At 38.1% G+C, this 115,343-nt stretch carries 97 protein-coding genes and 1 riboswitch (1 of these 98 running past the window's edge); of the genes, 74 read left to right on the top strand and 23 right to left on the bottom strand.

The genetic code is table 11. From position 1 onward, the window contains the following. Positions 1-253 precede the first annotated feature (253 nt). Positions 254-568, bottom strand: a complete 315-nt coding sequence (locus N7Z68_RS11325; RefSeq protein ID WP_275118592.1) for a transposase — start codon at positions 566-568, stop codon at positions 254-256. A gap of 510 nt (positions 569-1,078) precedes the next feature. Here N7Z68_RS11325 and N7Z68_RS11330 point away from each other — a divergent pair. Continuing rightward, complete coding sequence (locus N7Z68_RS11330) at positions 1,079-1,234, top strand: YwzD family small protein (RefSeq protein ID WP_275118593.1); 156 nt, start codon at positions 1,079-1,081, stop codon at positions 1,232-1,234. Positions 1,235-1,709: 475 nt separating this feature from the next. Here the strand turns inward: N7Z68_RS11330 and N7Z68_RS11335 are convergent, their stop codons facing one another. The 7 genes from N7Z68_RS11335 to N7Z68_RS11365 form a co-directional block, all read right to left on the bottom strand. Then, positions 1,710-2,717, bottom strand: a complete 1,008-nt coding sequence (locus N7Z68_RS11335) for a hypothetical protein (RefSeq protein ID WP_275118594.1) — start codon at positions 2,715-2,717, stop codon at positions 1,710-1,712. 534 nt (positions 2,718-3,251) lie between these two features. Continuing rightward, complete coding sequence (locus N7Z68_RS11340; RefSeq protein ID WP_275118595.1) at positions 3,252-3,659, bottom strand: hypothetical protein; 408 nt, start codon at positions 3,657-3,659, stop codon at positions 3,252-3,254. A gap of 71 nt (positions 3,660-3,730) precedes the next feature. After that, positions 3,731-3,961: a cold shock domain-containing protein gene (locus tag N7Z68_RS11345; protein WP_275118596.1), complete on the bottom strand. Its 231-nt coding sequence runs from the start codon at positions 3,959-3,961 to the stop codon at positions 3,731-3,733. A gap of 226 nt (positions 3,962-4,187) precedes the next feature. Further along, positions 4,188-4,802 carry a hypothetical protein gene (locus N7Z68_RS11350; protein ID WP_275118597.1) on the bottom strand — a complete coding sequence of 205 codons (615 nt, stop codon included), beginning with the start codon at positions 4,800-4,802 and terminating at the stop codon, positions 4,188-4,190. A 62-nt stretch (positions 4,803-4,864) separates the two neighbouring features. Further along, positions 4,865-5,050 (bottom strand): hypothetical protein, encoded by a 186-nt coding sequence (locus N7Z68_RS11355; protein ID WP_275118598.1) that lies wholly within the window; start codon positions 5,048-5,050, stop codon positions 4,865-4,867. A 141-nt stretch (positions 5,051-5,191) separates the two neighbouring features. Beyond that, positions 5,192-5,569 carry a competence protein ComK gene (locus N7Z68_RS11360; protein WP_275118783.1) on the bottom strand — a complete coding sequence of 126 codons (378 nt, stop codon included), beginning with the start codon at positions 5,567-5,569 and terminating at the stop codon, positions 5,192-5,194. Then, the gene (locus N7Z68_RS11365; protein ID WP_275118599.1) at positions 5,508-5,852 is read right to left on the bottom strand and encodes a helix-turn-helix transcriptional regulator; all 345 of its coding nucleotides are present in this window, start codon (positions 5,850-5,852) and stop codon (positions 5,508-5,510) included. The genes N7Z68_RS11360 and N7Z68_RS11365 overlap by 62 nt, the downstream gene beginning before the upstream one ends. Positions 5,853-6,521: 669 nt before the next feature. Here N7Z68_RS11365 and N7Z68_RS11370 point away from each other — a divergent pair. From N7Z68_RS11370 to N7Z68_RS11405, 8 genes are all read left to right on the top strand, one after another. After that, positions 6,522-6,677, top strand: a complete 156-nt coding sequence (locus N7Z68_RS11370) for a YwzD family small protein (protein ID WP_275118600.1) — start codon at positions 6,522-6,524, stop codon at positions 6,675-6,677. A gap of 366 nt (positions 6,678-7,043) precedes the next feature. After that, positions 7,044-7,703, top strand: coding sequence for a hypothetical protein (locus N7Z68_RS11375; protein ID WP_275118601.1), 660 nt, complete (start codon positions 7,044-7,046; stop codon positions 7,701-7,703). A 292-nt stretch (positions 7,704-7,995) separates the two neighbouring features. Further along, a complete protein-coding gene (locus N7Z68_RS11380; protein ID WP_275118602.1) occupies positions 7,996-8,190 on the top strand; it encodes a magnesium chelatase domain-containing protein in 195 nt (64 codons plus the stop codon). A gap of 154 nt (positions 8,191-8,344) precedes the next feature. After that, the gene (locus N7Z68_RS11385) at positions 8,345-8,641 is read left to right on the top strand and encodes a hypothetical protein (protein WP_275118603.1); all 297 of its coding nucleotides are present in this window, start codon (positions 8,345-8,347) and stop codon (positions 8,639-8,641) included. Beyond that, entirely contained in the window at positions 8,631-8,963 is a 333-nt protein-coding gene (locus tag N7Z68_RS11390) for a hypothetical protein (protein WP_275118604.1), read from the top strand. The genes N7Z68_RS11385 and N7Z68_RS11390 overlap by 11 nt, the downstream gene beginning before the upstream one ends. A 941-nt stretch (positions 8,964-9,904) precedes the next feature. Further along, the gene (locus tag N7Z68_RS11395; RefSeq protein WP_275118605.1) at positions 9,905-10,111 is read left to right on the top strand and encodes a DUF1659 domain-containing protein; all 207 of its coding nucleotides are present in this window, start codon (positions 9,905-9,907) and stop codon (positions 10,109-10,111) included. A 35-nt stretch (positions 10,112-10,146) separates the two neighbouring features. Then, positions 10,147-10,362 (top strand): DUF2922 domain-containing protein, encoded by a 216-nt coding sequence (locus N7Z68_RS11400; RefSeq protein ID WP_275118606.1) that lies wholly within the window; start codon positions 10,147-10,149, stop codon positions 10,360-10,362. Between the two features lie 72 nt (positions 10,363-10,434). Further along, the gene (locus tag N7Z68_RS11405; RefSeq protein ID WP_275118607.1) at positions 10,435-10,614 is read left to right on the top strand and encodes a YvrJ family protein; all 180 of its coding nucleotides are present in this window, start codon (positions 10,435-10,437) and stop codon (positions 10,612-10,614) included. A 265-nt stretch (positions 10,615-10,879) separates the two neighbouring features. On the opposite strand, the gene N7Z68_RS11410 is transcribed toward N7Z68_RS11405, so the two are convergent. Next, on the bottom strand, positions 10,880-11,683 hold the full coding sequence (locus N7Z68_RS11410) for a LysM peptidoglycan-binding domain-containing protein (RefSeq protein ID WP_275118608.1): 804 nt from the start codon (positions 11,681-11,683) through the stop codon (positions 10,880-10,882). Between the two features lie 205 nt (positions 11,684-11,888). Between N7Z68_RS11410 and N7Z68_RS11415 the strand changes: the two genes are divergently transcribed. The 8 genes from N7Z68_RS11415 to N7Z68_RS11450 all read left to right on the top strand — a co-directional run bounded on the left by N7Z68_RS11415 (position 11,889) and on the right by N7Z68_RS11450 (position 20,138). Further along, positions 11,889-12,449, top strand: a complete 561-nt coding sequence (locus tag N7Z68_RS11415; protein ID WP_275118609.1) for a GNAT family N-acetyltransferase — start codon at positions 11,889-11,891, stop codon at positions 12,447-12,449. A gap of 420 nt (positions 12,450-12,869) precedes the next feature. Then, positions 12,870-13,697 (top strand): PHP domain-containing protein, encoded by an 828-nt coding sequence (locus N7Z68_RS11420; protein WP_275118610.1) that lies wholly within the window; start codon positions 12,870-12,872, stop codon positions 13,695-13,697. Between the two features lies 1 nt (position 13,698). Further along, positions 13,699-14,508, top strand: a complete 810-nt coding sequence (locus N7Z68_RS11425; protein ID WP_275118611.1) for a sugar phosphate isomerase/epimerase family protein — start codon at positions 13,699-13,701, stop codon at positions 14,506-14,508. Continuing rightward, positions 14,489-15,292, top strand: a complete 804-nt coding sequence (surE, locus tag N7Z68_RS11430) for a 5'/3'-nucleotidase SurE (RefSeq protein WP_275118612.1) — start codon at positions 14,489-14,491, stop codon at positions 15,290-15,292. The genes N7Z68_RS11425 and surE overlap by 20 nt, the downstream gene beginning before the upstream one ends. Continuing rightward, on the top strand, positions 15,289-16,329 hold the full coding sequence (locus tag N7Z68_RS11435) for an ABC transporter substrate-binding protein (protein ID WP_275118613.1): 1,041 nt from the start codon (positions 15,289-15,291) through the stop codon (positions 16,327-16,329). The genes surE and N7Z68_RS11435 overlap by 4 nt, the downstream gene beginning before the upstream one ends. 21 nt (positions 16,330-16,350) lie before the next feature. Then, positions 16,351-18,084: an ABC transporter permease gene (locus tag N7Z68_RS11440; RefSeq protein ID WP_275118614.1), complete on the top strand. Its 1,734-nt coding sequence runs from the start codon at positions 16,351-16,353 to the stop codon at positions 18,082-18,084. Further along, positions 18,081-19,157, top strand: a complete 1,077-nt coding sequence (locus N7Z68_RS11445) for an ABC transporter ATP-binding protein (RefSeq protein ID WP_275118615.1) — start codon at positions 18,081-18,083, stop codon at positions 19,155-19,157. Before N7Z68_RS11440 ends, N7Z68_RS11445 begins: the two co-directional genes overlap by 4 nt. A gap of 438 nt (positions 19,158-19,595) precedes the next feature. Further along, entirely contained in the window at positions 19,596-20,138 is a 543-nt protein-coding gene (locus tag N7Z68_RS11450; protein ID WP_275118616.1) for a hypothetical protein, read from the top strand. A gap of 310 nt (positions 20,139-20,448) precedes the next feature. Here the strand turns inward: N7Z68_RS11450 and N7Z68_RS11455 are convergent, their stop codons facing one another. Together N7Z68_RS11455 and N7Z68_RS11460 are read right to left on the bottom strand one after the other, a co-directional pair. Continuing rightward, on the bottom strand, positions 20,449-21,552 hold the full coding sequence (locus N7Z68_RS11455; RefSeq protein WP_275118617.1) for a S8 family peptidase: 1,104 nt from the start codon (positions 21,550-21,552) through the stop codon (positions 20,449-20,451). A 215-nt stretch (positions 21,553-21,767) separates the two neighbouring features. Next, positions 21,768-22,658: a helix-turn-helix domain-containing protein gene (locus N7Z68_RS11460; protein ID WP_275118618.1), complete on the bottom strand. Its 891-nt coding sequence runs from the start codon at positions 22,656-22,658 to the stop codon at positions 21,768-21,770. Positions 22,659-22,826: 168 nt separating this feature from the next. Here N7Z68_RS11460 and N7Z68_RS11465 point away from each other — a divergent pair, with 168 nt between their 5' ends. The 4 genes from N7Z68_RS11465 (at position 22,827) to N7Z68_RS11480 (ending at position 26,402) form a co-directional block, all read left to right on the top strand. Next, a complete protein-coding gene (locus tag N7Z68_RS11465) occupies positions 22,827-22,964 on the top strand; it encodes a hypothetical protein (protein ID WP_275118619.1) in 138 nt (45 codons plus the stop codon). A 306-nt stretch (positions 22,965-23,270) separates the two neighbouring features. Then, complete coding sequence (locus N7Z68_RS11470; protein WP_275118620.1) at positions 23,271-24,263, top strand: alpha/beta hydrolase; 993 nt, start codon at positions 23,271-23,273, stop codon at positions 24,261-24,263. Positions 24,264-24,266: 3 nt separating this feature from the next. Next, on the top strand, positions 24,267-25,745 hold the full coding sequence (locus tag N7Z68_RS11475; protein ID WP_275118621.1) for a sensor histidine kinase: 1,479 nt from the start codon (positions 24,267-24,269) through the stop codon (positions 25,743-25,745). Between the two features lie 12 nt (positions 25,746-25,757). Beyond that, the gene (locus N7Z68_RS11480) at positions 25,758-26,402 is read left to right on the top strand and encodes a response regulator transcription factor (RefSeq protein WP_275118622.1); all 645 of its coding nucleotides are present in this window, start codon (positions 25,758-25,760) and stop codon (positions 26,400-26,402) included. A 624-nt stretch (positions 26,403-27,026) separates the two neighbouring features. Here N7Z68_RS11480 and N7Z68_RS11485 read toward each other — a convergent pair. Together N7Z68_RS11485 and N7Z68_RS11490 are read right to left on the bottom strand one after the other, a co-directional pair. Continuing rightward, positions 27,027-27,227 (bottom strand): class IIb bacteriocin, lactobin A/cerein 7B family, encoded by a 201-nt coding sequence (locus N7Z68_RS11485; protein ID WP_275118784.1) that lies wholly within the window; start codon positions 27,225-27,227, stop codon positions 27,027-27,029. Between the two features lie 464 nt (positions 27,228-27,691). Further along, positions 27,692-27,904, bottom strand: a complete 213-nt coding sequence (locus N7Z68_RS11490; protein ID WP_275118623.1) for a hypothetical protein — start codon at positions 27,902-27,904, stop codon at positions 27,692-27,694. Between the two features lie 198 nt (positions 27,905-28,102). On the opposite strand from N7Z68_RS11490, the gene N7Z68_RS11495 reads away from it, so the two are divergent. The 6 genes from N7Z68_RS11495 (at position 28,103) to N7Z68_RS11520 (ending at position 40,920) form a co-directional block, all read left to right on the top strand. Continuing rightward, a complete protein-coding gene (locus N7Z68_RS11495; RefSeq protein ID WP_275118624.1) occupies positions 28,103-30,292 on the top strand; it encodes a peptidase domain-containing ABC transporter in 2,190 nt (729 codons plus the stop codon). Positions 30,293-30,303: 11 nt separating this feature from the next. Then, positions 30,304-31,974 (top strand): beta-barrel domain-containing protein, encoded by a 1,671-nt coding sequence (locus N7Z68_RS11500; protein ID WP_275118625.1) that lies wholly within the window; start codon positions 30,304-30,306, stop codon positions 31,972-31,974. Positions 31,975-32,828: 854 nt separating this feature from the next. Next, positions 32,829-35,066 (top strand): peptidoglycan-binding protein, encoded by a 2,238-nt coding sequence (locus N7Z68_RS11505; protein ID WP_275118626.1) that lies wholly within the window; start codon positions 32,829-32,831, stop codon positions 35,064-35,066. Positions 35,067-35,637: 571 nt separating this feature from the next. Then, positions 35,638-37,263, top strand: a complete 1,626-nt coding sequence (locus N7Z68_RS11510; protein WP_275118627.1) for a transglycosylase domain-containing protein — start codon at positions 35,638-35,640, stop codon at positions 37,261-37,263. After that, complete coding sequence (locus N7Z68_RS11515; RefSeq protein WP_275118628.1) at positions 37,263-39,557, top strand: O-antigen ligase family protein; 2,295 nt, start codon at positions 37,263-37,265, stop codon at positions 39,555-39,557. Before N7Z68_RS11510 ends, N7Z68_RS11515 begins: the two co-directional genes overlap by 1 nt. A gap of 145 nt (positions 39,558-39,702) precedes the next feature. Further along, positions 39,703-40,920, top strand: coding sequence for an LPXTG cell wall anchor domain-containing protein (locus N7Z68_RS11520; protein ID WP_275118629.1), 1,218 nt, complete (start codon positions 39,703-39,705; stop codon positions 40,918-40,920). A 589-nt stretch (positions 40,921-41,509) separates the two neighbouring features. Here N7Z68_RS11520 and N7Z68_RS11525 read toward each other — a convergent pair. The 4 genes from N7Z68_RS11525 to N7Z68_RS11540 form a co-directional block, all read right to left on the bottom strand. After that, the gene (locus tag N7Z68_RS11525) at positions 41,510-41,956 is read right to left on the bottom strand and encodes a hypothetical protein (protein ID WP_275118630.1); all 447 of its coding nucleotides are present in this window, start codon (positions 41,954-41,956) and stop codon (positions 41,510-41,512) included. A 325-nt stretch (positions 41,957-42,281) separates the two neighbouring features. Continuing rightward, a complete protein-coding gene (locus N7Z68_RS11530; protein ID WP_275118631.1) occupies positions 42,282-43,328 on the bottom strand; it encodes a coiled-coil domain-containing protein in 1,047 nt (348 codons plus the stop codon). 236 nt (positions 43,329-43,564) lie between these two features. Then, positions 43,565-44,830, bottom strand: a complete 1,266-nt coding sequence (locus tag N7Z68_RS11535; RefSeq protein ID WP_275118632.1) for a hypothetical protein — start codon at positions 44,828-44,830, stop codon at positions 43,565-43,567. 698 nt (positions 44,831-45,528) lie between these two features. Next, entirely contained in the window at positions 45,529-47,214 is a 1,686-nt protein-coding gene (locus N7Z68_RS11540; protein WP_373323133.1) for a triple tyrosine motif-containing protein, read from the bottom strand. A gap of 299 nt (positions 47,215-47,513) precedes the next feature. On the opposite strand from N7Z68_RS11540, the gene N7Z68_RS11550 reads away from it, so the two are divergent. From N7Z68_RS11550 to N7Z68_RS11580, 7 genes are all read left to right on the top strand, one after another. Further along, positions 47,514-48,482, top strand: coding sequence for an NERD domain-containing protein (locus N7Z68_RS11550; RefSeq protein WP_275118633.1), 969 nt, complete (start codon positions 47,514-47,516; stop codon positions 48,480-48,482). A gap of 409 nt (positions 48,483-48,891) precedes the next feature. After that, positions 48,892-49,077, top strand: a complete 186-nt coding sequence (locus N7Z68_RS11555) for an acyltransferase (protein ID WP_275118634.1) — start codon at positions 48,892-48,894, stop codon at positions 49,075-49,077. 263 nt (positions 49,078-49,340) lie between these two features. Further along, entirely contained in the window at positions 49,341-49,787 is a 447-nt protein-coding gene (locus N7Z68_RS11560) for a VanZ family protein (protein WP_275118635.1), read from the top strand. Between the two features lie 360 nt (positions 49,788-50,147). Next, positions 50,148-51,314 (top strand): nucleotide sugar dehydrogenase, encoded by a 1,167-nt coding sequence (locus N7Z68_RS11565; RefSeq protein ID WP_275118636.1) that lies wholly within the window; start codon positions 50,148-50,150, stop codon positions 51,312-51,314. Positions 51,315-51,710: 396 nt separating this feature from the next. Beyond that, positions 51,711-57,248, top strand: coding sequence for a S8 family serine peptidase (locus N7Z68_RS11570; RefSeq protein WP_275118637.1), 5,538 nt, complete (start codon positions 51,711-51,713; stop codon positions 57,246-57,248). Between the two features lie 718 nt (positions 57,249-57,966). Further along, positions 57,967-58,713: a hypothetical protein gene (locus N7Z68_RS11575; protein ID WP_275118638.1), complete on the top strand. Its 747-nt coding sequence runs from the start codon at positions 57,967-57,969 to the stop codon at positions 58,711-58,713. 36 nt (positions 58,714-58,749) lie between these two features. Continuing rightward, a complete protein-coding gene (locus tag N7Z68_RS11580) occupies positions 58,750-59,085 on the top strand; it encodes a hypothetical protein (protein WP_275118639.1) in 336 nt (111 codons plus the stop codon). Between the two features lie 223 nt (positions 59,086-59,308). On the opposite strand, the gene N7Z68_RS11585 is transcribed toward N7Z68_RS11580, so the two are convergent. Beyond that, positions 59,309-60,094, bottom strand: a complete 786-nt coding sequence (locus tag N7Z68_RS11585) for an SGNH/GDSL hydrolase family protein (RefSeq protein ID WP_275118640.1) — start codon at positions 60,092-60,094, stop codon at positions 59,309-59,311. Positions 60,095-60,247: 153 nt separating this feature from the next. Between N7Z68_RS11585 and N7Z68_RS11590 the strand changes: the two genes are divergently transcribed. The 3 genes from N7Z68_RS11590 to N7Z68_RS11600 all read left to right on the top strand — a co-directional run bounded on the left by N7Z68_RS11590 (position 60,248) and on the right by N7Z68_RS11600 (position 62,914). Continuing rightward, a complete protein-coding gene (locus N7Z68_RS11590) occupies positions 60,248-61,162 on the top strand; it encodes a hypothetical protein (protein WP_275118641.1) in 915 nt (304 codons plus the stop codon). A gap of 797 nt (positions 61,163-61,959) precedes the next feature. Next, positions 61,960-62,760 carry an SGNH/GDSL hydrolase family protein gene (locus tag N7Z68_RS11595; RefSeq protein WP_275118642.1) on the top strand — a complete coding sequence of 267 codons (801 nt, stop codon included), beginning with the start codon at positions 61,960-61,962 and terminating at the stop codon, positions 62,758-62,760. A 16-nt stretch (positions 62,761-62,776) separates the two neighbouring features. Then, a complete protein-coding gene (locus N7Z68_RS11600) occupies positions 62,777-62,914 on the top strand; it encodes a YwzD family small protein (protein ID WP_275118643.1) in 138 nt (45 codons plus the stop codon). 111 nt (positions 62,915-63,025) lie between these two features. Here N7Z68_RS11600 and N7Z68_RS11605 read toward each other — a convergent pair whose 3' ends face one another. From N7Z68_RS11605 to N7Z68_RS11615, 3 genes are all read right to left on the bottom strand, one after another. Further along, entirely contained in the window at positions 63,026-63,148 is a 123-nt protein-coding gene (locus N7Z68_RS11605; RefSeq protein ID WP_275118644.1) for a hypothetical protein, read from the bottom strand. Between the two features lie 188 nt (positions 63,149-63,336). Continuing rightward, on the bottom strand, positions 63,337-65,532 hold the full coding sequence (locus N7Z68_RS11610; protein ID WP_275118645.1) for an N-acetylmuramoyl-L-alanine amidase family protein: 2,196 nt from the start codon (positions 65,530-65,532) through the stop codon (positions 63,337-63,339). A gap of 645 nt (positions 65,533-66,177) precedes the next feature. Further along, positions 66,178-66,837 (bottom strand): YigZ family protein, encoded by a 660-nt coding sequence (locus N7Z68_RS11615; RefSeq protein WP_275118646.1) that lies wholly within the window; start codon positions 66,835-66,837, stop codon positions 66,178-66,180. 248 nt (positions 66,838-67,085) lie between these two features. Between N7Z68_RS11615 and N7Z68_RS11620 the strand changes: the two genes are divergently transcribed. From N7Z68_RS11620 to N7Z68_RS11770, 31 genes are all read left to right on the top strand, one after another. Then, positions 67,086-68,204: a sensor histidine kinase gene (locus N7Z68_RS11620; RefSeq protein ID WP_275118647.1), complete on the top strand. Its 1,119-nt coding sequence runs from the start codon at positions 67,086-67,088 to the stop codon at positions 68,202-68,204. Between the two features lie 128 nt (positions 68,205-68,332). Next, positions 68,333-69,037 (top strand): response regulator, encoded by a 705-nt coding sequence (locus N7Z68_RS11625; protein WP_275118648.1) that lies wholly within the window; start codon positions 68,333-68,335, stop codon positions 69,035-69,037. Between the two features lie 388 nt (positions 69,038-69,425). After that, entirely contained in the window at positions 69,426-71,375 is a 1,950-nt protein-coding gene (locus N7Z68_RS11630) for a zinc ribbon domain-containing protein YvbJ (protein ID WP_275118649.1), read from the top strand. A 406-nt stretch (positions 71,376-71,781) separates the two neighbouring features. Then, positions 71,782-72,630: a DegV family protein gene (locus tag N7Z68_RS11635; protein WP_275118650.1), complete on the top strand. Its 849-nt coding sequence runs from the start codon at positions 71,782-71,784 to the stop codon at positions 72,628-72,630. Positions 72,631-72,740: 110 nt separating this feature from the next. Next, a riboswitch (cyclic di-GMP riboswitch) is annotated at positions 72,741-72,833 on the top strand. Positions 72,834-72,878: 45 nt separating this feature from the next. Then, entirely contained in the window at positions 72,879-73,007 is a 129-nt protein-coding gene (locus N7Z68_RS11640) for a hypothetical protein (RefSeq protein ID WP_275118651.1), read from the top strand. A 212-nt stretch (positions 73,008-73,219) separates the two neighbouring features. Beyond that, on the top strand, positions 73,220-74,827 hold the full coding sequence (locus tag N7Z68_RS11645) for a flagellin N-terminal helical domain-containing protein (protein WP_275118652.1): 1,608 nt from the start codon (positions 73,220-73,222) through the stop codon (positions 74,825-74,827). Positions 74,828-75,110: 283 nt separating this feature from the next. Beyond that, a complete protein-coding gene (locus N7Z68_RS11650) occupies positions 75,111-76,586 on the top strand; it encodes an ATP-dependent helicase ComFA (RefSeq protein WP_502550504.1) in 1,476 nt (491 codons plus the stop codon). After that, positions 76,583-77,299: a ComFC family protein gene (locus N7Z68_RS11655; RefSeq protein ID WP_275118654.1), complete on the top strand. Its 717-nt coding sequence runs from the start codon at positions 76,583-76,585 to the stop codon at positions 77,297-77,299. Before N7Z68_RS11650 ends, N7Z68_RS11655 begins: the two co-directional genes overlap by 4 nt. 384 nt (positions 77,300-77,683) lie before the next feature. After that, positions 77,684-78,115, top strand: coding sequence for a TIGR03826 family flagellar region protein (locus N7Z68_RS11660; RefSeq protein ID WP_275118655.1), 432 nt, complete (start codon positions 77,684-77,686; stop codon positions 78,113-78,115). 77 nt (positions 78,116-78,192) lie between these two features. After that, positions 78,193-78,453 (top strand): flagellar biosynthesis anti-sigma factor FlgM, encoded by a 261-nt coding sequence (flgM, locus tag N7Z68_RS11665; RefSeq protein WP_275118656.1) that lies wholly within the window; start codon positions 78,193-78,195, stop codon positions 78,451-78,453. A gap of 27 nt (positions 78,454-78,480) precedes the next feature. Next, positions 78,481-78,975, top strand: a complete 495-nt coding sequence (locus tag N7Z68_RS11670) for a flagellar protein FlgN (protein ID WP_275118657.1) — start codon at positions 78,481-78,483, stop codon at positions 78,973-78,975. A 47-nt stretch (positions 78,976-79,022) separates the two neighbouring features. Next, on the top strand, positions 79,023-80,636 hold the full coding sequence (gene flgK / locus N7Z68_RS11675) for a flagellar hook-associated protein FlgK (protein ID WP_275118658.1): 1,614 nt from the start codon (positions 79,023-79,025) through the stop codon (positions 80,634-80,636). A 17-nt stretch (positions 80,637-80,653) separates the two neighbouring features. Next, complete coding sequence (gene flgL / locus N7Z68_RS11680; RefSeq protein WP_275118659.1) at positions 80,654-81,790, top strand: flagellar hook-associated protein FlgL; 1,137 nt, start codon at positions 80,654-80,656, stop codon at positions 81,788-81,790. Between the two features lie 69 nt (positions 81,791-81,859). Continuing rightward, positions 81,860-82,438 (top strand): DUF6470 family protein, encoded by a 579-nt coding sequence (locus N7Z68_RS11685; RefSeq protein WP_275118660.1) that lies wholly within the window; start codon positions 81,860-81,862, stop codon positions 82,436-82,438. 152 nt (positions 82,439-82,590) lie between these two features. After that, positions 82,591-83,040, top strand: a complete 450-nt coding sequence (gene fliW / locus N7Z68_RS11690) for a flagellar assembly protein FliW (RefSeq protein ID WP_275118661.1) — start codon at positions 82,591-82,593, stop codon at positions 83,038-83,040. Further along, positions 83,041-83,265: a carbon storage regulator CsrA gene (gene csrA, locus N7Z68_RS11695; protein WP_275118662.1), complete on the top strand. Its 225-nt coding sequence runs from the start codon at positions 83,041-83,043 to the stop codon at positions 83,263-83,265. A gap of 363 nt (positions 83,266-83,628) precedes the next feature. After that, the gene (locus N7Z68_RS11700; RefSeq protein ID WP_275118663.1) at positions 83,629-84,444 is read left to right on the top strand and encodes a flagellin N-terminal helical domain-containing protein; all 816 of its coding nucleotides are present in this window, start codon (positions 83,629-83,631) and stop codon (positions 84,442-84,444) included. Positions 84,445-84,522: 78 nt separating this feature from the next. Then, positions 84,523-84,834, top strand: a complete 312-nt coding sequence (locus N7Z68_RS11705; protein ID WP_275118664.1) for a hypothetical protein — start codon at positions 84,523-84,525, stop codon at positions 84,832-84,834. Between the two features lie 602 nt (positions 84,835-85,436). Further along, entirely contained in the window at positions 85,437-85,577 is a 141-nt protein-coding gene (locus tag N7Z68_RS11710) for a hypothetical protein (protein WP_275118665.1), read from the top strand. Positions 85,578-85,768: 191 nt separating this feature from the next. Then, positions 85,769-86,116, top strand: a complete 348-nt coding sequence (gene flaG, locus N7Z68_RS11715) for a flagellar protein FlaG (protein ID WP_275118666.1) — start codon at positions 85,769-85,771, stop codon at positions 86,114-86,116. Positions 86,117-86,131: 15 nt separating this feature from the next. Then, entirely contained in the window at positions 86,132-87,739 is a 1,608-nt protein-coding gene (gene fliD / locus N7Z68_RS11720) for a flagellar filament capping protein FliD (RefSeq protein WP_275118667.1), read from the top strand. 19 nt (positions 87,740-87,758) lie between these two features. After that, a complete protein-coding gene (gene fliS, locus N7Z68_RS11725; RefSeq protein WP_275118668.1) occupies positions 87,759-88,154 on the top strand; it encodes a flagellar export chaperone FliS in 396 nt (131 codons plus the stop codon). Continuing rightward, positions 88,155-88,520 carry a flagellar protein FliT gene (gene fliT / locus N7Z68_RS11730; protein WP_275118669.1) on the top strand — a complete coding sequence of 122 codons (366 nt, stop codon included), beginning with the start codon at positions 88,155-88,157 and terminating at the stop codon, positions 88,518-88,520. An 80-nt stretch (positions 88,521-88,600) separates the two neighbouring features. Beyond that, positions 88,601-88,828, top strand: coding sequence for a hypothetical protein (locus N7Z68_RS11735; RefSeq protein ID WP_275118670.1), 228 nt, complete (start codon positions 88,601-88,603; stop codon positions 88,826-88,828). Positions 88,829-89,376: 548 nt separating this feature from the next. After that, entirely contained in the window at positions 89,377-90,456 is a 1,080-nt protein-coding gene (locus N7Z68_RS11740; RefSeq protein WP_275118671.1) for a nucleotide exchange factor GrpE, read from the top strand. Between the two features lie 25 nt (positions 90,457-90,481). Continuing rightward, on the top strand, positions 90,482-92,176 hold the full coding sequence (locus N7Z68_RS11745; RefSeq protein ID WP_275118672.1) for an Hsp70 family protein: 1,695 nt from the start codon (positions 90,482-90,484) through the stop codon (positions 92,174-92,176). 11 nt (positions 92,177-92,187) lie between these two features. Then, positions 92,188-94,284 (top strand): Hsp70 family protein, encoded by a 2,097-nt coding sequence (locus tag N7Z68_RS11750; protein ID WP_275118673.1) that lies wholly within the window; start codon positions 92,188-92,190, stop codon positions 94,282-94,284. A 17-nt stretch (positions 94,285-94,301) separates the two neighbouring features. After that, positions 94,302-97,289 (top strand): double zinc ribbon domain-containing protein, encoded by a 2,988-nt coding sequence (locus N7Z68_RS11755; RefSeq protein ID WP_275118674.1) that lies wholly within the window; start codon positions 94,302-94,304, stop codon positions 97,287-97,289. Between the two features lie 32 nt (positions 97,290-97,321). Continuing rightward, complete coding sequence (locus tag N7Z68_RS11760; RefSeq protein ID WP_275118675.1) at positions 97,322-98,548, top strand: TRAFAC clade GTPase domain-containing protein; 1,227 nt, start codon at positions 97,322-97,324, stop codon at positions 98,546-98,548. Positions 98,549-98,558: 10 nt separating this feature from the next. Beyond that, a complete protein-coding gene (locus N7Z68_RS11765; RefSeq protein ID WP_275118676.1) occupies positions 98,559-101,084 on the top strand; it encodes a GAP1-N2 domain-containing protein in 2,526 nt (841 codons plus the stop codon). Between the two features lie 16 nt (positions 101,085-101,100). Beyond that, the gene (locus N7Z68_RS11770; RefSeq protein WP_275118677.1) at positions 101,101-103,188 is read left to right on the top strand and encodes a TRAFAC clade GTPase domain-containing protein; all 2,088 of its coding nucleotides are present in this window, start codon (positions 101,101-101,103) and stop codon (positions 103,186-103,188) included. A gap of 99 nt (positions 103,189-103,287) precedes the next feature. Here N7Z68_RS11770 and N7Z68_RS11775 read toward each other — a convergent pair whose 3' ends face one another. Continuing rightward, on the bottom strand, positions 103,288-103,476 hold the full coding sequence (locus N7Z68_RS11775) for an aspartyl-phosphate phosphatase Spo0E family protein (RefSeq protein ID WP_275118678.1): 189 nt from the start codon (positions 103,474-103,476) through the stop codon (positions 103,288-103,290). 323 nt (positions 103,477-103,799) lie between these two features. Here N7Z68_RS11775 and N7Z68_RS11780 point away from each other — a divergent pair, with 323 nt between their 5' ends. Further along, the gene (locus tag N7Z68_RS11780) at positions 103,800-106,469 is read left to right on the top strand and encodes a cation-transporting P-type ATPase (protein WP_275118679.1); all 2,670 of its coding nucleotides are present in this window, start codon (positions 103,800-103,802) and stop codon (positions 106,467-106,469) included. A 116-nt stretch (positions 106,470-106,585) separates the two neighbouring features. Here the strand turns inward: N7Z68_RS11780 and N7Z68_RS11785 are convergent, their stop codons facing one another. Continuing rightward, positions 106,586-107,566: a DUF6612 family protein gene (locus N7Z68_RS11785; protein ID WP_275118680.1), complete on the bottom strand. Its 981-nt coding sequence runs from the start codon at positions 107,564-107,566 to the stop codon at positions 106,586-106,588. Positions 107,567-108,558: 992 nt separating this feature from the next. On the opposite strand from N7Z68_RS11785, the gene N7Z68_RS11790 reads away from it, so the two are divergent. The 5 genes from N7Z68_RS11790 to N7Z68_RS11810 all read left to right on the top strand — a co-directional run. Next, positions 108,559-108,756, top strand: a complete 198-nt coding sequence (locus tag N7Z68_RS11790) for a cold shock domain-containing protein (protein ID WP_275118786.1) — start codon at positions 108,559-108,561, stop codon at positions 108,754-108,756. A gap of 404 nt (positions 108,757-109,160) precedes the next feature. Next, positions 109,161-109,709 (top strand): ribosome hibernation-promoting factor, HPF/YfiA family, encoded by a 549-nt coding sequence (hpf, locus tag N7Z68_RS11795; RefSeq protein ID WP_275118681.1) that lies wholly within the window; start codon positions 109,161-109,163, stop codon positions 109,707-109,709. A 694-nt stretch (positions 109,710-110,403) separates the two neighbouring features. Continuing rightward, positions 110,404-112,926: a preprotein translocase subunit SecA gene (secA, locus tag N7Z68_RS11800; RefSeq protein ID WP_275118682.1), complete on the top strand. Its 2,523-nt coding sequence runs from the start codon at positions 110,404-110,406 to the stop codon at positions 112,924-112,926. A gap of 108 nt (positions 112,927-113,034) precedes the next feature. Beyond that, a protein-coding gene (prfB, locus tag N7Z68_RS11805) for a peptide chain release factor 2 (RefSeq protein WP_373323134.1) occupies positions 113,035-114,133 on the top strand; the annotation gives its coding sequence in 2 pieces (ribosomal slippage) (positions 113,035-113,106 and positions 113,108-114,133; 1,098 coding nt in all). A 278-nt stretch (positions 114,134-114,411) separates the two neighbouring features. After that, positions 114,412-115,343: the 5' portion of an HD-GYP domain-containing protein gene (locus tag N7Z68_RS11810; protein WP_275118684.1), read on the top strand. 175 nt of this gene lie beyond the right edge of the window; 932 of the gene's 1,107 nt are visible here — the first part of the coding sequence; it begins with the start codon at positions 114,412-114,414; its stop codon lies off the right edge, out of view.

The following is a 115,343-nucleotide window of genomic DNA, read 5'->3' on the forward strand; positions in this document are numbered from 1 at the left end:
TAACATATAGTGGCGGAAGCTACAGGCTTTCGAACGCTTTATCAAAGGCAAAATAATCAAATTACTGGGTGGCAAAACTCTGCACTATTTCTTGCATTTTTCTGCACTTTTTTCTTGCAAAATACAGTATATACTTGCTTTTTAGCCCGCTTTAAATAAGCGTAGTAACCGCTTTTGGAAACACATAATACGCTGCACAGTAGGGATACGGAATATTCCTTTCTCAAAAAGGAGATAGCTTCATATTTTTTGCTTATTCGTTCTCTTTGAGAAAGGCCTGGAACTTTTTTAGGATTTCAATCTCCAGATCCTTCGCTTTAATTTGTGCTTTTAATTCTTTAACTTCTTTATTATCTTTATTGCGTTTTTTGGTTGGATTCGCATTCGTTCTTTTAAGTCCGCTTTTTCCATGTTCTTTATATTTTTTGATCCAATTATTAATAGTATCTTGATCCACTTTTAGTTCAGTAGCGAGCTCTCGCGTAGTTTTATCACCGTTTAGAAATTGCTGGACAGCTGCTAGCTTAATTTCGGTCGTGTATTGTGCTTTTCTTGTTTTCTCGGACAAAATAATCTCCTCCATAAATGTACAAATACCCTATATTTATCATACCTTATTTGTCCATTATAAGGGGGTTAACTACAGTGACACCCCGAAAAATCTTGTTTCACGGAGAACCTACACAGTGGGTACCTAAATTTCCCAAACTCTATTTGATAAGATAACGGAATTTGTATGGAGAAACAGCATTTTTTTGGTTGACAGTGCTTTTCCATACTTTTTTATAATGATAGTAATTCTATTGAAAATTTTCTCCCTTATCCTCATGTTTTTTTTATTTTTATCTGCAATAACTTCATTCATTATTCTTTGTTTAAAAAATCCATCAAAATACCTTTTTTGAGGTGTGTATTTTTCTGCACAAAAGTGAATCGTATTGGTTTGAAGGGCTTGGTGAGGGTACCTAGGAACTTGGACAGACCTCGTTTTTTATCGAAACATTTGTTGAACTGTAAGTGATTTTTTGTGTTACCATATTAGAGGATAATGTATAGGAAATTAGGAGGGTTAAGAAAGTTGGTTGTTAAGACAAAATTAGATGAAAAGGCATTACTAGACATCCTTCAATATGCTTACGATAAAGCTAGTAATGACACTTCGATCGATACAAAAAAACTAGTAGACGATATTTCAGATAGACTAAGGCCTTTTGTAAATGAAGTAGCAAAATAAACGTTAGTGATACTTAACAAATAATATTTATGAGAGGAAGCCTATAAAATATTGTTTGAAAAAGTATTTCTAATGGAAGAAAGTTGATACAATTGAAAATTTTCTTTCACTTTAGGAGAAGGGAAAGGAAGACAGTGAGTGATTTATTAATTTTTACTAGAAACTAAAGTGTAGGACTTTGAATTACTTATACATAGTGCTACACTTTTTTTACTTTACCTAACAAACTTCATCAAAACGTGATGTAACATGTTAGTTGTTTTTAGAACCTGTCACTGTGATGCCTCGATTTGTTTCGCGGAATATTTCACATCTGGTCATGCAGGTGGAAATGATATCCGCATAGCTATATTGATTAGGGGTTTATTGTACCCCTTGTATTAATAGAAGAAGTTAATAGGATTGATTAATAGTTACACCCTCCAGCTTGCGGCTGGAGGGTGTATGTTGAATCGTCAGATATTAACAAGATATTTTACTCCACAAAGACTGTATACACCTTCGACAATTCCCACTCCCAATTCGGAACAATTTCTAAATCGGTCGTACCTGATTGACGTGCAATGACAGTGTATTCATCTAGAAAATCGACCACTCCTCCATAGACATAAAGCTTTTGATAGGCTTCGCCAATGAAAGTAGGCTTTAAATGTATTTTTTGTCCGACTTTAAGACGAATTACTGAGTCTGTAGGGCCGTTGATTGAGACAAAGCCACTCTTATCAATGGTATACGAAATGAGAATTTCAGTTGTCTCATTTGATTCAACTGGTTGCGGATCGGCTAATTGGTTATTTGTTTGATTCTCTTCTTTTATTTTTTCCTTTTCGATCTCTTGGCTCGCTGCTGGGGTATCTGACTCGTGATAACTTGCCATGAGGGATTGCCATTCTTTTTCAGTTCTCGTTTTGAGCTTTGACAGGCGAGTTTGCGAGGTATGAATGTTTTTGATAAACCGCTGATCACCAAAGGTTTTGTTATAATGTTCGTTTAGTAGAAACAGGGTGAAATATTCTTCAAATAAAGTCGTTAAGGTTTCATTAAATTCCTTCCACTCTTCAGGCGGGATCGTATCATGCTGCATCGCTAATCGTTGTGTCATACAGTCCTCATCAACACAATGGATAATCTCTTGAACTGCCTCCAGAAACGCATCAGATTCCTGTCCATACTTCTCTTGTGTTCTTTTAAATTCCTCTTCCAATCCATGAACAATAGCTAAGGACTCTTCCACATACGCGAAATAGACATCGGCATCCGTTCGATCCTCTAGAATTAGAGTATCTTTAATCAATTGCAAGTGTTCCTCTATATCTTGAATTAAAAAGGGATAACAATCGACATAATCGGTGGTCTCATAACTATAACAATACGTATCATTCTTCGCTTTTGCATTTTCTGGGATCTGAGGGCTTTTATCTGAACAGCCCACCAAAATCAAAAAACAACAGCAAACAAGAAAACCAATAAATCCTCGACTCATTTTCCACACTCCTAGTTGATTTACAATTCATTTAATAAGATAATCATAATCCATAACTAGGATGATAGGTAGAATAATTTATCAAAGAGGATAATGGGGTCAAAATTCAGTCACTTTATAATTATTAACCATCAAAAGTGAGAGGTGATGGGAGGATGGGGTTTTCTGTTCCCGGATTACAGCGACTCTACTCTCGCCATGTTTTTAACTGCCAAATGACAAGAACTTTACCAAGCAACGCCAATGTATTTACCACCGATTAAAAAGGCCCTACAGTCTTGCAGGGCTTTTTTGTAGTTTTCGATTAGGAGGATTTTTTTCTTGAAGCCGTTCATATTCATTTTTCTAGAACCCTCCCATATAACCTGCAGGAGGGTTCTTACCGTAGAAACTCATAATTTCTGCTCTTAGTTCTTTAGGAAGTGGCACCGTCTTTCTAACCACTCCAATAATAGTATTCTTCTATCTTTCGAAGTACCTTTCTCGTAAGAATGGTCATATCGTTCACGCATAAATTCGTATTTTAGGGTTTACTTAGCTAGAAAAAGCTAAATCTATCTCAGCAAACTTTTCATGAATGTTGAAACTGCACTGATCTTCTCTAAAAAGAAAATTGTCATTTTGATAAGTCGAGACATATAGACATTTTATATCTTTCATCTCATAAGGAGGATTGGCAGAGTCAGATTCATTGGTAAACTCTTCGGATTCCAGAATGTTTCCAGAGGAATTATGATAGCGTTTATACGTGGAAAATAACCCATCGACATCGACACGCCATGGCATATTACCCGGTTGTTTGTAGCTCTCTCGCTCATTAACTGCTTTTAATTCTCTGAACCGTTCCTCACTAATTATTTCTAATCTCCCATTCCAACTAAGTGAAGTTGTTTTTTCTCCGAATAGGAATTTGGAGAATCCGCTGTGGAATTTAACATCCATATCATAAATCTTTTCATATGGAAATTCTTTGGTTGTAATTCCGTAATTCTTTATGTTATTTTTTCTAATTCTTACCTCATCGAACACAATGATGGAAGAAGTATGTTAGTATTCATGATCTCTATTTTTACGGCGCTAAACCCTTTTTCATTTTTAGAACCCGTAAACTCTACCAATGCACCTAGCGTTGGTAGTTGTAAAGATTTCAAGTTAGAAACATGGAAAAAATAGTCGTTGTTGTCTTCCGCCACGATAAACCCAAATCCTTTTAATTCATTGTAATATTTAATTCTGCCTTTCATAGATAACCCTCGCTTCCCGATAATTAAAGTAATGTTAAATAAGGAATAGCAAAAGAAAGAAATTTAAGTTTAATTACCTAGTTTATGTGTTACTCCTATAAAAACTCATATAAGCATCAGAACTTGAATTACATATGATAGGTAATTAGATCTATTTTAGCAGATGTACAATTCTTTTATTGAATTTCGACAAAAATATATATTAATCGACAATGGGGAGTGACCCTCACTTGGGTAAAGCACTTCCGCGGCGGGGGAAAGTCCCCGCTTTTAACCACTGACCCCAAGGCGTATCCTCAGCCATGATCCTTCGCTTTGCCACTGCTAATTTCCCAGCTACGGTACCGTAAAAATACTGAATAAAGCTTGTCCTAATATAATTTTGTTTGTACTTATAGACCGTCTCTTTAAAGGCTTGAATGATGGTTGGGAGGAATGTCTCAACCGGTTGTTCAAATTTCATCGAGCGGTAGGCGATCAAGGCTTTGTCCCATAGGGAACAAATGTTTTTGGCGCGGATGAAGAACGGTTTGGCGACTTTGACAAAGGGGGGTGGGACGTAAGCCGGTACGAATGTGTGATCGAGTGAGTCTAGTGTTGGTTGGCGTAGTTCTTTAATATGTTTTTGCTTTTTAGTTTGAAAAGATGGAGCTTCTGGGGCCTTTTCTTGGAATTGAACGCTTGTCGTGGCTGGTTTTGTCACAGGGTGTCGATTTGTCAATTGTGAGTCTTGCGATTCGTCAAAGCGGTGAAAGACATAGACGTTATGAGAGTAGCCTCCTTTTTGACGGATCGTATGATGGATACTTAGAATGCCAAGAGCTTTTGCCTTGCGCAGCATCCGTTCGAATGTCGAGCGAGAGATTTTCCCGTTTTTCGCTTGGGCGGCTTGTACGAGTTTAGCTACCCTTGCATTACAAACTCCATACTTTTTACGCTGAATTGAATTAACGTTAACAGAGCGATTCGTTCTCCTTTTGTAAAATGATGCTCGTACCGCTTTCTTGCTTTTTTCATGGACTCATTGAAATCTTTTACCGAAGAGAACGGACTTAAATGGGCGAATTGGTCGATGTGGCCTGGTTTCACGGGGAGTGCCTCCTTGGATTAGGTTCTTTTTATGGGAAAGTCATTTGTACATGGTTTGGATTTAATAATGAATAGGGTAGTCTGAATAGGAAGAGATGAAGATCATAGAAAGCAGAAGGGAAAACGCTTGATTAGAGTGTGTCACTTATAATGTTGAAACTCAGTGGGGTGTTGTGAAAAACGCACAATGCAATAAGAGGTGCGCTGCATTTGCCGTTCCAGCGAGTAGAGAGACACAGGGAGTAACAGTTCTTTTTCATCATGGAACGTAACGATCGTATGTGTGGGCGTGTCCGGGTGACGGTGAAGCGACTTGATGTGGTGATAAAACAGCCAATGACATTCATGCAGCTTAGGGGAATGGGTGGGAAAGGCATAAATTTGTTCACTTGGATGAATAGGTATGGGTGATTTCGAAGTAATTCCTGTTTTATACGTAACGGCAGCTCTCCTGCCGTCAAAATCGGCACCACCTACTAAGCAGGCCTCTTTGATGAGTTGAAGCGAAGGCTTTTTCACGTAATAGTGTTGGGTGCGCTCCCAGACGATCGCTTGATAATCGATATGATAGGCATCTAATTTCAACTTCTTTCCAAATCATAGAAGGAGAGGTGTCGAGTGCTTTTGCTAGACTATAGACAACATCCAATGTAGGGTTTTGCTCTCCTTTTTCAATAGCAATCACATATCGAATTGAAAGGTCAGCCCCCTCCGCTAACTCTTGCTGTGTCATTTCTTTATTGAGTCTCATTAATTTAATGACTTTTCCGAATGTATTATAAAGAATCGGGTTTTTCTTCATTGAGAGCTCCTTTTTAAACAAATTATTGAATTTGTTTAAAAGAAGCTAAATGAAGGATAGTGCAGGTAGAGGAAATATTTGTAAAATTAAGTAAAATAGTTCAAAAGTAGCGTAGTGAATTACTTTTTTTATTATGCATTGAATAATGTACGAGGGGAATGAAGGATAGTGCAGGTTTGGTTAAGAGTTTGTAAAGAAAAATAGGAATGGCAATCGTCACAGTGACACCCCAAAAAATCTTATTTCACGGAATGTTTCACGGTGAACCGGCACAGTGGGTACCGGAATTTCCCGAACTCTATTTGATAAGATAACGGAATTGGTATGGAGAAGCAGCATATTTTGGTTGACTGTGCTTTTTCATACTTTTTCTAATGATAGTAATTCTATTGAAAGCTTTCTCCATTTTCCTCATGTTTTTCTTCGTTTTTATCTGCATTAACTTCATTCATTCATATTCTTTGTTTAAAAAATCCATCAAAAAATACCTTTTGGGAGGTGTGTATTTTGTCTGCAAAAGTGAATAGTATTGGTTTGAAAGGCTTGGAGGGGGACTTAGAGAACCGGGACAGACCTCGTTTTTTGTCGAAACATTTGTTGAACTTTGTTTGATGATTTATGTTACCATATTAAAGGGAAATGTATAGGTGATAAGGAGGGTTAAGAAAGTTGGCTGTTAAGACAATATTAGATGAAAAGGCATTACTAGACATCCTTCAATATGCTTACGATAAAGCTAGTAATGACACTTCGATCGATACAAAAAAACTAGTAGACGATATTTCAGAGAGACTAAGGCCTTTTATAAATGAAGTAGCAAAATAAACGTTAGTGATACTTAACAAATAATATTTATGAGAGGAAGCCTATGAAATATTATTTGAAAAAGTATTTCTAATGGAAGAAAGTAGATACAATCGAAAATTTTCTTTCTCTTTAGGAGAAGGGAAAGGAAGACAGTAACTGGTTTATTAATTTTACTAGAGATTAAAGTGTAGGACTCTGCATTACTTGTGCATAGTGCTATACTTTTTTTACATTAAACACTTTTCTAATCATAGAATTCCTAACAAATTCATCAATGCATGATTTTAGCAGGTCAGATGTTTTTAGGACTCGTTGTGTCACGTGACAATCTGTGGTCTGACCCCAATCATATTTGTGACTGTAAAAGTTTATAAGGAGGATATTATGAGTAAATTATCTTTTATTTTATTAGCGGGGTTATTGGTTGTTTCACTTGTAGCATGTGGCAGTACGGAAACTAACGAACCTGAAACGGATGAAAGTACAGGCAAAGTTGAAGAAATAGCAGATAATGGGTCGGAGCATCAGATAGGAGAAACGGTAGAGAACGAATACGGTTCTTTTACACTTATCGCGAGAAACGATGAAATTGATACGCAAGAAACGGGGCCTATGGTTTTAAATATTCCGCAAGTAAACGTATTTAGTGGGAAGTTAGCAGAACATATAGTGGAATTGATGGAAATGGATATGGAACTGGGAATGAAAATGGAAACTGATGTTATTAACTATATTCAAATCGATATGGAAGTTGAAAATACTTCTGAAGATACTGTTTGGTTTTATCCAGCACAAGCGGAAATAGAAACAAATACTGGTGAGGAATTAGAATCTGATTTATGGATGTCAAATACTATTAATGGCGAATTTATCGGACCCGTTAAAAAAAGTGGATCTCAGTTCTTTATTCTAGAAGATTCTAATGCAGAGGACATCGAGTGGGTTCGAATTTTTATGTTTGCTCCTTTAGTTTACGATGATTCTTATGTTGAAGGTTCTTCAGTAGGAGATTATATAGATTTTAAAGTAGATATGAATAAGTGAAATTGGGAAATCGTCACTGTGACACCCGAAAAACCTTGTTTCACGGAGAACCGGCACAGTGGGTATCGAAATTTTCCGAAATCTATTTGATAAGATAACGGAATTGGTATGGAGAAGAGTCATGTTTTGGTTGACAGTGCTTTTCCATACTTTTTATAATGATAGTAATTCTATTGAATGCTTTCTCGATTTTCCTCATGTTTTTCTTCGTTATTTTCTGCACTAACTTCATTCATTCGTTATTCTTTTTTAAAAAAATCCATCAAAAAATACCTTTTTGGAGGGGTGTATTTTGTCTGCAAAAGTGAATAGTATTGGTTTGAAAGGCTTGGAGGGTTACCTTGTCCAAGTGGAAGTTGAAGTGATGGAAGGGGTGGAATCTGTCATTATTGTCGGATTGCCAGATGCTTCTGTCAAGGAGTCGCGTGAGCGTGTGTCAGCTGCGATGCATCGAATGGGGCATTCGCTAGTCGATAAGTGCGAATAAATTAAATTAAGATTGTATCATATAATGTGTGTTAAGATATTTGTAAGTATGAACTTATGGTATCTTTGCATAAGTAGCTTTAACTGAGAATGAAAAAAATATTTTATTGTTATAGTGATCAGATCAAATTTCATAATGTGAGGAGCTGTTCTTTATGAAGATATTTGTTAAGGACGATGACGGAATAATATACGAAGCTTTTCAAATGAATGATAATACCTATACCTTCAGCACAGAAAATAAGACATTTAAACTTTCTCTATCCGAGTCAAAACAAGGGAAACTTTCCGAGGAACAAAAGAAGAGAATGACAAAATCCATTTTTTCAAATGAAGAGGTTTTGGCCCAATTAAGAGACGCAAGAAAAAATAGGGACAGTGACTTTTCTTATTATAGTGGAGATGAAAAAGAGTTCGATAAATTAGTCGACGAGGTCAATAATGACAGTTAAGGAGTTATACTATGATGTTGTTTGGGGCCAAAAAGCTAGAGTTTGGCTAGCTGAAATGAAACCATTTAAAATAAACCCCAAGCTTGTTTTCCGAAATTCTAAAGTTGTTCTTTCTGTAGACCCACGTCAAAAAGCTTATGACGTTGTAGATTACCCTGGTTTTCAATTTAATGGTTATTATTGGACATACATTAACAATGTAATAATCGTTTATGATGTTCTCGATAAGGAAAAGAAGGTTCTAGTAGATGCCTGTTATTCTGCGTTAACAGGTTTTACTCTTGAAACATTCTATGGAGAGAACGATAGGGATCCTCTATAAAGATTGTAACAATCATTTCCGCTTATACTTTCAACTCCCCCTTCGAAATAATAGATCCTTCAACCATAACGATTATGAAAAACTCCATATACTACACTCGGTTCACAGTGACGTTCCAAGATCTTTTGAAAAAGCGCTTGACTTATATTCTATTTGACTAAAATATAACACCTAATAATAGGCGACGATCACAAAGAATGTCTATTTGTGATTATTTAGAGCATTTGAAGGATTTTCTATTCGTACTGAGGTTGAACCTCATCCTCATCCCTATCTGTTATTTATGTTAAAATCAATTCGAGCAATGCGCAGTGGGGAAAGTCCACTAACAAGGAAAATCAATAGTTAATCTTTAAAACGGGGGATTTTTAAATGTTGATTCAATGTACAAAGAAATTATTAACGCAACGCTGGTACTTATAAACGTGCTTAGATTTGTTGTGGAAATCGTCAAAGAAACAAGAAAAAAGTAACCGTCCAGCGCCAGACCAAAGGTTAGGATAGGTTACTTTTTCTTTAGTAATTACTTAATTTGTTGGTTAGCCGCTCTTCATGCGGCATGTACGTTGCTGCTTGACCAAGTGTTTCCCGCACTTGGTCTTTTTTATTCTACGTTGATTATATCTACATTATACATGAATGCTTGATGTTATTGCAATTGCGCAGCAGTGTCACAGTGACAACCCGAAAAATATTGTTTCACGGAATGTTTCACGCTGTTGTAATAAATACAACTAGCAGAAGTGAAGTCTGTGGATAACCATCAATTTATAGTTAATAGTAAAGCACCGAAACCTATTTTACTCCTCGTAAGTCGACTTCTTAACCACCCATCTTGCGATAAAACCGTAGTTAGGTCTTCGCCCAAAAAATTTTTTTCATCCTCATTCACCGTTTTCGCCCCTTTCTCCATATATACATAGTGAAAGGGGGTGACAAGGATGCTTTCAAACTCACGATTAGTCATAGTGTTTGAGTCAGGTTATAACCAAATTGGAGAGCCGATCTTAAAAACGAAGAGCTTTAATAACATCAAGACCGGTGCGACTAACGAACAGTTAAAAGCTGTTGCCGATGCGTTAATTCCGCTTCAAGGCTGGATGCCTTATCAAGTGGACCGTGCCAACACGTACGCGCTTGATCTTTAATTGGTAGAAAAATTTACTAGAAAGGAGGAACTGAAATGACAAAGAAACTCGAACTAGTCTTTGAAAACGAATTAGCGAAAAACGTCACGATTTCATTGGACAACCCTATCTATCCAGTCGATCCAGCTGCGATTAGTGCAGCGATGGATGAGATTATCGTACAGAACGCTTTTACATCATCTGGCGGTAACCTGGTAGCGAAAAAAAGTGCTCGTGTTGTGGATCGTACGGTTGAAACGATTGAGTTTTAATAAATAATTGATTTTGAAAGGGGGAGGGGGATTAGCCTCTTCCTTTTTTCATAAGGAAAGGAGGTTCTAAGGATGGAAATGTGGCTGCCGCTTTTGAGTGAGTTTGGCTTTCCTGTCATGGTGACTCTCTACTTGCTGCATCGCGTCGAAAAAAAGCTAGACCTAGTCAACCAATCGATCGAACGACTCCCCGAAAGTCTAGCATCGCTTCATTACTATCGAAGTTCGGAGCAGAAGAAAAGTAGTGGATAAAGTTGAAAATAAATAAGCGGAAGTTGAAAATAAATAGACTGAAGCTGAAAATAAATAGACTGAAGTTGAAAATAAACAGGCAGAAGTTGAAAATAAATGAGTAGAAGTTGAAAAAAATTGACCTGAAATGGGATGTAAATGCTCCAAAGATAAAAAAGCGCAACCAAATGCAGCAATCTAAAATACTATTAATAATAATAGAGAACCAACTAGCCTATTTTGCGCTAGATGGTTCTCTTTTTATGTGTGGTAGGGGGACAGACTCCTACACAAACGCAACTCTTACTTGAACCAGATCTATGATACTGCCATCGATCGCACTTCGGGAGTAGACCCATAACCATCCGCCAGTTGTAGTGGGTGTTCGATCAAAGACAACGGTTTCAGAAAAATAACCATAGGCAGGCGGACCTTCTAACGCTGTTGTAAACCGTTCTTGCGAGACAACTACACCGTTGTCATCTTGAATTTGCATCAGAACATTGGCTTCAAAGACACGGGCGAAGCCTTCGATACGGTCGCCACCGCGAATAATATCTCCTGGAAGAGGACGAATGACGACGATATTCCTTGAAGATGGGAGGGGAAGAAGCAGGCGAAACCCAGCATAGATCAAATCAAGTGAAAATCCAGGTCTTCCATCGTTCGCTGCTATAATGTTGGCCATTGGAATTTGGAAACGTCTGGAGATATTGTATAGTGTATCTCCCATTTCAATTTCATACACAAAGGCTGGAGCCCACAGTGGCTGACCGACAAAGATCAGATTTGGATCTTGAAGCTGGTTCACCCCAGCGATGAGATCCGTATGAGCTGAAAACCGCTGCCCAATACGAAACAATGAATCTCTAGGGGCAGTAATATAGATGGTACGAAAAGGACGTTCGGCAAGGACGGGAATGATAAGCGTCCATCCAGGAAAAATCAAACCTGGATCGGTGATCGGTGGAATTAGTTGGTTCACTCTTTGAATCCCCAAGATTGTACTGCCAAACCGTGCCGCGATGGAATATAACGTATCCCCTGGCTGAACAGTATAGACAACATGAGTTTGTCTTACAATAGGCATATCATTCACTCCCTTGTATCTATTCTCATCGTGATAGTTGGGGATGTAGTCATGTTGTTAAGGGTAGTGAAAACATCAATACGTTTTTTCACGATTAACAAAATATATAATAAAAATGTGGAAAATATGACGAATGGTAGGGTCTGAACCTCCACTAAAGCATTAACGCAGTGGGGACAACGCCACTACTATAGGAGAAACCCTTATGAAAATTTTAACCGTTTGTAATTGGGATGATAAACTTTGGCAGGACGCACTTCCCCTCTATTTAGAGGCATTTGGAAATAAGGGGGCTAAACCTACGAAAATCATCAAAAATATGTTTGCAAAAGGAATTGCCGAACTTCATCTGGGGTACAACATTTCGGGTGTGGTTGTTATGGCTCTCACAGGAAAACTCGTATCTGAAGGTGTGATGATCATTGATTATTTGGCAGTATCTGAAAAAGAGCGTGGCCGTGGACTTGGCAAACACTTTGTTGATTACATACGACAAAAGGCAGTTGATCAGGGGTATGAAAAATTAATTATTGAGGCCGAGTCAGAGGAAACAACAGATAATAAAAGGCGTATCGACTTTTGGCAATCATGTGGTTTTCTTCTCACAGAGTATGTCCATCATTACATTTGGGTCCCAGAAACCTACCATGCCATGTATCTTCCTCTCATTGCCGATTCGAGGGAGGTAAATGGCGAAGAACTGTTTGTGTATATTAATACCTTTCACCGGCTCTCGTTTCGTAGAGGTGGAGGGAATGGGGGGTGAACCCACTATGGTAAAGTATTACCGCAGTAGGGGACAGACTCTCTCTTCTCTCTTCTCTTTTTCGTCAATCGTTTGGTGAACCGTTAATATAAAAAGTCAGAATGTAGAAAGCAGAATTCTAAAATCATAGAATTCTGTTTTTTAAAATCTACAACTTGAAAACCGGGGCTAATTACACATAAATCCATCACTTTTATTAATTTAATGTAAAAAATTTACCTTAAATTAATATATGAAAATATCTAATTTTCACGAAATAGGCATCAGATCAAGGTTTTTAGTTTTCAATGGATATTTTTACAAAAAATTAACACATTGCCAATTTACATTTATTTTACAAAATGAAAAACATCGCTTAAAGGTAGCTTGATAATTGAGCTGTATATTGGAAGTAAGAAAAGGTAAAGGAGGTGAGAGGTATTGAAAATTGATCTACACATGCATAGTACTCATTCAGATGGTGAATTACAGCCAGCAGAGCTTGTACGCGAAGCCTATCAGCAGGGAGTTTCCATTATGTCAATAACCGATCATGATGAAATTTCTGCTTATGGTGCTGCGACAGCATTAGCAGATGAGCTCGGTATTAAGCTTATCCCAGGTATTGAAATGAATACAGATGGTCCTCAAGGGGAACTGCATATTTTAGGATATGGTTTAGCCGTCAATCATCCTCAACTGCATGAATACATACATTGGCGCCAAGAAAAACGGAAAGTATGGAGTCAACGGATCGTTAACCGACTCAACCAGTTAGGGTACGCTATTTCATGGGATGCTTGTTGGAAACGAGCGAATCAACATGTGATTGTTCGTACTCATATTGCAGATGAATTAGTTGAAAGAGGGTATTTTGCAAGTTCTAAGGAAGCATTTCAATCTCTGCTGGCTAAAGGAAAACAAGCATTTGTCAATCGAGAAGGTTTTACTGCCAATGAGGCGATTGAATTAATTCAAAAATGCGGTGGAAAAGCATTTATTGCCCATCCTGGTATTTACACTTGGAATTGGCAGTTGGATGAGTTAGTTGAAGCTGGTTTAGATGGTGTAGAAGTTTATTATTCAAAACACTCGTTACAAGATACAACATATTGGCTTCAACAAGCAAAGAGTTATGGGTTATCTATCAGTGTCGGTAGCGATTTTCACGGTAAATCCTCAAGAAACCCTTATCCGATTGGATCTGTTCCATTTAACTTTGCAAAAGAAATAGACTGGTTGAATGAGTTTGTGAAAACGGAGGTTTAAAATGAAGTGTTACGCATCTACCACATTGATGTGGGGGAAAACGATTGATGAGATTAGTTTAAAGGCGAAGTCACTTGGGCTTGCAGGTATTGAAATCTGGGCAGAACAAGCGTGGTATTACAAAATGACCGATCGTGACATTCGCCGAGCATTAAAGCAGCACCAGTTAGATGCAACCTTTCATGCGGCGAGTTGGGATTTGAACTTATGTTCCTTAAATGCAGGTATTCGGAAACAGTCGATTGAGGAAATTATCCGCTCTATTGATTTTGCAGCTTCGATTGGTACAAAAAATATAACTGTACACCCTGGCAAGCGGACCTTAACGAATGACTGGAACTCGTGGCATTTTGACTGCCTACAGCATAGCCTCGATACACTTGAAGAGGTCGCTAAAACATACGGTGTGATTTTGTCGGTAGAATTGATGGAACCTGTCAAAAAAGAATTTGTAACGAGTCCGACCATGCTCAATCAAATTGTCGCAGGTCGTTCTAGTTCTATTCAAACGACCTTTGATGTTGCCCATGTTTCATTTAATAAAGATTTAATTACTACCCACCAAGAAGTTGACCGGATGAATAAAATTCATTTGAGTGATACATCTGCTTCGCAATATCATGTTGCCTTAGGACAAGGAATATTGAAGTTAATACCCTATATTGAATTTATTCAATCTAGTAAACTTCCGATTATATTAGAAGGTTATGACACGAGTGAAGAGGCTGATCTTTTAAGAAAGCATCTTCAGTATCTCAATGAATGTAATGAAAAGACGGAGGATAAGACAATTGAAGTTTCTAGTTACTAATGACGATGGAATATTTGCACCTGGAGTAGCAGCATTGGTTGAAGTTTTACAGCATTTTGGCGAAATTTACGTCGTTTGTCCAGATCAAGAACGAAGTGCTATCAGCCATTCGATTACGATAAAGCAGCCGTTAAAGGCAACGCCGGTATCGATCTTTGGTTCGAATGTGCAAGCATGGGCGATTAACGGGACAACGGCAGATTGTGTAAAACTTGCATTAGAAGTGTTGTTAAAAGAACCACCAGATGTCGTTGTTTCCGGAATTAATTTAGGTGCTAATTTAGGTCGAGATGTATTTTATTCAGGTACGATGGCTGGAGCGGCGGAAGCATCACTATTTAACATCCCGGCGATTGCCGTTTCTGTGGACCGTACAAATACAAAAGAAACCAACTTTCAATTACCGAAACGGCTTTTTTATGAAGTGATGGAAATTATTTTACCGAATAAGCCACCAGAAGGAGTCTTCATCAATATTAATCTACCTTATGTTACGAGAGAGTTTTGTGCAGGAATTAAAGTGGTTCCTCTTGATTTATCTGTCAGTCGGTATAAGTATGTCGGTTTAAATGATCCGTATGGGCAAGTATATTACTGGTTAAAGGACCGGTTGTCTCAGTTATCGGATTTTGACGAAGATGGTGATTATGGAAAATTAAAAGCAGGTTACATAACCGTGACCCCTCTTGAAGGAAAAGTATGTCATAAAAAGCATGTGAAAAAGCTTGAACGTTGGTTTAACAATAAAATGTTGAAAAAATCGAAGGAGGAACTTTATTCATGAAACGTTATTTCTATTCCATGTTAGCAGCATCAGCACTTGTCTTAGGAGCGTGTGGGGGGAGTACAGAAACGAGTGAAAACGTTGAAACATCGAACTCATCTTCTGAAGCCGCAGAAAATATTTCGGGCAAAATTAATTTTTATACGTCTCAGCCAGATAGCGATGCAGGTGAATTAGTAAAAGCCTTTAATGAACAATATCCAGATATAAACGTTGAAATCTTCCGCTCAGGAACAGAAGAAGTAATTAGTAAAATACAAGCAGAAAAACAAGCTGGAGAAATTCAAGCCGATGTTTTATTAGTTGCAGATGCGGTAACGTTTGAAAGTTTAAAAGAACAAGAGTTATTACTAGCGTATCAATCGCCGGAACATGATCATATCCCAGCAGAGTTTGTAGATGAAGACTATACGTATGCAGGGACAAAGGTGATGGCAACTGTACTAGCGGTTAATACTAATGCAGTTAATGAGCTTCCGAATTCTTGGCAAGTATTAGCGGGGACTGACGCAAGCGGAGAAGGTATCATGCCAAGCCCGCTTTATTCTGGAGCGGCTGCCTATAATGTTGGGGTGCTTTCCCGTCAGAATGCATTTGGTTGGGAGTTTTTTGAAAAGCTTCGCGATAACGATTTGACGGTTGTTCAAGGAAATGGTGCTGTTTTACAGGCTGTTGCAGCTGGCGAGAAGACCTATGGTATGGTTGTTGATTTTATTGTCGCTCGTGCTAAAGCAGAAGGTTCACCAATCGATCTGATCTACCCAGAAGAAGGAGTACCGGTTATTACTGAACCGATTGGTATTTTATCGAATACAAAAAATGAAGCTGCAGCAAAAGCATTCGTAGATTTCGTTCTTTCAGAAGAAGGACAAACGATGTCTTCGGAGTTGGGCTACACTCCAATCCGTGAAGGGGTTGCTGCACCAGAAGGGTTAAAAGCTATTACAGACATGAAAGTAGTTTCACACGATATTAAAGAGCTGTTAAAAACGCGTGATGAAGATAAGCAACGCTTTATTGAAATTCTTGGTGAATAATAGAGTTGAGGTGCACAATACATGTCAAACCCGTTACAAGGAAGACGCGAAAGCTTGTCTTCCTTCTTTTCCTTACCAACTAAATTAACCAATCGAATGTGGATTGGGCTTACTTTATTTCTCATTTTTCTTTTATTTGTGTGGCCGATTGTTCGTTTAGCCTTGTTGAGTTTTTCTGTTGAAGAGGGCCATGTATTCTCTAATTATTTTTTAATTTTTCAAGAGGCAAGAACATTGAGAGTTCTTTCGAATACGTTCATCATCGTATTTGGTTCAACAATCCTTTCACTATTTTTAGGAGTTTCACTGGCGTGGATTGTCGGTTACAGTGACATTCGTTATAAAAAAATAGTTTCCATCCTTGTGATGTTGCCGTTTATCATTCCTTCTTACATTGTGACGTTGTCATGGACACAATTTATGGGGAATAACGGGATGTTCGCTAAGGTTCTATCCTTTTTACCAGGGCAGCTTGAACCCCTGAACTTATACAGTTACACAGGGATGATAATCATTCTAGGATTGTCGCACTACCCCTTAGTGTTTTTATTAACGATGAGTATTATTAAAAGAATCCCGCGAGAATTAGAATGGGCCGTTCGTTCCTCAGGCGGCAGCTACTGGACGTCTTTTCGGAAGGTAACGCTTCCTCTAGCTTTACCGGGTATCGCAAGCGGTGGGTTATTAGCGTTCCTTGCTAACCTTGATAATTTTGGAATTCCTGCTTTCTTAGGTATCCCTGCTAATATTACGGTGTTAAGTACAGCAATCTACCAAGAAATTGTCGGATTTGGACCGAATGCGTTTGCCAGGGCAGCTACATTTTCCGTTATTCTCGGTATCATTGCTTTACTCGGAACTTTGTTTCAATGGTTGCTATTAAAGCGAGGGACACAAGGTGATACGAGCGAAATCGACTCAAGTCCGCGTTTTGCACTAGGGCGTTATCGAACAGCGGTGGAAGTTTCTTTATGGTCTTTCCTCATATTCATTAGTATTGTTCCGCTGTTTTCAATGGTAGGTTCATCCCTTATTAGGGCTTATGGTCTTCCGTTTGCATTAGAAAATCTTACGTTTAATCACTATCAATTTGTGTTGATAGAAAACGCTAAAATCAAGGGAGCGATCGTAAATAGTTTGAAGCTTGCGGTAGGAACAGCGTTTATCTGTTTAATTGCCGGTACCGCTATTGCTTATTATCGCTTACGGAAAAAGAATAGTTTCGGTAAATGGATGGAAGTTTCTGTAGGTTTGCCTTATGCCTTGCCCGGAACAGTTTTAGCACTTGCTATGATTTTAACGTGGATGCAGCCGATCCCAGGCTGGAACCCAGGGATTTACGGGAGCATCTGGATCTTATTTATTGCGTATGTGACGCGATTTATGATTTTACAAGTGCGAGGAAGTATGACCGCTATGTCCCAAATTGCTCCGTCCATGGAGGAAGCCGCACACGTTTCAGGAGCGAGTGGGTTTAGCAAGTGGCGCTTTATTATGTTGCCTTTATTACTTCCAGGTTTATTAAGTGGGGCATTTCTTGTGTTGCTTACCGCTTTAACGGAACTGACCGTTTCAGCGCTCTTATGGTCAAGTGGTTCCGAAACGATTGGCTTAATGATTTTTAACTTTGAACAAGCAGGATATACCACATATTCTACGGCGTTTTCAACAGTCATTGTGATTACGATGCTGGGGCTGGCTCTAGTATTGTTAGGGTGCCAAAAGTTCTATGAAAAGAAGGTGAAAAGTGTATGAGTACAGTAGTTGAACGTATTTCAAAAAAGTTTGGTGAAACGACGGCTTTATCATCCATTGACTTGACTATTGAAAAAGGAGAGTTTGTTGCGATCTTAGGTCCTTCAGGCTGCGGGAAAACGACTTTACTACGACTGCTTGCTGGCTTTGAAAAACCTTCTGCTGGCAGCATCACGATGAATGATGAATTGATTGCAACTCATAGTCAAACGGTACCGCCGGAAAAACGAAATATAGGGATGGTGTTTCAATCATTTGCCTTGTGGCCGCATCTGAAGGTCAAAGAACAAATTCAATTTCCAATCCAACACCATCGATATGTTCCGGAAACGTTAAAGAAAAACAGCGGAGAACGCGTTCGCGAAATGCTTGAACTCGTTGGGCTGTCAAAATACGGCGAGCGTATGCCGAGTGAATTATCGGGTGGTCAAAAGCAACGTGTTGCCATTGCTCGAGCGCTTGCTCCTCAACCAGCGTTATTATTAATGGATGAACCGCTCAGCAGTCTGGATGCAGAGTTAAGAATGGATTTAAGGAAAGAAATTCAAACCATTCACCGCTTTACAAAAACGTCAATCGTGTATGTTACCCATGATCAAGGAGAAGCACTAGCGATGGCGGATAAAATTGTGGTGATGAAAGATGGTCAGATTGAACAAATCGGCAGCCCAGAAGAAATCTTCTTAAGACCTGAAACCATGTTTGTTGCAAAATTCGTAGGAAAGGCCAATATTTTACGAGGAAGCTGGACGCAACATTTCTTCAAACCAGAAGGGGAAACGAGTGTGGTTTGGGAAAATAAATCAGTTTCGACGGAAATGAGAAACGACGGTTTATTTCCTGTACGTCCAGAACAGCTCGTCGTAAGAAAAAGCGGTTGCGGGCTTCAAGGAATTGTTCGCAACGTCATGTTTCAAGGAAAAGAAATTCATTATTCGATTGAGGTTAATGGAAACTTAATCAATGTCCATACGAATAGCTTCCACCGTTATCATGTCGATGAAAAGGTAGTAGTTGATTTCAAGCTGGAAAGCGATTTACCCGTATATAGTGAGCCGTTGGTTGGAATTTAAAATCCGTCACAGTGACACCCCGAAAAATCTTGTTACACAGAATGTTTCACGATGGTGTAAGGAAAGTAAGTCAGGCCTAGTAAGCTGATTTGTGGATTAAATAAATAATCAAACACTACAAAAAAACATATTATCACCAAAAAGGTGGATAACCTTCTAGTTATACAGAGGGTTATCCACCTTTTACGAGTTACACACAGGGGGCGAAAGGTTAATTGGTATAAAGGTATAGATATCCACAGATAGGCTCGAGGGCCTGATGTAGAGAATCCGGAGAAACCGTCACTGTGACATCCCAGAATTTGTCGATTGCGGTTTACTCAGTATTCGAGTCGTCTAAACTATAAGTAATAGAACCAAATAAAGAAATGTTTGAGATGACGGATGAGGTGGAATGAGGTCTACTTCAGTAAAGTAAGAGTGGAAGGAGGAAAACCAATGCCAATAATCTATAAAAACTTCAGGGATGATACTTATTATCTGCATAGTAAGCTAACCACAAAAGGAAACACCACCTACTATTTCTCAAAAGAAGCTGAAGGGGCTGCGGAGTTGGACCAGGTTCCGAGTGGATATGAAATCTATGAAAATCCCAATGGAAACGTGTATATGAGAAAAGAGCAAAAGCCCGTCATACAACCTGAGGAAATTAACGTAATTAATAATGGAATGATAAAATACTCGGAAATCAAAGATTTTAAGCTAGATATTAAAAAGAATGCTATTTTTATTTATACGGTTGATCCCTCAATTTCAAACGGTTCTATCCCAAAACAACTCCTGCACAAATATAAACAATACGCTACAGACTTACGTTTTGTGTTGGTAGACAAAGAGGAGCGTATATTTGAAGTTGAACGCTTCTGTTATAAGGGTGGAATCGATGATTGGATTTTTCTTGATCAATCCAACGATTTAGAGAAGCTAGTTCAAGATTACATCCAGCACTTAGGAAAAGACTCTTTTTATGAATTGATGTGAAGCGTCGCAAACTATTCCTGAAGTCCTTAATACAGAAGCGGCTAAGCAAAAACTCAGCTTAGTGGCCAAGGGGGTCTGACCCCGACTAGAGTAAAGCACTAGCATGTTGTGGCGTGTGTCGAACTTTGACTGATTAGGTCGAGAAATCGATAAACGAGGTGAAGTTGAAAATATTTTAGTCAAAGTTGAAAATAAATCAGTAAAAGTTGAAAATAAATGACAGTAAGTTGAAAATAAATCAGCAAAAGTTGAAAATAAATTACTACAATAAAAGAGAAAGCCCCTCGGCTTTCTCTTTTCAGCATTCCCATTAATATGCAGCTCTCACCGCATTCACTAGTCCACTTCCATAGAAAGATGAATTTCCTAGTGGAGTGGCTGTGTCGCGTAAGCGTTGGCGGATTTGTCCGTTAGACGCCCAAGGGTATTGAGCTTTTACGAGTGCAGCTACACCTGCCACGTGAGGCGTTGCCATTGACGTTCCGTTAAGGGAGACATAGCGATTCGACGTGTATGTGCTTAATACAGACACACCTGGTGCTACGATTTCCATTTGGCTTCCATATGTTGAAAAAGATGCTCGGTTGTTGTTTGAATCGACGGCTCCAACGGCCATAACAGAGTTGTAAGCAGCTGGGAACATGATACCTGAAGTTCCTGTATTACCTGCCGCAGCAATCAGAAGTAATCCGCGATTATACGCATTATCGACCGCTTGTCTCAGTGAAGTCGATCCCGAGGACGTTCCTAGACTCATGTTAACAATATCCATGTTTTGACTAACAGACCACTCGATACCTTGGATGATGCTGCTTAGTGCGCCGCTCCCGTTTCGATCGAGAACTTTTACCGCATAGATGTTTGCAGAAGGAGCCACACCTATTACCCCATAGCTGTTATTTAAGCCTGCAATTGTTCCAGCAACGTGTGTACCGTGACCGTTATAGTCCTGGTACGACGGTTCAGAGCTAATGAAGCTGGCACCACCGGAAATACGTAAATCTTCGTGTGTCGCAATTCCTGTGTCAAGTACAGCTACTTTTACACCATTCCCGCGATTGCCCCAAGAGTGAACGGTTGGAGCTTGGATATGACCAATTCCCCAAGGAGTAGTTTGAGATATTTTTACTTCTTCATCTTTTTCAATATAAGCAATGTTTGGGTTTTTCTCGAGAGCTCGTGCCGCTTGCTCTGGTAATTTGACGTGAAGAACAGGCATGTATTGAAACTCGTGTAATACTTCGCCACCTGCTTGTTTGACGACATTCGCATTTACATTTTTCTCAAACCCAATTAAGTAATCGTGCCTCTCAACGCCTCCACGCTCATTTGCCAATGAACTGACTTGTGGAAAGATCAGCGTAAACAAGAGGGCAAAAACTGCTATAAAACCTAACCATCTTAAATTTCTCATAAATACCCTCCCAAAAAAGTGATTTGTAGCGCTACATCTCCATTACAACCGGAAAGTTAGTTTTACGCAAAGTGATTGAGAGATTAATAGATTACAAAAATCGTTGAAAAAGAGAGGGTAATCATATCGTATGCGGTATTTTTTAGATGTAAATTAATATATTCATAGACTTTTACAGTATTTCACATATTTACTCATAAATGGGGAGTGGCAGGTTAATCTACCTTTGTGTTCGCCACTCGAACTTTTTCTTCTTCGACACTTTCAATATTGGCTTGATTGTTTTTTAGTGTAAAAATAAATAACGCTTTATCCAGGTACTTCAAGCTTTCGTCTTTATTTTTATGATCGTAATCAAACAATGCGATGCCGTATAGAAAGAATAGTTGCCCGAGTAAATATAAGTAATCTTCATCAATGCACAAGGTTAGGGCATAATCGACGAGTTTGATCGCTTCTGCATAGTCGTGTCGATCATAGGCATTCATCCCTGCGTTGTAATATATATTGATCATTAATCGCTTATGCTTAATGTGCGTAAGACTGTTGATTTTTTGGACGAGTTGTTTGTAGATTTCCGCGGCTTCATCTAGTTTATTCGTCATACTGTAGATAATGGCTTTTGATTGATAGATATGCAGTTCATATTCTGATATGATCTTTGGGGACGCGGTTCCTATATTGAGTGCGGCTTCTAGTAATTCGAGTGCTCGTTTTTCGTCATGCTTGACATGAAAGACACAGATCGCTTCTCGCCATAATATGTATTGCTTTAGTTGATCACTTTTAAATAGGGGACTGTTTTTTTCTAATGTAATGATTTGCAGCACTTCTTCGTAATTGCATTCTCGAATTTTCTTATCAATCGTGCGTTTCGTCAGTTCAATATAGTTGTTGCCGTAGTTGTGAATTTCATCAAAAAAGTAGTTCATATCGACCGATAACCGTCGGGCAATTTGCTCTAAAACAAGTGCGGTTGGAGAGACTTCGTCTTTTTCGATGCGGCTGATTAACCCTTGGCTGCATATTCCGTTACATAGTTCTTTTTGCGTAATGTTGAAGTACTCTCTTAAATCCTTGATACGCTGGCCGATGGAATATGACACTAAAATTCCTCCATTCATAAAATATTAATATTTTAATATAAGTATCGCTATTATAATATAAAAACCAGATTTCGGCTTATATTATCTAAAAATTACTAAAATTCAGCAGATACAATCTTTTAATAACTATGGCATAATAGAGGAACAAAATATTAGGAGGAATGTGGGATGATGATGAAGAAAGCAAAGAAGACTTTCGTTTTAACTGCCGTGGTAGTGGGGCTCTTTTTCACTTCTTTTACAGGAGTCATGGCTCACGATGAGATTACTCCAAATGGCAAACCGGGGTATGTGCATTCGGACTGATGGTTTGGCGATAATGGTACTTTAAAAATGGGAATTATGATTTAGAAAAAGAAGCACAAGGACATTCCTGTGCTTCTTTTTCAATTTATCTTCAATACTTACATCCTAATATCGATCTATTAAAATGTCCTTTTAGGTTTAGATAATAGGTTTTTTATCCTAATACTTTTTTCTATTTCATTGTAAATATACACTATTTTGACAATATATGTGGAAATTTACATTTAAATTAGTTAGGATAGTCTAGGATAGTATAATATTAATATAAGAATTTGCTGCAGAGATTATGCTATGAGGAGTTTATTCATGAATAAATGGTTAAGTATTTTGTTTGATAAAGTTGGGCTGTATTCCTTACATCGTAAAAAAAGTCTACAAACACAGTTCTGTCATGATGTCAGTTTGCAACCTTTTACAATAAACTCTGACCGGGCCTCCTTTTATCAATTGAATACAATTCCTGATGTTTTGTTTGAACTCACCGATCAAAACAACTATCTATTGGGTTCCTATAGCTATAATAGTCCTATTTATTCTGAAGATAAGGATAATAATATAGCAAAGGGAATGTGCTTCTTAAGTAAAAACGGTAAAGAACCTGTTCATGTCATTATTGTACATGGTTGGCGTTCTGACAGTTTGAATAAATTTAAGTCAATATTCTTAAAGCAGATGCAAAAAAAAGAATTTAATGTCTATTTTCCGACCCTTCCCTATCATTTTGAGCGGGCATCTAATAGTTTGTATAGTGGAGAGTATATGATTAGTGCAAACGTGTGCAGAACCATAACGGCTATCAGACAAGCAGTTGTAGAGATAAGGGCATTAATTCAGTGGTTAAAACAAAATAAAGGTGGAAAAGTAATCCTCATTGGTATCAGTTTAGGTGGGTATATTTCCAACCTGGTAAGTTTATACGAAAAAGAAATTGATGTGCTTGTTTCAGTTATGTACGCAAATAATCTTTCTTATGAAATTTGGCATACATCTATAGGGAAACACATTAAGGAAGATTTAGAGAGGAATAATTTTACATATGAGCAATTACAGGAGTGCTGGTCTATCCTTCGTGCAGATGAAGCAAAACCATTGGTATCAAAAGAAAAAATATTACTGATAAGTGGAAAATATGATCAGTATCTCACAGAACAAGATGCAAAAAATCTGTGGCTGGCTTGGGGGAAACCGCGGCGCCTTTTTTACCATTGTGGACATGCAGGAATACTATTTAATCGTAAGAAAATTGCTAAAGATACAATGAACTTCATTGAAGACTCTATTGCCAATGGAAGTGAATAAACGATGTTGTTTTTATTTATTCTCCTGTGGGGGATAGCTTTAGTACTAATAATATTTGATCGAAATAGGCAGTCTACACGTTGGGCTAGTGTAACAGCTTTTGCTGGTGGTGCGGGAGGCCTGTCTGTTGTTATTGAAGAAAATATAAGACCACTTATGGCAGAAGTTATTCACAGGCAATATATGGACGGAACTCTTTTATTCCTTGAACATATGTTATCATTTGTTTCCCATTATGTTACCCCATTTGCGTTCCTTGTCTTTTCCATTGTGTATTCTGAACTTTTAATTAATAAAAGGGAAAAATATTTAAAGGTAGTTCTTATTTTACCAACCTTAGCAATGGGTATTTTCTTTCCTGTTTATCCAAATTTAGTAGTTCCCTATGCCGTCGCTAGTTTGTGGGTAATACCCTATATTCTATGTGGCGTTGTGTTACTTGTATATGCGTTTATTCAGGAACAGCATCCATCCAAAAAACGTCAACGGCTTTTAGTTAATTTAGCCTTTATCCCAGCCATAACCTTTGGATTATTCACTAACTACATTTTGAGAATTCTGAATATTGATGATGTTTGGAGATATAATTATTGGATTGTTTTCTTTGCGACAATTGTTTTTATCTTAGGTCTAATAGGTTATGGTTTTATGGGATTAAAACTTCAAGTACAACGGCAGGAATATACAGTGCCCGAAGTGCATTCAGGAACTACTTTATTAAATCATGTAATTAAAAACGATATCATAACTATGATTGAAATAGAAGATTTGATAAAAGAATTAGAAACTCTAAAATCAAATGATCTTAACTGTACGAATTGCAACTACCTCAGTCAATTAATTTTTAATTGGGCAGAAAGAGAACGAAAGAAGTTAGCTAGTGATATTCATGACTCTTTTCTTCAGGATATTATTATCGTGAAAAGAAAAATTGAAGGAGTAAAGCAAGCAGCTTCAAAGGAACAACCTGCTTTAGAAAATAAAGTAACAGAACTAGAAGAAGAAATTTTAGATATCCTGTTTAGTATGAGGGAGACATGTCAAGAATTAGCACCACCACTTCTAGGAGAAACAAGTCTTGAAAATTCGTTACAAGAGTTAGAAGAAAAATTTAAATTACGTTGTAACAGCAATCTTACTATTACCGTTGTTGATAGTCAAAATCAGTTGATAAACAATGAATATAAATTAGTCGTCTACCGTATCGTTCAAGAGTTATTAAATAATGCGATCAAACACTCAAAAGCTAGAGAAGTAACTATTTCCATTAGAATTAATTACGATGAGCTGAAATTATCTTATCAAGATGATGGTGTAGGCACTGATTTTAATATAATAAATACAGATCAGAAGAAAATAGGTTTAATAGGGATGGCAGGTCGAGTTCATGGGGTAGGCGGGCAAATCAATTTTAAATCTAAACCAAATCGAGGCATGAGCGTCCAGATGGATATTCCGTTGAAAGTAAGTAACTTATGTTAGAAGGTGAAAAGCATGATTACTATTCTTGTTGTAGACGATCATTCAATCGTTGGAGAAGGGACTAAGACCTTATTAGAAAGTGAACCGGATTTTCGTGTAGACTTTTTTGGGTCAAGTACAGAAGCTATTAATATAATTAGAGAAAAAAAACATGACGTCTATTTGCTAGATTTAGATATGCCTGAAATAAGCGGTATCCTATTAACGAAAGAGATATTAAATAAGAATTCAGAGGCGAAAGTACTCATTTACACCGGACATGATCTTTCAAGCCATTTTAACTATTTGGTTCAAGAAGGTGTTTCAGGGTTCGTAAGTAAATCGAGTTCAACGCAACAGCTTATCCGTACTATAAGAGGGATAATTGATGGACAAGCTGTTATTCCATTAGAGTTATTGTACGAGCTAAGGCGAACGCAAAATAATAAATATACAGAAATTGGAAGAGGAATAAATCTTACTGAAAAAGAAGAAGAAATTTTAATGAAGGTTGCTGAAGGATTAACGAATGAAAAGATTGCTGAAGATATTTTTATGAGTAGAAGAACTGTAGAAAGACATTTAACTAATATTTTCAAGAAGCTGAATGTCAGTTCTAGAGTTGAAGTGATTGCTAAAGCAAGATTGCTTGGTATGATACCAGAGGTTATCAGATAAAAAGAGAGAACGGACACTATAATAACAAGTAGGGCTACATTTCTGTACAGGGATATAAGCCTGTTTAGTTAAGTCAATATGTATATCCACCACCACAACTATAGATGTAGGTGTAACCTAAAAAATCTGCACAATTTAGTAGTTAATGCGTTTTAATCCTATCCTAAACGAATGTCAGCATCCTATTGTGTTTAAAAGGCGCCTGGTTAGATACTAGAGCTAGAAAAATAAAATAAACAGGGCTAAGTCTAGGTGTGATAAGGACTTCAACTTATCATTGTGACTATAGAATAGTTTAAAAAGATCGACGTTAAGTATAGAGCTGAAATGATGATGCAAGGGCGGAAGCTGGGGATAATAGCTTAGGTGTTAGCTGAGAGATTAGAAATGGGAAGAACATGAGATAAAGAAATTATATCCGTAGTCCTGCTCTATGATAGGTAGAGTAGGTCTTTTTGCAAGGTGTTTTTCATTTCATTTCGATAGTAAAAGAAGGTTTTAACAAACAATCGTTCAGGAAATCCTCTAATTGGACTTTAAGAAGGTATGAAAGATGTATTAAGTTATCGTTCCGAGAGAGTAGAAGGTGTTTGCTACTTTCTCGGAACTGTATAAGTATCTCTTCTAGACTCTTACACCACCACTTAGGTTCCAATTTGGAGCTGTTGGTGAAGTAGGTGTGCTTTTTTTATTTTTATGATTATTCTTTGCTGATTCGTACAAATATCCTGCACCTACACCTACACCAGCAACTATCAAATAAGGCCAAATGCCGCCATTAACATCCATTAATTCTTCGTTATCCATTAATACTAAAGATTTCATCACGAGATACTCCTTTATTGTTTGATTTTAAGACCAGAGTCTGTTCTTTTTCTTATATGATATAAAAATATATCCATAAACATTGTAATAAGTATTAAAACCCAAATTAAAATATATTGATTGTATACATCTATAGAGATATTTCCATATAAGATAAAGGATCCCAACCAAGCTGGAATAATACAAATTAAAGTTGTAAACATATAAATGACTTCAACACGATTATTCTTGGACAGATGAAAGATATTACCCACATTTGCCAAACCTACTTTTAAAAATGATGCATTGACATGGCGGTAAATTAAGAAAAGGGTTGTAAATGTGTCAATCTTAAAAGCATTTAACTTATTATAAAAAACTATAATAAGAAATGTAGTGAAAATAACATATAGTAAATTAAATAATATGATTTTGTTTTTCGTTTTCATGCTGTTTTATTCTTGTTACAGATTCTTTCAAAGTGATTATCTAGTCCAATCATAAATTTCTCGACCGGCCGCAAATCCACCAGAAGCCCATGCAGCTGTTTTCGCAATTGTTGCTTGCCCTTGTGGGGTTTTTGTCCAAGCATGAACAATCCCTGCTGCTAACCTTATAGTAATTGGATTGATAACCGCCCCTCCATTTAATTCAAGCATTTCCTCGTTACCTAGTGACTTCATACCTTTAATTTCCATATAAATCCTCCTTAAAATTAAATTTATGTGAGAAGCGCTTCTCAAAATCTACATTATCCTATAACGTTTATTCCTTCAACGAAATCAACTGTCGGAATAACGCCGAGATTTGTCGGAGTACCGACATCAAAAGTCGGTTACATATATAGGTTCATTTTGTAAATTTATATTAAAACAAATTTAGTTGTGAGGATAATTATGTTTAAAAAATACCATTGTATCAAACAACATGACGAAAAAGACTGTGGCGCAGCATGCCTTGCTACGATTTCCCACCATTATAGTTTAAAAGTTCCAATAACAAAAATTAGAGAAGTTGCCGGTACTGATAAACAAGGGACGAACGCTTTAGGTATAGTTAAAGCAGCCGAACACCTAGGCTTTACAGCTAAAGGGGTTAAAGGTGATGCTGAAGCTTTTTTTTCTGATTTCCCACTTCCTGCGATTGCCCATGTTGTCATTGATCAGACTCTTCTCCATTATGTCGTAATCCATAAAATAACAAAAAAACAGGTCATCATCGCAGATCCTGCTAAAGGTATTATTATGTATACTCCAGAGGAGTTTTTTCAAATCTGGACGGGTGTACTTATTTTAATGGTACCGACACAAAGGTTTGAGAAGGGTGATGAAACGAAAGGGCTTTTCTCGCGCTTTTTTCATTTGTTAAAGCCTCAAAAATATTTATTCATGCAAATTTTTCTAGCCTCTATCTTATATACGATCCTTGGAATTGCCGGGGCATTTTATTTTCAATTATTGATCGATGAAGTACTAGCTTTTAATTTAGAAAAAACACTACATATTATTTCAATTGGGGTCATTGTTCTCTATACCTTTAAAGTATTGTTAGATGCATTTCGGTCTTATTTATTATTACATATTAGTCAGAAGTTAGATGTAAGTCTGATTTTAGGGTACTATCAGCATGTTTTGTCGTTACCAATGAATTTTTTTGGAACGAGAAAAGTGGGGGAAATTATTTCCCGTTTGATGGATGCTTCTAAAGTTCGTGAAGCCATTTCAGGAGCAACTCTAACAATTGTATTAGATACAATAATGGTAATTATTGGTGGGATTATACTTTATACGCAAAATGCGTTTTTATTCGGTATTACCATTATTTTGGTTCCTATTTATTTAGTTATAGTTTGGGCTTTTCGGAAACCGTTCGAAAAAGTTAATCGCAGAGAAATGGAAGAGAATGCGCAATTAACCTCTTATTTAGTAGAATCATTAAACGGTATTGAGACAGTCAAAGCCTATAATGCAGAACGACTAGCTAATCTACAAACAGAAACAAAATTTATTAAGTTACTAAGAAGTATCTTTAAGCATGGAATGATTGATAACTTCCAATCCGCACTGAAAAATTACTTACAGCTAGCAGGTGGAATTGTCATCTTATGGGTTGGTTCATACCAAGTTATTCAAGGTAATATGACTGCTGGCCAACTAATTGCCTATAATGCTTTGCTTGCTTATTTCCTAACGCCATTACAAAATTTAATTAATTTACAGCCAATGCTCCAATCCGCAGTTGTTGCATCAGAACGTTTAGGGGAAATTTTGGATCTAGAAACTGAAGCGGACAAGCATAAAGGGAAAAAAATTGAGCCAGAAAACTTAACAGGTGATCTCCAAATAAAAAATCTCGATTTTCGCTACGGTACCCGTGAATTAATTTTAAAAAATATTAATTTAACGATTAAAAATGGTGAGAAAATTGCTTTTGTTGGCGAAAGTGGATCAGGGAAAACAACTTTAGCTAAGCTGCTATTAAATTTTTATCAGCCAGAAAAAGGAGAAATCTTTATTAGCGATATCAATATTCAAGATCTTGATTTTCAAAAATTGAGAGAAAGAATTGCGTATGTATCACAAGACAACTTTTTCTTTAGTGGGACGATCGAAGAGAATTTATCTTTAGGTTTAGATCAGAGATCAACACTGGAAGATATTATTGAAGCTGCCAAAATAACCAAAGCGCATGATTTTATTAATCAACTTCCGCTTCGTTATAACACGATTTTAGAAGAAAATGGCGCCAATTTATCAGGAGGACAACGTCAACGCTTATCAATTACAAGGGCAATATTAAAAAAGCCAGATATCTTAATTTTAGATGAGGCTACGAGTAATTTAGATTCAATTACTGAAAAGGCAATATCAGAAACGATTGATGACTATTGTAAAGGGATTACTACAATTATTATTGCCCATAGGCTTAGTACTATTATGAAGTGTGACAAGATTTGTGTGATTGAGCATGGTGAAATTATTGAAATGGGAACACATGATGAATTGATGAGTATATCTGGACGTTACAGACAGCTTTGGGAAAATCAATTACCAGAGATACAAACTCATCAATTGGTCATGCAATAAAGGGTGATGATATGAGAGAAGTGATAAAAAACATAAACGAAATATCAGATAGTAGAGAAGTACTTGAGTCTAAACCACATCCTTTTGTGCCAATTTTTATTTCTATTTTTGTGTTATTACTCATATCTTTACTACTCTGGTCGTATATTGGGGAGTTTGACCGTGTTGCCAAAGCAACAGGGGTGGTGCGACCGAATGATAGGGTTAGTACTGTTCAACCCACTATTTCTGGACGAGTAGAAGAGGTGCATTACCAAGAAGGGCAGCAAGTAACTAAGGGTGATATCTTATTTACAATAAATCAGGAAGAACTAAAAATGGAATTGCAAAATCGTCAACTGGATTTACAGCAAGTAAAAGATGAAATTGAGTTATTAAAAAACTACAGAGAAAGCATAGAGCGAAAAGAAAATTTATTTAGTAGTGAATTAGGTAAGGAAAAAGATTACTCCGATTTAGTTGAGCAGTACTTACTAACGGTTCAGACGATTAAAGCTGACTATGCTGGAACCATAAATGAATTGGATAAGCATCGAAAGGAGCTTAGCTATTCATTACAATTAGTAGAAGTTAATATGAAGGATAATCAGAACAATTATAAACAAGTATTAAAAGAATACGAGTTTGAAAGGCAAGGGCTCAAAAAAGAAATTGCTAGGATCGAAACAGAACTTGCTAATGAAAAAAAACTAAAATCATCCATTGAAAAAAAGAAGTTAGACCTACCTGAGTCAGATCAACAAAGGCACTCTCAATTTATATCTTTCCAAACAAAATACGAAAAACTGTTGGCTGTCTCTAGTGAGCATAAGAGATCTTACGATAATTTAAAAGAAACAGAAGGGATCTCACAGGAACAAATTAATCAAGCAAAAACTCAATATGAAGTTTCGTTATTAGAGGTAGAAACCTTTATTAATGATACATTATTTTTAGTCATTAATAGAATTAATGAATTAGAGTCACAGCTTCAGGAATTAACGAATAAATTGCTTTATTTAAACGATATACAACAAGTAAAAGTAAACAATGATGCTCACGTGACTCAAAAAGATCAATTAGGTGATCAACAAAAAAACTTAGTACAACAAGAGCAGTCACTAATCGAAATGAAAGAGTTAGCATTACAAAAGCTGGAAAAAGATAAGATAGTCGAAATAAATTCGACTTTAGCTGGACAAGAAAATGAGAGAGATGCTTTAGAAGAAACGATTGACCAGTTAACAATGGCGGTTGAAAACGCGGAAATCACGGCTCCTATTAGCGGCACGATTAATGTATTAAAGGAAATGAACGTTGGAGAGGTTATTCAACCGGGTGAAAGTATTTTGTCTATTATCCCCCAAAATGAATCCAAATATAAAATGATGATTGCAGTGCCTAACCACGAGATCGGAAAAATTGCTGTAGGGAATGAAGTGAATTTTCATTTTTCTGCGTTTCCAAAGCAAAATTATGGACATTTAAAGGGAGAGATCACTTCAGTAAGCTCTGATTCGACTATTCAGCAAGATGGCCTTAGTTATTATACCGTGGAAGCCACCATTATTAATGAACCACTTGTTAATAGAAAAGGCGAGCAAGGCGAAGTTAGAATAGGCATGACTTCAGAAGTATTTGTTGTAACCGAGACCACAAAAGTCTTTCATTATTTACTTGAAAAAATAAATTTAAGAGACTAGTATTTGCGGTTAAAAAATGACCAATTACCGCCACATATTTTCTGGGTAGTAACTTCCGATCAGAAGAAAAGCAGTGTATGAAGTTGATAATAAATAGACTGAAGTTGAAAATAAAAGGCATAAAGTTGAAAATAAATAGACTGAAGTTGAAAATAAAAGGCATAAAGTTGAAAATAAATCGGCTGAAGTTGAAAATAAACAGGCTGAAGTTAAAATTTAATGACCCGAAATGCATGAAAAGGATTCAAAGTTAAAAGATAACGCCTATGATGCATTAGAATCTGTCACTGTGACTCGAATTTTATTGAAATAGTGGAAGAAAGTGACGTATTTTAAAAGCTTAGGCTTAGTGAGATTGGTGGGAATGTGGACTTGATCTCCCAACCAGGTAGTGCAACCTTGTTGTGAATCTATGACGAAGTTGAGTGCCCCCAAAAACATAAACAAGGGTTCAAATCATGTCCTGGGTAAGCCGATTGTGGATCAAATAAAAACGAAGACACTAGAAAAAACCATATGATCACCAAAAAGGTGGATAACTTTCTATTTATACAGAGGGTTATCCACCTTTTACGTTATACACAGGGGACGAAAGGTTTTATGGTATTAATGTCTAGTTATCCACAGTTTGAAATCGGTCACAGTGCCACCCCGGAAAAGTATTGTTTTTACTGCACTTAAAACTAAATTCTAGTGTCATACTCCTGCTAGTTAAAGTACAGCGGAAGGAAAGAAGCAAGGGAATTGTCCCACGCCCCTTCCCCTCCTATACTCCACACCCCAAAAAACTAATTTACTAAAATTAGAAATTCTATTAAAATAAAAAATATTATGTAAGATTGTGAGGGGTTTTGTTGAAATTTCGTAGTTTTTCGTTATTATTACTTTGCTTATTATTAATTATTCCTTATGGGCCTTTTTCATTAACTTCCGATCACATTGTTATTGCAGAGGAGCAAGAGCGCAGTCTGATGGTAACGCTTGAAGAAGTCAAAGAACATTCTGTAGTTTTATCTCTTGACCATCAACTTAGCGACATGTATTCTATTACTTTTTATTTGAATGAGCAGGTGTATGAGAAAGTACATGTATTAGAGGAAGATCTATATGAGCTAGAAGATGTGACGACTGAAGATCTGTTAGATATGGTTATTGTAATCTTTAATGAGGATCATCAGGAAATCTATACTACTAATCTCTCAGAAGAATTCCTTCAGCTAGAAGAAGCAGAAAATGGACTAGAACAAGAAGAGCTCACTGAAGTAGACGCATTGGAAGCCGATATGCCTGAAGTGGAAGGAGAGGCTATTGTTCAGTCCAATAACCGTGGTCTTCATGAAGGAATGGTTCATGAAGATGTACTCGTATTAAAAGCTAACTTGGAAAAAGTCGGCTTTAGAGTGTCGGATAAAACAAGTAAGGTTTATGATCAATCAACGGTAAAAGCGGTTACAGCATTCCAACAGGCTTTTAACCTTGAAGTGAATGGAATAGCTACAGATGAAACACAGAAGCTATTAAATGAATTATCGCTGAATTCGTTATATGTAGGCATGAAAGATCCAAGAGTCATTGAGTTAAAAAAACATTTAGCCATTATGGGTTATGAAGTATCCAATGTTCGAAACAACGCGTACGGTACGAAAACAGCGAAAATAGTAAAAAGGTTTCAAACGGACTATCAGTTACCTGCTACTGGAGCTGCTTATTCAACGACCCTTGATTTACTCAACGAATTGGCAACTGGTCCACTGCGTCAAGGCATGTATCGGGATGATGTGATTATCCTAAAAGTAATGCTTGATCAAGCAGGATTTAGAGTTTCGAGTAAAGTGACCAATTACTTTGGTTCGACCACTACTAAACGGGTGAAGCAATTTCAAAAAAGTAAAAACTTACCGCAAACGGGTATTGTTGATAAACGAACATATAATCAATTAAGAACGGCATCAGGCCTTCTTTTTGAAGGTTTACGCCATAAAGATGTTGTGACTATGAAACTTAATTTAGAAAGAGCAGGATTTAAAGTTTCAAATAAACCGACTAATCTGTTTGGTTCAGCAACGGTTTCAAAGGTTAAAGCTTTTCAGAAAAAATATGGTCTTCCGCAAACTGGAATGGGAGATAAAGCTACATTAAGAATGTTAGACCGCGTTGTTAACAATAAAGTGCCTCGAAAAGTCAAAGCCATTGTTGACGGAAGTAAAAATTATGGTTATTCCCAAATGCAAAAGGACATCGACTTGTTAACGTTTTTTTATCCAGGCCTTATTGAAACGAGAGTGATAGGAAAATCAGTAGATGGCCGCAACATCTATGCGATTAAATTGGGTCATGGAAAAAAAGAAGTATTCTTTAACGGGTCTCACCATGCGCGAGAGCATATGACGACAAATGTACTAATGAAAATGATAGATGAGTACGCTAGAGCATATGTTGGTCACACGACCATAGGAAGTTATAATGTGAGGACAGTCCTTAACGATGTGAGTATATGGTTTGTACCGATGGTCAATCCAGATGGTGTCATGTTAGTCCAACAAGGTGCTAGAGCGGCAAAAAATCCTTCACAAGTGGTTTTATATAATCGGGGGAGCCATAACTTCGCAGGGTGGAAGGCCAATATTCGTGGAGTTGATTTGAATCGACAATATCCAGCCTTATGGAACACAATTACGAATGATCCTGGTCGACCTTCAGCCTCTAACTATAAAGGAAAAGCGCCATTAACAGAACCTGAAGCGAAAGCTCTATATGATTTTACGAAAAGTAGAAAGTTCATGACGGCTATTTCTTATCATTCGTCTGGAGAAGTGATCTTTACGAGGTTTAACCAAGAACCCCATTCTCGGAAACTGGCATTCGGTGTTTCTAGAATAACGGGTTATCAACCAATAGATTTACAACGAAGTCAAAGTGGTGGAGGATTTACCGATTGGTTTATACTTCAACAGAAAAAACCAGCTCTTACACCAGAGATATCGCCTCATGTTGGCCCTAGACCTGTACCATTAGCCAACTGGAATAAAATTTGGCGAGAAAACAGAACAGTTGGTTTATACATCGCCGACGAAGCTAGAAAAAGAAAATAAGCGTAACAAAAGAAGGTCTACTTTGTGATTACGGTAGGCCTTTTTTGTATGGAGAAGCAATTACTGCACTAGAATGTCTACTCCTGCTCTTTTTTCATAGAAGGAGTAAAAGAAGCAAGAAAATCATCTCCGTTCTTCCTGATAATAATGTGAATTGACAATTTGGAAGATCTTCACTTGATCGTTGTAACTCTTCAGACATAGGGCGAGGATCACTTCGGTACCAATTAAAAAATACTTAAGTTCTACAACAACACTAACGATTGAATTTTAATTAATAAGGCGTTGGAAGAGAAGAAGAAGGCTTGATCTGTTACTTTTTTAAGATTTGTGGCTGGTGCTTCGTTCGAAAGGGGTCCAATATCAGAGAAGGGGGAGCTCAGCAGAGTATGTTGAAATGCCAATAGAGGCCCATTTATATTAGGATTTTTAGAAATTAAATGGATAATTTGTAACTATTATGCCATTTTTTGTTGATTATTCATAGTTATTGCAGTATCCTAGATAATTGATACGATGAAAAAAGTAATAACAATTTTCAATAATCTACCATTTATAAGGGGATAACATCATGGGAAAGCGTCTGTTAATAATAGGCCGGAGGAAACTAATTTATTTAACTGTTACAATATCTATTATTCTACTATTAGGTGTATTCACGTATCAACTTAACCTTATAAAGTCAACGATTGCTAACCCTACCCCAAGTGTAATGTATGACTATTCAGGCACTGCTCTTGTACCAAATGATGCTATTTGGCATGGTGAAGTCCCCGAATTATTAAATAATTACCTATTAAAAAGATTAGATCAATTACCAGAAATGATGTTTCCCAAAAGTACTAGTAAGCAAATGATTGCTCGTTTTTCACTTCGTTCACTCGACCCCGAACAAGAACTTCCTGCGATCTACCTGAACCATATGTATTTTGGATATGGGTTACTTGGGATAAACAATGCATCCCATTATTTTTTCAATAAAGATCTTGATCAAATTTCAGAAATAGAAGTTTTGTTTTTATTATATAAATCCACAATGAGCAGTGAAAGTTCTTCTGAAGATGATTTCTTAAGGTTTTTAGGGAATGTTTTTCGAGAAGGCATCATCAGTCAAGACATGCTTTATTCCTACTTTGATGAAATCCCAACAGTCATACAGAATACATACCGTGAAACGACGGCTGTTCAATCTTACATATTGCAAGTAATTAAAGAGTTAGAAAAGAAAGGCTATAAAGAAGTGGAATTTTTTAGAAGAGGACATCGTCTTTATACTTATTTCAATCCTTCTATACAGCATGTCATGTTTACTGAGTTTCAGAACGAGCAGAACTTTCCTAAGTTTGAAAATGCACCAGTAGAAGGTGGAATGGTTATTGTTGATCAACGTACTGGCGGGATCCATGCCTTAATGGGTGGCAGAGAATATCAGGAAAGTGATTTTAACCGCGCGACCGAAACGACTAGACAGCCAGCATCTACGTTTAAGCCACTGATTGTTTATGCACCAGCGATAGAAGTTGGATGGACTCCAGAAAGCGTGTTATTGGATAAACCGATACGATTTGGAGATTTTGAACCATGGAACTTGGACCGCGATTTTCGAGGGGAAGTTTCTTTGAGAGAAGCGATAGTTGAATCATATAATGTTCCAGCGGCATGGCTTCTTTACGAAATTGGTTTCCTGACAGGGATTGATTACATTAATCGTTTTAATTTGTTTGAAATAGATATTGAGGACGGGATTAAATTGTCCCATGGGTTTACAAGTGTTGGAACTTCGCCGCTTGCAATTGCACAAGCGTACACGATATTTACAAATGAAGGGAAGATGATTGAAGCCCATAGTATTCAAAAACTAGATAAAAGAAACTCATTCTTTTCTCGCAAACATAAACCGAAAGAAACAAGAATTATTACCGAGGGCACTGCTATGGAAATGAAAAATTTACTATATCATGTTGTTGAAGAGGGCACGGGTGTACATGCACAGTCTTCTAATCAAACATTAGGCGGAAAAACAGGAACGACATCTTTTGATGGTTGGTTCGTTGGGTTTAATGAACAATATATGGGGGCGCTGTGGATAGGGCCGGATGAAGTTATTCCAGAGAACCGAGGAGACTTAAGTAGGTATCCAGCAAAATTATTTGGGAATATTTTTTACGAAATCAACAAACTTGAGGAGTTAGACTAATGAATTGGTTTATATTTATTGTATTATCTTTATTGTTTATTGTAACTCCTTACGAAAGAGGGTTGTATTTCAACACAGATGTTTACACTGTATATTTCTTTATTTTTAGTTTATTTATCATGCTTGTCGTAAGGCTTTTAATCCGATCAGAAACGAATTCGATATTGCCTATTGCATTTGTTATTATTTTTCCTTTCTGTTTTTTCTTATCTTTATTTAACGCACAAAACCCTCAAGGTGCTTGGGACTCGTTGTTTCAGTGGACAGCAAACGCTGCTTTTGTGTTTTTAATTTTCTGGGCTGCGAAGGAAAGGAAAATTAAACAGTGGATGCCGCATGTTTTCCAACTGACAGGAATTTGGATAGCTTGGCATATGATTTTCCTTCACTTTGGGTGGTTATTTTACCCAAACGCCTTTATTGCTGATCGTTTTTCAGGTGTGTTCCAATACCCTAATACATTTGGCATGATCATGATAGCCTTTTACTTATTTTCACTCGTGATGTTAACTAACGAAAATTTGAAAGGGTATGAAATAGCTTTGTATTCATTTCCGTTAGTAGCTTTCATGGTTTGCTTTATTGAATCTTATTCAAGGGGAATGTATTTACTCTTTCCAGTTATATGGATAGTGGGTTTGCTTCTATTAACCCCTAAAAATCAATTAAAGTATATCTGCTATTCGGCAGTAACGATGGTGAGTGCACTTTTTGTCACACGGGCGTTTGAGAGAGACAGTACGCCGTTTCATGATTATCCTGGTTTAACGTATTTATTGCTTTTTACCGTCCTTACAATAGCCCTGGGATTTGCACTGGAAAGATTAAATGTTATTGAACGCTGTATAAAAAATATTGAGCGGTGGAACGAGAAAAGATGGGGTCAATTCGTAGCACCTATGGCCATTGTTGCCATTTGCTTATTAGGATTATTAGACTTAACGAATGAAGGTCTAGTTTACAAACAATTGCCAGAAAACCTCCAAGAAAGAATTAATAGTATTAATCCAGAGAATAACACAGCGAGGGAAAGGTATTACTTTATGCAAGATGCGCTGGCAATGAGTAAGGAGTCTCCATTGATCGGTTTCGGTGGGGAAGCTTGGGCGTCAATTTATAAAAATTATCAACAACTACCTTATCAGTCAAATAAAATTCATAACGGCTTCTTTGAATGGATTGTAGATATTGGCTGGATAGGTTTCCTTCTTTTTGTTGCAGTCTTTTTATACTTTTATTATGTAATGACTAAAAACTATTTAAAGAAAAAAGAGACAGCGCTGCAAATTGCAGTTTTCGTAGCAACCTTAACGATCTTTTCCCATAGCTTTATCGATTTTAACATGTCGTACGGCACGATTTGGTTGATGGTGTTTTGGTTGTTTACGATGGTTATTCATCATGAACATATTGTTGTTCCTAAGTTTTGGGAGAAGGTTTCAGGAGCAAATTCGCATAAGCTGGGTAGAAACAGTTTGTACGCCTTTAGTATTTTAGTAATTGTTTGTTTTGTTATCTCTTATCGTTTTTCAATGGCCGATCAGTATTACAATCAAGCTCAAGACTCAAAGTATTTAGCGGAACGAGAGGAATTATTGAGCAAAGCGGTTGCATTAAATCAGAATGAATCGAAGTACTGGTTTTTCTTAGCTGATACTTATATTCGTATAAAGCAGCAAAATATAAATGTTAATGAAAATCGGAGAATTATAAAAGAAATTAATCATAAGATTGTTTCTCTTGAACCTAGTAACTCATATCTCTTGTATCGAGCTGGAGTGATGTTAGAGCGTATTGGTATGAAAGAAGAAGCATTAGAAAAGTATGCTACCGCATTAAGTATGGACCAGTTTGATACTGAGATTTACCAACATACTATTAATCTAACAGTAAGTATGGCACTTGATGCAAGTGCTGCAGGCGATCAATCACGTATGGTACATTACGCGAGGTTGGCTGCACATACATACGAAATGTTGCAAGAAAACATTGAAGCTGTTCAGTCAGTAGATGTTTGGCACTACCATAATAGTAGAGACTTCCACATTCCTTTCGTTACAAAGGAAAAGGCGCTGATTTCCTATTTTATGCTCGAAAAAGAAGATGAAATCGGATCGTTAGTTACTGCTGTAACGAATGAGGGAGAAAGTGATCTCTTTGTTCTAGCAGGAATGTTATTACAGGAATTGGGACACTGGAAAAAAGCAGAGTTAATCTATCAAAATAATGAACTACATCCTAATGAAACAGAAGACCTGAAGAAAAAGTACCAGGAAAAGTATGAAATATTTTGAGAAAATGTGGACAAGTATGTAATTTATGTATATAATAATACAAGATTACTAGGATTTAACATTTTAGTAGTTCAAAAATTATAGGAATAAAGGAGTTGAATGCAGGAGTCCTAAGCATCATAGCCTAAGAGGAGTCCAGGAAATCATGAAAAGTGCTAAAAAATTATCATTCATTAGCGGTTTCACAGCCTTTGCATTACTTCTAGCGCCATTTGGTACTAGTGTAGCTGCAGCAGGCAATGGTGAAGAAAATGTCAACAATGGCATTGAGATGGAGTACATAACTGAAGACGGTGCCCGTGACGAGGTATACGAAAATGTACGTGACGACGTCTATGACGGAGTGCGCGACGATGTGTACAACGACGTACCAGGCGATGTGTACAACGGCGTACCAGGCGATGTGTATAACGGCGTACCAGGTGATGTGTATAGCGGCGTACCAGGTGATGTGTATAGCGGCGTACCAGGTGATGTGTATAGCGGCGTACCAGGCGATGTGTATAACGGCGTACCAGGCGACGTGTACAACGGCGTACCAGGCGATGTGTATAACGGTGTACCAGGTGATGTGTACAACGGCGTACCAGGCGACGTGTATGACGGTGTAACTGGCGATGTCTATAACGTTTACTATAATCCTTTTACAGGATCTTACCAAATTTCCGATGTTCACTCATATGGAACAGATCATGTCTTTATCCTGCCACTTGTACCAGGTAGCAAAGGGCATGTTAAAGTACAACTTCCTAGTGCAATTTTTGCAAATTTAGATGGGGATGCTGTGGTAGATATTACAGTAAATGAAGCTCCAGATCACATTAAAGACAAAAAAGAAAACGAAAGAATTCTTGCTCTTTTTGAATTTAAAATCAATGATGATCTTCGTAATTTTGGTGATCACAAAGTAACACTTTCTTTCTTTATTGAACCATCAGAAGTTACGAATTGGGACAAGCTGCGTGTTGTTTATATCGATGAAAATGGAAATTGGACAGATGAAATTATTACTCCAATTTTCTTTGATGAAACAACTGGAGAAGTACGAGTAGAGGTATCTCATTTCAGTTTCTACGGTGTGTTTGTTGATGAAGAAGACGCAAATGAAGATGACAGTACTACTCAATCAGGTACTGCTGTAGGCACTGGTGAAGGTTCAAATGGAGGGTCTGATTCTGGGACTTCTGTAGGAACTGAAACTACAACTACAACTACTGAAGGATCGAGCAGTGCTGAAACAAAAGCTGGTAGCAAACTGCCTGATACAGCTACAAACCTATTCAATTTATTATTAGCTGGTATGGTTCTAGTAATGATTGGTGGAGTACTATTATTCGCTAAAAGAAGAGAAGTAACTGCATAATAATCAAAAAACCTCTTGTTTTATCAAGGGGCTTTTTTGTATATTGCTAACTGTTTGTGGTGATAGCTTGTGCTCCCCCAAAATAGCGCAGGAGTAGCAACTCCTGTGGTGGAGTGAGTAAGACAGAAGCGTAATTGCTAGAGTTAAAAATAAAAGGCATAAAGTTGAAGATAAAGTGCGCAAAGTTGAAAATAAAAGGCATAAAGTCGAAAATAAATCGGCTAAAGTTGAAAATAAATGTATCATTGCACACATACTTGACCTCTTCTAAGTAGTTAAAGTACTTTTTTCTACAGAAATCCGGGGTGTAATAAGATAATTGCACAAACTATTTTTCTGAAGCAATAAAAACAAAAGCCGCTAAGCCAAAACTCAGCTTAGCGACTTTTTTAAACTTAAAAATATAATAAAGTATTAACTTACCGGTATGTTGTTTTTTATATACATCGTTCATTAAACCTGCTGTTTACAGTTTTTGAGACAATTCTGATGTGATCCATTTTGATGGTTTGTCTGCCTACTTCTAGCAATGTAAAACCTTATCAGTATTGAGTGATCTAATTTATTCTTGCAGGCTGTATATCAAGTCCTATTCTTCAGTTGGGTTTAAGAATTGATTTATTTTATTCTTGCCGAGTTCTTTTAACGCGTCAATATCTTCGGGAGAGAAGCGTTCTTTTATGGTCGCTTTCAATTCCTCAATCTCCTCTCCTGATAAACCGCTTCCTACTTTTTCGGCAATCGAGAGAAGTTCTGTCATTGAAAACTCTTCCATTACTTTAGTGATTGCTTCATCTTTTGATAACGGCTTGTCTGTTGCTGCTAATTGCTGATCTTCTTCCGTTTTTACATGATAGGTGTCGTATGTTTCGAGTTGATCTAGAGAAATTCCTTCTTTCGTCTCATTATCCAACCACTTTTCCGTAAGATATTTCCCTTCTTCGAAAAAATGCTGTTCTGCCATTAGGTTTTTTTCGAAATTGGTACCGGTTAGAATGAAGAGCCCAAGGAAAGCGAATAAAATAATTCGTAACATTGTTGTCACCCCTGTTATGTTGGTTAAAAAGTCTTGACTGAACTTGTAATTAACTTCGTCGTTGGCTTCTAGTTTCGACATGTATTGGAGAAGACATACATTGGTGAAAGGTTTCAGCCGTTACAAGGGTGGCATATAAAAGAATAGATATGCTTTCTTTTATAGTAGGGAGAGGTAAGGTAGCATTAAACGTCTCTTACATATCCTATAAAACTTCAGGGATGAAACTTATTGCTTGCATAGTTTATTTTAGTAGTCTACAAAGCTCTTTATGATTGGGAGTCTCAACCCACTAGAATAAACATTACCGCTACAGACTCCGCTTTTAATAGGTAGCCTCAATAAAGGTACTTGCGATATGATCGGTAACAGGGCCATATTGCTCTTGTTTGCTTGCAGGATAACTAATAATAAACGAATTAAACGTACTGTCGTTAAAGAAGAACTTCTTATATATAGTCGTCCCGTATTCATTATAGGAGATTACATACCAATCTTCTGTGAGCCTTTGGTAACCAATCGGGGCAGATATATTAACTATATCTTCATAATAATAGGTTTCAATCGTTTCCCCACTATCAATAACGTTGGTATGCCCGCCAAAGGCTACGATTTCTAACTCATTATTGTAAAATCTTGCACCGTCACCGTTTGTTGGAGGAGGCGCCATCGTTAAGTCACTAGGATATTGAATCGAGAAGCTAAACCGTGCATTTTGATAAACTTGATAAGAAACTTGTTTTTTCGCAGCTTCTTCTATTTTAGCTTCTTCCTGTTTTAAAGCCTCTTCTTTTTTCTTTTGTTCTGCTTTTTGCTTAGCTTCGTCTTTTTCCTGTGAAAAGAGTTCGAGCTGTTCTTTTAACCGTGTTATTTCAGTTTGATAGGGTGATAAAATGTCATTTGAATTAATATTTTCCTCTAAAAGTTCTATTTCTTTCTTGATCTTATGATAATTTTCTTCAATGTTAAGACTTTTAACTTGTTCTAGTTTTTCTTCAAAATGAGAGACTATTTGTTTTTTGGATTGAATTTGTTTCTCTAATTTTCTTGCTTCCTCCTGAAGTGATTTCAACCCCTTTTTTTGGTTAATAACAATTGAAAGTGAATTAATGGCTTTTTCGAACTCCCATTGATCGGCGGCTTCAATAGCATTAGCCATCTCTTTTGCCTGTTCATAGTATGCGGAAGCTTGTTCATCGTTTGCCTTCTCTTTCAAAGCCAGTTCAAAATAGAGTGCTGCCTTATGATAGTCTTTTTCTGCTAAGCTCTCTATCCCTTGATCCATAGCCTTTTGATATTCCTGGTTTGAACATGCAGAAAGAGTGATTAAAGCTAGCAGAACAATAAATTGAATGAATATACGTTTTATCATATTATTCGGTCCTTTTCATTTTTGAATTTTACATAATGGGTGTCTGCCCCTAATCTCAATTTAAAACGTTTTATAGTTTGCAATACTATTATAGCAAAATAAAGGTTATCTGCATCAAAGAAATAGGATATTAGTCTTATGTGGTGAGGGGGCATTTGAGGATAGAAGTGAGTATAAGATAATAAGAAAAAGGGGTTACCCATTATTTGGCAGCCCCTTCTTTCTTGAACATTTGCTTATCGACTTGAAAGTGTCACGGTAAAGATTTCGTCACTGTTTCGAATTTCTATTGCCAGTTCATAAATCCCGGTTTCATAAAACAACAATTCCGTATCAATGTATCGTTCGTCTATCATTTGACGATCCGGTTGACCTAGTGTGTCAATGAGGGTATTAACATCACCGGCAATCAGCTCACCTCTCAGGACAAGGACGATTACATCGTCTTCACCGGTGAAGTATGTAGAATACCCTACATGATTGAAGAAATGAGTTGCTACACCACCGATCATATCGTTACTCTCGATTGGTTCCCCTTTTTCAGCAACAATCGTTTCGTAACTTGTCCCTAATGGAAACTTAGCTGTTGGAAGAAGGCCTTGTTCAGCAAGTGTAAGCCATTCACGGGTAACCGGAATAAATGCATACGGGAAATGGAAGGATGTATCACTATTCCACTGATGATATAAATCTTGACCGAAATTAAATCCGTCATAATAGGTTCCATCGTTGTATACTTTTTGATCAATTAAGTTTAATGCTAGTGTTTCCCCTTCAAGCTCCCACGTATTAAAGACCCATCCATGTCCTATGTCTGTTTCGTGATTTAAATAATCAACAGTTTGAAAGCGTCCATCTCCAATATTCTTAAATTGTCCACCAAATAAACTGATCCAATGATCTGTTGGTGTAACGGATTGAAGTTGACCATTCTGTATAGTAAAAAGGTGGACAGAATTCACGTTTGTCGCTTCTCTTTGATAGAGAACTAGAATATCTCTACCATCTGGATGAGAAGAAATGTAGGCCATCTCTACGCCTTCATTAAAAGTCTGTGAAAAGCCTTCTTCTGTGTAAAAAAGAGATAGATGCTCTTGTTTCACCCCGTAGTCACTGCCATCTTCTGATACATAAAGGTTATAAAAACCTGAATAAAAGATGTCTCCCTCTGATCCTTGAAAAGAAGGGGCATCTAGAGTGCCGCGTTGTTCATCTTCAGCGTATATATGTATTTGATAAGTCTCATTATGGTCATCACGCATCGAAAGGGCAAATCGACTGTTTGCACCTAGGACATCGAGACTTTCGGTTTCGACATTGGCGTGAGGTTCGTTTTTTGCTGTGTTTTCTTCTGGCTCCACTTCCGCTTCTTCTGCTTGTTTCTCTTGTTCTACTTGTTCTTTTTCCTCAGTTGAAAGACTCGCAGCTTGATCGTCAGACTGACACCCTGTCAGGAGTAGGAAACCAAGAATAAGAGAACTCATCATAATAGATAATTTCATAACATCACCTCTAGTAGTTTTTTACCATTTAATGATACAGGATTGATATAGAGAAATCATTACATTATATAGAAAACAAGGCGGTTTCTCCCTGTGCGAAGTGTCGAATTTTGACTGGTGGGGTCGAGAAATCGATAAATGAGGTGAAGTTGAAAATAAATCATGCAAAGTTGAAAATAAATCATGCAAAGTTGAAAATAAAACGGTAGAAGTTGAAAATAAAATGGCCAAAGTTGAGAAATTAACTGGCCAAAATTAAAAATAAACCACCAAAATTAAAAAAGAGAAAGCTATTCTGCTTTCTCTTCCCCCATGATTTTTCCAAAATAGCTCCCATTCGAAGGAACACGTTTAAATATCCGAAATCAGGATATTCTTCATAGAGGAAAAGGAGGAGCATGTGGCCACTAAAATAATAAAACAATGGGGAACAATATGTTCCTAGAAGGCGTAGTGTGTATTCTCCGCTTTTTGTTTATCCACACTAGTCTCCCGTAATTCTATTTTCCGTTAAAAACGTTGAAAGGCGCAGCAAGCCCAGAAGACAGGCTAGATAGTGAGCAAAAGATTGTTCCCTCCCTTAAAAACGTCTGTATAAGTGAGCGAAGTTAATGCTTTCAAAAAGAAAGCCCCCATTGTTAGAGTGTATCTAAACAAATGGGGGGGCACTACATAATGGAGGTCAGGCTGATGTTGTATTATTCCTCAGTATCATCAGTATTGTCATCTGGTTCAATAACTGGGTCAGTAATTTTGTACGTAATCGTATTTCTGCTGTCATATTTTTTATTGGAGTTTTTATTCTTAATTTCTACTCTTAATTTGTAACTTCCTGAGGTTGTCGGTTTCCAATTTACCTCGTTCGTTGGGCTGTAGTCTTGTAAAATGGTCCAGGTTTCCCCGTTACTTACTGAAAATCTAAACAGGTGTTCTCCTTGTTTCGTCGCTTCTGCTGTTAGTTTGATGTTCGTATTTGTTTCACTTGGTGTAGTTTGGTCTGTCGAGAACGACTTGAGTACTGATGGTTCATAGATTGTAAACCTCATAGATTTTTCTTGATCGAATTTTTTCTTCGATGATTTGTGTTTGACTTGAGCTTTAATTCGATATGAGCCTGGTTTCGTTGGTTTCCAGTTGAGCTTATTATTAGACGAATAGTCTTGCAGCGTTCTCCACTTTTGACCGTCGTGAATCAGATACTTCGTTAAGTTATTTGAGCTGTTGTTCGACCTCGTTGTCACAATAATGTCAGTGTTAATAGGTTGTTTAGAACCTTTATTTGCAGATACTGAACGAATGTTTGCTGGTTTGTATATTCTATAGTTGATTGTTCTCTCATGGTCAAACTTCTTTTTAGATTGTTTATGTTTGACTTGAACCTTCACTTTATAGTTTCCAGATTTTGTTGGTTTCCATTTCAGTTTGTTACTTGATGAATAGCCCTGTACTGTTCTCCACTTGTTTCCATCGTAGACTTGGAACCTATATAGGTTGTTTTTACTAGAATTAGAAGTAGCAGTGAAAGTCACAGTCGAGTTAGAAGGCTGCGGACTCACTTTATTAGCCTTTACGGATCTAACTTTTGCCCCTTGAAAGACCGTATAATTGATGATTTTTTGATCTTCAAAACTCTTCTTCGAGCCTCTGTTTTTAACATCTACTCGTATTTTGTATTTACCAGGTTTGTCAGGTTTCCAGTTTACTGTTTTTGATGATGAATAATTCCGTATGGTTGTCCACTTCTTACCATCATGAATAGAAAATCTATACATCGGATTATTACCAGTTGAAAGGTTGGCCGTCACTTTCACTCTTGTATTAGCAGGCTGAGGTGAAACTTTATCGACTCTAACATTCTTTAATTTACTTTCAATGATATATCCATTATTTTTAGCGATCGTATTAAATGATTGTTTTGAATTGGTTATTACAACAGGAGTATTTACTTTCACCTGATTAAACAACCACCTGACTTCTTCATTGTGCATTCGAATACAGCCTGCGCTGGCATAGGTTCCTATGGACTTTGCGTTATTATTACCGTGGATTGCGTAGGTAGTACCATAGGTTCCGCGAGCATTTAAACCTAACCAGCGATCACCAAGCGGATTGCGCGGATCGCCACCGCGTATATTATCTTTATAATAAGGACGGTTAACTATTTTATTTACAATTTTAAATTTACCCTCAGGTGTTAATGATGGATTTCTTCCAGTAGCGACACTAAATGTCCTTACTAATTTTCCATTATTATAAAAAGCTAATTGATTCGTAGCTTTATTGATAATAATGAGTTGATTATGACTAGATGCTTCTGTTGGAAAATTCCATGATAGAAAACTGACTAATAGTACAAATATGATGGCTATGGCACTCTTTTTCATTATACTCCCCCTTGTTCTAGTAAATATGTAATAGATTTATAGATAGTATAATTATACATAAAAATTACTATAAAAATGTAAAAATGTGGGGAGGTTATGGAAAAGATTTCGACACTTTTAGAGGTTATTTAAACGCTTTTAAAAGAGTTATAAATGTACAAGAGAAAAATACGGGATTTACTACGTAAAATTGTGGAGTAGAACCTATTTTTGAAATGATATTAAATCAAGTTAGATCTAGCAGGAGTTCCGTTTATTTTGTGGAATTTAATTTTATAGAAAAAAGAAGGAGGAAAAAAGTGAAACTAAAGCAACGCCAACTACCTCTATCTATTCAAAAGCTGCAGGCCCTGCAACGCCGTATCCCCCAGCATCATCCTAAACAGCCAGCAATAAAAGAAAGCCTGGCAAAGAGACTTGCTGGATACAAGGGGGAACAGTCGATAGAGTATCCTTTGAGCTTTCTCTCAGGCAAAGACTTCTTTTTATTAAATGATGTCAGGCTCTATGACTCAAAGCATTACTTTCAGATGGACAGCTTATTATTATCAAGGAAATGTTTGATTATTTTAGAAGTGAAGAACATGAAAGGAATTTTATATTTTGATACAACCTTCCATCAATTAATCCGAACGTTAGATGGAAAGCAAGAAGCCTTTCCTGATCCACTTTTACAGGTGAAACGTCAAGAACAGCAGTTAAAAAAATGGCTAGAGATTCACCAACTCCCACAATTACCGCTCCTCTCATTAGTAGTGATTAGTAACCCCAACACGATCATCCAATCCACCCCTGGAAACAAGGAAGTTGCCGAAAAAGTGATCCGCAGCGAATTTCTCCCAACGAAAATTAATATACTTCAGCAAAAGTTGCAAGAAGAAGTAGTAACAGATAAAGAACTTAAGAAACTTACTCGGAAGATCGAAAAGCACCTATCTCCACTCGATAAAGCGATACTTGAACAGTTTGAACTAACAAAGGATGATTTGATCAAAGGCGTTTTTTGTCCTGCATGTGGTCACCTTCCTCTTAGAAGAGAGTATGGTACGTGGTACTGCCCCCATTGCTCCAGCAAACATAAAGATGCGCATATTTCCTCGATAAAAGATTATCAACTCCTCATTGGTCCAACGTTTACGAATAGCATGATGCGAGATTTTTTACAGATATCCTCAACATCTTTAATGACTAGGTTACTTCAAGCAATGAATCTTTCTTACTCAGGAGAGAGAAAAGATAGAGTCTACCGATTACCGAAAGAGTACTAGTTTCGGTACACTTGGCATGGGCAGGTGCTTGAAAAGGTACGTGCGACGGGCTGTGTGTGTGTCGAATTTTGACTGAACAGGTCGAGAAATCGATAAACAAGGCAAAGTTGAAAATAAATCATGCAAAGTTGAAAATAAACCGCTGTAATCTCTAGAAAAAACCAATATTTGATAGGGGAATGAGCTTCTTTTCAATCCCTTAACTTGAAATTGTTCATTCCTCCTACGTTTCTGTTAACTTTCTAGAGCCTGCGATAGTAAGAAATGAAAAATTAAAGGATCAAAGACCTGAAAACAAGCAATAAAGTCAGACATTGTCGTAAAAAAATGTATCTTCTCAACATGTTTCGCCTTACTTCAAAAGTAAAATTTGGTAAAGTATATGAAAACGATTACAGAGGTGAATAAGATGTCCTTTGAGTTGGTGCTAGATGCGATACTAGGTAAGAGAGAGTTGTTCCATGTTATTGACTGTACTATATGCGGCCACGAAGAAATTTACTATGTTGAGCCCGAGTCGAAACAACAAATAGGGAAAGCTTGTTCACATTGTGGGTTTGTTCAGAAATTTGAGTTCGATCATCAGAAAGAATAATGTTCCTTTACCTTATCTCCAAGACTTTTCCGTTAAAAAAGTAGGTTAATGGTTAATGACCTACTTTTTTAGTTGGGAGTTTTCTCCTCACCTCCTCTCGTCGGTCCTCCAATCCTGCTCTTTTCTACTTCAGAAACTCTTAAAGTATGATCAATTATCTGATAGAGCTGTGCTAATTCTAGCTAAAGCGTTAAAATATAAGTCGATGACCTGATTATCTAAAAGGTCAAATCTTAGCAGCATCGTAAGGAGTTAATAATTACATGGCTAAATGGTTTTCCTGGACAGCTGTGATCGCATGGATGGCGCTGATTTTTTATTTGTCGCATCAACCAGCAACAGTGTCTAGCGAGTTAAGTTCAGAAGTTACAGAGGTCATCATAGAAATCATTGAAACAGTTGCTCCGAATACTCAATTTGAGTTCGGTAACTTAAATCATCTTGTGAGAAAAAATGCTCACTTTTTCGCTTACTTGGTCCTCGGACTGCTGACGATCAACGCCTTAAGAAGAAGTGGGAGCACAGGATATCGAAGTATAGGAGTAGCGCTAGTCATATGTATACTCTACGCCATCACAGATGAAGTGCATCAACTATTTATACCCGGCCGTTCCGGAGAGGTGCGAGACGTACTCATCGACACTGCAGGTGCGAGTGTTGGAATTGGCTTGTATTGGCTGTTCAGCAGGTTGAGGCAAAAAGTTGCCTAGTGGGCATAGTATTCATAGACTGATCTGTCTATATTAGGCAATTTGCAATAGTACTTATGCAAAGCCGGCGCTCATAGTGTAGAACACATTCCTACTCCCATGAGAATTTCTTCACATTTATTAGAATATATAAGTGCAACTTAAGAATATTGTCGATTGAGAGAAAGAATATTACAATAGGGTTAGAAATCCAGCTTCCCTTAAAAAGTAAGGCATACTAATTTAGTGTATTGGAATTTGGTTTGATTAAAAAGCGACATATTTCGTTACTTCTACAAAAGAAGCTGACGTTTATACGAGAACGTGTATATTTTATCCCCCCAAAAAATACAGACAGGTTTAACATATGGAGGTCAAAAAATGAAAATAGCAGTAGCGGGTACGGGCTATGTTGGGTTATCAAATGCAGTATTATTAGCACAACATAACGAAGTCATTGCCCTAGATATTGTTCAAGAGAAAGTAGATTTAATCAACAATAAAAAGTCTCCAATCGTGGACAGCGAAATCGAGGAGTTTTTAGCTGCAAAGGATTTAAACCTAGTAGCAACAACTAATGCTGAGCAGGCATTTAAAGAGGCAGAGTTTGTCATTATTGCTACACCTACAGACTACGATCCCGATAAAAATTATTTTAATACACGTTCTGTTGAAAATGTGATTGAAACGGTGCTCTCGATTAACAAAAATGCAGTGATGGTCATTAAATCAACGATCCCAGTTGGGTATACAAAAGAAATCAAAGAGAAATACAAAACGGAAAATATTATGTTTTCACCAGAGTTTTTGCGCGAAGGAAAAGCATTGTACGATAATTTATATCCATCTCGAATTATTGTCGGTGAAAAATCTGAGCGGGCCAAAGTGTTTGCTGAGCTGTTAGCACAAGGCGCTGTTAAAGAAGACATCCCTGTTCTTTTTACAGAGTCGACAGAAGCTGAGGCGGTCAAACTATTTTCTAATACGTATTTAGCGATGCGTGTCGCTTATTTCAATGAGTTAGATACCTACGCTGAACTAAAGGGTTTAAATACAAAAGATATCATTGAAGGTGTTGGTTTAGATCCGCGAATAGGCGGACACTATAATAACCCTTCATTTGGTTATGGCGGATACTGTTTACCGAAGGATACGAAACAGCTGCGTGCCAATTATGAAGGCATCCCCAACAACATCATAAGTGCAATTGTCGAAGCAAATGATGCACGTAAAGATCATATCGCGTCACAAATTATTGCGGCTCGACCGAAAACCGTCGGGATCTATCGCTTAACGATGAAAACAGATTCTGACAACTTTAGAGCTTCTGCCATTCAAGGTATTATGCAGCGGATTAAGGAAGAAGGAATTGAAGTTGTCATATATGAACCGGTATTGGAAGAAAGCCAATTTGAAGGTTTTAAAGTAATTCGTGAAATAGAAGAGTTTAAGCAAGTATCTGATCTCATTGTTTCTAATCGCCTAGACTCCAGTCTGGAAGATGCCAAAGAAAAAGTATATACACGAGATCTGTTTAACAGGGATTAATATCAAATTAAAAGAAGTCGCTGAGTTCATATGCTCAGCGGCTTTTTTGTACTTTACATTTAAAATAAACTACAGTTTTTAAACTATGAAAATTCGCTAGAGAAGTTCTGCTCTAGATAAATGTTGTTTTTTTTAGTCCATTCATCATTTTAAACGAGAGTTTTGGACTGTGATTCTACAATTCAACTTTTAACTACTATTATGTAGATCTATATTATTAATATTTATGTAATTTATGGAAGTATATATATTTATTTGAAAAACGGTATTATAATAATATTTAAAAAAGTGATTTTTAGGTATTTTAGCACAGGAATAAGGTTTTGGTCAGGTAATGTTCTTTAAATCTATTAAACTCTAATGAAGTTATTCAAAATTGGAAGGAAGACAGGGAAAATGCGAAAGAAAGTGAATGTGAAAAGAAAGTCATTTATTATTTTTCTGTTAATGTGTTTATTTTTATCAGAAATGAAAATCATTACACTTGCGAATGAACAAAGTGACTTTATAAGTGAACAAGTAAATTCAATGATCGTAGAAGAGGACGATTCTAGCGATCTTATTGAAGAGCATGCGGAGATATTGGACAATCTGAAAGACCCGTTACAACCGACAAAAGATGACCAAGACCCTGAAGTGAAAGAAAATACCGAAGTAGAAAAAACTGATAGTGAAATTGAATGGGATGATGTTGAGAAAAAAGAAGAAAGCAATAACTCTAGTAATCATAAGGAAAAAAGTATTAAGCACGCTAAGGATATGGAGAAACAAGTTGAAGACGATGGCGAAACCACAAATGAAGAAGAGGCTGTACATAGTGTTGAACCAAATGAAACGATTCGAGTCATCGTCGAATTGAATGAGTCGTTTACACCAGAAGGGCAATTATCGGCCAAGAACCGTGGAAGTCAAAAAGAAAAAATCAAAGCAGCGCAAGACCGAGTGATTGAAACAATTACTCAAGAAAGTCCGGACAGCATCATGGAGAGTACGACATTTGAAACGATCCCGTACATGGCGTTAGAAATTGACGCTGAAGGCCTTGAGCTATTAAGTGAAAATGAAAATGTTAAAAATATAACAGAAGATATTATTGTGTACAAAAATGATGTTGTCAATGATATAGATGTCGTTTTTAGCCCGCAATTGCATCAAACGAATCATGTAATGAATACAAATCGTCCTTGGTCCTTGGGGTTTACCGGACAAGGAAAAACGATCGCAATACTAGATACTGGGGTCGATAAAAACCATTCGTTTTTGGCCAATAAAGTCGTATCTGAAGCCTGTTACAGCGGCACAGGTCATTGTCCAGGCGGAGCGACAGAGTTAACAACACCAGGTTCTGCGGTTGATTATGATGGACATGGTACTCATGTTGCAGGTATTGCGGCAGGGAAAGGGCAGCAATTCTCAGGGGTTGCTAAAGATTCGAATATTATAGCGATTAATGTTTTGGCGAATAATGGGAATGGTCTATTTTCCGATGTCGTCAAAGGATTAGAACGAGTGTATGCTCTTAGAAATCAGTACGATATTACAGCTGTTAATCTAAGCTTAGGTGGCGGAAGATATACTTCGTCCTGTGACCAGAATTTTAGCAGCATGAAAAATATGGTTGATAATTTGAAAAGTGTTGGTATTGCGACCATTGCAGCTTCTGGAAATGAAAGTTACAAAAATGCCATTAGTGCACCAGCCTGTATTTCGTCTGTTATCAGTGTAGGAGCTACGAATAACAGTGATCAGGTGACGTCATTTTCAAATAGTGCAACGTTCCTGGATTTATTGGCACCTGGCTTTCAAGTGTACTCAGCTATCCCTGGTGGCGGGTTCAGTTTGAAATCCGGTACTTCGATGGCGTCTCCTCAAGTGGCAGGGGGGATCACGCTAGTCCAGCAAAGGTATCTAGATGCTACTGTTGATGAATTAGTAACCTATATGAAGCAAAACGGAGTAAACGTAGTTGACTCAGCGAACGGAATTACAAAACCAAGGTTAAATTTCACATGGATTGAATCAAGTCTTCCAGCGTTAGATCAAGTACCAAAGCCAACGTGGAATGGCGATGTCATCCAGTGGACTGGTGTTTCTAATGCGGTACAGTATGAATTGAAACTTTATAAAAATAGTGTAGTTATAGATACAAGAACAGTAGGTGCAAGTGTAAGACAATTTAACTACAGTTCCAATATGAGTGATCCAGGTGTCTATACCGTTACGGTTCAAGCGATTGCTAATCAGGTTTCGTATAGGAATGGACGGACTTCAACTCCTTCTGATGGAAATAGTAAGGGTGTTGTATACTTTGAAAATTTTGAAAGTACCGAGGGTGGCTATACGATCTCAGGTTTTAATGCGTCTTGGCAGTGGGGAACTCCTACGACTGGTCCAAACTCTGCCCACTCCGGTACGAAGGTTTGGGGGACCAATTTAAGTGGGAGTTATCGAAATCACGAAAGTAGTTTTATTACGTCCCCAACTATAAATTTAAGCAATGTAGGGTCGCCGATTACATTAAGTTGGATGCAATATGCAGTGACTGAAAGACATTTTGATTATGTTAATGTTGACATAAGTAAAGATGGTGGGCAGACATGGGATCGGATTTACAGAAAAGATGGCTCTATTAGTACAGAGTGGGAAAAGCAAGAATTTGAACTAGATGAAGCTTATGCCGTCCCTAATTTTAGAGTTAGATTTGGTATTCAAACGGATTCAATGGTGACTTTCCCGGGTTTTTATATTGATGATGTCGTCATAACAGGTCTTACTATACCAGCTTTAGGTCAAGTCCAGAAACCGACGTGGAGCGGCGATGTAATTAATTGGACTGGAGTAGCCAATGCTGCACAATATGAGGTGAAATTATATAGAGGTTCAACTGTTGTTGACACACAAAGAGTCGGTGGGAATGTACGACAATACAACTTTGGATCGAGAATGAGTTCACCAGGCTTTTATACCGTTACTGTCCAGGCGATTGGAGACCAGCTGAATTACAGGAATGGTGTTCCTTCTGTTCCTTCGAACGAAAATCGAAAGGGAATCGTTTACTTTGAAGATTTTGAGAGTAATAATGGTCAGTTTACGGTAAGTGGAAGCAACTCTTCATGGCAGTGGGGTGTACCTACTTCGGGTCCTCAGTCTGCTTATTCAGGTACGAAAGTATGGGCTACTAATTTAGGTGCTGCCTACAATAATAGTGAATCGAGTTTCATCGTTTCACCAACGATTAACTTAAGTAATAGTAGATTGCCTATTACATTAAGTTGGATGCAATTTGCTGTTACAGAGCGCAACTTTGATTATTTCAATGTTGAAGTAAGTAAAGACGGTGGTCAAACGTGGGAGCGAGTATATCGAGCTGATGGAGTTATTAGTGAGAGTTGGGAGCAACAAGAGGTAATATTAAACGAGTCCCATGCTGTTTCCAATTTTAGAGTGAGATTTGGTCTGCAATCAGACCATTCAATTACGGAACTCGGTCTATATATAGACGATGTGATGGTAACAGCAGGAACTATTCTACAGGATCTAGGGCGTGTTCAACGACCAACGTGGAACGGTGATGTGATCCATTGGAACGGTATTGCTAATGCAAACCAGTACGAATTGAAGCTGTACCGAGGTACTAGCCTAGTAGCAACCGAACGAGTAAGTGCATCTACCCATCAATATAATTTTTCATCACGAATGACAAGTCCAGGCAGATACACTGTAACCGTCCAAGCTTTAGGTAATCAAACTGTTTATAGTGATGGCGAGGTGTCGTTGCCTTCGGAAGAAAAACGAAAGTTCTCAACACTTCCAACTGTGCAACGTCCAACATGGGGTGGCGACGTCATTCACTGGAACGGTGTGGCGAATGCAAGCCAGTATGAGCTGAAGTTGTATCGAGGTACAAGTTTGGTAGCGACACAGCGAGTAGGTGCCACGGTCCGTCAGCACAACTTTGCCTCGCAAATGGCGAACCCTGGCAGTTACACCGTAACGGTGCAGGCGATTGGGGATCAAACAAATTATCTTGATGGAACGGTTTCATCGCCTTCAGAAGAAAATCGAAAATTTGTTACACTGCCAGTCGTCCCGCGTCCAACGTGGAATGGTGAGGTCATTCACTGGAGTGGTGTTGAAAATGCAAGTCAGTACGAATTGAAACTGTACCGAGGGACGAGTATAGTGTTAACACAACGAGTAGGTGCCACGGTCCGTCAGCACAACTTTGCCTCGCAAATGGCGAACCCGGGAAGTTATACCGTAACGGTGCAGGCGATTGGTGATCAAACCAACTATCTAAACGGTGCGATTTCGGTGCCTTCATTAGAAAATCGAAAAACTGTAACGTTACCGGTTGTCCAGCGTCCAACATGGAATGGTGAGGTCATTCACTGGAACGGTGTAGCCAATGCGAGTCAGTATGAATTGAAGCTGTACCGAGGAACAAGTGTAGCAGCGACTCAACGAGTAGGAGGATCCGTTCGTCATTATAACTTTGCCTCCCTGATGGCGACCCCAGGAGTCTACACCGTAACGGTCCAAGCAATCGGTGATCAGACAAATTACCAAAATGGAGGAGTCTCTGTTCCATCGGTGGAGTACCGAAAAACTGTAACGTTACCGGCTGTCCAGCGCCCAACATGGGATGGAGAGGTCATTCATTGGAATAGTGTCGAAAATGCGTTCCAGTATGAGTTAAAACTGTATCGAGAAGAAAGTATTGTAGAGACGCTGCGAGTCAGTAGCACAACCGTCCAGCACAACTTTGCCTCACAAATGGAAGATCCGGGCAGATACACCGTAACAGTGCAGGCGATCGGAGACCAAACGAATTATCTGGACGGAAGTGTATCCGCACCGTCGCTAGAGAATCAAATAATTATTGAATTGCCAGTTGTCGCAAAACCAACGTGGGACGGTGATGTAATCCGTTGGAACGGTGTTGCAAATGCAAGTCAATATGAACTGAAATTATACCGTGGAAGTACATTGGTTCGAACGCAGCGAGTAGGCGGTTCTATTCGCCACTACAATTTTGCCTCAAGAATGGCCAATCCTGGAACTTATCGCGTAACGGTCCAAGCATTAGGGAATGGAACGGATTATAGCAACGGCCCAGAATCGGTTCGTTCCAATCAGAAGGTCACATTAAACGTGGTCCAAAAGCCAACATGGAGCGGCGATGTGATCCGATGGAATAGTGTGGCAAACGCAAGTCATTACGAGCTGAAATTATATCGAGGTAGCACCTTAGTCCGAACGCAACGGGTGAGAGGAACAGTTAGTCAATACAATTTTGCCTCAAGAATGGAAACGGCAGGAGCATATCGGGTAACGGTGCAAGCGATAGGCAATAACGGAACGTATAGAAATGGTCCGGTTTCAACGCGTTCCAATCAAAAGGTAACGTTAAATAAAGTTCAAAAGCCGACATGGAGCGGTGACGTCATCCGTTGGAATGGTGTTGCTAATGCGAGTCAGTATGAGCTGAAATTATACCGCGGGACGACACTTGTAAGAACTGAACGCGTGAGGGGAACGGTTCGTCAATACAATTTTGCTTCAAGAATGGGGACGGCAGGAGCATATCGGGTAACGGTGCAAGCGATAGGCAATAACGGAACGTATAGAAGTGGTCCAGTTTCTACGCGTTCCAATCAAAAAGTGACCTTAAGCAGAGTGCAGAAACCGACGTGGAATGGCGATGTCATTCGCTGGAACAGTGTAGCCAATGCGAGTCACTATGAGTTAAAATTATACCGTGGAAATACATTAGTTCGAACAGAGCGTGTACGCGGCAGTGTGCGTCAATACAATTTTAGTTCTCGCATGAAAAACCGTGGTTCCTATACTGTAACGGTGCAAGCGATAGGAAATAATGGAACATATAGAAATGGAGCCGTCTCTACCAAATCAAATCAAAGAAGAAAATAACCTATTAGAAATGAATGACTCTCGTTAGCTAAATGGGAGTCAATCTTTTTTTTGAGCAATAAGTTTCCCGTAAAGCATTGATACAAATGGGGTTAAGTTCAATCTTTTTAGAGGTGGTGTTGTATAGAAAAACAGAAATTATTTGGGGAGAGTGCCTGTAATCTGTATAAAACATGTAGAAAATTGCGAATATTTGTCAAAAAGAAAAAATTGGAAGTTTTAAAGTCAAATAATATAATAGAATAAGATTTACTGAACTAGTTATTTCTTTATGCATCAAAAGTTCTGTAAATGCATTGAATTACAGGAGAGTGTTTAGTTGGAAAAGGTCATAGGTACCGAAAGTCCATGGACACGAAGTATATCGCAGTACATCTAGAGATAGGAAATACAATAGAGTAGGAACGGTTACAAGTGGCAGTAAAGTAAACTATACGAATAAGAGCTTGAGAGCAGGAAGAACATATCATTACAAAGTTAGAGCTTATCGTACAGTAAATGGAAAAAAAGTATACAGTAACTACTCTAAAGTACGTTCGTATAAACACTAAGGAGCACGTTAATTTCTAATGGTTATTAAAGAGAATGGTTTGGAGTTAGCTCGAGCCATTCTCTCTTACCTCTAAAAGAGTTGTGAGCGACGTCGTTTTCTAGAGTTAAAAAAGTGATAACGGAAAAGCTGCTGATTACTGTTACTTCCGAAAGGAGAAAACCTAGGATGTTAACAAAATACCTGATGAATATTAATTATTTTTTATTAGCGGCGACTATGTTATTAAGTATATTATTCATAGCTTTTGTCGTTTTTCATTCTGGTTTAGAAAAATGGAATAGAAAACAAAGATGGAATAAAGTGGTTACAAATAAAACTAGAGAGATTAAAATCTCAAAACAGGAAGTCAACAATCCTGAAATGGGACATCCTTTAAATGAAGATGAAATTGAAAATTTCTTACAGACGCTCGACCCTTCCTTGTTAGCAGGTATTGAAAATATCATATTAACCAATCGTTTGGATTATATGAATATTAGTTATTTTGGCAGTTATAGTCCTTTTCGTTCTTTTCATACGGAAGAGGGGGCAACTATTAACTTATATCCACTCGAAATGGAAGGGGATCTGTACAAGTATTATGCACCAATCAGTATTACTAGGAGATTAGGTCCAAATAACAATTTTCCAACGAATGAAGCCTTTTACTTTCTCCTTGAGAAAGATGTCGCCAAACAAGAGATGTTGTTTACGCTAGGTCACGAAATAGCTCATAGTTATTACTATATTAAAGATCAAGTTTTATTTGGAGAAGAATTAGAATTGCAATGTGATCAATTCTCCCGAGGTTTGGGATGCCAGTCGCTGATCTTCGATAATTACTTTTCGGAGAGTAATCCACTTTATCGGGCTGGAGTTCGAATTGGTTATATCCATGAGTTAAATAAAAAGACAATAAGTCAAAGAAGCTGAGTTTTTAATAAGAAAAGTAGAGGATGTGTTGAAATAATGGAATCTATATTTGGAGTTATTATTGGCTTATTTTTTATTTTATTTATTCCGTTACAAATCGTTTTTGCCATTATTATAAAAATAGAAGTATTTAAATTAAGAAAAAAGGATCGAATAACAGAAGATGATGCGAGTGATTTTTTGAAAAGTATGCGTTATGTACTTTGGGTGCCTTATACTACCAAATATTTTTCACGCATGCGAGAAGCTTATCGTTACATTTATGATAGCCCTTTAGTCAGTTTTGAAATGAAAAGAAAAGTACATAAGTCTTTAAAAAGGCGTTTAGTGAAAGGGATCCCTGCTCCAAAGGCATATCAAAAGATTTCTTAGTCAAAGATACTATTTTGAACGATCTTCTTTTTATTTTATTATCCTTATATGCTTGTGCTGCATAGGATAAGCTAGATTTTTTTAAACCAATAGAAAAGAAATATTTGTTAATAAAACAACCGCTAAGTCTTAACGGTTGTTTTATTAACAATGTATGCTAACTTTTTGACTCGCGAGGTTTAACATCTCTCATACAGTGCCGTATTACTAATTTTACAAAACATTACTGGGAAACAAAATAGTTAATCATGTATTCAGCCCATAAGTCGTGGCCTCGTTCATTTGGGTGTACTCCCGTTAAAAATTCTTTAATGTCATCATCCTCCACATCAGGCCATGCCTGCCAGTGGTCTAAATACTCATAACCGGAATTGAGAGTAAACTCTTTTAAACGGTCCACTTGTTCTAAGTAAATGGTTGGTCTATAAATTGGGTTAGGTGGCTTAATGATGAAGAAGGCTTCAGGTGCTTCTTCTTTGATGGTTGCAAGTAGTTTCTCGATATTCTCTATGGTATTATCCACCTTTACAATTCCATTATCATTTAATAGCAAAGGCTCGAGTATTAACACATCTGGTTTAATGGCAGCGGCCTTAGAATGAGCGTTAATTTCTATAAAGTGATTTGTACTCATATCCTCTAAATTCATAGTCTCTAATTCGAAATTGGCACCTGCATAATTTTCAGTTAAAGCATCTATTAATTGAAAGGGCCACGAAGAATTTTCAGGCGTGCTATTAAAATTTGCATCTGAACCAATAACTAATAAAGTTATGTTTTCATTTGCTTCGAATTTGTGAAATAATTTTTCTCTAAGCGCGTCACTCATATTAGCAGTAAGTCCCACCAATTCCTCAAGATCTACAGTAGAACTTACACTTGAATCTAAAAGTTGTTGTTCTTTTGCTGATTTTCCTATCGAATCCAGTTTATTATCGTAATGTACTTTTCCAAAGATGATTATACCGACAGCAACTAGGCAAAAAAATGGTATTGCTAGTTTTTTCACAGAGACCAACTCCCATATTGTTTTACATCTCATATTATATACTTTTTTTTCTATTAAAAATAAGAGATCTTACAAGTTTTTTACAAAATATGATAGGATTATAGAAAATACTACAAGATGGAAAATTAGTGTACATCAGTATTGGAGGAGAACATGAAGACCAAACTACAAAGGTTTTTTATACTCTTTTTAGTTCTTACCATGTTTGGATGGGGAACCATGGTTTATTCAGAGCCGAAACCCACTGAACATGAGGACAATGGAAAAGTCACAACGAAAGAACAAGATGAACCAAAGCCCGAACCAGAGCCTGAGCCCAAACCAGAACCGAAGCCGGAACCGAAGCCGGAACCAAAGCCGGAACCCAAGCCAGAGCCAAGGCCAGAACCCAAGCCAGAACCCAAGCCAGAACCAGAACCAGAACCAAGACCAGAGCCAAGGCCAGAACCCAAACCGGAACCCAAACCAGAACCCAAGCCTGATCCAAAACCAGAGCGAGAACGCAGACCAACGGCTGAGCCTGAGCAAAGGACTGAACCGAGGTCTGAACGTCAGACTGAACAAAGATCGGTACCTCGGCAGGAGTCTGAGAGTGATCGAACAGGAAATGAGTCTGATCGTGAGACAGAGGAACAACCAATACCAGTTGTTGAAGAAGCAGTAACGCAAACTGTGAAATTAGAGAATTTGGTTGAGGCATTTGAAAAGGTACAATCGAGTGCAGAAACAATCGATACATATATTTTTACAAATGTATTGTCAATTTTGCTTCACAGTACAGCAACTTCTGAAACTGCTTCATCTTTCTCAAGTAACCCAGTAGATGATTTAGCTCGTAAATTATCATTAGAACAATTAAACGAGCTGGAACGTTTTTTTGAGGGCTCTAACGTACAAAACTTAGGAGATACGAGTGATATAAAACAAATAATACAAAGAATTAAAGAGGAAAAAAGGAATATAATTCAAGTTACTCGTTTTGAAGCAGATGAAAAAGAAGATGCAGAAGAAGTTGTGAGTACATCTAAATTAGAAAAGTGTATCAGGGAGAGGTTGGTAGTAATCTAGGAATTTGATATAAATTTATTTATGTTTTAATTGCGGCTTTAAAATGATCGATAGAGAATGCTATATGTTATCTAAAACAAAGTGGCTGTGATCTAAAGGGTAGGTAATCTAGTGGAATATAATCATCTTATATTAAGCTAGTTAAGCTAACGCCCCCTTATGAAGGCAGCCTTTAATTTATTTTATATTTTAGTTGATGTTGTTTTTCTTGATGATAAAAAGCCTTTTTAAAAAAGACGCCTCTTTTCATTCCCTCATTTTGTGGACAACTATTGTATTTAGAGATATAGTACCTAATGCAAATTTCTCGCCACCAGAATTGTAACCCTATCATTTGTTCCACCTCATTTAGGTTATATCTTTATTCGCTATGTCTATAACAGAAAACATAAATATAATAATAAGTTTTGTATGGTTGTTAAAACTCAAAGGCCAGGGTTTTACCTATAAATAAATTATTAAGGAAATCTATTGAAATTTAAATAGTCAATAATATCTGATTAATTTCGAATAAAAACACAGTTTGAGGTGTATTTCGACTTATTCACTTATTGAATTCAGAGGTTTAATCATTTCTATTTCACCATATTGTTTTTGATCTTTTCCTCAGTAAAGCTGCTTTTCAAAGCTTCGACTATTGTCATCCTTTCATTTAGTGATAATACTTCTGGTTGTAAACCATTTAATGAGCAGGGAGACAAAATACCTTACTTTCTGATAAAAAGTCCCAAAATTTATATACGTTTAGTTAGAAAATCGATATAATAGTAGGTGGATTATTTAGTAAGGAGTTTTCTATGAAAAATATAATATTTGTTTTAAGTGTTTTACTTTGTTTTTCTCTATTAGTATTTGGAAAGATGCAATACGATAATAAATTGAAGGGGATTGCGCAAGAAGCTCACTCGACGTTTAAGGAGATCGAACCATTAGACACCGTAGAACAAAGAGACCAAGTAAGTGATCACGTAGGTTCAGTGCAATTTAGGGGAATTCATCCTGAATTACAAGATAAGCTCATTAGTGCCGTAAGTAGTAACCAAAGTGTACGAGTTGCATTCGTGGGTTCCAACGCATTGACATCGGATAATGGATATACTCCATGGCCTGATTTAGTAATTCAGGAATTAAACGAGACTTATGGAGAAGATGTATTTGAAGTAACTGTTTTTGAAGTAGGAAACCGTACAACACATCAAGTGCTAGAAACTGGATTACATAATGAAATCGCAGATTTTCAACCGGATGTTCTACTTTTTGAACCATTAATACTGAATGATAATAATAATTTAACCATCGATGTGACACTGCAAAATCTTACTGCGATTTTGACAGATATTAGAGCTGTAGCATCGGATGTCTTTATTGTCTTACAGCCACCGAATCCTATTTATCGTCCGAACTATTATCTCGAGCAAACAAGAGAGTTGAAAAGCTATGCGGAAGAGAATGGTTACACATATCTTGATCATTGGGAAGCGTGGCCGTCAATTACTGATAACGAAATTCAAGATTATATAGATGGTACTCGACCAAATCAAAAAGGACATGAGATTTGGGCAAGTTCAATAGTAGAATTTTTTAAAGGTGAAGAATAATTAGGAGATTATGGAAATGTCAAAACAAAATCCATTACTTGATATATTATTAGAAGCTTACCGAAAAGGCGAAAAAGAAGGAACTGAGCTTCAGGATCTCATGAAGGAAATTGAGAAAGGTTTGCGTGTATTCGTTGATGAACCAGTAAAATAAGTTTAAGCGATCAGATGAATTATTTTCTGATCGCTTTTTTTAATTTTAATAACACCGGTACCAGGCACCTTTATCCATTTACTGTGTTAAAGGTGCCTGGTACCGTATTTGTTAGTTGTGTTTATTTGATTTTCTCATCTTTTCTTTTTTAGAAGTGCTTGGTTTGCCTCCAGAACGTGAAGTAGGGTTTTCGGCATTTGCATGTTCGACCGCTTGTTCGAGCTTCTTTTTCATCGTAGGACCTCCGAAAATTTAAGTTTTATTTCAGAAGTTAGGTTCTCCTTAAATGAAGTATATTACTCCACTCTCAACAATATTTTATACCTTAAAAATAATAGCGCTTTAAAGCGTTGCAGGTACCAGGTACCTAAAAAAATTACCAAAAAACCTAAGGTTCTCGATGAACCTTAGGTTTAATTGTGTTATTTATGAAATTCGATCAATGCTTGTAAGAGTGCTTCGGATGCATCCTCATAAAATTTATCTTGTTTCATCATATTGGCATCATTAGGATTCGTGATAAAGCCTAATTCAACGAGGATACTTGGAATTCTTGTGTAACGAACTACGCCGAAGTTCCCTTCTTTCACACCGCGATCACGAGTTTTTAGTTGTTGAACGAGATGTTTTTGAGCCACTTGAGCAAGTTGTTGGCTCTGGGCGTGTTGTTGCGCGCGATTCCAAAATGTCTCTGTTCCATGTGCCTGTGAATTAGATAATGAATTTGTATGGATACTAACGAAAGAATGGCCGTTCGATGCGTTGGCAATTTCAAATCGTCTGTTTACAGAAACAAAGGTGTCTGTAGTACGAGTCATGACGACTTTCGCGCCAGTAGCTTCAAGTTTTTTTTGCAGCTCTATAGATACTCTGAGTGTTACGTCTTTCTCGCGTAAGCCGTTACCAACGGCGCCTGGATCGCTACCACCATGACCTGGGTCAATGACAATTGTTTTACCTGCTAATGCATTAGTCGGTACAGGACTAGGACGATTTGGAGTTGATCCACTGCTGTTTTGGTTATTGTTATTAATAGTTACTGTTACATGATCGCCATGTATATATGCCCATTGGTTATTATGCTTAATCTTTAGCCAATTGCCGTTCACATTTGTCTCAAAGATGGGAACGGACGCACCGCGAGTGAGCATCCCTACTCGACTACCGGAAGTAGCTGGTGATTGGCGTATATTCAGAGTCATAACATTAACCGTACCTGTTGCAACAATATTATCCGAGTTATTATTATTATTATTCGAAGAGTTATTGTTGTTTGAGTTGTTATTGTTAGCAGATACCGTTACGAAATCGGCATGAACGTAAGCCCATTGGTTGTTCATTTTAATCTTCAACCAGTTTCCATTCACGTTTCGTTCATAGATCGATATCGATGCCCCACGATTTAGAGTTCCGACGCGTGTGCCAGAAGTAGAGGCTGTTTGTCTCACGTTTAGTATATTGACGTTAACTGTCCCTGTAGCTACGACCGTATTATTGCTATTATTATTGTTGTTGCCAGAGTTCCCACTATTATTATTTTGATTGTTATTGCTAACCGTTACAGTTACGAAGTCGCTATGAACGTAAGCCCATTGATTATTCATTTTAATCTTCAACCAATTACCATTCACGTTTCGCTCATAGATGGAGACCGATGCACCACGAGCCAGACTACCGACTCGAGTACCTAACGTAGAAGCCGTTTGTCTCACATTTAATGAATTGACATTGACCGTACCCGTTGCAATGATTGTGTTGGAACTGCTGTTATTATTATTATTATTATTATTTGAATTGTTACTGTTTTGGTTATTGGAACTAGAGCTGATCGTTACAAAGTCACCATGAATGAATGCCCACTGATTGTTGACTCTAATCTTCAACCAATTCCCGTTGATATTCCTCTCATAGATGGAAACCGTCGCACCGCGAGCCAGACTACCGACGCGAGTCCCCGTTGCAGAAGCGGTTTGTCTCACGTTTAATGAGTTCACATTGACGGTTCCAGTTGCAATGACTGAGTTTGAACTGCTGCTGTTGTTACTATTATTATTGGAATTGTTGGAGTTGCTATTATTATTTCCTGTGACCGTTATGTAATCGCCATGAACGTAGGCCCACTGATTATTCACTCTAATCTTCAGCCAGTTTCCGCTAATACCAGTTTCATAGATTTGAACAGTGGCCCCACGAGAAAGACTCGCAACGCGCACTCCTGTTGTAGAAGGTGATTGTCTTACATTTAATGAATTGACGTTAACAGACCCCGTAGCAACGACTGTACCTGAGTTACTACTTGAGTTATTAGGGCTGTTGCCCACAGGAGTTACGCGAACAAAATCGCCATGAACATACGCCCACTGATTATTCATTTGAATTTTTAACCAGTTTCCATTGACATTGCGTTCATAAATAGAAACAGTCGCCCCTCGTGAAAGACTGCCAACTCTTGTCCCATTAGTAGATGGAGTTGACCTTACATTTAATGAACTGGCCTGAACGGTACCTGTCGCAATGATTTGACTTTGATTTGCATTCGTATGCTGTTCGTAACCAATGTAAAAACTAGAAAGAAGAATAATACATAAACATACAATCGCCCATTTACTTCTGACCATAGATTAATCCCCGCTCCGTTAAAATTTTTTATAATAGATGTTGAGATACACTGTAAAAAAAGTGGCGAGTTCTTTTGCTGTGGTTGTTCAATATATTGAACTTTTAAAGATGCTTTCCCTATTATATAAGTTAAAATCTATCATTATCCGAAACTTAAAAAGTACTTCCAAATTGTATCTAGGAAAATACCTAATCCACCGAAAAAGATTCCGATGCAGGCAATGCTAACAGGCGATCCCCATTTTACGTCTTTCAATCCATAAACCCCCTTTCAATTCTGGAGTTATGTTTAATTAACAGGCAGGTGTAAAACTGGTATCTAGCAACTTGAAAGTAATGGATAAGGACCTGCACTGCAAATTAAGTTATGTGGTCATCGTCATTAGTCCCGAAAATGAAACTAATGTCTGATGGAAGGTATGGATTCTAATGGTTAATAGTAGTTACATAGGAATAATTAGGTATTAAAATTATATTAACTCATGAGACAAATTCCGTAAAGACGCTGTCGAACGATAGCGACTTTAGTCATGATCTTTTTCTAGGTATTGGGCTTTACTCTTTGCTAAACACCTTAATTTAGTGCAGTTGTTAGGGTGTAGTTGAAGTGTTATGCGGTGAAGTTGATGTGGTAGCAGGTACCTTTAGCTCTCTGCATCGCTAAAGGTACCTGCTACCGGGTTTTCGAGGTATTGGGCTTCGCCTGTGACTATAGAGGCTTGGCCGCTTGTTAAGTTTGTCATCCAATCTACAAATTTGTCCGTGGCTTCTTTCTTAACATAAGCCTGTACCTCTACTTGTTCTAAATAATTGATACCTTTCAAAATATATGGTGACTGACGAAGTTCATTTTCAACTTTTCCGAGCCAGTGATAGTCGATCGTAGTATGCATCACCTGCATGAGTTTTCGTTCGACAATTCCTACTGCGTTCAACCCTTCACTCGTTGCGCCTCCATATGCGCGAATTAATCCGCCCGCTCCGAGCTTGATGCCACCAAAGTATCGTGTAACAACGACGACCGTATCTTTCAAGCCGCGCTTTTTTAACACTTCTAATATCGGAACGCCAGCCGTACCGCTCGGCTCACCGTCATCGTTCGCTCTTTGAATTTCATCGTTCTCACCAATGAGATAGGCTGAACAGTTATGCGTGGCATCCCAATGCTTTTTCTTAATCTTTTCAATAAACTGCTGGGCCTCAGCTTCTGTCGTTGCGCGATCAATATAAGTAATGAACCTGGAGCGTTGAATATTAATTTCATGTTCTCCATATCCTTTAGTGGTTAAATAAGAAAGTAACAATGGAACCCCACCTTTATCCCCTGATTTTTTAAATGCTTGGCATATATTGTCTAAAAACTATACCACAGTTTTACATACCATCGAAACAATCCTGTAATATTACAATGGTATGCTAAATTTGTCCTTGCCCACCGGGAGTTATGGTAAAATGATCATATATAATGTACAACTAATCCGTGTCATAATAGATGAAGAATATAAATACTCCCAAATTACTATTGTAAGAGAATTTAAGGTTGGTGGGCGCATTGGCACAATCCGAATTAGAGGTAATTATTAAGAAAACGATTGAGACAGTAGACGAGAGTCGCGAACAAGTCTTTCGAATTGGTGAACAATCTCGAAAGGAATTTGCTATTTTAAATGATGAATTGAAAGATATTCGCCATAAAGTCGCTAAAGTGATTGATGAAAATGACCGTACGCAATTACATGCGCGTTTTTCTAGAAATCGTCTTGCTGAAGTGAGTAAAAACTTTAATAAATATAGTAAAGAGGAAGTCAAAGCTGCTTATGAGCAAGCAAATGAGTTCCAGGTTCAGTTAGCAGTTTTACAACAAGAGGAAATGCGTTTGCGAGAAAGGCGGGACTCGATCGAACGACGAATTGTTTCATTGAAAGAAACAGTGGAACGAGCGGAACGGTTAGTTGGTCAAATGTCGGTCGTTTATAACTTTCTATCCAGTGACATTCAACAATTAGGTGAAAAATTAGAAGAAGCGAAAGAAAAGCAAGAATTTGGCTTGAAGATTATAGAAGCTCAAGAAGAAGAACGAAGACGTCTATCACGAGAAATTCACGATGGACCAGCCCAAATGCTAGCAAATGTGATGCTGCGCTCAGAATTAATTGAACGGACATATCAAGATAAAGGTATAGATGCGGCTCTAGTAGAGATAAGAGACTTACGGAAAATGGTGAAATCATCCCTTTCAGAAGTAAGAAGGATTATTTACGACCTGAGACCAATGGCACTTGACGATCTAGGTTTAATTCCAACCCTGTCTAAATACCTAACTACGTTTGAAGAGCGGACAGGAATAGCAATTCGGTTTAAAAGTCTTGGAAAAGAACGGCGTTTGCAACCTAGGCTGGAAGTTGCGCTGTTCCGCTTAGTTCAAGAAGCGGTACAAAATGCCTATAAGCACGCCGAACCAAAAGAGGTCCAAGTTAAAATTGAAATTAAATTGAACAAGGTTATAATAATAGTTAAGGACGATGGGAAAGGCTTTGATCAATCAGTAAAAAAAGAAGGGTCCTTTGGATTACTTGGTATGAAAGAACGTGTCAATATGCTAAAAGGCCAAATGACCATTCAGTCGAAAATTAATGTAGGTACAGGCATTCTAATCGAAGTACCTATTTAATAACTAGAAGAATTTACCGATGGATGTAATAAAGGAAATCGCAAGTCCACTAGACGCTCTTCGCTGAAACTGGACAAGCAAATCGCAAATCATAATAGAAGCAGTTAAAGTTAACGAGAGGTGAAAACATGTTTAATAAAGATCGAAATATACGTATTGTCATCATTGATGATCATCAACTATTCCGTGAAGGTGTAAAACGTATTTTAGCAATGGAAGATAACTTTGATGTAGTTGCAGAAGGTGAAGATGGGGAGCAAGCTCTTGCTCTAGTAGAGGAGCATCGCCCGGATGTCATCTTAATGGATATTAACATGCCAAAAGTAAATGGTATGGAGGCGACTCGTGATTTAATTCAAAAGTATCCGGATGTAAAAGTTTTAATTCTATCTATTCATGACGATGAGTCATATGTGACACACGTATTAAAAACTGGTGCAGCTGGCTATCTATTAAAAGAAATGGATGCTGATGCGTTAATTCAAGCCGTTAAAGTCGTTGGTGAAGGCGGAGCTTACATTCACCCGAAAGTCACGCATAATTTAATTAAAGACTATCGCCGTCTAGCAAATGAAGATGAAACTGACGCTTCTGAAATTGGCTTCCGTGAAGTAGAATACCGCAAGCCGCTTCATATTTTAACACGTCGCGAATGTGAAGTGCTACAACTGATGACAGACGGTTACAGCAACCGTATGATTGGTGAAGCGTTATACATTAGTGAAAAAACAGTTAAAAACCATGTAAGTAATATTTTACAAAAAATGAGTGTAAATGACCGTACGCAAGCTGTTGTTGAATCTATTAAAAATGGTTGGGTTATGGTGAGATAAATTCTATAAGATGGTAGAAAAGGGTAACTTGTATTATACAGGTTACCCTTTTTTTGTATTGACTATGTTAGGATATTCATTGTTGTATCGGCCCGTAGATCAAGCCCTAGTTTGCTAACAGACCAAACAAATAGCGACAATCTTTGAGAAAAGAGCGTCTATTTTAGAACTTTGATTTTTGGTTACTACTAAGTAAATGGTAGGGATATTGTTTTCAGTTGGGGGATGAAGGAAACACCCATCGAAAAGAGTGTAAGCTTTATCGATACCTCTTCTAAATTAGTAACTTTTAAATTTATTGTAAATTAATAGTAAAATAGTAGTGTATTTAGTGAGGCTTCTGTAATATAATTTTAAAATAAAAAACTAGTAAATTTGGAGGAGACAAATGAAATTCTGTAAAGAATGTGGCAGTCAATTATCAGAAGAAGCACAGTTTTGTAAAGAATGTGGTGCTCCTGTAACAGGTAGAACTACTAATAGTAATCCAAATGTTGTAAAACCTTCAGAATCAACAACAACCCAAGGCAGCAATTCTAAAGGAACCCCGCCACCAATGAAACCGATGACCAAAAAGACAAAGATATGGTTTGCAATTACGGGTGCTGCAATCATCTTATTGTTTGGAGGGTTTAAGGCAGGGGAAGCTCTAACCGATAAAGATCGGTTAATTGACCGATTTGAAGCAGCAGTTATTGCGAATGATGAGAAGACTGTTGCAAAATTTTTAACTACCACTAGTGGTTTAGAAGTTAACGCCAATTCTGCAAGTGGTTTTATTCAGTATATGAATGAGAACCCAGCCACGTTTGGGGAAGTTATCTCTGACTTAAAGATGCAATCGAAAATGTATTCGCAAATGTATTCGGGATCCAGAGGTATCGTCCAGGATGTATTTGGTTTGGCTGAAGAATTTTTCTCCTATGGTCTTGTGGCATTAAGTCATGAAGGTAAAGGTATTTTATATGACAAATATCAACTAGTAGTTGAACCTGTCTATGTCACACTAAGTACGGAATACAAAGATGTTTCTCTTTCTATAAATGGTGAACAAGTTGCCGTAACAGATCGCCCTGATTTTGAGAAGCAGTTTGGGCCGTATTATCCTGGTATAATGACGTTAGAAGCCACTTTAAATAGTGACTTTGTAGATTTAGTTTATACTAATGAAATTAAAGCATTAAACTCTAGTGTCTATCACCATGTTGAGTTGGATGCAGAAAGTGTCACACTTGATTTAGGAATTAGCTCCGATGCTCCTGTTACAGCTAAATTATTTATTAATGGTGAAGATGTAAATGTAGATCCTATCAAGCATTCTACTTTCGGGCCTGTTCTAACAGATGGATCGATGACATTTAATGTTGAAGTTGAGTATCCATGGGGAACATTTCAGACAGCGGAACAAAGTATAGAAAGTAATTATATAGAAGTTGATTTTTCTTCAGATAAAGATTTGCAAAAGCAGTTGGTAGATCTATCTTTGGCATTTACGAAAGAATTTTTCCCAGCGCATTTTTCATCGGATATTACCAAACTCACAACTACAGACTCATCATTTAAAGAGTATTTCGATACAATCGTCGAACGGAATACAGCATCAGAAACGATAATGACGTTAAAGTTTTTAGGTATGAACTTCTTAAATGATAGTCTGACGCTACATTACAATGATAATAAATGGATGGCAACGATGGCAGCGATGGTTGAAGTAGACGGAAGTTATGTATACATAGACTGGACTGAAGACGAATACCTTTTACCGGATGCCTCTTATAAAACATTTATCTATACGTATGATACAGAGGTTGAAAGTTGGAAAGTAAGTAATTTATACGATATTGATGCAAATTATGAATTTCAACATACACCACTAGAAAATCTTACAAAAGTCGAAAATGATAATATTGTAGAATTTACATCAAGCTGGCATGGGAATGCACCTGTTAACCGAGAGAAGGAAAGTGACACAGATACACGAAGTGATACTTACGTTGAAGAACAGGTATATGACTTAATGGACAGCTATTCTCATAAGTTAATAGAAGCGATTAATAAGGGAGACTTTAGAATTGTTGAACCTTATTTAAAATCAGGAAGTGCCCTATATAACGATCAAAAGTCATTAGTTGAACATTTATCAAACCGAGGCGTTAAGGAAGAGTATGTTTCGAGTGAAATTTTAGATGTTGAAATCGATGGGGATACATTCTATATTGAGACCTATGAGGTTACTAAAATTATTTATAGTAATGGGAATGAAGAAGTGAAGGACTTTTCTTGGATCTATACTGGCGTTTTTACTGGTGATGATTTCTTATTAACCAAAATTGAATAGAACTGTTTAATTAGAGGGTGAAATCGCACCCTCTTTTATTATTTCTTTGACATACTGCGAGATTTAATGTATGGAATTGTTTGAGCCTTAATTTTACATTAACAAATAAACAGGCGATTTTTAGGTCGGGTTTTCAATGTTTGCTAATATTCTTATGCGACTGTTGTTGGAAGTTCATAATGGGCTCTTGTATTTTGCATATATGATCGGATTTCAATAAAATAATCATGCGAAAGTCCTAGCAGGTTAAGGCAGGTTTGCTTGGAAAAATAATCTTTTAAAGCCTATACTAGAAAGAAACTAAAGGATTTTCATCAAACTTGGCGAATGGTATAAACGTAGAAAATCATTTCAATTAAAAACGAAATACGTAGTAGAATAACATACATAAAGCGAGGTCATTTGTTTGAGTAAAATTGCGATTGTCACAGACAGTACAGCGTATTTGTCAGAAACATTGCGTGAACAGAACAACATTAAAATGGTACCCTTAAATGTTGTTTTTGGCGATGAAGCAATTCAAGAGGAAGTCGAAATTACAGCGAGCGAGTTTTACGAAAGAATGAAAACGACGGAAAAGCTGCCAACCACATCCCAGCCAGCTATAGGTTTGTATGTTGAGTTATTTGAACAACTTAAACGTGACGGATATGAGGCAGTGGTTTGCATCACGTTATCAAGCGAGATCAGTGGAACCTATCAGTCGGCGATGAGCGCTGCAGATATGGTCGAGGATTTTGATGTCAGAGGCTTTGACTCGAAAATCAGCTGTTCACCGCAAGGCTACTTCGTACTCGAGGCTGAAAAACTTGCGAGTGAAGGAAAAAACATTGAAGAAATCATTGCTCACCTTGAGATTATGAGAAATAAAATAAACGCCTATTTTATGGTCGACGATTTAAATCACCTGCACCGTGGCGGGCGACTGAATACAGCGCAGTTATTTGTCGGTAGTTTATTAAAAATTAAGCCTGTACTTCACTTTGTTGATGGTAAAATCTTACCGTTTGAAAAAGTGCGTACGGAGAAAAAAGCATTGCAACGGATTTATAACTTATTAGACGAAGGTGTGGCAGGAAAGACTAACGTACAGGTTACTGTCATTCACTCTAATCGCTTAAGTGAAGCAGAAAAAATCGCAGAAGAGTTACGAGCAAAGTACCCCGATGCTGAAGTCGGGATCAGCTACTTTGGTCCAGTAATTGGAACCCATTTAGGTGAAGGAAGCATAGGGATTAGTTGGTACGTTGCGTGAAAATAGGGAAACACCAGTGCATCAGTCAGTGCTGATGTGCAGGTGTTTTTATTTTGTCACAAATATACCCTTAAACTATTGTCGTAAAGTGTCGATAATAAATTCGTATCATACGAAATGGGCAAAATCATTGAAAAATGATGACGCAAAGCTAGAGGGGCTTCATTGAAGGAGTTCTTTCAATATGCCAGCCAGTTGCCGAACTGATCGTCCTCCGTATGATGATAACAATATTGGAGGTTTAACAAATGTATTTAACGCCTGAAGAAGCACAAAAAAGAAAGAAGCGTAAACAAATGATGGTAAATTTTCTCATTATTCCAGCAGTAGCTGTTCTAGTAGGAGCGCTGGTCGCGCTGTTAGGAGCAAAAATATAAAAATTGCCCTAAAGCTTCCGCATGACATTCGTGCGGAAGTTTTTTTTGTATCTGCTTCGGTATTGAAGGTTGTACAAATGAATTTAGTAAATAGCAGTCTATTCAAATATCGTTATAATAGAAAGTACCTATTTATTTATCAAAAATTGTTAATTAAAACAGTATGGTTGTCGATATAATAAATAAATAACTAACCTAGTGGTGGAAATCAGATGAAAATTAATAATAATATACCTGCATTAAACTCGTATCGACAATTAAATCAAAATACACAGCATCTATCTAAAGCGTTAGAGAATCTCTCTTCGGGGTTACGTATTAATCGTGCAGCGGATGATGCAGCTGGTTTAACAATTTCTCAAAAAATGAAAACACAAATACGCGGCTTGCAACAAGCAGAAAGAAATATTATGGACGGCATATCATTAGTTCAAGTTGCCGATGCCGGATTAAACGAAATCCATAGTATGCTCCATCGAATGAGGGAACTATCTGTTCAAGCAGCCAATGACACATATAATGAGTTTGACCGGCAACAAATTCAAAGTGAAGTCACTCAACTGAAACAAAGCATTGATGATATTGCGAATAATACAGAATTTAATGGTATTAAACTATTAAATGGAACTGCGCCTAACCATACAATCTATAATGGTGGAGGCGGACAAACAGCAGGAAATGTCCTCTCAAATCAGCCAGTTGGAAGTGATGGAAGATTTCAATTTGCTACTGCTGAAGGCTATCCAACAACCTCGTTAGATAATAATCAACGACTTGTGTTTGGTAATGGAAGTACATCCTATCCAGCCATAAGGGTTAATGGTCAAAGTTTTGTATTATACGATACTAATCTAGCGAGCTCAACACAGGAAGTAAATGGTACTCATCAAACCGTGTTTCAAGTGAATGGTGTAGAAATTACCCAATCGGTACGAATTGTTGGACCGTACCAAGACAAATATGAAATTAAATATGATATAAAGAATGTTTCTGGACAACCTCAAAATATCGGAATGCTATATCATATTGATACCATGCTTGGAAATGATGATTTCGCTCCGTTTATTGTGAATGGTCAACCGGTTCCGAATGAAACTGTCTACACCGGTGCGAATATTCCGAGTGAGTTTATCGTTTACAACCAAAATACTGGAAGTGGTGGAAATGCGGAATTCCAAGCTCATGGTATATTGAAGAGTATGGATGGGTTTACAGTGATTGAAGAACCCTCTCAATTTGCCATTGGTCGATACAACCGAGTGAATAACTGGAATTTCGTTCCGAGTGGTCCAGTGGGAGACAGTGGGTATAGTGTCTGGTGGAATGAGAGACCAGTTGAAAGTGGCGCTTCGTTTAGTGTAAATACTTTCTTTGGTCAATCGGTACCTCCTTCAGTCGCACCACCTACTCAAAGAGAGGAAGGACCTTTTGAACTCATTCTTCAGGTCGGACCGAACCAAGAAGAAACGTTTAAAATGGAACTTTCGGATGTACGTACGGAACAATTAGGAATTGATGAACTATCTGTTCTAAGCAGTGCTGAAGCCACTCAAGCCCTCGACAGATTAGATGCAGCAATTGCCATGGTTTCTACTCAACGTAGTAAGTGGGGAGCTTATCAAAATCGCTTAGAACACATTCTTAGTAATGCATCTAACTATAAGGAAAACATTACGTCGGCGGAATCGCGGATTACCGATGCAGATATGGCATTAAGTATGGTCGAGTTTACAAAGAGAAACATTTTAAACCAGTCAGCTACAGCGATGTTAGCTCAGTCCAATCAGCTTCCGCAAGGTGTACTACAGCTATTGCGGTAAGTATGTTTTTGAGTGTAAACTTTTAATAGAAAAATATTGTAATAAAAACTTTCGTATTACGATGCGGAAGTTTTTTGTTTTTTGTGCATGAGAGGGTTGAATTAGAGAAGCTACTATTTTTAGAAGAACTTTTGGAAAGCCAAGATTAAATTATGTTTACAAAATATAAAATTTACATTTCTCAAGAGGATTTTTCCAGTGTGCGTCTAAATTAAACAACTGTATAAATCAAAATCCCCAATTCAATAAGGTGGTGAACCTTTTGCGCTTTGCTGTTGTAGTGGTGGATGGAAACGAATTCTTAGTTCCTGAACCGCTCGTAAAAAAGTGTCATTCCTCGTCTGTTGTTAAGCCCCCGACTTCGATTGGGCAACTTCCTTCTTTGTCGCATCCTTCGAGAAACGCCGATTTTCAGTTTTCTACTGATTTACAATCCTTTTTATCTGGTCGCGAACTCCTGCTTGATGAACTTCCTTTTACACTGCACGAACTGGATCAACATTATCAGAATGGCTATATTGCTTATACTCGCGGTATGGACTTTCATTCCGGCCGTCTCTCATGTACGCGGTGCGGAAACGACGTCGCGGACCGCATCGTCTTTTTTATGTGCGCTCGCTGTCTTCGCATGTGCGGCTATTGCCGTAAATGCATTATGCTTGGGAGAGTGTCGCAATGTACACCGCTCATCCGATGGACCGGCCCAGCGCCTAAATATCAAGTTACTGAACCCGTGCTTGCCTGGAAAGGTGCATTATCCAATGAACAAGAAGCAGCATCAAAACAACTAGTCAAGGCCATTAAAGAACGAACTTCCTTTCTCATTTGGGCCGTTTGCGGGTCCGGTAAAACCGAAATGCTGTTCGAAGGTATCGCTCACGCTTTAACAGAAGGAAAAAATGTATTGATCGCGGCGCCACGCACCGATGTTGTCGTTGAACTAACCCCTCGAATCAAAGCAGCATTTCCAACCGCATCCATCATCTCCCTCTACGGTGGAAGTGAAGATCGTGGCAAACCCGCTCAACTCGTCATCTCGACTACCCATCAATTGCTTCGTTACCGAAACTACTTTGACGTCATCGTTGTCGATGAGGTAGATACCTTCCCGTATTCCTATGATAAGAGCCTTCAGTTTGCAGTGAAAAAAGCACAAAAAGACGATGGAGTGACTGTCTTTTTAACTGCAACTCCTTCAACAGAACTCATAAAAATTCCGCATATAAAAGTACCGAAACGTTACCACGGACACCCGTTACCTGTACCGCAGTTTGAATGGTGCGGGCACTGGAAAAAAAAGGTCGATAAGAAGAGCCTGCCGAAAAATGTACAAAGCTGGCTTATCGATCGCGCTGAAAAAAACAAACAAGTTTTTTTATTCGTGCCAACGATTGAAGTGGGCGAGCAGCTCGTGCCAATACTAAAAGAATTAGGGATTGTTTGCGACAGTGTTCATGCAGAAGATGCACAACGTCATGAAAAAGTCGCACAATTTCGCAGGGGTGAAATTCAACTGCTCATTACGACAACGATACTTGAACGCGGGGTGACCGTACCGAATATTGATGTGGCGGTACTTGGAGCGGAAGAAGCGATTTTTACAGAAAGTGCACTCGTGCAAATTTCCGGTCGTGTTGGCCGGCACAAAGATTTTCCCGGCGGTGACATCACTTTTTTTCATTATGGGAAGGCGACAGCTATGGTTGAAGCGAAACGCCATATTGTGCAGATGAATAAGGAAGCAGGTTTTGAAGGATGAAGCAATGTATTTATTGTGATGCACCCTTTCAAGTACGGGCGAGCTGGGCAGGGATATTTGGGGTGGAAAAAGAGAAGTTACTTTGTGATACATGCAGTAGGAAACTTGAAAACTTAGTTGGGCCACTATGTGAAATATGCGGACGGTCGCTGAATGACCTCGATGAAACCTTTCATGACAGGACTTTGTGCAGGGACTGCATCCGCTGGGAAGAGGACGTGCAGTGGCAAGACGTCCTAAAGAAAAACCGCTCGTTGTACAAATACAATGCTTTTTTAAAAGAGATTATGGCTCAGTTTAAGTACCGCGGCGATTATGCACTAGGGGAGTTATTCGGTGAGTCGCTAGTAAGTTTGTACCGCAGTGATTTTAAAGGAAAAGTGCTCGTCCCCATTCCGTTGAGTAACGAGCGCTTGTATGAGCGAGGGTTTAACCAAGCGGACGTATTGGCCAACATGATTGGCCAGCCAGTACAGGCCCTCAAGCGAGCACACCATGAAGAAAAGCAAAGTAAAAAAACTCGCGACGCGCGTATCCATAAGGCAGAAAATCCGTTTGTGATTGTTGCCGATGTACGAAAAGACATTGCAGAGGCACACATCACCATGATCGATGACATTTATACAACAGGTGCGACGGTACGCTATGCAGCAAAGGCACTGCTGGACTGCGGTGCAAAGTCGGTTTCATCGTTGACAGTGGCAAGAGGGTGAAATAACTGAAATAATCAGTGTTACGCCGATATATTGAAAACTACGCCGAAATAATTAAAGTTAAGCCGATATACTATGAATTACACCGAAATAAAAACCATATCAATAGGTATTGATTTGTCCCTGATATAACTAAAATGATGACAGTAAAGTTTGTTGATCAATGATATGAAAAAACCCGAAATAATCCTAAATCGACAAAGAAAATCCTACTTCGACATACAAAACCCTAAAAAATCAAACTTGTCTTGCCGATATAAAGAATAAAGAAATCACTTAGGCTTTAACAACTGCCTTTCTGCTATGCAGTAGCCGGTGATCTAAAGAGGGAACAAGGTAATATTAGAACGATAGGGTATAATAGGTAGATCAGGGGGAAATCGTATGCCTAATTTAGAAAACTGTCCAAGGTGTGGCGGAATTTTCATAAAAGCACTGCGTTCAGTGTGTGATAAGTGTCATAGAGAAATTGATCAAATGTATCAAACTGTTTATACGTTTATTCGAAAAAGAGATAATCGAAAAGCCACTTTACAAGAAGTGGTTGAAGCTACGGGGGTTAGTGAAGATTATATCCTTCAATTTATCCGTGAAGGACGGTTGCAATTAGCGCAGTTTCCAAACTTGGCATACCCATGCGATTTATGTGGAGCCATGATTCGAGAAGGGAAAATCTGTTCTAGTTGTAGAAACGACATGAGTAAGGATTTAAAACGTTATAAAGAACAAGAAGAACTTGCTGAACGAAATCAGGCTCAAGAAAAGGTAAAGCAAACGACTTATCACTTATTTGATAATGATGTTAAGCGAAAATAGTGTTAAATAATCATTGATTTAGTTCCGATATTATCTATATAAGTAGTATAGGGAATTAAAAGGAAGGAGTGTCATCAATGAAGATTAATCCATATCAATCGATTCAAAGCAACCCGTATCGAAAGCAAGTGGAAAAACAAGCATCAACGAGCGAAACAAAAATGAAGAAGGACGAAATTCAAATTTCGAAGGCAGCTTTAGAGCTTCAGCAAAGCACAAAAATTGATGCTGCTCGTCAAGAAAAAGTTAATGAATTAAAAGAACAAATTCAATCAGGAAATTACAAGATTGATGCTCAAGCTATAGCCAATAAGTTTTACGACTATTGGAACCAATGATAATTGAGACAGTCAGGAGGGGTGAGTATGTCAGCAAAAGCGGTAATCGCTGTATTAGCAGATCTTACTAAACTGCATAAAACATTCAATGAGATTGCACGAGAGAAAACAGATGTCATCCAAAAAAATGATATGCCTGCTTTAGATGTACTCATCAAGAAAGAGGGGGCCCTGATTCACCAATTAAGAAAGCTTGAACAGGATCGTATGATTGTCGTTGAAGAGTATTTAAAAAGCAAGGGTTTGGTAACAGAAGGCGTAACGATGGATCAACTATTAGAATTAGCGCCAAAAGAGGAACAGCCTATCCTAACTAAAATACATCGGGCTTTAATGTCAGAAATTGATAAATTAAAACAGAACAATGAGCTCAACCAGCAGCTCATTGAAGACTCGTTGCGGTTTGTGAACCTTTCCCTTGACCTGATGGCACCTGAACCGGATGATGTGACCTATCAACGACCGATGCAAAAAAACTATGAGGCAGGTTCAAGTCGTTCGATATTTGACTCGAAAGCCTAGATTATGAATAGAACACGAATGAGAGAAGAGAACGGAGGAACAACTGAATGATTTCGTCATTTCACGGACTAGAAACGGCTCGTCGCAGTCTAATGGCCCATCAAGGTGCCCTTCATACGACGGGACATAATATCGCTAATGCTAATACACCAGGTTACTCAAGACAACGCGTTAATTTAACACCAGGTGAACCTTTCCCTGGATCCTCTTTTTCACGACCGGGTATACCTGGACAAATTGGGACGGGTGTTAAAATAGATTCAATTCAGAGATACCGGGAGCAGTTTCTTGATCTGCAATTTAGAAATGAAAACTCAAAACATGGATTTTGGGATGCTAGATTTAATGCTCTTCATAAAATGGAAGATATACTAAATGAACCATCTGAAGAAGGAATCGCTAAAACAATGGACAAGTTTTGGAACGCCTTGCAAGACTTATCTGTTCACCCTGAAGATTCAGGAGCGCGTTCAGTTGTTCGTCAACAAGGATATGCACTTGCAGAGACGTTCAATTATGTGGCTGATTCTTTAAATACCGTACAGCGTGACCTGCAACAAGAAATTGACGGTAACGTTCGTGACATCAATTCATTAATCAATCAAATTAATAATATCAATCTACAAATCTCAAAAGTAGAGCCACATGGTTATGTACCTAATGATTTATATGACCGCCGTGATGTTTTAGTAGATGAACTTTCAAAGCTTGTAAATGTAAGAGTCGAACCTGTTCGAAGTGGCGGAAACCCTTCAAGTGTTGCGGAAGGACTATACACAATTAAACTAGCTGATGAAAATGGCCGTGATCTTGGGGTAACTTTAGTAGACGCTAGAAACAATCATATCAATGAAGTAAAAGTTAAATATGAACATAAACCAAATGGTGAAAAAGGTTTAATTGAAAAAATCTACTTCGGTCCTGCTGGTACTCTTTCATCTCCAAATAATATAGATATAGAGGGTGGAATTGCAGCGTTCCGTATAGATGAGTTCATGGCTCATGGTAAGTTTGTTGCCAATATGGAAGCTTACGGTTATTTTGATGAGCATAACGAAGAGCAAGGCCTTTATCCGAAGATGATGGAACAGCTTGATGTGATGGTATTTACGTTTGTTCAAGAATTTAATTCTGTTCATCAATCAGGATGGAATTTAGACGATATTAATAATGGTAACAAAGGTCCGGGAATAAACTTTTTTACGTTTAACGAATTAGCAGATCAACCAACGCTTAATAACCCGAAAGGTGCTGCTGCTAATCTTCGAGTATCAGAGGATATTAGAAATTCACTAGATAAAATTGCAGCTTCTACAAGAGGATATGCAGGGGATGGAACGAACGGACTTGCTTTATCGAATGTAAAAGATCGTACACTCAATTTTGGCGGTTCAACGACGAATGTCCAAAGTTTCTATCAGGGGATTATTGGTGATATGGCAGTGAATACACAAGAAGCTGACCGCATGAGACGGAACGCAGATACGTTAAGAGCCGCTGTAGAAGAACGGAGAATGTCTGCTAGTAATGTATCGCTAGACGAGGAAATGACTAATATCATAAAGTTTCAGCATGCTTATAATGCTGCTGCAAGAAACATCACGATGATCGATGATATGCTAGACCGAATTATTAACCGAATGGGCCGTTCTGGTCTATAAGCGAGGTAGATGAATAGATGCGTGTAACTCAATCAATGCTATCAAATAATACCTTACGTCATATCAATCAAGGGTATGAGCGTCTAGGTAAACTCCAAGATCAATTATCTAGTCAAAAAAAGATTACTCGAGCTCATCAAGATCCAGTTGTGGCGATGAACGGGATGCGCTATCGAACCCAAGTGACTGAGGTTGAACAATTCAAGCGTAATATAGCGGAAGTACACAACTGGATGGACACGGCTGATTCGGCGTTAGATATAACGACTCAAGCTCTTCATCGTATTCGTGAGTTAACCGTTCAAGCTGCAAATGACTCTTATGAACCAGAGCAACGGGCAAATATAGCAAAAGAAATCGAACAGCTTCGTGCCCATATCGAATCGATGGCGAATACGAAATCGAACAATAAATATATTTTCAATGGTGCGAATACAACGAATGCGCCTGTTAATGCAAATATGATGAATTTAGGGCTTAATGCGATTCCAAACCATCAAACAGATCAACTTGAAGTTGCTTTTAACGGTAAGGTGTTTTCGTTTGATAATGTGAATGGTAACAGCTATACGTATGTGAATGGGAATGAGTCCATTACCATTACAATCGATCAACCGACAAATGCTGTGACTCATACGTTCCCTGATCCAAATAGTCAAGCCGACCCTCCTGCAATGATTAGTGAACCTTTGAAAGAATGGGAAGTGACGGTTTCCCAGAAGGGTGCCGTTTCAACGAACGAACAAACGATTGAAATCGAAATTTTAAAAGGCGTAACCCTGCCTGTGACGGTAACTCCACAAAATATTTTTTCAAATGCTCTCTTTGGAGATATCATTCGTCTAGAGAATGCGTTGAAAGATCCAGATACATTGGGTGAGGATCTGTCAAAATTAATTAGTAATTTTGATCATCATATAGACCAACTTGTGGCAGAGCGTGCAGAATTAGGGGCCCGCATTAACCGTGTCGAAATGGTCGATCGCCGCTTGATGGATCAAGAGGTTATCGCCAAACGCATTATGTCCAATAACGAAGATGCTGACATCGAGCGTGTCATCATGGAACTAATGATACAAGAAAGCACCCACCGTGCAGCCCTTTCAACCGGCGCCCGGATCATGCAGCCAACCTTAATGGACTTCTTAAGGTAAAACATAACCGAACGGTGCCAGGTACCTTTTTATGGTACCTGGCACCGATTATAACAGGGGGGAGTTTGAATGAACCTGCCTCAATTACATATTTCAACTAATCGTGCTGAAATCGGAATCAGGTCGCAAAAGCCAGCGATGAGGATCCAGCAACCTCACGCTGACTTAAAGATCGACCAAAACTATATCGACATCTTACGAATCAGCAAAAGAGCATCGAAGCTGCATATCGATCAATCACAAGCTTTTGCTGATGCGAATTTAAAAAATAGTAAACAATTATTAAGTGATGTTGTGAACCGAGGCGAACAAAAAGCGATGCAATATATCGCGAAAGTTGCTCAGCAAGGGGATCAACTAATGAAGATAGAAAATGGAGACGGTGCAATCCAACAAATTGCTAAATCAAACAGCCAATTTAAAACGTATGATTTTAACGTTGGTATGATTCCGCGACCATTTTCAGTGAAGATCAATTATGACCCAGGAGAAACGAACATCCAGGTCAACCGTCAAGATGTGCAAATCAGTGTCAATCGAAATGAACCTCGGATTGATATCCCGAAATGGCAAAGCCAAGCATATCTGAAACAGAAGAACAGCATTTCCTTTCAGGCTGTTGGCATTAATGTGAATAAAGGGTTGTAGTTCTACATGACAAGGTCACCGGTTGATGGGTGACTTTTTATTTTAGCAGATAGATAAAACAACTGGATTAAACAGACAAAGATTGCATTCAGGTATGACAATTCTATAAGATGGTAACAAATACTTATAAGTTAGAAAGTTGTGGTGACGTTATGAAGATTGAAACGAAGTTTAGTGGAGAAGTGAATATCGTAGAAGAAGACATACTAACCTTTTCTAAAGGTCTACCGGCATTTGAAGAAGAGACCGAATTTGTTTTATTACCGTTCGCAGAAGGAACGCCTTTTTATATGTTGCAGTCCGTGAAAACAGTGGAAACAGCGTTTATGGTCGTTAATCCGTTTCACTTTTTCCAAGATTACTCGGTTAAGCTATCCGATAGTGTTATTGAAATACTTGAGATAGCAAAAGAAGAAGATGTGGCTATTTATACGATCGTGACCATTAAAGAGCCTTTCACCGAATCAACTGTAAACCTCCAAGGCCCAATCATAATAAACACAGCAAAAAACACAGGGAAACAATTTGTCATGGTAGAAAGCGAATATGATACAAAACACAAACTGATCGTCGAAGGCTCAAAGGTGGGGGAGGAAAAGTAAATGCTCGTATTATCGAGAAAAAAGAACCAATCCATAAAGATTGGGGATGACATTGAAATCACCGTCCTTGCCGTTGATGGAGATCAAATAAAGCTAGGGATCGAAGCCCCGAAAAACTTAGATATCCATCGGAAAGAAGTGTATCTTGCTATTCAGGAGGAGAATAGTCAAGCTGCTGCGAGTGTTTCAGTAGTGGGGTTGCAGGAGTTTTTGAAGGGGAAATAGGGATGAAAGAAAGCAGGATTTGTCTCGGGGCAAGTTCTGTTTTTTATTTGGTTGAATGCTGGTTTTGGAGAGGAAAGTAGCAAGAGTTAACCTCAATAATGTAAAAAAATATTAGAGTGCCTACAAACCTTCATGTTGAATGCTAGGTATTTAGACTTCAAAATTACCCATTTTGTTACAGAATATTGAACAACAAAAAAATCCTAAAAAACTATTAAACTTTTGCCGAACCTAGTCGATATAAATAATGTAGCAGCAATAAGAACGTTGTATCCGGCCGGTGCATCGGTCTTATTGCCTACAAAACTATCAAAATCCAACCACAAGGACGTGGGCGGAGTACACTCAAGGAGGAAAATTATTATGATTATCAACAATAACTTAAATGCAATGAATGCACACCGTCAGATGGGGATGAACTTAAACGCTAACGGAAACTCAATGGAGAAATTATCATCAGGTCTTCGTATTAACCGTGCTGGTGATGATGCAGCTGGTCTAGCTATCTCTGAAAAAATGCGTGCTCAAGTACGTGGTTTAGATATGGCTTCAAAAAATGCACAAGATGGAATCTCTTTAATTCAAACTGCTGAAGGTGCATTAAACGAAACACATGCAATCTTACAACGTATGCGTGAATTATCGGTTCAATCAGCAAACGATACAAATACGGATGATGACCGTGCTGAATTACAGAAAGAAGTAGCACAATTGATTCAAGAAATCGATAGAATTGCAACAGATACGACTTTTAATACTCAAAAGTTATTTGATGGAAACTTCACTGGTAAAGAAATTCATATTGGTGCGGATGCAGGACAAACATTAACTATCGGCATTAGAGATATGGGTGCCACTACAGTATTATCAGTACATGCAGTGGATATTGCATCTCAAGGTGGAGCCGATGGTGCTATCACAACTATCGATAATGCGATCAAGGAATTATCATCTGAGCGTTCTCAACTAGGTGCATGGCAAAATCGTTTAGAGCATACTACTAAAAACTTAGATAATGCTTCTGAAAACTTACAAGCTGCAGAATCTCGTATCCGTGATACTGACATGGCTAAGGAAATGATGGAATTTACTCGTTCTAACATCCTTAACCAAGCATCTCAAGCAATGCTAGCTCAAGCTAACCAACAGCCACAAGCTGTATTACAATTACTTCGTTAATTTTATATCTAACTTAAGGGAGACTCTAGTTATGCTAGGGTCTCTTTTTACAATTTTGTGGAAATAAGGAGAAGTAAAATGGTTAATACACTACATGTACAATTAGTTAATGCATTTTCTAGGTATATTAAGACAAATGCTAAATTTATTATAAGTGTAACTAGGTTTGAAACAACAGATTTTAGCGAGAGACTATTAGAAACATTCAATACAAGTGATATTCATGAGGGAGTAATCGCTATTGAGACACTTTATGATAAATATATAAAGGAATATCCTAATATGAAGATTGTAATTCAATTAGAAGGAAATGATATTTGGAATCATAACAATAAGAGATTACAGAATTCTGGGAAGATTAATATAATAATCGTAATAGCATATTTATAATAGAGCGATCTGTGATATTCAAGATTATAAAACAAGAGTTAATACATACACACAGTAACAACTGAACCTTCAGACATATACTATAAAATTGAAAATACGTTTGTTCAATGAGCACTTGTTCAAGAAACAAGCGACCTAAGCCTCTACTTCCATTATTCGAGTAGAGACTATTTCAATATTAGGGGGAATCTGAAATGAACACGTATCAATCAGCAGTCAAACAAGAATAGAGAAACTGGAGAGAAGAAACAACCTGCAAAGAGAGCCAATTTTGATAGCTTACGAATGGTCAAAAAATATAGTTTGTTGTACGAGAAGGATTCTGTCAGTCTCCAGCGGATGTGACTGAAGCTTGCCCCATTCCATTCTACTTGGACAAAGAAGCCTGTGTCGTTGTTCCACTCAATACGAAAAATGAGCCATTTGCAATCTACAAGGTAAGTATTAGTCCACTCAATGTTTCAATTGCCCTTCTAAGAAAGGTACTATAATTTGTTTTTCAGTAGGAGTTGTTAGTCCCTCATAATCATCAGAGTAGGAAAGTCCATCAAAGCCACGAAGACATAGAGGGTAACTAAGAGGCTCGCAGAATGTAAAAAATAGTGGACATAGAGTTAATTGACCGCAACATTATTGGTGAAGCAGGAAAATATTTGTCTATGATTGAAAAAGAATTATTTTTATGGACAATCGGTTCCCCGCTATTAAAAGTTAGACTTTCAGTGGCTCAACTGCGGCATTAGGTTCAAGATATTTCTGTAGGTGTTTTAGTCAGCAAGCATGCATATCAAGATATGGATTAGACTATAAAAAAATCTAATGTTAAGGGCTAACTGTCTATTTAGTTATTGTCAGTTATTAAATTTTAAAACCCTTAAATAATTATCATAAGTAGCCGATATAAACAAAAAGAATAGTTTAGGGGAGAATTCTTATGGAAATAAATCGTCCTATTCCAACAAGTCCTATTGTTCCGCAACCTTTAAAAGCTGAAAAGCCTATTCATCATGATACTAGAGTCGGAAAAATCGAACAATCTTCTACTAATCAAGAGAAAAACATCAATGACGTGCTAAAGAAAATTGAAGGAATGAATGATTTTTTAAAGTCAGCTAACACAAGTTTGAAGTTCAACCTTCATGAAGAATTGAACGAGTATTACATTACGATCGTAGATGAGAGTACAAATGAAGTTGTTAAAGAAGTTCCTCCTAAGAAATTACTAGATATTTATGCGACAATGAAAGAAACAATCGGTTTATTTATAGATAAAAAGATATAAAGTGTGGTGTAAACAATGAGAATTGGTGGTTTAGCAAGTGGTATTGATACAGATTCGATGATCAGACAGTTGATGCAAGTAGAGCGACAACCATTAGATCGTTTTTTTCAACGAAAGCAAACGATCGAGTGGCAGCGAGATGCTTATCGAGAAATGAATACAAAATTAAAGGCATTAGAGGAATCAGCGTTTGCAATACGGTTAACGGGAGCTTTTAATACGCGGGAGGCTGTTTCTTCTAACTCATCAGCCTTTACGGCTAGTGCAGCATCCACAGTACAAAATGGTACGTACGAATTTAAAGTTAATCAAGTAGCTACTCGTACGAGGAATATTAGTACAGAAAACATCTCACAAGGTAGTTCAAAAGTTTCTGCTTCGGCAAAGCTGAACGATCAAACAGCAGCACTAGGAGAAAATATTAGTAGTTATGATGGGGACAAATTTACAATTACTACTTTTGATAGTGCAGGGAAAAGAGTAGATAAGGAATTTACTATTGATACATCCAAATCTTTAAATGATTTATTTAAACAGATTAACGATGCCAAGCTTGGAGTACGTGCTTACTATGATAGTGCTTATGACCGTGTAGTTTTTGAGAGAACCGATACGGGATCATTTGGACCGAAAGAAGGTCCTCAGCCTGAGTGGCAGATTGAATTCACAGGCGATACTGACTTTCTAACCGATGTTCTAAAAATCAATCAAGCATCTGAAGCAGCAGGGACAAAGGCAGAAGTCGAATTTCGAAATCCAGTGTTTGGTGCTGATGCAGAACCAATTATCGTTACTCAAAACTCTAACCGCGTTACAATTGGTGGTTTGACGTTTAATGCCCTTCAAACGACAAATGGGTTTGAAACAGTGACCGTTTCTTCTAATACTGATCAAGCGTTTGATAATATTAAAGCTTTTGTTGATAATTACAACGATACAATTGCGCAGATTCAAATTAGTTTAAATGAACCAAGACATCGAGGTTTCCCTCCATTAACGGATGAACAACGTCGCGAGTTATCAGAACGTGAAGCTGACTTGTGGGATGAGAGAGCAAAAAGTGGTTTATTACGAAGGGATCCCTTACTGACATCAATATTAACGCAAATGCGAAATGATTTATCGACTCCTGTTCAGACGTCAGGACGGTTTAATCAATTGTCTCAAATTGGGATTACTACAACTAGTAATTTCCGCGACGGTGGACGATTAGAAATTGATGAAGCGAAACTTCGTCAAGCATTAGAAGACGATCCATCGGCTGTACATCAACTTTTTAATAATGTAGCCGATAAATCATTAACGGACATTCCAAGAGCGGAGCGAACCGCTGATCAACGAAATCAAATTAACAATGAGACAGGCCTAGTTGGTAGAATACGTGCCAGTATTAATGACACAATGCAAAAAGTCACATCTCGTGCTGGTAACGAAAATCGGACAAATCAACAATTCACACTAGGTCGAGAACTTCTTGATGTTGATAGCCAAATCGATCGTTTCCAACGTCGACTAGCCGATATCGAAAGCCGCTACTGGGCGCAGTTCTCTAGAATGGAACAAGCCGTCAACCAAGCCAATGCTCAAGGTGCACAACTGATGTCAGCATTTATGAACTTTTAAGTAAGGAAGGATGTTAAGAATGGCAGTGAATAATCCGTATCAAGCGTACCAACAAAATAAAGCAACAACATCGTCACCAGGAGAACTTACGCTGATGCTCTATAATGGTTGTTTAAAATTTATGAAACAAGCAGAAATAGCCATTGAAACAGGAGATGTTCAAGCGCGAAACGTGAACTTAACGAAAGCGCAAAACATTATTCGTGAGCTTATGGTTACTTTAAAAACAAATACAGAGTTAGGGAAAAATATGATGAGTCTTTACGATTTTATCTTAAACCGTTTAGTAGAGGCTAATATTGAAAATAGTACAGCTAAGATCAAAGAAGCTGAAGAGTTCGTTATATCTTTCCGTGATACATGGAAACAAGCGATCCAATTAGATCGTCAAAAACGCCACGGGGCACAAGGATAAATGAATTCTGTAGTGGAAGACCTTTTTACCGTCACTGAGAAGCTTCATTCGCTTTTACTACAACCTCTTCCAAAAGAAGACGACCAGCGCGATGGCTATATAGATGAAGTCGAAAAGCTTTTATCAGAAAGACAAGCTCTTATCCCAGCCCTTGGACGTGTCACACTTACGGCGGAAGATAAAGAAAAGGGAAGAGAACTTGTGGCTTTAAATCAGGAAATTGAACAAAGGCTCGCAGATAAGCAGAAGCAAATCAAAACGGATATTAACAACTTTAAGTTAAAGCAAAAGCAAAACAGAAAGTATGATAATCCGTATGACGGACCGACATTAGAAGGCGCGTTTTTCGATAAGCGCAGTATATAAAAGGTAGAAATGAGTGCCAGGCACCTTTAATCCATTACTGTGATAAAGGTGCCTGGCACCATTTATAAGGAGTTACTTTTATGAACAATTTTGGCTTTTGTGTGGAGTGTGGGAAGGTGAAAGAAAATAAGCAGATTTCCCACTGTAATGAATGCCATTCGCGTCACAGGGAGGTTTTTCACGAGATTAAACTATATCTAATGAAATATCCTTCTGCAACAGCAATGGATATTGCCAATAACACAAATGTTAAGGTCGAACAGGTGATGCATTTTATTAGAGATGGTAAAATTCATGTTAAGTTTTGAAAAGTAATGAACTTAATACTAGCTAGCAAAAGCACTTCACATAACGTGAAGTGCTTTTTTGAGTCAATATCACTACTATTAAACTACTAACATTAGAGTTGGATGGACAAGACAAAACTATTACAATACCATAGCCATTGAGATTAGAAACCTAAAGACAGTTAGCAGGGGAACTGTTCTTTTTTACTTAGCAAGAAGTCTATCTCTAACCCTTTGAATTTATTTAATTCAGTTATTGTATTTTGATATAGAGCTGCTACTAGGTACCCAGGAAGTCTTCTAGCCTTCTATTAAAACAATAAATAACATTTAAAAGTGTGAGCAAAGGAAATGATAAATTAGCTTACCGGTAATTTCAAAAAGCTTTAAGCCAAAAAACTTTTCTTAATAAACTTATATTCAAGTTTGATATGCTAAAAAGAATAGTACGAAAGATGTAGATTTTTGTATAAATTCCTTGTTAATCCGTTTTATGTAAATTATAATGACTTTATATCTATTAACAAAGTTTTATCCAATAACTATTTTAATATAATGAGGTGAAATCCTTGAAAAGGGAAAAAAGAAAATCCTTCTTTGATAGTTTAATTAATAAAAATAAGCAAAAAGAGGATTCATTGGAAGCCTATACTGAGCCGGTAGACCAGCTAGAGGAACAGACAAAAGATGAAATAGAATTAGAATTGGAAATAGAATTAGAACCCTCGATCGAAAAACTTGAAACCAATCACCTGGAAAACCCTCCTGTGGATGAAGAGATTTTTCAAATTCATTCAAATGAAGATCATTTACTACAGACTGAAAAAGAAGAAGAGTCAGCACCTGAAGTTGAACTGCCTGCAGAGATGTCGAACATAGAAAATCAAAACATTGAAAACCCTCCATTAGAAAATAAAAGTGCCCAAGAAATCGAACACGACCCTGAAAGTTATGAAAAATCCACCTCAAGAATTGAACAGTTAGAGGCAAAGGTAAAAGAACTGACGGAAAGACTGGAACAAAAAGAGCAACCTAAAGCAGAGACTACAGAACCAGTATCAGAACCTGTAACTGAACCAGTACCAGAACAGATTGAAGAACCCTTGCCTTACAACAATGAAACTCTTTTAGAAATACGATCCGAAATGACTAAATTACAAGAACTACAAAAATCATTAAACTCAGATTTTATGGCGAAGTTAAAATATGATCAACATAAGGAAAGTTTAATTGATCGATTACATAATGAAGTTCAAGAGTATAAGCAAGACCTTGTCAAAAGCACAATGATGCCGGTTATTAATGACTTAATTATGGTAATAGACGGCATTCAGAAATTGACTGAAAATCACCGTTCTTCAGAACAGCCAATTGACCCTGAGAAACTTCTGAAGCAAATGGAAATGATCACGGGTGATATTGAAGAAGTCCTCTATAGACAAGGGGTTGAACCCTACGAGAGCTTAGAAGAAACATTTAATCCGTTAAAACAAAAAGTCCACTCGACTGAAATGACTCAAGATGGAGATAAAGAAAAGAAGATTGCTAGAAGATACCGCAAGGGCTATGAATGGGATGGAAAGAATATTCGAAAAGAGTTTGTTTCTGTCTATACGTTAGATAAAAAAGCAAAAGTTAATTCTGACTAAACACAATCAAAGGAGAGAAAGAATAATGACTGAACAACTTAAAAAGGTATTTGGCATAGATTTAGGAACTACATATTCTTGTATTTCTTACGTAGATGAAAATAATAAAGCAGTAATTGTCTCTAATGCTGAAGGGGAAAGGATCACACCATCTGTTGTCTATTTCGAAGAAGGTGGCAACAACATTATTGTCGGAGAAGCAGCAAAGGAAATTTCAAAAATGTACCCCGAAGAAGTCGTTTCTTTTGTTAAGCGTTCAATGGGGGACGAAAACTTTGTTTTCTTCCACGAAGATACAGAATATCGTCCAGAAGAAATATCGGCAAGAATTTTAAGAAAGCTAGTAAATGACGCACAGGAAAACCTTGGGGAAACGATAGAAGATGTCGTTATCACTTGCCCGGCTTACTTTGGAATAAACGAGCGTGAGGCTACGAAACGTGCGGGTGAAATTGCGGGTTTAAATGTCATTCAAATTATTAATGAGCCAACAGCAGCAGCGATCGCTTACGGTTTTACAGACAACCCAGACGACCAAGAGGAAAAGACTATTCTTGTTTATGACCTAGGGGGAGGAACGTTTGACATTACAATGATCAAAGTTTCTTCTGAAAAGATTGAAGTGGTCGTAACCGGTGGCGATCACAACTTAGGTGGTAAAGACTGGGATGATACCATTATTAATTATCTCGTAGAGCAATACCATGAACAAACAGGAAAAGACGATGATATTTTACTAGATCCAGAGACTTTCCAAGAATTGCAATTGGCAGCAGAAAAAGCGAAAAAAACTCTAACTCAACGAACGAAAACTGGAATTGCATTTACACATGGTACGGATCGAGTAAAAGTTGAATTAACAAAAGAAAAATTCGAAGAACTGACAGCTCATTTGACGGAAAGAACGGTGAGTTTAACGAACTTAATGCTAGATGAGGCGAAGAAAAAAGGCGTAGAAGGTTTTGACGAAATTATCCTGGTTGGTGGTTCTACACGTATGCCACAAATTAGCGAAGCGATCACTAAAGAATTCAGTAAGCTTCCAGTAACCTTCGATCCGGATGAGGCCGTTTCAAAAGGTGCAGCTTTATTTGGGCATCAGTCGATTATTAAAGATGAAATCATTAAAATTTATAATTCGATGGCGACGGAAAACGAAGAAGGGCCGACATTTAGTCTTGGAAGTGATACAAGCACTGCGGATAAGGAAATGCTCGGTGAAGCAGCGAATGAAGTAGCAACGAAATTTAACTTCTCACTTGGTGGAGTGAAAAGTGCATTAAATAAAACCATTATTAATGTTTCCAGTAAAAGCTTCGGGATTGTTGCTTACAACGAAGATGACGAACAAGTTGTATTTAACATTATTTATAAAAACGATCAAGTTCCGACAGAAGTAACAGAAACGTTTACAACAAGAGAAGATAATCAAGAAAATGTTGAAATTACGATTAAAGAAAATGAAGTATCTGAACAACAGTTGGCTATAGAGGATGCAACTGAAATTGGCATGGCCTTATTAGATATGCCTCCTGGATTACCGCGTGGCTCAGAACTTGATGTGACTTTTAAATTAAACGAAGAAGGCCGTTTAGAAGTAACAGCAGTCGAAAGCACAGAATCACGCCAAGTCTCAACTACAGTTGAAACAAAGTCTGTTATCTCGGGTGAAGAGTTAGAAGCTGCGAAAGAACGCAGCAAAGCGGTTAAGGTAAGCTAATGGACAAAAACATGAGTTATCGAATCGGAATTGACTTAGGTACAACTTTTTCAGTGATAAGTTATGTTGATGAACATGGAAAACCGAAAATTATTAAGAATGCTGAGGGGAAAACGACAACCCCCTCAGTCATCTACTTTGGTGGGACTGAACCTATAGTTGGAGATGAAGCAAAAGAAAGACAGGCATTTGGCGATACTGAAGTCGCTTCTTTCTTTAAGCGCTCTATGGGTGATGACTCTTTTGTAGAATTTTTTAACGATCAAGAGTACTCCGCAACTGATCTTGCGGCTATTGTCTTAAAAAAGTTAAAAAAAGATGCAGAGGCAGTATTAGGGGGAACGGTGAATGAAGCAGTCATCACCGTTCCTGCTTATTTTGAAAATAAACAACGATTAGAAACAATGCGTGCAGGTGAAATGGCTGGTTTAAAGGTTAGTGCGATTATTAATGAACCTACAGCCGCATCACTAGCCTATGGAATAGATCAAAGCGAAAATCAAACGTTAATTGTTTATGACCTCGGTGGTGGAACGTTCGATGTCACGATCGTTGAAGTATCGGCAGAACGAATAAGAGTGCTAGCAACCGCTGGAGATCATTCTTTAGGCGGAAAAGATTGGGATGACCGTATTGTGTCATACGTTACGGAACAGTTTGAAGAAATACACGGGATTGATCCTCTTGCGAATTTTGAAACGATGAATGATCTAATTATTAAAGGGGAGCAAGCTAAGAAAACGTTAACGACTCGATCGACTACCTCTATTCCTATTGTATGTAACGGTGTAAAAGATCAATTCACGATCTCTAGAGAACTGTTTGAAGAGCTGACAGAGGATTTGCTTGAGAGAACGTGGAGCCTGACAAACCAAGCGCTTATTCAAGCGGATCTGCTTTGGGATCAAGTAAGTAATGTCCTGCTAGTTGGTGGATCTACACGTATGCCGATGGTTTCAGATTATATTCAAGCCCAAACAGGTTCGCCGCCTTTGAATGGAGTTCACCCTGATGAAGCTGTTGCATTAGGGGCAGCCATTCAAGCAGAAATGTCACGTGCGGAAACGAAACGTCCTAAACTATCGTTAGGCGGTCAAAAGAAAATAGAAGATGTAATGAGTCATAGTCTAGGGATGATTGCTATTAACAAGAACGGCGATCGTTATCTTAATTCCATTATACTTCCGAAAAATGTTTCGATTCCTTCAACAAGAAAGAAAACATATCAAATCGAAACGAATTCAGTTAGAAACAATAGTTTGGAAGTTTACACGACTCAGGGAGAGAGTAATAATCCACTAGAATGTACAATTGTCGGAAAATATAAAATTCAGAATATCCCCCATAACCCAAACGGACTGGCTGTTCTAGAAGTTTCATATTCCTATGATGCAAATGGCGTTGTACAAGTAAGTGCAGAGGATAAATCAAGCGGAGTTCTTTTACCAGCAAAAGAAGAAGAAGTTCCGAGTGATCTAAGTTGGTTGTCGCAAGCACCAAAGCAACAAGAAGAAGTTCTTGTAAAACCGCCGTTATCTGTATGTATTGCTTTAGATTTATCTGGAAGTATGGCAGGTGCACCACTGGCTGAAGCTCAGCAAGCCGCAAGAGAGTTTATCAATAAACTCGACTTCTCAAATACAACTGCAGGTTTAATTGGGTTCTCCGATCGAACTTTGATTGTTCAAGACATGATTTCTGACCCAGAAGCATTGAACGATAGCATTGATAGATACTCTTTACATTTCCACCAAAATGATACGGGTTTTGGTAACTTAGCAGAACCGTTTACCGATACAGTCCAACTATTGAAAGATAAGGAAGGTCATAAATTCCTTATCGTGTTAACGGACGGCTTGTGGTCTAATCAAACAAATGCGATTAAGCAGGCAAAAGCCTGTCACGACGAAGGTATAGAAGTTATAGCCGTTGGATTTGGTAGTGCAAATAAAGAATTCTTAACAGAAATTGCGACGTCAGAAGAAAGTGCCTTGTTTACAAATCTCACAGAGCTCGTAGAATCCTTCTCAAAAATAGCCCAAGTATTAAGTGATCAAAATCTCTTGGCCACCAAAAAGAAAGCGGGCGGGTTAAGAATCTTTAGGTGAAAGGAGAAGTAGGTATTATGTCTAGAAAAAACTTTTTCTTACTGCTAGAAATGGATTTTAATAACATCCCAGAAGATGAAAATGAGATTAAAAACAAGATCAAAAGAAAGCGTGCGGAATGGTCAAAGCTGAGAAATCATCCAGGCAGAAGTACGGAAGCGAAGGCGAATCTCGAACTCGTTAGTGCAATTGAAGCGGTTATGTTAGACCCTGATCAGCGATTAGAAGAAGCCGAAGCTGCAAGAGAAATGAAAAAAAGAGAAGCCCTTGAAAAGGAGAGGGAAGCTTTTTCTGCTGTTGATAAAATCGTTCGGGTTTTATCAGCAAGAGGCTGGGTTTATGAAAGTGAAGTAGCGGATCTAGTGAAAATCTTCCATTTGTCTGAAAGCCAAGTGAAAAGCCGAATCTCACTACCTGTCAAAGCTGCATCAAGTAAACAAAATCAACGGCGAGAGATAACAGTTGACACATCTAAGGCAAAGAAAATTGCAGAGCTTTGTGAAAACATAGGGGTGAACTCGGCTCATCCAGGTGGGGTGCCTAGTTTATACGACTTTCTGCAAGTTTCACCGACCTCAAGTCTTGATACGTTACTAGAAACTGCAGATGAAAAGTATAAAGAGTTATCGAAAAAAAGACGAGATGCAAAAAGTGAGTATGAAACAAAGCTTCAATCCTATTGCAAATCAATCTTTCAGCGGGAACGAAAGGAATATGATCTTGCATTAATTCAATTGCGACTTGAAAGTTTAAAAGAAACGATTCAGATTGCTACATCCTCATCGACATTAGATGATGTCGTCTTTGAGCAGATTGTCAAAGAAGGAATGAGCTTAGGTGTAACACAAGAAGAAGTAACTTCGTTTATAACTGGATACTGTGCTCAAAATCATATTACGGTCGGAAGTAACAATAACACTAAGAAACAAAAGAAACTGAAGCAGTGTGGACATTGTGGGTTAGTTAATGGAGAACATGATAAGTATTGTTCTAGATGTGCAAACGAATTAGAAGTGACTTGTCCATCATGTAAGAGCATCGTGCCATCGACAGCCCATGTTTGCGGCAGTTGTGGCTTTGAAGTCGGTGATTTATATAAATGGAACCAGATCATACGTGAAGCGAATTATCATCTATCGGTAGATGAAGTTGAAATAGCAGAACGTTTGTATCATCTAGTATTAAGTCGTTGGCCAGATAACGTGGAAGTAAAGAAAAAATTAATGGAAGTACAACGAAAACAAAAAGAACAAGAAAATAAAATTGCTACAATAATGAGTTTTGTCGAAAATAAACGGTTCTATGCGGCTAGAAGTGAACTATTGAGAATGAAGCGAACTATTGAACAATCCGTTACTCTTAAAAGTATAGAAGAAGTTTGCAGAGATCATATTTTGTCTGCAGAAAGTTTATTAAAACGGGCTCGAAACTTACAAGATGAAAACCAAGCTGCTCAGTATTATATGAAAGCGATGGAAATTGCCGCTGACTGTAAAGAGGCAAACGATATGATTGCGAAATGGCCGCCTGAGTCACCGAAAAGCTTGCAAATTACCCCGCGTGCTGCCGAAATTCATTTAAAATGGCAGCCAAGTGAATCGCCTGGAACGATCCATTACCGTGTCCTGCGTAAAAAAGGCAGCGAGATATTACATAGTACGGATGGCGAAATCATTCAAGAAAACATGCAATCCTCATTTGTAGATAACCATGCAGAGGGTGGTACTGCATACTTCTACGGTGTGTTTGCCGTTCGAGGTCAAACTGTATCTGAAAAAGGAATGGTCCAAGGACCGTTTGTCCGTCGCCCAGAGGTGGAAGATGTGACAATCCATCAAGACAATAGCGTCATTGAATTAAATTGGATACCGCCAAAAGGAGCAACATCTGTCGAAGTATGGCGGAAAGAAGGGGCTGTACCAACAAAGCGACAGGATGGGACGAAGTTAAAAGGCGTTACACTTGATGGTGTAAAGGATGATACTGTAACTTTTGGAAAAACATATGGATTTCGGATTGTTGTACGTTATGGAACAGAAGAAGCTCCTACTTTTTCGGAAGGTGTAAGTTTACAGTCAAAAGCTATTCGTCTACCTAAGGTGGTCAGTGACTTCACAATTAAACGAGAAGACAATGGGGTCTTTGTCAAAATACCGGAAATGAATGATGAAGTTCATATCTACTATGCTAATCAAGCTTTTACCTATAAAAAGGGAGAAACCTGCCCAATAGATAAATTACCTCAACTCGGCGATAAGGTTATTTTATCTGAGAAGAAGACGGCATTTGTAAAGATGAACTTAAGAAAACCATTATACTTCATACCGGTTTCATTTAACGAAGAAGTAGCTGTCTTTGGAGAAATGAAAGTTTCCAAAGACCATCCTGAAGTCAGTAACATCTTCCATAAGGTAGAGCAAAATTCACTCATTGTTCAGTGGATATGGCCGGATAAAATCAAACGGGTAATCGTTGCTTATCGAAAAGATGCTTTTCCTGTATCGCACGATGATCCACAAGCAACGAAAATTCAAATTGAAAAAGGAAGCTATGAACTTTTAGATGGATACAAAATTTCTAGTCGTGAACAAGACTATTATTTTACGATATTTACTGTGTATGAAGAAGGGGACGATCTCATTTATTCGAACGGAGAACAGTATTTATGCTTAAATACGAAACCGGTAGAGATTAGTTATGAAATTAATACGTCCAGCTTTTTTAAGAAAAAAGTAAGAATTTCGTTGTCGACAGATACAGCAGTGACTTTACCTGGTTTAGTTTTAGTGAAGAAGGCATTATCACCTCCAACGAGTAAAACGGATGGAAAAGAAATTTATCGTATACCAGGAAACGAAGAAATGTATAGAACAAAGCAAATAGATATTCCGTCTGAACACTTTGAAAAAAACATGTACGCTAGGCTCTTTTTTATTAATGATAAGGAAGCACCGAAAGTACGGCTGCAGCCAAAAGGCGGAAAAGAAGTATTGCGACTGTGGTAAGGGACAAAAAAACATAAAAGAGGGACGAAAAAATGGTAATAGATAAGGTACTTAAGAAAGATTACATTTGTCCATATTGTTTTAACCGTCATAAGTTACATGATGTGAAGTTTCGTTGTAAGAGTGAGTCAGAAGAGTGTATACCTGAACCGGATGAGATTTTCTCTAACTTTAAGGGGTTTAATCGACCAAGAGAGATGGGACACGTCTTTCGCACTGCAAATCAAAGCGGTGCCTTCGGAAATTTTATAAAAGGAATGCCGGATGATGCTAATTGTGATCAATGCGGAGATAACTCGACGGTGAGAATTTGCCCTAGTTGTCATTCTGAACTCCCGTCTACTATTGGACAATATGAAGATTTAATCTTTGCTGTTATTGGGGTTAAGGAAACGGGGAAAAGTCATTATATTTCGGTCTTAATTGATAAAATTAAGAGAGAAATAGGGGATAGCTACGAGTGTAATTTACATCCCATTGATGATGAAACGATTAACCGTTACCGGGATGATTTTTGGACGCCTGTGTTTAAGAAACGAGAAACGATTCACGCCACTCGTTCAGGACGTTCCGATGAAAAAGTACGTAGGCCGCTCCTGTATACTTTGCAATTTACGAAGAAAAACATGTTACAAAAAACAGTCATTCATAAAGTTATCACATTAGCATTTTTTGATGCTGCAGGAGAAGACTTAGACCAAGAAGATACAATGCTTACTGTCAATAAGTACATTTATAACTCGGCTGGGGTTATTTTGTTACTTGATCCATTGCAATTGGATTCTGTTAGAAATTCATTAAGTGATAGCACTCGCCTTCCCAATGTAAATTCGGATAGCTCGGAAATCCTTTTTCGATTAACCAACTTAATTCGTAAAGCAAAGAACTTAAAGCAAAATGAAAAAATTCAAATTCCATTAGCGATCGCTTTCTCTAAGATTGATGCGGTTCAAAATATTCTTGACCCGTCTAGTGCTTTGAATTTTCCAAGCTACCATACGAATGGTTCGTTTGATTTAAGAGATTTTGAGAATGTTCATGCTGAAATTGAAACATTGGTTAAGGAGTGGACAGAGTCGGGAATGACACGCTCACTTGAGACGAACTATAAAAATTATGGTTTCTTTGGTCTTTCTTCACTAGGTTATAACCCTGATATGGATATGAAGATCAAGGATTTTAAGCCTTATCGTGTAGAGGATCCGTTCCTTTGGTTGCTATACAAGCACAAAATTATAAAAGGGACAAAAAGAAAGTGAGGTCAGGGCGATGAAGTTACTTCAACTGTATTATACGTCTTGTCAGCGAGGTCGCTCCCCTGGAAGCGGATTCCAGGTCTATTCTGCTTCTGAAGGTTTAACAGAAGAGGAGATCTTGGAAATTGAACGTTACGGGGTGTATATTCCACCGACTCATTTACCGGGACATCCGACCGAAGAAGAAATAAAAACGAAATTCCCAGTCGCCTTCTCCTTCTTTCAATTGAAAAATGGAAGGTATGGCATTTGTCAATCCGTTTATATCGGGAAGGACTATTCAGGAAGGTATGGGAACTATTTTTCTCACGCTTTAATACTCGAAGAAGGTGAATGGCCGTTCGACCCTATTTTGTTATATAAATCCCCTGATCTTCGCACGAGTTTGACCCTGACAGAACAGGAGATTAGTTATGCACCAAGTCCACTTCCTCCATTGTCTTCTATTAAACTAGGGGCTGAAATTACTGAAGAAAAAGTGAATGAACTCATAAGTAACGAACGTAATAAAGATGTGCTTACCGGGATGTTAAATGCTCTTATAGAGGAAAAGGGGGCACCTGGGTCTCTTTTTATAACTGCTGAACAAAATGAAATTCCGTTATGGGTAGCTGCTGTTCGCCTGGCGCTTCCATTTCAACTAACACATCAACTATTTTTTACTACGTATTCCTACGATCCTGAGAGAGAGAACTTTGTTATTAATGCTACTTTAGATGAGGGTGTCCGTTTCAACTTCCAAGATCGCGGGCTGTATTCACAATTGAATATGTTTAATATGAAAGAAGATAGTGTCAGCCGAATTAATAGTCATTTCAGTTATCCTGATCAAATGGCAGGAAAGCTAAAGCTTATAAAGAAGTTTGAAGTCTTTCTAAAGGACTACAATTATTCACAGCTAAATGGTGATTTAGATAAGGCGCTTAAACTCTTTGCTCTGCAACATTCACCAACAGTTCTGTTAAGCGAAAAAGATTGGTTAGATATGATCAGTTATGCGAGACGCTATCTTCGCCAAGAAGCATTTTCAAATTTCATGGAGAAAGTACCAGTAGATCAACTGAGTGATATTCCTTCACGAAGTGATCTAGAAGCAGTAAAAGAAATTGTGCTGTTCCTCTTTGAAACAGCAAACATCACGAAACTAGAGGCACATCACGAAAAGGCAACTGAATTTTTAATTGAAGCACTAGATGTGAAGATGACTGAAGCTAGAGATGTAACAACAATAAAAACTATTGAACAGTTTTTCGAGGAAGTCTATCAAGTGATTGTAGAAAGGCGTTATTTCTATAATCTATTTCTTTCACCTGAACGATTAGACCTGTTAAGGGAACAACTACAACAGATGAACAACAGGGAGAAAGAAAGGTTTTACCACCAAAAGGTTATTCAATTTATCAGCGAAACGAATAAGTCTTGGGGAGACCTATACAAAAGTCAAAAGGATTTCATCGTTCAATATTTACCGGGCGAACTTCAATATAGTCAATTTTGTAGCGGATCCTTTTTTGCACAAATGGTCGTTTATTGGGGGAAACGAGTTACCAATCATAGTTCTTTTAATCTCGTCAAGAAAGAATTCGACACAGCTACGCGACCAAGTATGTGGGAAGACAAAGTATGCCGTACATTAGAAAAGGAGAAAGAAGGAAGAGAATTACTTCTCAATTTATTTTCCAAAGAGATAGAGGCAACAACGGAAAAAACAGATTATCTTATCCAATATCTCGCAAGGATAGGTGAGTTAAGTCAATTTTGGAGGGAGCATTCAAAAAATATCCTCTCAAAATATAAAGAAGAAGTTTTAATTGGAAAACCTTTTGATGAGCTACTCAAACTGTTTAAGAATGAGGGACTCGTTCATCTTTTAGAACAGAATGGTATATTAAAATCTCTTATGAAAAATAGCGAGTTAATACTTCCATTTAATAAAGGCTTACAAGAAAAGAGAGAACAACTTGTTACACTAAACAATAAATACCTTGAATTGATAGGTAAAGACCATAAGAAACTAGTATTGGCCATTGAGACAATCGATCTAAAACAGAAAAAGAAATATGACACAGATTATCTTAAAAGCTTCATACCCGCAGCCATGAAAGAGCTAGAGAAATGGGAATATAAGGATTACTTATTATGGGCCCTTCCTGATTTAATGCCGGCTTTCTATCAAGATAAAAAAGTTTTCAGTGATTTAGTGAAAAAAATAGATAGAGTAGAATTTACTCCAACTATTATCGAGTCACTACAAAAATTAAAAGAAACGCAAAAGTTAAAACATTCACCGAACTTCTTTGCAGAATACTTCTACTTGCTTAATGATCGAGAAGCCGATGAGTATAGCAGATCAGCTAAAGAAGAAATGAAAAAATATCTCATTGAAAACCCAAATGAAGCCAAAAAGATTGATGAGTTATTTAAAAATGTAAAAGGTGATCTACCGGTTAAGAAGAAGTGGCAATCCTTTTATAAAGAAGCGCAAAAAGAACGTGGAAATGCGTTTATGAGATCGGTGAAAAAATTAATGGGGCGTTAAGTAAGGGTGAGTTATTATGAAAGAATATGTTTATAGAACATATTTTGTCTTAAGTGGTCTGTTTTTACTAATAGGGATTGCCTATTGGTCAACAGATGTATACACATTAGATTTTCGTAAGTTAGTAGGTATATCAGGTAGTTTGTTATTTCTTCTATTAGGAATGTATAGGAGAAACTATCTTTTTTCGTTTATTGGTTATGGTGCTTTTATATGGGGATTTGCCCCGCTTTTTCATTTTCACCTTTTCCCAGGTTCCTATTTTAACGAGTCGTACTTGCTTTATTTTACGTTAGCGGTTGTCTTATTCATAATCAAACCGCCACCTACTTTTTTAAGTGGATTTATGTACAGCTTTTTAGGTGTGTATCTTTACCGCTGTCTATCTGATTATTTTGCTTCAAGTGAAAGCTTTTCTATTGAAATGTTTAATAATATTGATCTTTTAGCCTTTGCTTTTAGTGATTATTTTTGGGTTTATTTGTTTATAGGGTATGTCACTAGTGTATTACCTTATTACATTAACAGGCAGAGTACAGACGACCCAAGGTTCCATTTTGTTACGTTGTTTCCGGTATTTATAATGACGTTTCCTTTTCAAGCTTTGGTAGGAGTATCGGCAGGTCTTTACCGTGCACTAATGAACTATAAAGGTGTTTTTCAAACGAATGTCATCAAGGAGAAAGAAGAAGAGGCTAAGAGGAATGTTCAACCGGCCTATCAAAACTATTGGTTGCGAAAGGCTTTCAAAGATATTTTCAGTACATACCGGAATACTCTCCAAGTAAATATGACTAGTCTGAAAAACTTTAATCAAACATCTAATCAATTGATGAGTAGGTATGGAATTTGCTTAGGGATGATCCCGTTTATCACCTGGCGAATAGGTGCTATATCCGTTGTGAGTTTAGGTTTTGTATTTTTATCTTTATTTTCTTTGTTTCACATTATTGTTGTAGGACTTATATCTCTTGCAGCTTATATCTATTTAGCTATTTTTTATGTTTTAGATCAATTCCATTTAAAGTCTAAAAAAGTGAATACCGTTTGTCCAAGTTGTTATCATAAGTCGGAACTTCCAGATTATTTATGTTTTAATTGTGGTACAGTTCATTCCAACTTACGCCCAGGTCTTTTTGGTGTGAGAAAACGAAAATGTCAATGTGGACAAGATATTCCAGCCACTTATTTAACCGAGCGACATGAGCTTCACTCAGTATGTAAAGAGTGTCATAAACCATTACATACGAAAGAGGCCACTCCATTTTGTGTTTCTGTAATTGGTGGACCATTGTCTGGAAAAACATCGTTTGTGACATCTACAATTCAATGGTTACGACACAAGGTAGCGCCTGAGCGAGGATGGGACGTAGAGTTTTTAAACGAAGATGATAAATTGCTTCATGAGCAAAAAGTTAACGGAATGCAAAGTGGACACTTTCCGGCGAAAACCAGTGAGACGAAGCCATTTGCGATGAATGTGAAGTTAACAAATAAGAATTGGAGAAACGATAAACTTCTTTATTTTTATGATCCTGCTGGTGAAGCGTACAGTAATACAAAAGAGTTGGCAAGGCATAGTTATTACGACTATTTGGATGGTTTAATTTTAGTCATTGATCCGTTTGCTTTACCAAACTTAGCTAGTGAGTTAGAGGAAGAACTTCGCGATCATCCTTCCAAAGTAAATCAATCTGCTGAGCTTTTAGATGATACCTTTGATAAGTTAATGGTTCACCTTGCTAAAAATATTGGAATAAAGGAAAATAAGAAGTTAAACATTCCGTTAGCAATAGTAATAAATAAGGTAGATGCATTTGGCTTAGAAGAAAGAATATCATCTTATGAAGTAAGCAGTACGATAGATAATGAAGCCGGGCAATCGTTAGACAATCATCCTAAGAGCGAGTTAGAGAGAATGAATAATGATTGCAAAGCCTTTCTTTCATCTGTCGGCTACCAGTTTTTTGTTAACCAGTTAGAAAGTAAATTTAGTAGGTATCAATTTTTCCTTTCAAGTTCTGTACCAACTTCTAGTTCTGAGAATAATGACTGTACTAAACCGTTGTTGTGGTTATTAAAACAGCGGGGCGATATTAAATAAATAAGTATAACAAATGATGGCCAATACCTTTAAATAAAGGTATTGGCCATCATATTGTTTTTATTTATATTCTTTTCAACAATCATTACATCGATTGCGTCATCCAGTTAGTTCGTTGTTGGTTGTTTTCTTTCCATTTTTCACTTCTTCATACTGATTTAACAGTTCATCTAATTCCTGACTGACATGAAGGGTTTTCGCAGATGATATTCCAAAAGTTAATGAATACTCTAACATTTGCTGCCTCTTTTGCTCTATTTGAGTTTCTAATTGTATTAAATCTACCATCTCTTATCTCCACCACTAGGATACTATCACCATTAAAATCCTACCATATACCTACCATAATTGGAATAGAATACACAATAATGTCACCGATTTTCTAATTATGGGATCTGACAAAGTTTCTAAAAATCTCCATAATCCATTCAAAAAATGATAGCAGAATAAAGATACAATGAAGGTAACACGAAATTTATAATGTTATGAAAGTGATCGTCTCTGCTTGATAGAATTTAAACGGTTACAAATCATAGTGACCGTTTTTCTATACTGGTAGACAGTTAAATAAAACAACTATGGATCCGTGGGACTTCTGGGGAGGGAGCAAGATGCAAGAAAAAAAGTGGTACAACATAGAAGCTGGGCACGTGTTAGAGCAGTTAAAAACCAACGAGAAACAAGGGCTGACGAATGAAGAGGCTGCGGCAAGGCAGGGGCAGTACGGGAAAAATGAACTTCCTGTCGGAAAGGTCGAGCCGAAATGGAAGAAGTTTTTCAAGCATTTTCATGATGTATTAATCTATGTTTTATTGGCGGCTGCGCTCATCACCGTTATATTAGGTCATTATATTGATACGGTGGTTATTTTGCTCGTTGCCGTTATTAATGCTGTGATTGGTTATGTCCAAGAAAATAAAGCCGAAAAAGCGCTCAATGGTATACGGAATATGCTTTCGTTGAAGGCGAATGTCATTCGTGGCGGTCTTCGGACGGAAGTGGCTTCCAAGGAATTGGTGCCTGGTGACATTGTGTTGTTGCGCGCTGGGGATAAAGTCCCGGCTGATCTTCGGGTGCTGAGAGCGGACAATTTAAAAGTCGAAGAATCTCCTTTGACCGGGGAGTCGGTGTCGGTCGAGAAAAGAATCGAGACGTTGCCAGAAGATACCGTTCTAGGTGACCGAAAAAATATGGTGTTTTCCGGAACGGCGATTGCTTCCGGTTCAGGCTTGGGAGTCGTTGTTGCAACAGGAGAGCAAACGGAAATTGGAAAAATTAACAGATCAATGACTCAAGTGGAAGAGCTGCAAACGCCACTTTTAAAACAAACCGCGAAATTCGGGAAGATGATTTCTGTCGTTATTTTATTTGGTGCAGCTGCGATGTTCCTTTTTGGCTACATCTTTCATGATTATGAGGCGTCCGAACTGTTACTAGCCGTCATTGGTTTAGCGGTAGCGGCTATTCCTGAAGGGCTGCCGGCAATCTTATCAATTATTTTAGCCTTAGGCGTTCAAACGATGGCGAGTAACAATGCGATTGTAAGGAACTTGCCGTCTGTAGAAACGTTAGGTGCGGTGTCTGTTATTTGTTCGGACAAGACAGGTACGTTGACGAAAAATGAAATGACAGTGACTTCGTTAATTTTAGCGGAAAAAGAGTTTGATATTACTGGAACCGGTTATGAGCCGGCCGGTCAGATCGAATGGAACGGCCAAGAAGCGGATCTGGAGACAGACGCGGCTTTAAAAGACTTTTTAACGTGTGTAAAAACGGTCAATGAAGCAAGTCTGTATCAAGATGAGCAAGGGCAGTGGGTGATTAACGGTGAGCCGACTGAGAGCTGTTTAGTGACAGTGGCTGAAAAAGCGAATCAGCCGGTTGCGAAGTTAGAGTCGCTTTCAAAAATTCCATTCGACTCGGCCTATAAATATATGGCTTCGTTAGTCGAAGTGGATGGAGAAAAAGTGATTTATGTGAAAGGAGCTCCTGACCGCCTGTTTGAAATGGCGGGACTAGAAGCAGGCTCAAGTGAAAGAACGTTGTGGGAAGAGAAGATGAAGAAGCAGGCTCAGATGGGGAAACGGGTCATTGGCGCAGCGATGAAAAAAGTAAGTTCTGACGTGACAACGATCGATCATGTCGATGTGCAATCGGGACTGACGTTACTCGGGTTAGCTGGAATTATCGATCCTCCACGAGAAGAAGCGATTGTGGCCGTTTCGGAATGTAAGAAAGCCGGTATCGTCGTTAAAATGATTACGGGGGATCATAAAGAAACGGCGATTGCGATTGGGAACCAGCTCGGAATCGGGGACGGCACGCGTGCGATTGAAGGACGCGAACTTGATCAGATGACACCAGAACAATTAAAGCAAGCGGCTGTTGACTATGATGTCTTCGCGCGAACGAGTCCTGAAAATAAGCTCCAACTCGTGCAAGCGTTACAAGAACATGGACATATTTGTGCGATGACCGGGGATGGTGTCAATGATGCACCGGCGTTAAAACGGGCGGATATTGGCGTAGCGATGGGTATAAAAGGGACCGAGGTTTCCAAAGATGCCTCGCAAATGGTACTTGTCGATGATAATTTTAGAACGATTGTGAATGCGGTGCGAGAAGGCCGGCGTGTGTATGATAATTTAAAGAAAACGATCCTGTTTATTTTACCGACGAATGGGGCTGAGGCGTTTCTTATCTTTGCGGCTATATTGTTTGGGACGATGATGCCGTTAACGCCTGTGCAAATTCTTTGGGTCAACATGATTACCGCCGTGACGATTTCGCTCGCGATTGCGTTTGAAAAGTTAGAAAAAGGGACGATGGAACGCCCGCCGCGAGAGCCGGATACGAAGCTGTTGAGCCCGTATTATATCTTCCGGATCGTCTTTGTATCGCTGTTAATCGGTGGGGGAATTTTAGCGATGAACGCTGAGTTAATGAACAACGGCTATGACCAAGCAATGGTGAACACCGTGACATTACAAGCGTTAGTCATTGCGCAGCTATTCCATTTGTTCAACTGCAGAAGCGAGCGAAACTTTGCGCTGACGAAGGACTTTTTCACAAATAAAATCGCGTTTCTCGTCGCAGGACTTCTCATTTTCATTCAGTTAGGCGTCACCTATCTGCCATTTATGAACACGGTTTTAGGAACCGCACCAATCCCTGCCGATTACTGGATCATTCCAGTTCTGATCGGGTTTGCTGTCTTTGTTATCGTTGAAATTGAAAAGTGGATAACGAGGAAAGTTGTAGCGGCACGAGCCAGTCGATAAGGTAGTTTTGGGGAAGATGAAAAAAAGTAAAATAGGTACGGTAATAATCGGTACGCGGCACCTTTATTGTACTAAAGTAAAAGAAAGCACTCCCGAATGTGGGAGTGCTTTTCGTGTTAAGCTTCTTCTTCAGTTTCGTCTGCTTCGATTTCTTGTTCATCTATTAATTCATCTTCTTCGATCACGTCAAAGTCGAAATCTTCAAGGTCGAAGTCTTCCATATCTTCTAAACCTTCGAGGAATTCAAAGTTGAACTCTTCGGCGGAATCCAACACGTCCTGTGGAACAGTGATTTCCCCGCTACTGTTGAAGTTCGTTATGACGCCCGTCATTCGATGGATCGTCACCATCGTTTCATCTTCTATTGTCAGCGACATATGCATCTCCATGTCCATTTTCGTTTGGTAGAACGTATCTTTATCGATGTAGATCACATAGTTAAACGTTTGAACTTCCATCATGCCTAGGAGTTCATCCACCGTGCTTCTTGCTTTTTCCAAAATGCTGATTGCACCATATACCATCGCTTTAAAACTTTCGTCCGATCCATGAACGGTTAATATGTAGTGATTTTCGTCTTCGGTAAGCTTAGTATCTTCAGTGAATTGTTTAAAAGCTTTCAGGTGCTCTTCTGCATTCATTTGCTGTTGGGATGCCTCTAGAATATCTTGTGAAAATTCTCTAGGATACCTCACCCAGCTATCTTGAATTGGATTTTTGACAAACATTCCGTCTTCTGTAAAATAACTTTCTGCTTGAGTCACTTCCGAATTTTCTTCAAATTCAGTCGATGTCCTTTTTTGATATAGTCTTACTAGTTCAGATGTAGTGTCAGCAACCATCATCATATTCATTTGGAAAGCGTCTTGACCAGGCATATCAAATATTTGCTCGATGTTCGTTTCCATCGTATAGCTCTCTAATTTATTCATTGCATTTATCGATTTTTGAATAATTTCATCTACTGATAAGACTGCTGATACATCGGCAGTATCTTGGATGTCCGCGTTAGGGCTGGACGTTTCTTCACCACCGCTGCAAGCTGCTAAAACGAATATAAGAGATAAGCTAGCAAATAAAGCTTTTATAGAACTCATAAGTACCCCCTAGTGTTAAACGCACTTCAAATAAAAACTTTAGCATACCTTTGCTGTTATTAATAGGGGTAATCATATGTGATAATAAGACAAAATTCGCATCAGTTGTATCGTTTAGGGAATTAATTTTAAAAAAGATAGCGGTGTAGTTAGAAGGTATTATGTAGGTGTGGAGATCAGGATGCAGTTTACTTTTTCTAGTACACCGCATGAAGGAGCTAATTACCTGACCGGGACATAATGGTGAGGGACAAAGTTAGTTTGCTTATGCACCGAACCCCCGTAGGAGGCGGTAAAAAGAGGCCACAGCTCTTTCTAGAGGACGATTGGCTGTGTAAGGGTATAGGGGTTAGATTTAACCCCAGGATAGATCAAATTTCGTCAATAATTGACTTGCCTTCATATTACCAAATAAGGAAAACAATTAGCAATAACATTTTCTTGAAATAATTGTAAAAGTATTGTGACTTTTATTACAGAATGGTGTTAAGGATGGTGAAGTCGGTAGAACTATATGTGGATCACTTCGACAATGTGGGTAGTTTTGGTGTGAGTTACTATGGGGGTAAATAGTAGTGTGAGGTCTAAAGATAAGGGTTATCGATTGAGATATTAGCGGGAGTTTACTGGATTTATAAAAAATCACGACATGTTTTAAGAGGTAGTACTTTTCAGTCAACTGTTCAGTTGAGTATCTAGAAAAAGCTTTCTTGACCAACAAAATTTTTTGCAAAAGGGCGTATATTCATTTGAATTTCAGAGATAATAAATATCGAAAATCCACAGTTCACTATATTTAACATTTTAATAACATAATTTAGTTAATTACCTGGATTCAGGGCGGAAATTGATGGGCGAAATTTTCGTCAATATTTGTCGCAAACTTCAGAGCCAAAGGGGTTTGACGCCTATATAGAAGTTCTGATATAGTGAAACTGTGGAATATTTTCACAATGATTTACCGATTTAATTTACGAAGGGAATGTGAAAGCATGCAAGGAAAAGTAAAATGGTTTAATGCAGAAAAAGGTTTTGGATTTATCGAGCGTGAGGATGGAGACGACGTATTCGTACACTTCTCAGCTATCAATTCTGATGGATTTAAATCTCTTGACGAAGGTCAAGCAGTAGAATTTGAAATCGTTGAAGGTGCTCGCGGACCTCAAGCTGCAAACGTAACAAAGCTGTAATTCACATCCCAGGTTGGAAATGAATTTTTAGCTTTATGCATCATATACAACGAAATGTGCAAACCTGTTCCTTTTTGCGAGGGGCAGGTTTTTATTTGGAGATTTTCGGTCTATCGATTTTTTCGTGTCTTTTAGAGAGGACTTTATTTTGTAGGATATATGGTTCTTAAATAGATGTTCGCTACAGTGGAATATTCTTTTACTAGATGTAGCGACGCATACAGTACTTCAATTATTTTTACACAGGGTCAATTCGTTTGTTGGCAGGTTTTTTGACCCTTTATTTTTTTAGACTTCCCCAACATTTTTTGACACGATTCTGCCATAAATTAAATGCAGGTTATGAAGGATTAATAAAGGGGTATATAGAATATTATAATACATAGGAAAGGAGGAGTTTCACTGTGAACTTTAACATTCGTGGCGAAAACCTAGAGATAACTCCAGCATTAAGAAGTTATGTAGAAAAAAAGGTAAGTAAAATTGAGAGGTACTTTGATTCAACCCCTCTTTCTGAGGTGCATGTGAAACTGCAAGTAATGAATAACGAAAATATTATTGAGGTTACGATCCCAATGCCGCAATTATTACTGCGTGCTGAAGAGAAGCATGCGGATATGTATGCAGGGATTGATCTTGTAGTCGAAAAGCTAGAGCGTCAAATCCGTAAGCACAAGACTAAAGTTAATCGTAAGTTCCGTCAAGACGGTACCCTTAAATATATGTTCAAAAATGATATCGAGCCTTCGACTGGGGAAGACATCGACAGCGAAGATATTGATATCGTTCGTACAAAGCGTTTCACGTTCAAACCAATGGATGCTGAGGAAGCGGTTCTACAAATGGACATGCTTGGTCACAGCTTCTTCGTTTTCAATAATTCGGTAAATGGAGAAACTAATGTTGTGTATCGTCGTAAAGACGGACGCTATGGCTTAATTGAGCCTGAGTGATCATAAAATAAAGAAGAGTGCAGCTGAATTTTCGGCTGTGCTCTTTTTGGTTTGGGGCGAAGAGATGGTAGGGAGCAATTGTGTGGGAGTTTCATGATTAGTAGGGATGGTATAGCTTATTGGCGTATGTGCGGGGGGAAGTCAAACTCGATGGATGAAGCTAGTTGCAGATGATATGAGAGTATGTAAGCGGAAATTAGGGACTCCAGGGGCCCTTATTTCTGTAAAAAACGCACTTTTTGAGCTGATAAGGCACTGAGAGGCCTTTATTTATTGGCTTTAACACTGTTTGTAGTCGATTTTAAGCAAATAAGGGTATCTGAGTGCCCTAAAACCTTCAAGACAGTGTTTTTCTCTAAAATAAGAGCCTGTGAGTGCCGCATTATAAAGTGAGGTAGCTCCGCCGTCATACAAATTAATGCGGTAGCAGGTACCTTTACTTCTTCACAGCAATAAAGGTACCTGCTACCGCAACGTGCGTGCTACCGCCAACGCGCGCATTGTCGCTACCCAGCGAAAATTAAAGGGTTTCTTTTGCCGGGCATCGAAGTAGTAGGAACTGTGGAAAAAGGTGTTACCTTGTAAGTCAAGGTGCAAACTGATAAAATTGAAATTAAGTGTGTAGAGTTGGTCTTAGAGGAAACAACCATCCTTTACCATTCGTTGAAATGAGAGGAAGAGAGGACGAATTACTATGATGGGATTATTGAAAAAAGTAATTGGTGATCCGAGTCAACGACAGTTGAAAAAATATGAGAAAATCGTTGATGCGATTGAAGCGTTAGCTGATGATACAAAGAAACTATCGGATGATGGGTTACGTGCGAAAACCGAAGAATTCAAAAATCGTTACAATAACGGAGAATCTTTAGATAAACTACTGCCTGAAGCGTATGCGGTCATTCGCGAAGCATCTGAGCGTGTTTTAAAAATGCGACCGTTCCGAGTGCAGCTTTTAGGTGCGATCGTTTTACATAATGGTAACATTGCGGAGATGAAAACAGGGGAAGGTAAAACACTCGTTGGAACACTGCCTGTTTATTTAAATGCGTTAACTGGAAAAGGTGTTCACGTCGTTACCGTCAACGAATACTTAGCTCGCCGTGACTGCGAAATCATGAGAGAGTTGTATGAGTTTTTAGGACTAACTGTTGGCTTAAACGTAAGCGGCCTTTCAAAAGAAGAAAAGCAAGAAGCTTATGCTGCCGATATCACATATGGTACGAACAATGAGTACGGATTTGACTACCTTCGTGACAACATGGTGCTTTATAGAAACCAAATGGTGCAGCGCCCGCTTTATTTTGCTGTAATCGATGAGGTGGACTCGATCTTAATTGATGAAGCGAGAACGCCGCTTATTATTTCCGGTTCTGTTGAACGTTCAACAAATTTATATATTCAAGCAAATGCATTTGTGCGTTCTCTTCGCAAAGAAGATGACTATACAGTCGATGAAAAAACAAAGACGGTTCTTTTAACTGAAGAAGGGGTCAATAAAGCGGAAAAAGGCTTTAATATTGATAACTTATTCGACCAAAAGTATGTGTCTCTTAATCACCATATTAATCAAGCGTTAAAAGCGCATGTCGTCATGCACCGTGATACCGATTATGTCGTTGATGAAGGTGAAATCGTTATCGTTGACCAGTTTACTGGACGTCTGATGAAAGGACGCCGTTACAGCGACGGGCTTCACCAAGCGATTGAGGCAAAGGAAAGTCTAGAAATCCAACGTGAAAGTATGACGCTCGCTTCAACGACATTCCAGAACTATTTCCGTCGTTATGGAAAGCTTGCAGGGATGACGGGTACTGCGAAAACGGAAGAAGAAGAATTCCAGCAAGTATATGGCATGGACGTTATGAGCATCCCGACGAATAAGCCGATTGCCAGAGATGATCGTCCAGATTTAATTTATAAAACGATGGAAGCGAAGTTCAATGCCGTTGTCAGCGAAATCGAAGAACTTAACAAAAAAGGTCAGCCGGTCCTTGTCGGTACGGTAAGTGTTGAAACGTCTGAGCTTGTCTCGAAACTTTTAAAGAAAAAGAAAGTTCCTCACCACGTGTTAAATGCGAAAAATCACTTCAGTGAAGCCGAAATCATTGAAAACGCCGGACAAAAAGGCGCAGTGACAATTGCGACAAACATGGCTGGTCGTGGTACGGACATTAAGCTTGGTGATGGTGTAAAAGATCTTGGTGGTTTATTTGTTCTCGGTACAGAGCGCCATGAGTCACGCCGTATTGATAATCAGTTACGTGGTCGTTCCGGTCGTCAAGGGGATCCAGGTACATCGCAATTCTACTTATCGATGGAAGACGAGTTAATGCGTCGCTTCGGTTCGGATAACATGAAGACGATGATGGACCGTTTAGGATTAGAAGAGGATCAACCGATCGAAAGTAAACTTGTAAGCCGTGCGGTCGAACAAGCTCAGAAGCGAGTTGAAGGAAACAACTTCGATGCGCGTAAGCAAATTTTACAATACGATGATGTAATGCGTGAGCAACGTGAAATTATTTATAAACAGCGTATGGAAGTACTGGAATCAGACAACCTTCGTGATATCGTTCAGAAGATGATTGAGTCGGTTGTGAAGCGTAATGTAGCGATTCACACGCCTGAATCGGAAGTTCCTGAGGATTGGGATTTAACGGCTGTCGAGAATTTCATCAAAACGATGTTGCTACCTGAAGGTGAAATTACGGAAAAAGACTTGAAAGGTCTTGATCCAGAAGAAATGGAAGAGCTGATTTTAGAAAAAGTGAAAGCCGCTTACGATGAAAAAGAAGCACAGTTTACGAGCGAGCATATGCGTGAGTTTGAAAAAGTAATTATGCTTCGTTCGGTTGACCGCAAGTGGATGCACCACATTGACCAAATGGATCAATTGCGTCAAGGAATTCATTTACGTGCTTACGGGCAAAATGACCCGCTTCGTGAATACAAGTTTGAAGGCTTTGAAATGTTTGAGCAAATGGTCGCTTCGATTGAAGATGAAGTGGCAATGTACATCATGAAAGCCCAAGTCGAGCAAAACCTTGAGCGTAAAGAAGTCGCTGAAGGAAAAGCGGTTCATATGAGTGCGGCAGCTGGTGAAGGAAGCAAAGAAAAGAAGATGCCTGTACGAAATAATAATACAGTTGGTCGAAATGACGCTTGCCCGTGCGGTAGCGGTAAGAAATATAAGCAGTGCTGCGGTAGAATGTAAGTGATTTCGGAGCAGATGCGTTTGTTGCATCTGCTTCTTTGCACTCAATTTTTGCAAGCGTTTGGCATATATTAAAAAGGTTCAATTACTTAATGAGGTGAAGGACAGATGGATTTAACAGAAGTAAAGCAAGAATTGTCAACAATGGCTAAGCGATTAGCGGACTTTAGGGGGTCTCTTTGACTTAGAAGCTAAAGAGACTCGAATGAGCGAATTGGATGAGCGCATGTCTGAGCCGGATTTTTGGAATGATCAAGATACGGCGCAGCAGATCATCAATGAATCGAATGCGTTGAAAGAAATGGTTGTGACGTATAAAGAGCTGCAAGAGAAATACGATGATCTTGAAGTGACGTATGAGCTTGCGAAAGAAGAAGGCGACGACTCATTTATGGATGAGTTGGACGAAGGCGTTACGAGTTTAGCGAAAGCATTAAATGAATATGAGTTACAACTTTTATTAAGTGAGCCTTATGATAAAAACAATGCGATTTTAGAGTTACATCCTGGGGCAGGAGGTACCGAGTCTCAAGACTGGGCGTCAATGTTGCTGCGTATGTACACACGCTGGGCGGAGAAAAGAGGCTTCAAAGTTGAAACTCTCGATTACTTACCTGGGGACGAAGCGGGAGTTAAGAGTGTTACGCTTCTCATTAAAGGACATAATGCATACGGCTACTTGAAAGCGGAAAAAGGGGTTCATCGTCTTGTTCGTATTTCACCGTTTGATTCTTCAGGCAGAAGACATACGTCATTCGTTTCGTGTGAAGTGATGCCGGAGCTCGATGACAATGTCGAAATCGATGTGTCGCCGGAAGAGTTGAAAGTTGATACGTATCGTGCAAGTGGTGCGGGCGGGCAGCATATTAATACGACCGATTCGGCCGTACGTATTACACACGTGCCGACAAATACGGTAGTGACATACCAAACCGAACGTTCGCAAATTAAAAACCGTGAGCGTGCTATGAAAATGCTCATGGCAAAGCTCTACCAATTAAAAATTGAAGAGCAGCAAGCGGAACTTGCGGAAATCCGCGGTGAACAAAAGGACATTGGCTGGGGCAGTCAGATTCGTTCCTACGTGTTCCACCCATACAGCTTAGTGAAAGACCACCGTACGAATTTCGAGATCGGAAACACTAACGCCGTCATGGACGGTGAACTCGACGGCTTCATTGACGCTTATCTGCGTTCGATGATGTAATTTAAATGGCGCGTTTTATATGGCGCGTTTTATATGGTACGTGGCACCTTTAGTCCGCTAAAGGTGCCACGTACCATTTTTTATTTTGCATTCGACATTTATTTGTAGAAATAGGAAAAAACTTGTCGATTTACGGTGCAGTTAATAGTAATATATATATGAGTCGATAGGCTTAGGGTGCATCAATTTTTTAAAAATGGGAATAAATGATTGATATATAGATATACTAAAATCTAGCAAATTTTGGGTAGGAGAAAAGCAGTAGGGGGCAGAAGGTTATGCGGTTAATTACATTAAATAGATGCCAACCGGGAGTGAAATTAGGGAAGACCATTCGCCATGAAAATGGCAATGTCCTTCTTCGTCAAGGAACGGAGCTGACTCCAAGTCTATTAGCAAGTTTAAAAAAATATAATATTTTTACTATATACATAGAAGATGAAGAATCAGAAGGAATTGAAGTGATTGACTCCATCCCTGAAGAGTTACGGATGGAAGCGGTCCACGTCATTACTGATGGCTTAAATGCTCTTGCCGATTCAAACGGAAAGCCAACCATTACACATAATATGATTAAGACAGGAAGGGCGCTTCGGAGTTTTCAAAAAGTATTTAAGGAAATCCTAAGTTGCTTATCCGAAAACCGAGTGGCTTTGAATTTACTTGCAACGACAAAGGTTCATGATCATTATTTGTATACCCACAGCGTCAATGTAGCTATTTATTCCTGCCAGTTAGCGATTGCAAATGGGATGCCAATTAAGAACATTGAAGAGATTGGTCTAGGTGCGTTGCTTCATGATGCAGGGAAAATGTACATTCCGCTTGAAGTCATTAATAAACCGGACAAACTAACGAAAGAAGAATATGACCAAGTGAAGGCGCATTGTGAATTAGGTTTTGAGATTTTAAGAAAAGTACATGAAATTCCTATCCCTGTCTCGCATTGTGCATTGCAGCATCATGAACGAATTGATGGTCGCGGCTATCCTCGAGGTTTGAAGGGCGACGAAATTCATAGATACGCGAAAATCATGAGTGTTGCGGATGTCTTTGATGCGCTTACGAGTCACCGCGTCTACCGGCAAGCGATGCTGCCGCACCGAGCATTAGAAATCTTGTATGCGGGATGTGGAACGCAATTTGATACGAACCAGGTGAATTTGTTTAAAGATGCAGTTGCCATTTACCCGCAAGGACTAACAGTTAC

The sequence above is a fragment of the Alkalihalobacterium chitinilyticum genome, from assembly GCF_029028005.1.
Lineage (GTDB): Bacteria > Bacillota > Bacilli > Bacillales > Bacillaceae_F > Alkalihalobacterium > Alkalihalobacterium chitinilyticum.

Coding starts and splice junctions, on each gene's coding strand:
- flgK (WP_275118658.1), top strand. CDS start 79,023: ATGATTTCGTCATTTCACGGACTAGAAACGGCTCGTCGCAGTCTAATG.
- fliW (WP_275118661.1), top strand. CDS start 82,591: ATGAAGATTGAAACGAAGTTTAGTGGAGAAGTGAATATCGTAGAAGAA.
- N7Z68_RS11515 (WP_275118628.1), top strand. CDS start 37,263: ATGAATTGGTTTATATTTATTGTATTATCTTTATTGTTTATTGTAACT.
- N7Z68_RS11405 (WP_275118607.1), top strand. CDS start 10,435: ATGGAAATGTGGCTGCCGCTTTTGAGTGAGTTTGGCTTTCCTGTCATG.
- N7Z68_RS11345 (WP_275118596.1), bottom strand. CDS start 3,961: ATGAAAGGCAGAATTAAATATTACAATGAATTAAAAGGATTTGGGTTT.
- N7Z68_RS11560 (WP_275118635.1), top strand. CDS start 49,341: ATGGCTAAATGGTTTTCCTGGACAGCTGTGATCGCATGGATGGCGCTG.
- N7Z68_RS11640 (WP_275118651.1), top strand. CDS start 72,879: ATGTATTTAACGCCTGAAGAAGCACAAAAAAGAAAGAAGCGTAAACAA.
- N7Z68_RS11465 (WP_275118619.1), top strand. CDS start 22,827: ATGATGATGAAGAAAGCAAAGAAGACTTTCGTTTTAACTGCCGTGGTA.
- N7Z68_RS11335 (WP_275118594.1), bottom strand. CDS start 2,717: ATGAGTCGAGGATTTATTGGTTTTCTTGTTTGCTGTTGTTTTTTGATT.
- N7Z68_RS11400 (WP_275118606.1), top strand. CDS start 10,147: ATGACAAAGAAACTCGAACTAGTCTTTGAAAACGAATTAGCGAAAAAC.
- N7Z68_RS11340 (WP_275118595.1), bottom strand. CDS start 3,659: ATGGATGTTAAATTCCACAGCGGATTCTCCAAATTCCTATTCGGAGAA.
- N7Z68_RS11700 (WP_275118663.1), top strand. CDS start 83,629: ATGATTATCAACAATAACTTAAATGCAATGAATGCACACCGTCAGATG.
- N7Z68_RS11600 (WP_275118643.1), top strand. CDS start 62,777: ATGTCAAAACAAAATCCATTACTTGATATATTATTAGAAGCTTACCGA.
- N7Z68_RS11580 (WP_275118639.1), top strand. CDS start 58,750: ATGGAATCTATATTTGGAGTTATTATTGGCTTATTTTTTATTTTATTT.
- secA (WP_275118682.1), top strand. CDS start 110,404: ATGATGGGATTATTGAAAAAAGTAATTGGTGATCCGAGTCAACGACAG.
- N7Z68_RS11535 (WP_275118632.1), bottom strand. CDS start 44,830: ATGAAATTATCTATTATGATGAGTTCTCTTATTCTTGGTTTCCTACTC.
- N7Z68_RS11595 (WP_275118642.1), top strand. CDS start 61,960: ATGAAAAATATAATATTTGTTTTAAGTGTTTTACTTTGTTTTTCTCTA.
- N7Z68_RS11395 (WP_275118605.1), top strand. CDS start 9,905: ATGCTTTCAAACTCACGATTAGTCATAGTGTTTGAGTCAGGTTATAAC.
- N7Z68_RS11425 (WP_275118611.1), top strand. CDS start 13,699: ATGAAGTGTTACGCATCTACCACATTGATGTGGGGGAAAACGATTGAT.
- N7Z68_RS11540 (WP_373323133.1), bottom strand. CDS start 47,214: ATGAAAAAGAGTGCCATAGCCATCATATTTGTACTATTAGTCAGTTTT.
- N7Z68_RS11485 (WP_275118784.1), bottom strand. CDS start 27,227: ATGAAATCTTTAGTATTAATGGATAACGAAGAATTAATGGATGTTAAT.
- N7Z68_RS11610 (WP_275118645.1), bottom strand. CDS start 65,532: ATGGTCAGAAGTAAATGGGCGATTGTATGTTTATGTATTATTCTTCTT.
- N7Z68_RS11570 (WP_275118637.1), top strand. CDS start 51,711: ATGCGAAAGAAAGTGAATGTGAAAAGAAAGTCATTTATTATTTTTCTG.
- N7Z68_RS11415 (WP_275118609.1), top strand. CDS start 11,889: ATGAAAATTTTAACCGTTTGTAATTGGGATGATAAACTTTGGCAGGAC.
- N7Z68_RS11785 (WP_275118680.1), bottom strand. CDS start 107,566: ATGAGTTCTATAAAAGCTTTATTTGCTAGCTTATCTCTTATATTCGTT.
- N7Z68_RS11445 (WP_275118615.1), top strand. CDS start 18,081: ATGAGTACAGTAGTTGAACGTATTTCAAAAAAGTTTGGTGAAACGACG.
- N7Z68_RS11755 (WP_275118674.1), top strand. CDS start 94,302: ATGTCTAGAAAAAACTTTTTCTTACTGCTAGAAATGGATTTTAATAAC.
- N7Z68_RS11670 (WP_275118657.1), top strand. CDS start 78,481: ATGTCAGCAAAAGCGGTAATCGCTGTATTAGCAGATCTTACTAAACTG.
- N7Z68_RS11575 (WP_275118638.1), top strand. CDS start 57,967: ATGTTAACAAAATACCTGATGAATATTAATTATTTTTTATTAGCGGCG.
- N7Z68_RS11750 (WP_275118673.1), top strand. CDS start 92,188: ATGAGTTATCGAATCGGAATTGACTTAGGTACAACTTTTTCAGTGATA.
- N7Z68_RS11525 (WP_275118630.1), bottom strand. CDS start 41,956: ATGTTACGAATTATTTTATTCGCTTTCCTTGGGCTCTTCATTCTAACC.
- N7Z68_RS11475 (WP_275118621.1), top strand. CDS start 24,267: ATGTTGTTTTTATTTATTCTCCTGTGGGGGATAGCTTTAGTACTAATA.
- N7Z68_RS11685 (WP_275118660.1), top strand. CDS start 81,860: ATGAACCTGCCTCAATTACATATTTCAACTAATCGTGCTGAAATCGGA.
- N7Z68_RS11760 (WP_275118675.1), top strand. CDS start 97,322: ATGGTAATAGATAAGGTACTTAAGAAAGATTACATTTGTCCATATTGT.
- N7Z68_RS11735 (WP_275118670.1), top strand. CDS start 88,601: ATGAACAATTTTGGCTTTTGTGTGGAGTGTGGGAAGGTGAAAGAAAAT.
- N7Z68_RS11530 (WP_275118631.1), bottom strand. CDS start 43,328: ATGATAAAACGTATATTCATTCAATTTATTGTTCTGCTAGCTTTAATC.
- N7Z68_RS11365 (WP_275118599.1), bottom strand. CDS start 5,852: ATGAAGAAAAACCCGATTCTTTATAATACATTCGGAAAAGTCATTAAA.
- N7Z68_RS11490 (WP_275118623.1), bottom strand. CDS start 27,904: ATGGAAATTAAAGGTATGAAGTCACTAGGTAACGAGGAAATGCTTGAA.
- N7Z68_RS11770 (WP_275118677.1), top strand. CDS start 101,101: ATGAAAGAATATGTTTATAGAACATATTTTGTCTTAAGTGGTCTGTTT.
- fliS (WP_275118668.1), top strand. CDS start 87,759: ATGGCAGTGAATAATCCGTATCAAGCGTACCAACAAAATAAAGCAACA.
- fliT (WP_275118669.1), top strand. CDS start 88,155: ATGAATTCTGTAGTGGAAGACCTTTTTACCGTCACTGAGAAGCTTCAT.
- N7Z68_RS11775 (WP_275118678.1), bottom strand. CDS start 103,476: ATGGTAGATTTAATACAATTAGAAACTCAAATAGAGCAAAAGAGGCAG.
- N7Z68_RS11645 (WP_275118652.1), top strand. CDS start 73,220: ATGAAAATTAATAATAATATACCTGCATTAAACTCGTATCGACAATTA.
- N7Z68_RS11480 (WP_275118622.1), top strand. CDS start 25,758: ATGATTACTATTCTTGTTGTAGACGATCATTCAATCGTTGGAGAAGGG.
- csrA (WP_275118662.1), top strand. CDS start 83,041: ATGCTCGTATTATCGAGAAAAAAGAACCAATCCATAAAGATTGGGGAT.
- flgM (WP_275118656.1), top strand. CDS start 78,193: ATGAAGATTAATCCATATCAATCGATTCAAAGCAACCCGTATCGAAAG.
- N7Z68_RS11555 (WP_275118634.1), top strand. CDS start 48,892: ATGTCCTTTGAGTTGGTGCTAGATGCGATACTAGGTAAGAGAGAGTTG.
- N7Z68_RS11495 (WP_275118624.1), top strand. CDS start 28,103: ATGTTTAAAAAATACCATTGTATCAAACAACATGACGAAAAAGACTGT.
- N7Z68_RS11450 (WP_275118616.1), top strand. CDS start 19,596: ATGCCAATAATCTATAAAAACTTCAGGGATGATACTTATTATCTGCAT.
- N7Z68_RS11605 (WP_275118644.1), bottom strand. CDS start 63,148: ATGAAAAAGAAGCTCGAACAAGCGGTCGAACATGCAAATGCCGAAAAC.
- N7Z68_RS11385 (WP_275118603.1), top strand. CDS start 8,345: ATGAAGATATTTGTTAAGGACGATGACGGAATAATATACGAAGCTTTT.
- N7Z68_RS11625 (WP_275118648.1), top strand. CDS start 68,333: ATGTTTAATAAAGATCGAAATATACGTATTGTCATCATTGATGATCAT.
- flaG (WP_275118666.1), top strand. CDS start 85,769: ATGGAAATAAATCGTCCTATTCCAACAAGTCCTATTGTTCCGCAACCT.
- N7Z68_RS11435 (WP_275118613.1), top strand. CDS start 15,289: ATGAAACGTTATTTCTATTCCATGTTAGCAGCATCAGCACTTGTCTTA.
- N7Z68_RS11455 (WP_275118617.1), bottom strand. CDS start 21,552: ATGAGAAATTTAAGATGGTTAGGTTTTATAGCAGTTTTTGCCCTCTTG.
- N7Z68_RS11790 (WP_275118786.1), top strand. CDS start 108,559: ATGCAAGGAAAAGTAAAATGGTTTAATGCAGAAAAAGGTTTTGGATTT.
- fliD (WP_275118667.1), top strand. CDS start 86,132: ATGAGAATTGGTGGTTTAGCAAGTGGTATTGATACAGATTCGATGATC.
- N7Z68_RS11410 (WP_275118608.1), bottom strand. CDS start 11,683: ATGCCTATTGTAAGACAAACTCATGTTGTCTATACTGTTCAGCCAGGG.
- N7Z68_RS11470 (WP_275118620.1), top strand. CDS start 23,271: ATGAATAAATGGTTAAGTATTTTGTTTGATAAAGTTGGGCTGTATTCC.
- N7Z68_RS11705 (WP_275118664.1), top strand. CDS start 84,523: ATGGTTAATACACTACATGTACAATTAGTTAATGCATTTTCTAGGTAT.
- N7Z68_RS11390 (WP_275118604.1), top strand. CDS start 8,631: ATGACAGTTAAGGAGTTATACTATGATGTTGTTTGGGGCCAAAAAGCT.
- N7Z68_RS11745 (WP_275118672.1), top strand. CDS start 90,482: ATGACTGAACAACTTAAAAAGGTATTTGGCATAGATTTAGGAACTACA.
- N7Z68_RS11590 (WP_275118641.1), top strand. CDS start 60,248: ATGAAGACCAAACTACAAAGGTTTTTTATACTCTTTTTAGTTCTTACC.
- N7Z68_RS11780 (WP_275118679.1), top strand. CDS start 103,800: ATGCAAGAAAAAAAGTGGTACAACATAGAAGCTGGGCACGTGTTAGAG.
- N7Z68_RS11510 (WP_275118627.1), top strand. CDS start 35,638: ATGGGAAAGCGTCTGTTAATAATAGGCCGGAGGAAACTAATTTATTTA.
- N7Z68_RS11520 (WP_275118629.1), top strand. CDS start 39,703: ATGAAAAGTGCTAAAAAATTATCATTCATTAGCGGTTTCACAGCCTTT.
- N7Z68_RS11440 (WP_275118614.1), top strand. CDS start 16,351: ATGTCAAACCCGTTACAAGGAAGACGCGAAAGCTTGTCTTCCTTCTTT.
- flgL (WP_275118659.1), top strand. CDS start 80,654: ATGCGTGTAACTCAATCAATGCTATCAAATAATACCTTACGTCATATC.
- N7Z68_RS11630 (WP_275118649.1), top strand. CDS start 69,426: ATGAAATTCTGTAAAGAATGTGGCAGTCAATTATCAGAAGAAGCACAG.
- N7Z68_RS11655 (WP_275118654.1), top strand. CDS start 76,583: ATGAAGCAATGTATTTATTGTGATGCACCCTTTCAAGTACGGGCGAGC.
- N7Z68_RS11565 (WP_275118636.1), top strand. CDS start 50,148: ATGAAAATAGCAGTAGCGGGTACGGGCTATGTTGGGTTATCAAATGCA.
- N7Z68_RS11350 (WP_275118597.1), bottom strand. CDS start 4,802: ATGCTGCGCAAGGCAAAAGCTCTTGGCATTCTAAGTATCCATCATACG.
- N7Z68_RS11500 (WP_275118625.1), top strand. CDS start 30,304: ATGAGAGAAGTGATAAAAAACATAAACGAAATATCAGATAGTAGAGAA.
- N7Z68_RS11660 (WP_275118655.1), top strand. CDS start 77,684: ATGCCTAATTTAGAAAACTGTCCAAGGTGTGGCGGAATTTTCATAAAA.
- N7Z68_RS11765 (WP_275118676.1), top strand. CDS start 98,559: ATGAAGTTACTTCAACTGTATTATACGTCTTGTCAGCGAGGTCGCTCC.
- N7Z68_RS11375 (WP_275118601.1), top strand. CDS start 7,044: ATGAGTAAATTATCTTTTATTTTATTAGCGGGGTTATTGGTTGTTTCA.